Source organism: uncultured Gordonia sp., from assembly GCF_937858515.1.
In the GTDB taxonomy this organism is placed as follows: Bacteria; Actinomycetota; Actinomycetes; order Mycobacteriales; family Mycobacteriaceae; genus Gordonia.
This window is the reverse complement of sequence record NZ_CALLZT010000142.1, coordinates 57,077-165,823: the sequence shown is the minus strand read 5'-3', so window position 1 is coordinate 165,823 and position 108,747 is coordinate 57,077. Positions and strand designations below refer to the sequence as shown.

Below are 108,747 nucleotides of genomic sequence, written 5' to 3'. Positions count from 1 at the left end.
GTGCGCCCGTAGGGATTCGAACCCCAAACCTTCTGATCCGTAGTCAGATGCTCTATCCGTTGAGCTACGGGCGCGTGCTATTCAGTTGTCGTCGCAGTCTTACGACCGTGACGTGGCGGAGGCGAGAGGATTTGAACCTCCGGTCCCGTTTTAGCGGGACAATTCATTAGCAGTGAATCCCATTCGGCCGCTCTGGCACGCCTCCTGGCGAAGTCCTTTCGAACTGCCGAGAGCAAAGGTTACACACACTGCCCGCGACGGTGCAAACCGGCTGGTCAACACGGAATTCGGGTGTCGGCGCAGCATGTCGGCCGCAGCGGCCTACAGTTGTGGGCGTGACCTTGCGCATCCGCCCCGATCTCGACAACCTGCCCGCCTACGTACCCGGAAAGACCTTCCCGGGCGCGATCAAGCTGGCCAGTAACGAGGTGACCGACGGTCCGTTGCCGAGCGTCGTCGAGGCCATCGCCGACGCCGCCGCATCGGTCAATCGCTACCCCGACAACGCGATCGTCGAACTGACGGCGACGCTGGCCAAGAAGCTCGGCGTGACCGAGGACGAGGTGCAGGTGGGCTGCGGGTCGGTGATCCTGTGCCAGAATCTGATCCTGGTCACGTGTGAGCCGGGTGACGAGGTGGTGTTCGGCTGGCGCTCGTTCGAGACCTATCCGCTGGCCACCCGTGCGGTGCACGCCACCCCGGTACCCGTGCCGCTGACCGGCGACCACGTCTATGACCTCGACGCGATGGCCGCGGCCGTCACCGACCGGACGCGCCTGATCTTCGTGTGCAATCCGAACAATCCGACCGGCACCGTCGTCGATGCCGATGACCTGCGCACGTTCCTGCAGAAAGTGCCCTCGGATGTGGTGGTCGCCCTCGACGAGGCGTACTTCGAGTACATGCGGCTCGGTCCCGCACAGGCATACGACGCACTCGAGTTGCGGCGCGAGTTCGCCAACCTGGTGGTGCTGCGCACCTTCTCGAAGGCATACGGCCTGGCCGGCCTGCGTGTGGGTTACGCGGTCGCCGCCCCGCAGGTGGTGACCGCACTACGCAAGGTGCACGTCCCGTTCTCGGTCACCTCGCTCTCGCAGCGTGCCGCAATCGCCTGCCTGGCCGCCGACGACGAGCTGCTGACCCGCACCGACACCGTCGTCGCCGAACGAACCCGGGTGACCGCCCGGTTGCGTGAGCTCGGCTACCGGGTCCCCGATACGCAGGCCAATTTCGTGTGGCTCGACCTGGGCGAGTCCGCCGTCGACTTCGCCGCGCAGGCAATCGACAGCAAGATCGTGATCCGCCCGTTCGCCGATGCGGGCGTACGCGTCACGGTCACCACCCCACAGGAGAACGACGCCTTCCTGGCGTTCGCGGAGAGATTCGCCAAAACCGCTGGTTGAGGTGTGACGAGCCGCAAGGCGACGGGTGGTGTCTACAGACCCTGGGCGATGGTGGGCCACATGCGGGGCAGGTCCTGCTCCCAGTAGCCCCAGTAGTGGGTGCCGACGAGGCGCAGGCCGTCGGTGAACGGGATACGCGCCTTGCGCAGTTCGAGGGCGAAGTTGATGGAGCAGCGCCACGCACCGAGTTCGAGGGCCGACGCGCTGGCGGTCACCGACTGCCGGGTTCCTTCCTCGGGGTCGACCTTGCGCATCAGGTCCAGCGGGCCGGCCAGACCCGACCCCGACGACAGGTAGATGTTCTTGCCGCGCAACTTATCGAGCCTGGTACCGGGATCGTGGGCCTTCCAGGCCGGTGAGCGCGGCGGACCCCACATATTGATGGCGTTGCCGCCGGCATTGGCCACGGTGGTGTGCACGTACGCCTGGTTGGCGGGCTCGTACACTTCGGGGCAGCCGCTCAGGGATGCGACACCGGTGTACAGCTTGGGGAAGCGCGCGGCGAGCGCGAGCGCGGCCTGCCCACCCATGGAGAGCCCGACGATGGCGTTGCGGCCGGTGCCGTTGAACTCCTTGTCGATCAGCGGGGGCAGTTCTTCGGTGAGGAAGGTTTCCCACTGCGGTTTACCGAGGTTGGGGTCACGACTGCGCCAGTTGGTGTAGAAGGTGCCCTTGCCGCCTGCCGGCAGCACGACGGTCACGTTCTTGTTGGCGAAGAACCGGCCCGCGCGGCCTTTGGTGATCCAGTCGCTGACATCGGCGCCGGCGTCGGCACCGTCGAGCATGTACACCACCGATCGGGGGCCGGTGGAGTTGGCCGGGGTCAGGACGTTGACCTTCATCTTCTTGTGATTGGACGGCGAGTACACCCAGAGGTCGGTGCGCAGGGGACCGATGTCGGCCAGATTGGTGATGCGTGCGACCTTCTGCCGCGCGGCATGCGCCGCTGGGTTCCTGTCGGCGTGCGCCGCCGTGGGAACGGTCAACAACGCGATGACGACGACACTGACCAGGACTGTCAGGCCTCGTAGCTTCTTCACTGTTTCCCCCCGTGTACCGGAACGACGCCCGATCCTACCGACCGTCGGCCGATTCTCACAGGGGGTCTTCCGCGTGGACATCGAGGTTTCCTTCAACAATTCATATCTTTGATTTCATGCACGAATCCCAGGATTCTGAACGCGGGTCACCGGTCGGGTTCATATCGTTCCGGGAGTTGAATGGAGGTCACCGGAGATAGCCGGGAAATATTGCCTTGCAACACATCCCGATAGATCCGGAGGTTCTCCTCGCCGCTGCGCACCTGTTCGGTGAGCCGTTTGGAGTTGTCCACCGACACCTCCCGATCACCCGAGCGGGAGATGAGGGCGTCGATGCGGTCATCGATGGTCGCGGCCCGGTTGTACTCATCGAGGATCTGCAGCTCGATGGCCGCCGACTCCACCACATGTGCCACCCCGCCGAGTGCCTGCACGCGATCGATCAGTTCACTCCACACCGGCCGCAATGCTTCCTCGCGCTTGTCGATCTGCTGCGCGAACTCCTTGTCGAAGCCGCCGCGCCGCTTGGCGCGGTCGAGGTCTATCCGCACCGCCCGCAACGCGATCACGTCGGAGGAGATCTCGGCGAGTTCGGCGTGCAGGTTCACCTGGGTGCGCTGCAGTTCGAAATGGTCGGACCGCCAGGCCGGATTGTTGACGATCCGGTCGTAGAAGTGTCCGGCGAGGAACAGGACCGTCTCGTAGCCGTCGAGGAACGACGCGGTGCCGGGTGTGGCGGCCTCGGCCTGTGGACTGCCGAGCAACTCGTCGGCCCACTGTTCTGCCTGCGTGTTGCCGCTGCGTGAGGCCACCTGCCCCACCAGCCCGACAATCTTGCCGACGGCCGCACCACCGGCCTGCCGCATCGAGCGGTTCGTGGCGACGTTGGGTGTGGGCGTGTACAACAGCCCGCCGAACAGCCGTTCGCGCTCGTCGATCTCGAGGTAGATGTTCTCGCGCTGTTCGCGCCGGATCGCCCGGGTGCTGCCGGCGAACACCCCTTTCGCGCCGACGACGGTCTTGCGTGCCTCCTCGCGTTTGCGGTGCAGACCGTTCACCCGGTTGCGCATCACCGCCGACACCACACCGGGCATCATCGGGTTGGCGGTCTGATTCTCGGCCTGCACTATTGCCCGTTGCAGCCGTCTCAGCTCGCCGAATCCCGACGGCAGGGTGGGCAGCGGCAGACCCGACGACACCCTTCGCACCACCACGGCACGCCCGGTGGGGGTCAGGAATCCGCTCGCGATGAGCAAGGCCGCCGTGGCCGACAGTTCGGGCCGGTCCCCTGGGATCTGCGACCGGTCGCACCAGCCACGGATCTCCGCGCTCGTCGGCGCGGGCACGCTCTGGTACGCCATCGATGCCGCCTCACTGTTGACTGACCCCTGAGTGTACCGCGAAAAAGTGGCCGTGGACCTGCGCAGTTACCCGGCTCACGCGGCACCCGCGGTGGATGTCCGCGACGGCCACGCGGATGTCCCCGCGTCCACGTATCGGGTCCATCGCGGCGGCCACCTGGGCCCAAATGCCCAGGACAGCACGGCACCAGCCCGGGAAGGATTGCCTCGTTAGGAGGCTCGCCCCGAATGTCCCTGTTGAGCGCACCGATCACCCTGTCCAAATTCGCCGTCGGTGCCGCACTGCTCGGTGGCGACGCACTCGTCGGCACCACCCGCATGGCGGCATCGGCGGCAGGTTCCTTGGCACACGTACCGCGTCGCCGGGTCCGCGCCCTGCCCGGCGACGACGATGCCGTGGCCGCGAGTCTGGCCGCAACCGCCGTGGCATCGGCCGGGTTGGCCGCGTCGCTGGTCACCGTACTGCTGCCGGTTCCGCGGATCTCCCGGATCGTTCTGGCACCCGTGTCCGTCGCCTCGTATCATCCCCGGGTCCGCGGCTTCATCGAGGCCCGGCTCGGCGCTGAGGTCACCGACCTGGTGCTGACCGGAACGCAGGTGACCGCGCAGGTGCTCGTGGGAGCCCCGATGGGCGTTCTGGTGACTGCGGCCTCGCACGCCATGGCCACCGCCGAAGCCGTCGACGGTCGGCGCGCCCGGCGCCGCATCGCAACACGGGCGGCCGACAGCGACCACGAGGACAGCTCACTCCCCTGCCCCGGGACACCGGCTACCAGATCGGCCCGTTCCGGCAGCCGCGCCGACGAGATCGCCGTCGACCTCGGGCTCGGCGCGGCGGCGATCCTCGGCGTGCTGTCGTCACCGCTCACCGCGGCCGAGGCGATCGGGGTGGCCGCACCCAAGCCGGCCCGGTCGGTGCGGGAGTCGTTCGGCGCGGCGCTCGGTCGTGGTCTGCACACTCGTGGCGCGGTGGTGATGAATCCGCGATCGTTGCGCACCCTGGGCGACATCGACACCCTGCTCATCGATCCGCGCGTCCTGTTCACCGACGAACTGGCCGTCACCCGCGTCCTCGACGTCGCCGGCGACGGTCGTGCCCGGGCGTGGCGAGCCGCAACCGCAGCCCTGGAGTCCGGGGCCCTGGAGACGGGGCTGCTCGAACCAGGCTGGAACACCCTCACAGACGTACCCGGCCGGGTACTGGTGAGTCCGCTGCGACGGCCGCTGGCCACCGCATTCCTCGCCGAGGCGCGGCGGGCGGGGCTGCGCGTCGTCTCCCTCGCCGACGACGGATTACATTCGCTGCGACAGGGTTTCGACGAACTCCTCGATGCCACAACCGACGCCGATCCCGATGCCGCACTGGCCCGGGCCGTACGAACACTGCACGACGACGGTGCCACGGTGGCACTCGTCTGCTGCCACGGCAGCGATGCGATCGCGCTCTCGCACACCACGATCGGCGTCCTCGGCGAGGGCAGCACCCCGTGGGGCGCCGATATCCTCGTCGACGATCTGAACGCCGCCTGGCGGGTGGTGCACACGATCCCACGGGCCCGCGAGGTACGGGAACGGGCGATATCGCTGGCGTCGGGGGCCTCGCTGCTCGGTTCGCTGATGCTGATCCCCGGCGTGCACGGGCACGGGCCGACGTCGGTCAACGTTACCGCACTGTTCGGCCTGTGGCAGGGATATTCGCTGGGCACCAAGGCATTCGGTGACGCCGACCCGATACCGGAGTCGTCGCACGACTGGCATGCGATTCCGATCGACGAGGTGCTCCGGCTCCTCCCCCGGCCCGAGGACCCCGAACCCGCGGCCACCTTCGTCGCGCCACTGACCCAGTCGGCTCCGATCAGACTGGCAGGCAAGACGATCCGTGAGACGGGTGAGACCCTGCGGGATTTCCGGAACACTGTCGCCGAGGATCTCGCCGACCCGATCACCCCGATCCTGGCCACCGGTTCGGCGGCCAGCGCCCTGCTCGGCTCACCCATCGACGCTGTGCTGGTCGCCGGGGTGCTCGCGGTCAACACGGCGATCTCGGCATACCAGTCACTGCATGCGGAGAAGCTGCTCGACAAGATGCTTGCCGTTCAGGAACCATTGGCACGCAAGGTGATCGGTGAACCCGGAACGGACGGTTACGCCGAGGTACCCGCCGACGACCTGCGCCCCGGCGACATCGTGGAGGTCCGGTCCGGCGAGGTGGTACCCGCCGATATCCGCATCATCGACGCCGACACCGTCGAAGTCGACGAGTCGGCACTGACGGGTGAATCGCTGCCGGTGAGCAAGGACGGCGCCGACACACCCGGCGCACCGCTCGCCGAACGCACCGGGATGTTGTTCGCCGGAAGTACCGTCGTCGCAGGCAAATCCGTCGGCGTGGTGACCGCATCGGGCGAATCCACACAGGTCAGCCGGGCGCTGGCGCTGACCCCGACCGATTCGGGCGATGTGGGGCTGGCCGCGCAGCTCGGCGCGATCACCCGGCGCGCATTGCCCTTCAGCCTCGCCGGCGGTGCACTGGTGGGATTGTTGTCGTTGTTGCGGGGCACACCGGTCCGTGAGGCGGCGTCCGGAATGGTCGGTATCGGTGTGGCCGCGGTGCCCGAGGGCCTGCCGCTGGTGGTGACGCTGGCGCAGTCGTCGTCGGCCCGAAATCTCACCGGATCGTCTGTGCTGGTGCGTAATCCGCGCGCCATCGAGGCGTTCGCCCGGCTCGGCGCCGTCTGCTTCGACAAGACCGGCACCCTGTCGCAGAACCGGCTTCAGGTTGCCGAGACCCACGGCCTGCTCGGCACCGCCGACGACGAGGTACTGCGCGCCGCGGGTGCCACGATGCGAATCAGCAAGAGCGGCAAGGTCGAACACGCCACCGACGCCGCCATCCACCGTGCGGCCGAGCAGGCAGGCGTCGACTATCCGGCCGTCGACGCGTTCCTGCCGTTCCAGTCCGATCGTCCCCTCGCCGCGGCGCTTGTCGGAAACCGGCTACTGGTCAAGGGCGCCCCCGAGGCGCTTACCGCGGCATTGGAACCGGGACACCGCAATGAACTGCGGGAATCGTTGCAGGAGATGGCAACCCGAGGTCTGCGAGTACTGACCGTCGCCGAACGCATCATCACCGACAAGCAGGCCGCCAAGGCCGCACAGGACTCCGACGTCTTCGCCGGCCTGTGCGGGGAGTCGCTGCATCTGTTGGGTGTGATCGGCCTGTCGGACACCCCGCGTTCCGGTGCGCGCCCGCTGCTGGAAGAGTTGCAGCGCCGCGACATCCAGGTGCGGCTGATCACTGGCGACCACCCGGTGACGGCCGCGGTCGTGGCCCGCGAACTCGGGATCGCCGTCGATCACGACGAGGTGATGACCGGTCCCGAGTGGGATCTGCTGAACGCGACCGAACGTGTCGAGGCCACCCGCACGCATCGGGTGTTCGCCCGCATGGCTCCCGAACACAAGGTGCAGGTGGTCCAGGCGCTCGAGTCCCCCTACCGGGGGCAACCGGGCCTGGTGACGGCGATGGTCGGCGACGGCGCCAACGACGCCGCCGCGATCCGCGCGGCGTCCGTCGGGGTGGGGGTGGTATCCCAGGGCAGCGACCCGGCCCGCATGGCCGCCGACGTGATGCTGCTCGACGGCGACATCGAGGCCATCGTCGATGCCCTCGATGAGGGGGAGCAGCTGTGGCGGCGGGTGCAGTCGGCGGTGTCGGTACTGCTCGGCCACAACGTGGGAGAGGTGACGTTCGGCCTGGTCACCACCGTGCTGACGGGCAAACCTGCGCTCAACGCCCGGCAGATGCTGCTGGTCAACATGCTCACCGACGCCCTGCCCGCCGCGGCGCTGGCCGTCAGCCCGCAACGTGATCCCGACGTCACCGGCCGGCACGACGAGTCGACGATCTGGCGTGCGGTGGCGGTGCGGGCGGTGTTCACCTCGCTCGGCGCGCTGCTGGCGTGGACGTTCGGCCGATTCACCGGAACCGCATCGCGGGCGGCGACGATCGGCCTGATCGGGCTGGTGGTGACGCAGATGATCGAGACGCTGACCGACTCGCACGGACCGCTGGTGGTGGCGACGAATGTGGGTACCCTCGCGGTGATGGCCCTGATCATCTCCACCCCGGGCGTCAGTCAGATGTTCGGCTGCACCCCTGTCGGGCCTATCGGCTGGGGACAGGCATTCGCGGCGGCCGGTATCGCCGCGGGCGTGTCCAAACTGACCCCGCAGCTCGTCGACGTGCTGATCGACAAGTTCCACGAACTCGAATCGAATCCCGACGGCGCATTCCACCAGGTCATGGCCGCGGTGATGTCGGCGGGTAGCAAGAACGACGACCTGACCGCGTGGGTGCGGCGGCTGCTACCCGTCGATGCTGAGCACGCCGACGCGCACGAGCACGGCGTACAGATGCTCGACCGCGGGTGTCAGCAGCCGGGCGCCGGACTCGACCAGTGTGTCGTGCCCGATAGCGCGAGTGAACTCCGTCATGAGAGGTAAGGCTACCTTGAGTCCGTCCGATCCGAATACCCCTGAAACCGATGACGGGACTTCTGTCCTATCGGAGGTGCGCGAGTTCGTCGCAACGCACCACGACGTGTCCAAACTGGTGCGCGAGGCACAGAAGTTCTCCATCAACCTGCCGATCATCGGCAAGGTTTCCGTACCCCCACCCCGGCAACTCGCCGTCTACGGGGTGATCGGCGCGCTCGGCGCGACCGGTGCCGTCGAATGGCCGGTGGCGATCGCCTTCGGGCTTGGAGTCGCCGTCGCCAAACGCGAGTTCGGCACCACACCCGCCGCACCACCGGAACGACCCGCCTCACCGGAGAATCCGCACAAGGAGGACTGACTCAGCGCGGCAGGCTACTTCTCCTGATGTCCTCGGCGTAGGAATCCAGCGCGTCGAGGATCCCCGAATGCTCCCAGATCCTGTTGCGCGCGTACCCGGTTCGCTCAGCGAGGACGTCCCTGTCGACCAAGGTCCGCAGAGCGCGCTGCGCTGCCGCAGCATTGATACCCAGGTGCTGCTGAACGTAGCCCGCGTTCACCACCGGTTGTCCGATCAACAGCGGAAGCAGGCGCCGGGCAGCGGCGTCACGGCGAACCCCGACCATCTGCTCCGACGACCGATCCAGCTCGTCCACAAGTGAATCCACCAGCGCCGCACCCACACTCGCGGCAAAGCGCGCGGCATCGGCGAAGCGCGCGACGATAGGTGTCGCGTCGCCGGACCGGAATGCGGTGAGCGCCTCGAAATAGCGATCGACGGCGATGAGCAGACCCGCCGATATGGGTACCGTCGTGTGTGTTGCGAGGCGCTTGTTCCTCAACAATGCCTGCGCCAGAGCGCGTCCCGTGCGCCCATTGCCATCGACGAACGGGTGAATCGTCTCGAACTGGGCGTGTGCTATGGCGATCTGCAGCAGGACCGGCAGGTCGTCTCTGCGCATGAAGTTCACCAGATCTTCCATCGCCGGGTGCACGTCGTCGGCCTGCGGTGCGATGAATGATGCCCCCAACGGACCCGCGGAGTCCCGATTGCCGATCCAGACGAGCTGGTCACGAATACGGCCTGCATGTACTTGCATTCCGTGTTGGTGGTTGAGCAGTTCTCGGTGCATGCTCAGAATGCTCGGGAGGGACAGATCGTCGGACAGGCCGATCGCCGATTCCATCGCACGGACGTTTCCGATGACCGTAAGCGCGTGCCGTTTTCGCCCCTCACCGATCTCGGCGAGGGCGAGTTGCCGCGCCGAGGTGGTGAGTTGTTCGATCTGGCTGCTCGACGCGCTCTCGGTTCGTAGGAGGATCGCCGCCATCGGCCCGAGCGTGGGATTGTCCAAGCCGAGACGAAGGCGAGTGTGGCGGTCGAATGCCATCAGCGCCTGTGTCGCGTCGTCGATATCAGCGGTGATCTCGCCGCTGAGCGATGGCTGCCACCTTGCTATCGGTGCGGTGATCGCCGACAGGTATTCACCGGTTTGCCGACGGACCTCGGACTTCGAGTAGTGCTCCGGCCGCGACGGCCGCCACCGGTGCGTCTCGTATTCGACGGCCGGGACCGCCACGCCGATCGTCGTTGCTTCAGTCATCGCCACCCCTCGCCGGACTCCACCGGAAGTGATCATTGCCGACGGCCTTACTATCACTTAGCACTATAAGTGATAGTAAGGCGAGTGCCGACGATCAGTTCAGGACGAGGCTGCGTTTGGCCAGGCCCATCCAGAAGCCGTCGATCGGCTGGCCGGCGGGCTGCTCGGGATCACCCGAGGCGCCGAGGGAGACGAACAGCGGGGAGAAGTGCTCGATCGTCGGGTGTGCGTACGGCATTCCGGGCGCCTTGCGCCGGAAGTCGAGGAGCGATTCGACGTCGCCGCGGTCGAAGCAACCGTGCGCCCAGTCGTCGAATTCGGCCGACCAGCCGGGTGGGACGGCGTCGGGGGTGCGGTCGGTCAGATACGGCAGGCCGTGGGTGGTGAATCCGGAACCGATGATCAGCACACCCTCGTCGCGTAGCGGCGCCAGCCGGCGGCCCAGTGCGAGAAGGCGTTCCGGATCCAGGGTGGGCAGCGAGATCTGCAGGACCGGGATGTCGGCGTCGGGATACATGACGGTCAGCGGCACATATGCGCCGTGGTCGAGCCTGCGATTCGGGTCGTGGGCGATCGGCTCACCGTCGGGCATCATCGCCGCGACCCGGGCCGCGAGTTCCGGCGCGCCGGGCGAGTCGTACGTCGTGCGGTAATACCGTTCAGGGAAGCCCCAGAAGTCGTACGTCAGCGGTGTCGATACGTCAGTGGATCCGATGGTCAGCGGCGCCGCCTCCCAGTGCGCGGAGATCACCAGAATGGCGGTGGGCCTGGGCAGGTCGGCACCCAGACGGGTCAGCTGATCGACCCACAGTGCGCTGTCGACGAGCGGCGGCGCGCCGTGACTGAGGAACAGAACCGGTGGCCGGGACGAGGTAGCTGACGTGTTCATACCACACCTAACAGGACCCCGGTCCGTTTTGTTCCAGGGTCCTGTGCCCACCACTGAACATCAGATCAACCCGTCCGAGAGGCCGTTGGGGGTACCGAAGCGGTGGGCGGTGATGCAGACGGCCTGTTCGTGTACGTGGGGGAGCATTTCGACGCGGCCGGCCGAGACGACCGGACCACCGTAGAGAGCGATATCGGGTTTGCCGCCCGTCGCATCGAACGCCGCGGCCACCTCGTCGGCGCGGGAATCGCCGGCGACGATCCGCACCCGGACACCGGCGTCAGGACCATCCCGCTTCGCGAGCCGGGCCAAGTGTTCCCGCCAGGCCGCGTCGTCCTCGTGCAGGAGCGACACCCCGGCGCCGGTCAGTGCGTCCTGGACGGGGCCGGGCAACACCACCGGCGTGCTCAGGATGGGCTGCGCCCCGGCGGCGAGGCCGGCGGCGACCGCGCGGATCGTGTGTTGCAGAGCAGCGTCGGCGGCTGCCCTCACGATCACCCGCACCGGCCGGTACCGCAACAGGTTGCGTTCCACCCCGAGCTGGGAAGCGTCTCGGGCACAACCGAATTCGCCGTCCCAGGCGCGCACATCCGAGCCGAGTGCACCACGCAGCCAGGCGAGCTCGTCACCGCCGAGCCCGGCGGCCTCCGCCGCTGCGGCGAGTGTCCGCACCGATTCCCTTGGTGCACCACCGGTTTCGGTTACCGGGGTGTCGACCCAGTCGACCAGGCCGTGCAGATAGTTGGGTCCGCCCGCCTTGGTTCCGGTGCCGATCGCGGACTTCTTCCAGCCGCCGAACGGCTGCCGCCGCACGATGGCTCCGGTGATACCGCGGTTGACGTACAGGTTGCCCGCCTGCACCCGGTCCAGCCACAGTGCGAGTTCGTCGGGGTCGAGCGAATGCAGTCCACTGGTTAGCCCATAGTCGATCTCGTTGACGATATCGATTGCCTCGTCCAGGGTTTCGGCGGTCATGACGCCGAGAATGGGGCCGAAGTACTCGGTCAGGTGATACTCCGAACCCCGCCGCACGCCGTCGCGTACGCCGGGCGACCACACCTTGTTTCCACCCTTGGCGTCGAGAGCGAGCGGGCTGTCGACGGTGAGCGGTGCGGGCTCCACCAGCCAGCTCTCCCCCGGGCTCAAGGTGGTCAGGCCGCGCAGCAACTTCCCCGACGGTGCGGTGATGTTCGGCCCCATCTGGGTCTCAAGATCTTCAGGCGTACCGACCTTCAGCGATCGCACCGCGTCGAGCAGCTGACCGCGGAACCGCCGCGAGGTGGCCACCGAGCCGACCAGGATCACCAGCGACGCGGCCGAACACTTCTGACCCGCATGCCCGAACGCCGACGCCACCACATCCTTGACCGCGAGATCGAGATCGGCGGACGGGGTCACGATGATCGCGTTCTTGCCGCTGGTTTCGGCCAGGATGGGCAGGTCGCGCCGCAGCTCGCGGAAACTGACCGCGGTCTCGTAGGCGCCGGTGAGAATCAGCCGGTCGACCCGCGGATCGGCGACCAGCGCGGAGGCCACCTTCCGGTCGGTGCACCGCACGAATTGCAGTACGTCCCGGGGAACCCCTGCCTCCCACAGTGTTTCGACCATCAGCGCCGCGATACGGACCGCCGTCGACGCCGGTTTGATGATCACCGAACCACCCGAGGCGAGCCCGGCCAGTACACCGCCGGCGGGGATGGCGAGCGGGAAGTTCCACGGCGGGATCACCGCGATCAGCTTGCGCCGCTGCGGTTTTGCCCCGTCGACGAGATCGAGTTGCACGCCGAGCATCGCATAATAGTGGGCGAAGTCGATGGCCTCGGACACCTCCGGATCGCCCTGATCGAGGGTCTTTCCGCACTCCGATCCCATCACCTCGAGTAGTTCGCCGCGTCGGGCTTCGAGCAACTCGCCCGCCCGGTGCAGGATGCGCGCACGCTCCAGCGCGGTGAGCGCCTGCCATCCGTCGGCCGCGGCGATACCCGTCTCGATCACGCCGTCGAGCGCTGCGGCGTCCTCGATCAGCGCGGCCTCCACGAGGTCGGTGCCCAGCGTCGAGGACGCCATGCGCCCGACGATGTCGCGGCCCCAGCTGCGGTTTCCGGGCAGGTCGGGGTCGGTGTCGGGGGCGTTGTCGAAGCCCCATTCGGCATCGGCGGCCACCCTCGCCTCGATCCGCGCCTCGGCACCCGCGTCGTCGTACTGTGCACGGTTCTGTTGCCGATGGGGTTCGGGTACGCGGTACGACGCCGGGTCGCCATCGCCGGTGATGGACTCAAGCTTGCCCAGCGAGTCGAGGAAGCGTTGCTTCTCGCGGTCGAACATCGCCGGATCATCGGACAGGCTGAAGACCGCGGACATGAAATTGTCATGTCCGGCACCCTCTTCCAGCCGCCGAACCAGATAGCTGATCGCCACGTCGAACTCATCCGGATGCACCACCGGCGTGTACAGCAGCAGCGACCCGACGTCGCGTTTGACGGCCTCGGCCTGCGCGGTGGCCATGCCCAGCAGCATCTCGACGTCGAGGCCCGCGGTCGCTCCGCGTGCCTTGGCCAGCAGCCATGCGAGCGCGATGTCGAACAGGTTGTGGCCGGCCGCACCCACCCGCACGTTGGCGACCCGCTCCGAGGTGAGCGCGTAGTCGAGCACCGCCTTGTAGCTGGTGTCGGAGTCGCACTTGGTGTGCCAGGTGGCCGCCGGCCAGCCGTGGACGGCGGCGTCGACCAGTTCCATCGGCAGGCTGGCGCCCCTGACCACGCGCCCCTTGACCCGCGCACCACCGCCGGCGCCCCGCCTCGCGGCCCATTCCTGCAGCCGCCTCATCGCCCCGAGCGCGTCTGGCAGGTAGGCCTGCAGCACGATGCCCGCCGACAGGCCGGTGAACTCGGGCCTGTCGAGGAGCCGGGTGAACACCGCCAGCGTCAGGTCGAGGTCCTTGTACTCCTCCATGTCGAGGTTGATGAACTTGGCCGGACTCGATGACGCCGCCTTCGCGTACAGCGGCACCAGCTCGTCGACGATGTGTGCGACAGCCGCGTCGAACGCCCAATGATTATGCGGCGCAACGGCTGAGGACACCTTGATGGATACGTAGTCAATGTCGGACCGGTCCAACAGCCGGTGGGTGCCGGTCAGCCTGCGCTGCGCCTCCTGCTCACCGAGCACCGCCTCGCCGAGCAGGTTGACGTTGAGCCGCACCCCGTCACCGCGCAGCCTGCCGATCGACTTGCCGAGCTTGCGATCGGACGCGTCGAGAATCAGGTGCCCGACCATCGAGCGCAGTACCTTGCGGGCGACGGGAACGACGACGCCCGGCATCTTCGGCGCGAGTGCGCCACCGGTGGCGACCGCCGCCCGCATCGGGGCGGGCAGGAACGCCGGAGTCAGCGGCGCGAGGCCGTTCAGCGTTTTGGCCGCCGAACGCAGATCCTCGGGACGTACCACACCGTCGACGAATCCGACAGTGAACTTCAGCCCATTCGGGTCGCTCAATACTCCGGCCAGACGTGCCGCCGACACGTCGACAGGCAACTCCACTGCAACCTCTAGCCAGTTTCGTACTAGAGCGATCGCGTCGTCGGCAAGGTCTTGGGGGCGCACCGTTGTCATCGGCCCAGCATAGGGCGCATTCCACGCTGCCGCATGCGAACTCGGTATCCCCGTCCGCCGGTATCAGCTGATGATCTGCTCGATCCGGGCCGTGCAGAATCCCATGATGTCGACATCGGGACCGAGGTTGAGGAAAGCCGACATCCGGATAATCGGGATCGCCAGCAGCACCGCCGCCAGGACCTCGTTGTAGTCCAGATTCCTCACCTTCCACCCGGTCTGCTCCTCGTACCGGGCGATCGATTCGGCTCGGGTCGGTGTGCCCGGCAGCGCCGGATGTCCCTCGAACTCGCTCGACGCCCAGTCGAGGAACAGCATCCACGCCAGATCGGCCTCGTGATCACCGAGATACGCGATCTCCCAGTCGAGCACACCGGTGATCGAATGATCCTGTGCGTACAGGATGTTCGACATCCGCGCATCACCCCACAGGAGCGTGGTGTGCTCGGGTTCGTACTCGTTCTGCCGGAGCCAGGCGAGGGCCCGATCGTAGGTCGGCGAGATGCTGTCCGCAGCCCAATGCACCGCCATGTCAACGTAGTTGACGATCTGTTCCAGCGGCCGGGTGCCGTACTGCGGCATCGCCAGGAATCCGAGACGAGCCGCATCGACGTCCACCTTGTGCACTCGCGCCATCGCATCGATGCAGCCGAACCACATTGCCCTGCGCCCGGATTCGTCGGCCTCGAAGTAGTTGCCCGCGGTGTGGTACGACGGGAAGTCGCTCGGCGCGCTGCCCTCGGCGATCCGGTTCATCACCAGATACGGTGTGCCGAGCGGATTGTCGCCGGACGGGTCGATCCACTTGCCGGTGGGTACCGGCAGATCCGTCGCCCTGGCCAGTCGCTCCATCACCACGTACTGCCTGCGCAGGTCGTAGTCGGGGAACAGCGAGACCGCGGGCGGCCGTCGCAGTACCAGATCCGTGGACGCCCCCGAACCATCCTTGACCGTGAACAGGTATGTCTCGGTGGAGAATCCGCGTTCGGTACGGTTCACCTCGACGACGGTGGCGTCGTCGTCGGCCAGCCTCTCGCGGACGATCGCGGTCAGCGCCCCGGCCAGTGCGCCCTCGTCCACACGTTCGATCATCGACTCACCAGCCCGTGTAGCCGTAGCGCGGGTAGGCACCCATGAACACCATCTCCACCAGGCCGTAGCCGACCTTGTCGCCCATGCGCACCTCGCACAGCGTCTCGCTGACCATGCTCACTTTCTTCATGTCCTCGAGATCGGTGAGATCGGCGGTGAAGCCGTCGATGTACGACGGTCCGCGCCACATGCCGGCGGCGTAACCGTTGTACTCGTCGTATCCGGCCAGGCCCGGCCAGAAGTCACAGATCGGCGTCACGCTGATGGTGTCGGTGCTGCGGTCGGAGCGGTGCACGGCGAAGACGCTGTCCGCGTCGATGACGCGGCGGCCCTCGCGGAACTTGAGTTCGTGCTCGACGTCGATGATCGGCAGCGAGTCACGGCCGGTCTCCAGCGGGTAGAGCACTTCGCCCTCGAACTGCCAGCGCTGCCCGGTGCTGGTCTCGCGCTGCGCGAAATGCACCAACTCTTCGTCGAACTGGAAGATGCCCATGTAGTAGAGGACGCCGTCCGGGATCTCCGGGGGCTGGCGATTGTCTCCTTCGGAGAGGCTGCCGCCACCGCCGCCGTGCCGCACCCCCCACGAGTGGTCGCGGCCGAACCACCAGCGGTCGGGGTCGATCTCGATGCGCTCGCCGTCGACCTCGATCCAGCCGGTGACGATGCCGTTCTGGTAGAAGCGGCGGGCGTCCTCCTGCACGCGGCCGCGGGTGCGGTGGAAGGCGGGGGTCTGCTCGTACGCCGGGAAGGTGCCGGTCAGCTCCAGGTGCAGGCTGATGCCCTGCTCGTTGGAGTCGAGCGTCGAGGTGACCGTCTTGAGAGGTTCGGTGATCGAGTAGGTGTACGGGCCGATGCTCCACGAGGTGAGTGCGGCGGGGGCGGCACTGATCTCGGTGGACATCCGCACCACTCGCGCCTTCTGGCCCTTGAGGGTGACCATCGCGTAGGCGTCCATGACGTTGCGGTTGGGGTAGCGCGCCATGCCGGTCATGATGCTGATGTCGCCGGAGCGGTCGAATCCGTACATGACGATGCGTTCGGTCCAGCGCAGATCACTTTGACCCACGTGGTCGAAGGTGGTGGGCAGTTGGTGGGTGAGCAGTTCATCCTGCGGGGTGAGCATCGGCATTCTCCTGTGATCTGGGTTACTGATCGCAATATATTACATATCGAGTCACTACGTATTTGATTCGAGAGACTCGTATTCTCCGGTATCGTCATCAACCGTGACCGAACAGATACAGGAACCCGTTTCCGCAGGTAGGCCACGGGACCCGAGACTGGACCGGTCGATCCTGGCCGCCACCCGCGACCTGCTCGGTGAGGTCGGCTACACCAAGACCACCATCAGTGCCATCGCCCGCCGCTCGGGCGTGGCCACCCCCGCCATCTACCGGCGCTGGTCGTCGAAGGAGGAGATCGTCGAGGAAGCGGTGTTCGGGGTGCAGGACGCCACCACGCCGCCGGCCACCGACGACCTGCTCGCCGACCTCAACACGTGGGCCAGGATGTTTCTCGCGCAACTCGCCGACCCCCCGGTCCGGGCAGCACTGCCGGGACTGATCTCGTCATATCAGCACTCCCGGATCAACGCATACGACGACCTGCTGGCCCGGTCCGAGAACCCCATCCGGCTCGCCTTCGTCGACCGCATCGTCGCCGAGGCCCCCGACGCCCCGGAGGCCGCCACGGCCGCGGGCAACGAGATGTTCGACATCCTCGTCGCCACCACCATCGTCCGCGGACTCACCCGTGGCCACCAGGACGCCGACGCCTTCTGCGACAGCACCGCGGACACCCTCGCCTTCCTCGTCCGCGCGCGCCTCGCGCAGCAGCGGGAAGCCGTCGGGACCCACACCCCGGAATCGCCGCGCTACTCCCCGAACGTCACCACCAGCGGTGCGTGATCGGATAGCCGTTCCGCCGCCGACGGTTCCTTGTCGACGACGACGCTGCGCGCCCGCGCCGCCAGCCCGGGGGTGGCGAGCTGATGGTCGACGCGCCACCCGACGTCCTTGGCGAACGATGCCCCGGCCCAGCTCCACCAGGTGAGCGGTCCGGGCCGGTCCCCGTGCACCCGGCGCACTACGTCGACAAGCCTTCTGCTGCCGAGGATCTCGTCGAACCATGCCCGGTCCTCGGGCAGGAATCCGTCCATCGCGCGGGCCGCCCGCCAATTGGTCACGTCATGCTCGGTGTGCGCCACGTTGAGGTCGCCGATGAGCAGGAACTCACGCCCCTCGCGCTGCGCGGCCAGCCTGTTCCGGTTCAGTTCCCGGGCGAATGCGGCGAAGAATCGTTGTTTGCGTTCGTATTTCACACCGCCGTCGGGTTGATCGCGCATCCCGCCTGACTTCTGTCGTTCCGCCGGTAGCCCGCCCTTGGGCAGATACAGGCAGGCGACGGTGACGGCCCGATCGGCGAGGTCGACCTCGATGTAGCGACCCTGCTCGGCAAACTCCTTGAGCCCGCGCGCCTTCGGTGGATGCGTGACCCAGGTCCGCACCGCGGCAGGGGAAATGCGGGTCAGTAGTGCCACGCCGTTGCGGCCGGCCACCGAACCGACGTCCACCGCCGCCTCATACCCCGCAAACTCCCCCACTTCCGTTTCCGGACAACGCAATTCCTGAATCCCGACGACGTCGGGCGCACGGTCGGCCAGCCACGTGTCGAACCCTCGGCGACGCGCCGCCCGGATCCCGTTCACATTGAACGAGGCCACACTGAACTCGGTCATATCCTCAGCCCGCGTCGGGTACCAGTTCGGTCCAGGTGGCGTGTTTGCCGGTGCGCCCGTCGGCCGACGATCGCCCGGTGAGGCGACGGCCGAGCCATGGCGCGAAATGTGCTCGCGCGAAACGCACATGGGATCGGACTCCGTAGGTGACGGGTGACAGCGCGTCGTCGTCGGGATGTTCGACGCTGAGAGCGTCGAGCACGAGGTTGGCCACCCGCCGATGCCCGTGCGGATTCAGATGCAGCCGGTCCTCGGACCAATATTCGGCCGCCCGTACCTTGTCGTCGACGAAGGCGTTCACGAACGGAACGTCGAGCGTGACCGCTAGCTTGCCGACCTGTTCGGTGAGCTGTGCCCCCCTCTCGTGCAACACCTTCCGGAACGGAAGGCCACCCGATGGGTCGGCCCCCGCGAGGAGCACCGGCCGCACCCCGGCGTCGAGAAGCCGCCGCGCCCCCTGTTCGGTGAGTTCCATGAGGGTCACGGCGTCCATCCCGGGCCGCATCATGTCGTTGCCGCCACCATTGAGGGTGGCGATCGTCGGCAACGGGTCGAGCGCGAGCGCCTGGTCGATCTGTTCGGTGACGATCGGTTCCAGCAATTTCCCGCGGATCGCGAGATTCGCGTACGCGATACCGCCATGATGGGCGGCCAGCCCCTCCGCCACCAGATCCGCCCACCCACGCATCGGCTCGGCGGTCAGGTGCGGGTCCCCGACCCCCTCGGTGAAACTGTCACCGAGCGCGACATACCGGACGCTTGCACAGACCTGTTGCTGTTCACCCATGATGCCGACCATATCTACCGGCGATCAGGCCTCGCCGGAGAGGATCTCCAATACCTCGGGGGAGGTGTAGAAGGGGGCGAGGTGGTCGCGGATGATGCGGTCGAGTTCTCCGGAGTCGGCGACCGCGGCCACGGCGCGGGGGGCGGCGGTGACGGCGTAGTCGGCAAGGATCTCGCGAGTCAGGTCGAGGTCGTCGAGGATCTCGGCGGCGGGCAGGTCGCCGTAGATGGCGAAGAAGCCGTCGATGAATGCGTCGATGAGTTTGTGGACCGGCTCGGCGACGGCGGCGGCGATCACCACGTCCTGGCCGATCCCGGCGATACGGTTGGCGTCATCGATGGAGATGATCTCGCTCAGCGGTTTGACCGGCTTGCCGGCGTACAGGTCGAACACCTCCAGGACGGCCGCGCGCGCCGACGGATCGTTGAGCATGGCGATGATGATCTTGTTGAGTCTGCCCATCATGAACTCGGCGCCCTTGGCCGCGGTGTCACCGAACAGCGTCTCGAACTGATCACCCGCGGTGCCGATCGCCCGGCCCGCGGCCTTGGACCCGAACGACACGAGCGACCCGATGCCGGGGATCTTCTCGGCCACCGCCCGGTTACCGGCGACGACGTCGTTGACGATGCGGCCGACGAACCGGGAGGCGAGGGTGGCCGTCAGCGGACTACGGGTCAGATCATCGAGCAGTTCCTCGATGAGCGGGGTCAGCGCGAGCACCTCGTCGGTGATCCGGGCGACGTTGTCCCGGTCGACCACCTCACCGAGGGCGTACGTGCCCGCCGGGTTGGACATCAGGATCTCGGCGCCCCGCTCCACCAGTGTCGACGCCGCGACGCTCGGCGGAACCGTAGTGGACAGCATGCGGGCGATCGACTTGATCGTCTCCGGGTCGGCAAGTGAGGCCAGCGTGACGGTCTCGGCGACGGCGAGCACATCGTCGACGAGACCAGCCGCGAGTCCGGGCAGTTCGTCGCCGGTGAGGCGATTGACGGTCCACTCCACCTGCGCGTCGAGCAGTGCCCGCGCCATTGATTCTGGGTCCATCGCTTGAGAATAGGCGCCGGGAGACATGCCCTACGTGATCGGCCCCGTCGCACGGGACTGGGCGTCGAGGATCAGCAGGGCAACATGCAGCGACGTCATCGATTCACCGTCGGATAGATCACCGACGATCGCCTCGATCCGCGCCAAGCGCGAGTACACGGCGGGCCGGCTCAGGTGCAGGTGGGCGGCGAGTGCGCTCTTGTTGCCGGCGAGCCGTAGGTAGGCGCGCAGGACGTCGACGTGGTCGGTGCCGGTCTGGATGTCGTGCAGGATGAGGTCTCGCAGTTCGGATTCGGCGAAGCGGATGGCGCGAGGGTCGTTGCGCAGCAACGACACCAGGCCGCGGATTCGGATATCGGACACCTCGAACACGATGCGTCCCGACGCCGGCATCGACGCCGCCACCTGCGCCACCTCACGGGCCTCGGCCAGGGCTCCGATCGCGGGGGACACTCCGCCGCGCGAGGCGGCCGATCCCACGACGACATTGCCGAGGCCGGTGATCCGGCCGATATCCCGAACCAGTGCACGCGCCAGGTCATCCACCACCTGACGACGTGAGCGTCCACGGTTGATGTTGAGCGACAACACCATCCGCACTTCACCGAAGTCGCGAACGGAGAACAGGCCGGTGTGCCCGGCAGCCCGCACCCCGCTGACGACGATGTCGAGCAGTTGCGCGGTACGGCGTTGCGCGGCAACCGGATCGGGCTCAAGTGGCCAGTCGGCGACACGCAGTGCGGCGGGAACATACTCGGCCGCCGGTACGAAGCCGAGCGCGACGGCCCGGGCGAGGACTTCCTTCTCATCCCGGATACGTTCGCGCAGAACATCATCGATCAGTCCGGCCTGCGCCTGACGTTCGAGGTCGAGCTGATCGCGTTCGGCCATCCGCGCCATCTCGAGGGCCTGGGCGGCTCGTTCGAGCACCATCACGGTGCGGTCCCGGTCACCCGGCTGCACCGCGATCAGCCGCGCCCACCGATCACCCTCGCGACCCACCCACACCGGAAGCCACGCCTCGCCCCGCATATCCTCCTGCCGTGACCGTCTCTCCCAGTCGCGCAACACATTCGACGCGAGCGCCCCCGACGACGCGACCGCCTGGTGGCCGAGATTCTCCAGCACCACAGCGGTGCCGAGGAGTTCGGCCGCGGCATCGGTGATGTCGGCGGCATCAGCATGGCCGAGGGTGAGTTCGGTGAACACCTCATGGGTGCGGCGGGCGAAGTCGATGGCCTCGTACTGCTCGGCGACGAGTGTGCGATGCACACGTTCGGTGATGTCGACGAACCTGACCTCACGGCGCAGAATCACCAGCGTCAGCCCCAGCGACGCCGCGAACTCACCAATCCGCGGCGGCACCACATGCCAGTCGCGGTGAAACTCGGCGATCACCCCGAGCGCACCGGTCGATGCGAGCGCGGTCAGGTAGGGCCGTGGGTCGGCGCGCAGAGCGTCGCCGGTGGTGAGGACGATCTCGCCACCTTCGAGCAGGTTGGACATGTCGGCGACATCGCTGATGTGGACCCACCGCACCTCGCGGTCGGCTCCGGCGTCGCTGAGCACCACCGGCTCGCCCCGCGTCACCTCAGGCAGCGCGATGACTTCGGTGACTGCCATCGACATTGACAAACTGTAAACCCGAATCGCATATGCGATACAGATTGTCCGGAAAAATCCGCGCGGACCAGCCCCATACTGGAAGAACCCACAGGTCACAGCGTTTCCCCGGAGGTCCCCACCACATGTCTGCAACCCCAGTCACATCAACCACGGGCACGATCTCGCACTGGTGCGACGGCAAGCTCTTCGCCGGCGACTCCGGCAACACCGCGCCGGTCACCAACCCGGCCACCGGTGCGGTCACCGGGCAGGTGGCGCTGGCCTCGGTCGCCGACGCTCAGCTGGTCATCGACTCCGCGGCGGCGGCGTTCCCGGCGTGGCGCGACACCTCCCTGGCCAAGCGCACCGCGATCCTGTTCAACTTCCGCGAGCTGCTCAACAAGCGCAAGGGCGAGCTGGCCGCACTGATCACCGCCGAACACGGCAAGGTGCTCTCCGACGCCCTCGGCGAGGTGGGCCGCGGCCAGGAAGTGGTCGAATTCGCCTGCAACATCCCGTATCTCCTCAAGGGCGGGTTCTCCGAGAACGCCTCCACCGGTGTCGACGTGCATTCGGTGCGCCAGCCCCTCGGTCCGATCGGCATCATCTCGCCGTTCAACTTCCCGGCGATGGTGCCGATGTGGTTCTTCCCCATCGCAATCGCCACCGGCAACACCGTGGTGGTCAAGCCGAGCGAGAAGGATCCGTCGTCGTCGCTGTGGATGGCCGAACTGTGGAAAGAGGCGGGCCTGCCCGACGGTGTGTTCAACGTGCTACAGGGCGACAAGACCGCCGTCGACGAGCTGCTGACCAACCCGAAGATCAAGTCGATCAGCTTCGTCGGGTCCACCCCGATCGCGCAGTATGTGTACGCCACCGGAACCGCTTCAGGCAAGCGTGTGCAGGCGCTCGGCGGCGCCAAGAATCACGCCATCGTGCTCCCCGACGCCGATCTCGACGAGGCCGCTGCAGCGATGGTGAACGCAGGTTTCGGTTCGGCCGGTGAGCGTTGCATGGCGATCTCCGCGTGCGTGGCAGTCGGCGAGATCGCCGACACCCTGGTGGCCAAGATCGCCGAGCGCGCCGCCACCATCAAGACCGGCGACGGTACGGGCGATGCCGACATGGGCCCGCTGGTCACCAAGGTGCATCGCGACAAGGTGGCCTCCTATGTCGACGCCGCCGAAACCGACGGCGCCACCATCGTTCTCGACGGCCGCGGTGTCGTGGTCGACGGCGGTGCGGACGGCTTCTGGCTGGGCCCGACCCTGCTCGACAACGTCACCACCGACATGTCCTGCTACACAGACGAAATCTTCGGCCCCGTGCTGTCGGTGGTCCGCGTGGACACCTACGAGGAGGCAATCGGCCTGATCAACGCCAACCCGTACGGCAACGGCACCGCCATCTTCACCAACGACGGCGGCGCGGCCCGGCGCTTCCAGAACGAGGTCGAGGTGGGCATGGTGGGCATCAACGTGCCGATCCTGGTTCCCATGGCGTACTTCAGCTTCGGCGGCTGGAAGGCCTCGCTGTTCGGCGACACCCACGCCCACGGCATCGAAGGGGTCAACTTCTTCACCCGGATGAAGGCCATCACCACCCGCTGGCAGGACCCGAGCGTCCGCACCGACGGCCTGAATCTCGGCTTCCCCCAGAATGTCTGAGACCAGCACGGCGAACCGTCCATCCTTGAAGGAGAATCACCTTTCATGACCACCATCGACAACGCGCCCGCCGTCTCCGAGGCCGACCTCGAAGCGGGCCGCCGCGCCTATGAACTCGACCGCAAGCACGTGTTCCACTCGTGGTCGGCGCAGGCCAAACTCAACCCGATGACCGTCACCAAGGCCGAGGGCTGCTACCTGTGGGACGGCGAAGGCACACGGCTGCTGGACTTTTCGTCACAGATGGTCAACACCAACATCGGCCACCAGCACCCCAAGGTGGTCGCCGCGATCGCCGAGCAGGCACAGAAGCTGTGCACCATCGCACCCTCCCACGTCAATGACGCCCGATCGGAGGCCGCGCGGCTGATCGCCGAACGCACTCCCGGCGAGCTGAACAAGGTCTTCTTCACCAACGGCGGCGCCGACGCCGTCGAACATGCGGTGCGGATGGCCCGACTGCACACCGGGCGCCGAAAGGTGTTGTCGCGGTATCGTTCCTACCACGGCGGCACCGACACCGCGGTCAACATCACCGGTGATCCCCGGCGCTGGGCCAACGACTACGGCGACTCCGGCGTGGTGCACTTCTTCGGCCCGTTCCTGTACCGGTCGCGGTTCCATGCCGAAACGCAGGAACAAGAATGCGAGCGCGCGCTGGCCCACCTCAATGAGGTGATCGCGATGGAGGGCCCCGGCCAGATCGCCGCGATCATCCTCGAATCGGTGCCCGGCACCGCCGGCATCATGGTGCCACCGCCCGGCTACCTGCAGGGTGTGCGCGAAATCTGCGACCGCTACGGCATCGTCTTCATCGCCGACGAGGTCATGTCCGGTTTCGGCCGCACCGGCAAATGGTTCGCCATCGAGCACGCAGCGGGCGAGCGAAGCGACGGGGGATGTGACGGCGTCATCCCGGACCTGATCACCTTCGCCAAGGGCGTGAATTCCGGATATGTGCCACTCGGTGGTGTGGCGATCAGCCCGCACATCGCCGCGACCTTCGATGAGCGCCCCTTCCCGGGCGGCCTCACCTACTCCGGTCATCCCCTGGCCACCGCGGCAGCCGTCGCCACGATCAACGCGATGACCGACGAGGGCATCGTCGAGAACGCCGCACGTGTCGGTGCCGAGGTCATGGGACCGGGCCTGCAAGCACTCGCGCAGCGTCATCCGAGCGTCGGCGAGGTGCGCGGTGTCGGCATGTTCTGGGCCATCGAACTGGTCAAGGACCGCACCACCCGTGAGCCGCTCGCCCCGTACGGAGGCACCAGCGATGCGATGAATGCCGTTGTCGCCGAATGCAAGAAGCTCGGCCTGCTGCCGTTCGCCAACTACAACCGCATCCACGCCGTACCGCCGCTGATCATCACCGACGACGAGGCACGCGAGGGGCTGGCGATCCTGGACCAGGCGCTGGAGGTTGCCGACCGCAGCCTCTGACAGGCCCCGCGATACCGGTACAGGGGTGTACACATGATCTGAACGGACACCCCGACGATCGGCGGTAACGATGGCGACGGACGACGACGCGCACCACCGGGCCATGCCATGAGCAGGCCCGGTTCGCCGCAGGCACTACGAGATCTCAATCGCGGCCGGGTGCTCGAGGCGCTGCGCGAGTACGGGGACCTGTCACAGGCCGAACTGGCCCGCAGGACCGAACTGTCCCAGGCGACGGTCTCGAACATCATCCGCCACCTGCGCGCCACCGGCGATGTGGTCACCAACGACGGGCCCGGCCGGCGCACCACGGTCCGGCTCGCACCGGGCCCCGGCTTCGTCGTCGGCGTCGACTACGGGCACCGGCACATCAGCGTCGCCGTCGCCGACCTCGACCACGATGTACTGACCGAGGAACGCATCGACCTCGCCAAGGACGTCTCGGCGCACGACGGGATGGCCGAGGCCGCCCGGATGACCGAGCGAACGCTGCGCCGGGCCGGCGTGGATCGCAACGAGGTGGTGGGGGCGGCGATGGGACTGCCCGCACCCATCGACCGCACCACCGGACGCGTCGGGTCGCCGTCGATCCTGCCCGGCTGGGTCGGGGTGAACGCCGGTGACGTGGCCACCGAGGCGCTCGGTCTGCCGGTGCGCGTCGTCGTCGACAACGACGCCAATCTGGGGGCGCTGGCCGAATGGTGGTGGGGCGCGGGCGTCGGATACTCCGACGTCGTATACCTGAAGCTCTCCGACGGGGTCGGGGCAGGACTGATCATCGGCGGACATCTCTACGGCGGGGTCGCCGGCACCGCGGGCGAGATCGGACACACCACGCTCGACGAGTACGGCGAACTGTGCCGATGCGGCAACCGCGGCTGTCTGGAGACCGTCGTGTCGGCGCGGCGGGTGACTGCGATGCTCGCCCCGGTCGTCGGCGAGGAACTGACCATCAGTGAGGTCGTCCGCCGGGCGGAGGACGGCTCCCGGGCATGCGAGCGACTGTTGACCGATGTCGGTCTGCAGGTAGGTCGCAGCCTCGCCGACCTGTGCAGCCTGCTGAACCCGCAGATGATCCTGGTCGGCGGCGAATTGGCGCAGGCGTCGGCACTGCTGATCCCCGCGATCGAGCGGGTGATCGGCCGGTGCGGGGTGCCCGCCGCGGCCGAGTCCGTGCATATCAAGCCGGGTGCGCTCGGTGCGCGCACGCACGTCCTGGGGACCATCGCCCTGGCCCGGCGGGAGGCCGGCGCGGCCGCCGTCTTCAACTCTTGAACGATCGGCACCAATTCTTAGCAATCCGTTGAAGTCTTCTCTCGGCGCGAGTTGCATGTGATTGGAATCACATCCAACTCAGGCGGGCCCGTGGCGTGCCCGACGCAGAGAGGACACGACTATGAGCGAATTCGGGGCAATCCCCGACGGTCCGGCGGTGTTCGGCGACGACGAGGAGTCGTCGGGCAACCGGGTCATTCTCATCGCTTCGGTGGCGGCCATGGGCGGCCTGCTCTTCGGTTACGACAGTGCCGTCATCAACGGCGCGGTCTCGTCGATCCAGAAGGACTTCGACATCGCCGACTCGACCCTCGGTTTCGCGGTGGCCTCCGCACTGCTCGGTGCCGCCGCCGGCGCGCTGAACGCGGGCCGCATCGCCGACCGCATCGGCCGCCTGAAGGTGATGAAGATCGCCGCGGTCCTGTTCTTCGTCAGCGCCGTCGGTTCGGCGTTCGCGCCCGAGATCTGGTCGCTGGTGTTCTTCCGGATCGTCGGCGGTGTCGGCGTCGGCGTCGCCTCGGTGATCGCGCCGGCCTACATCGCCGAGACGTCCCCGGCCCGGATCCGCGGCAGACTCGGCTCGCTGCAACAGCTGGCCATCGTGCTCGGCATCTTCCTGTCGCTGCTCGTGGACTACCTGCTCGCCGAGATGGCGGGCGGTGCCGGCGAAGATCTCGCCCTGGGCCTGGAAGCCTGGCGCTGGATGTTCCTGGCGATGATCGTGCCGGCCGTCGTGTACGGCGCCCTGGCCACTACCATTCCCGAGTCACCCCGCTATCTGGTTGCCACACAACGGCTTCCCGAGGCACGCAAGGTGCTGACCCTGCTGTTCGGCGAGAAGAACCTGGAACTGACGATCACCCGCATCCAGGACAGCCTCACCGGTGACAAGCCGTCGTGGAAGGACCTCAAACGTCCGATCGGCGGCGTCTATCCGATCGTGTGGGTGGGCCTGATCCTGTCGATCTTCCAGCAGGCCGTCGGCATCAACGTGATCTTCTACTACTCCAACGTGCTGTGGGAGGCAGTGGGATTCGAAGAGTCCTCGGCATTCCAGACCAGTGTGTTCACCTCACTGGTGAACATCGTCGCCACGTTCGTCGCCATCATGCTGGTCGACAAGGTGGGCCGCAAACCGCTGCTGCTCGTCGGTTCAATCGGCATGACCGTCACGCTCGCGGTGATGGCCGTCTGCTTCGGCACCGCAGATCAGGTGATGAACTCCGACGGTGAGATGCAGCCCGAGTTGTCCGGCGCCTCCGGGCCGATCGCACTGGTCGCCGCCAACCTGTTCGTGGTGAGCTTCGCACTGAGCTGGGGACCGGTCGTCTGGGTGCTGCTCGGTGAGATGTTCCCCAACCGATTCCGTGGTGCCGCACTGTCTTTGGCTGCCGCCGGTCAGTGGACCGCCAACTGGGCGATCACCGTCAGCTTCCCGAGCCTCAAGTCGTTCTCCCTCGGTTTCTCCTACGGCATGTATGCCACCTTCGCGTTCCTCTCGTTGCTGTTCGTGACCAAGTTCGTCAAGGAGACCAAGGGCCTGACGCTCGAGGACATGGACGCCCAGGCGGGCATCACCCACAAACCATCCGGCACCGGGGCGTCGGCGTAAGCACTTGCGAGAAAGGACCATCGACATGACAACCGCAAGCACCCCCCGCAAGGTCGCCGTCCTCGGGCCCATCCCGCGCGACCACATCGTCACCCATCGGGGTGAGGTCTTCGACAAGTACGGCTGCGCGCTCTACACCGTCGCAGCACTGTCGTCGCTACTCGGACCCGACGACGTGGTGCGCCCCATCGTGCACGTCCGGCGCGACGATCTCGACGCGATCCACGAGAAGCTCGCGCCATTCGGCAATGTCGACCTCACCGGCATCCGCGCCGACAGCGACCGTGGCGACGTGGTCGAGCTGACGTTCCGAGACCAGAATTTCCGGGACGAGCGCCAGACCGGATTCATGCATCCCATCCAACCGCAGGACGTCGAATTCGCCCTGGACTCAGATGCTTTCGTGTGTGTACCGATCACCGATTACGAGGTCGCCCAGCCGACGCTGGCGTACATCCGCGCCAACAGCGACGCCACGATCATGCTCGACTGTCACGGACCGACTGTCGCACTGACGGCCGCCGGGCAACGGGTGAGCAGGCTGTGGATCGACCGGGACGCCTGGCTGCCGACCATCGACATCATGAAGATGAACCTGGAGGAAGCGGGCTGTGCGTGGTTCCCGCCACCGGGCGGCGATCCGGATCTGCTGGGCGCCCCGCTACCCCGCGAGCAACTGCCCGAGTTCGCCCAGCACTGCCTCGATCGTGGCGTGACATCGGTGTGCGTGACCCTCGACGAGGAGGGTTGCGCCCTCTACTTCCGCGGCGAATCCGGCGAGCTGCGTGAGGAACTCGTGCCGCGCATCGAGGTGACAGACGTAGTCGACACCACCGGCTGCGGCGACTCGTTCGCCGCGGGAATGGCGTACGGCTACCTGGTGTCCGGCGATCTGGTGACGGCTGCCCGCTACGGCAATGCGATGGGCGCACAACGCTGTTCGGGCAGCGATCTGTCGGTGTACCTGCCGTTGGAGGGTACCGACGCGCAGATCGCGGCCGCATACGGACTCTCGGCGGCGTCGTCGTGAGCGCACCCACCGCGCCGTCGGCACCCGACACCGCGACGTGGACGGTCGTCGAGAATAGCTGGGATCCTCAGCGTGCCAACTATTTTGAGACGATCCTCACGGTCGGTAACGGCCGATTGGGTACCCGCGGGTCACTGGAGGAACGGCACACCGGCGCGCTGCCGGGCACCTTCCTCGCCGGCGTCTACGACGACTACGACTCCCCCGTCACCGATCTGGTGAACGCACCCGACTGGCTCGACACCGAAGTGTACGTCAACGGCACCCGCCTGGATCCGGAGTCGGCACCGATCACCGCACACCGCCGGGAACTGGACTTGCGGACCGGCGTATTGACCAGGGACACAACATTCCTCGTCGACGGCTCGCCGGTGCTGCTGCACACCGAGCGGTTCGCGAGTATGGCCGACCGCAACCTGTGCGGCCTGCGGATCACGGTCACCCCGCTCGAACGGGCTGCCGGGGTGTTCATCCGCACCGGCGTCGACGCCCACCGCCGCAATCTCGAACGGCTCCCCGCCTACCCGGACGGCACCACGTTCGGCCCGGATCGCAAGTGGGACAAGTGGGCTCTGTCCACACACCTGCACTCCACCGGCAGCGAGCAACGCGGCCCGGTCGGCCTCATCGGAACCCGCACCATCTCCTCGGATGTGGCGATCGTCTACGGGATGCGTACCGACACCGATCCGACCGCCGATCTGACGCGACACCACCGTGGTCACGAAAGAGTCAGTGACGAAGCAGATTTCAGCGAGGTACGGGCGGGGGCGAGCGTCACCGTCGACAAACTCGTCGGCATCGCCACCGGCCGCGACCCCGGCTCCGACGCCGAACCGGCGGCCCGCGCCGAGGCAACTGTGCTCGCCGCCCCCGGTTTCGACGAGGCGAAAGCCGAATCGGTGCGGCGGTGGCAGCAGTTGTGGGCCGATGCGGACTGCGAGATCGTCGGCGACGACAAAGCCGCACATGCCGTCCGGTTCTCGATCTACCATCTGCTGATCGCGGCCAACCCCGACGACCCGACGGTGAACATCGGCGCGAAGTCGTTGTCCGGGGAGGGATATCGCGGGCACGTGTTCTGGGACACCGAGATCATGATGCTGCCGTTCTTCCTGTTCACCCAGCCGCACACCGCGAGATCGCTGCTCGGCTATCGCTACCATACCCTCGGCGGGGCGCGAGAACTGGCGCGCGAGAACGGAATACGTGGCGCACAGTACCCGTGGGAGTCCGCCGACACCGGACGCGAAGAATGTCCACGCTTCACCCCCGACGGCCAGAATCGCTTCTATACCCGTGACGAGGAACTGCACGTCACCGCCGACGTGGCGTACGCGATCGTGCGCTACGCCGACGTCACCGGCGACGTCGACTACCTGTATGGGGAGGGTGCGGAGATCCTGTTCGAGACCGCCCGCTTCTGGGTGCAGCGGTGCACCCGTGACGGCGACCGGCTGGTCTTGCACACGGTGATGGGGCCGGACGAATTCCATTCGCACGTCGACAACAACGCGTTCACCAATCGGATGGTGCGCTGGCATCTGGAACGGGCCACACAGGTCCACGCGCAGATGGCACAGACCCACCCGGATGCGCTGGCCGCGCTTGCCGAACGGATCGGGCTCACCGCGGGTGAGGCCGACGGCTGGGCCGATGCCGCGGAACAGATCGTCGCACCCGTCGACCCCGACATCGGGGTGATCGAGCAGTTCGACGGTTATTTCGAGCGGACCGTCGTCCCGATCACAGAATGGGACGAGAACGACATGCCCCGTTACCCCGCGGGGTACGACCATTTCACGTGCGAGGACACGTCGCTGCTCAAACAGCCCGACGTCGTGATGCTGATGTTCGTGTTCCCCAACGATTACTCGCTGCGAACCCGGCACGCCAACTACGAGTTCTACGAGCCCCGGACCGTCCACAAGTCCTCGCTCAGCCCGTCGATCCACGCGATCGTCGGCTTGCAGGTGGGCGACCGAACCAAGGCCGAGCAGTATTTCGCCCGGTCGGCATATGTCGACGTCGACGACAACCAGGGCAACACCGAGGAAGGGATGCACATCGCCTCGGCGGGTGGCACCTGGCAGATCGTGACCCATGGATTCGGTGGCTTCCTCGCCACACCGGACGGTCTGTCGTTCTCCCCGGCGCTGCCGTCGTCGTGGGATCGAGTGCGATTCTCGGTGCACTGGCGTGGCCGCACGGTGCGCGCCGACCTCGGACACGACGACGTGCTGCTCGAACTGGTCGGCGACGGACCCGACGAGGTGGTGACCGTGTGGGGCGAGCGTATCGCCCTGACCCCGGGAACGCCGGCGACGGCCACCCGTTGACAGGCTACGCCGTCGGCCGTCGGGGGGCCGACGGCGTAGCGTGCTGCGGGTGGATGTGAGTACACCGCCGGACCGGTTGATCCTCGATGAAGCGGCCCCCTACCTGACCGGGCAGTCGCGTGCGGTGGTGATCGACGACGTCGACGGCGCGCTCACCCTGGGAGCGGCCGCTGCCGGGGTCCAGGACATCCGCGTTCACCAGGATCTGGTGACCGGAGAACGGTCTCTGGACAAACACGCGGCCGCTGCCGACTACGCGCGCCTGCCACTCGGGCCGGAGCTACTCGCCTGCGCCGACGTCGTACTGCTGCGGCTGCCGAGGTCCCTTGACAGGCTCGCCGAGGTGGCCGCAGTCATCGCCGCACACGCATCGCCGCAGGTGAGCGTTGTCACGGGTGGCCGGATCAAACACATGACGCCGACCATGAACAACGTACTACGCACCGTCTTCGACCGCGTCGACGTCAGCCACGCCCGGCAGAAGTCGCGGGTGCTGATCGCCACCGGTCCGCGTCCGGCCGACGCCCGACGGGAGCTCGCGCAGTGGCCACGCACCGAACGCTACGACGACCTCGGGCTCACCGTCGCCGCCCACGGCGGAGTTTTCGCCGGAACCCGCATCGACATCGGCACCCGCTTCCTCGTCTCGCAGCTCGACCGGTTCACCCATCACGGGCGCGTCGTCGACCTGGCCTGCGGCAACGGCACCATCGGAACCTGGCTGGCAATGCGGGATCGGCAACTGCGAGTTACCGCCACCGATCGCAGCGCAACCGCGGTCGCATCGGCAAGCGCCACCGCACGCCTTAACGGGGTGTCCGACCGCATAACCGTCACCCAAGCCAACGGCCTTGAACTGCAAGATAATTCGTCGGAGGCTCGAATTGTCCTCAACCCGCCGTTCCACAACGACGCCGCAGTCTCCACCGACATCGCGCGCGACCTGTTCACCGACGCCGGCCGGGTCCTCGCCCCCGACGGCGAACTATGGTGTGTATGGAACTCCCACCTGCGCTACCGCCCACTCCTCGAACGCACCGTCGGCCCCACCCGCCAGATCGCCCGAAACACCAAATTCACTGTCACAGTTTCAGTCCGCCGCTGATTCGCCCCCTCGCCGATACATCCGATTTCGACCGGGGGGTTGCCTGCTTTCGGACCAGGCGCGAGGTTGTGGCTCACGCAACGCGTCTGTCGGCGGCGTCGACGTCGGCGAGCAGCCCCGCCGGGTCGATGATCATCATCAGCGGGCCGGCGATATCGATGGCATGCTCGATGATGTTCGAGACCTGTTCGGGGTCGGCGGGGTCGGCGATGAACGCCCAGACCTGTTCGTGCAGATCGGCATTCAGGTAGTCGACGACGTCATGCGCCTGCCGCCCGACGACCACGACGTTGTATCCCGCTCCGACGGAGCGCATCACGACGTCGCGGCTGCGGGGTGTGCCGTCGGTGACCACCAGGACGGCGCTGCAAAGACGTGTGCCAGGTGCTGTTGCTGTTGCTGTTCTCATGACAACCATTGCACGGCGCGGGCCTGGGGCCACGTTCGAGAGCGGCTGCGAGGTCGCTGTAAGCGGCCGGGGATTTCAGCTCATCGATCGCGGGTCGACCGCCATCGCCGCCAGATTCTCCGACACCCGTTCGGGTTTGCCGTTGTTCTGTTTCGCTGCCGCGGTCAGCACGTCGAGGTGGTTGTATCCGGGCAGCTTGACGAGGCGACCGTGGCCGTCCGGGGCATCGACACCGATGCCGCCACCCGCCTGGAATGTCACCATCGGCGACCCCAATGCCGCGCCGGGGTACAGCCGGTGCCGGAAGCCGTCAGGGCTGCTGCGGTTGGTGAGTCCGGTCATCAATGCGGTGGGGAAATACCATTCGGTGAAGTCCAGCGGCGGCTCGGACATGTTGCGCGCCAACTCGCCGATGGCAGTGATCTCCTGCCAGGGACTGGTGCGGGTGTCGGTGGGTGAGATCTCGTCGTAGTCCGACCACCGGTACAGCGTCCGGCCGTCGAGTCTGCTGGGTGCGAACTTCTTGTTGTCACCCCAGATCGCATGGGACATAGGGAATGCCGCCGCAACAGCGTCGGGAAACGGGAAGGATTTGGCCTGCACGGGACCACCGGGCGCGACCATGCCGATACTGGCCTGCAGGATACCGAACGGCATCGAATTATCGTCCATGATCGCGCCGAGCGTAGCCTCGTTGGTGGCGCGGATACGCAGAATGTCGGGCTGTCCGGTGATAGCCGTCCCATAGTCCTTGGACAACAGGATGCGCAGCGTCGAGACGATGTTCAGATTGCGCGGCAGCGCTTCGAGCACCCTGTTGACGCCGTGCGGGTCGGTGTTGGCCGCGAGTGCGGCCAGCGCCAGCAGGTTCATCGTCTCCGGATTGATCAGAGTGGGCAGCGCCAGCACCGGCAGCACTGTGTCGTACAGCCCGTACATGAGATCGAGCGCCTGCCCGAGTTCCCGTGGGATCGCCGGCATCTGCACCATGCTCCGCACGCCCGACGGCAGGTTCAACGCATCCGTCATGATCGTCATGTCGGAGGTCACGGCGGTGTCCAACGCGAAATAGCCTGCGCACTGGTTGAATCCGGCGTCGTCGGTGGTGGCGCGATTGCCGTCGAAATCCCATTCGGAGAAGTACCCGGTGATGAAACCACCGAGAGAATGTCCGCCGCACAACACTTTCTGCTTGCGGCCCTGCTGGTCAGGAATGTCGGCTTTCATGATGGCGTACTGGTCTTCGAGCGTCTGCTTTACGCCGATATTCTTCAGCCACGGGTACTTGGTGACGTTGTCGATATTGTTGGTGAACCCGGTAAACTTCTTGCCGCCCAGTGGCTTTCCCTTGAAGTAGTAGTCCGCGGCGACATCGAACGACTTCTTCGCGTTGCCGGCTTCAAGCCCGGTGTGGTCTTCCAGGCAGTTCGACCGACGGTCGAGTGCCCAGAACTCGATGTGCTTACCCTGCTTCGCGGCCTTCACGATGGTGTTCTTGGCGATGGACTCGAACGCGCCCGCCCCTTCGAGAATGCCGGGCTGCGCCACCAGAATCCGGTCCGCATTAGCCGATTTCTCCGGACCGTCGGCAGCCCGGAACCGCAGGTACGACACCCAATCACATTGCGCCGGATGCGGTCCCACAGACTTTGCCAGCGGCACCCGATGCCGCACCACCGACGACACGACCGACGTGATCGGCGACGACGACTGATACACCCGCTCGACCCGTTCCAGACTCGACGGCGCCGCGGACGCCGGCGCACCCTGCCCCACCAAGGTGATCACCGGCGCGACCAGCACCGCCCCGGTCACAGTCGTCAACAGCCTGCTACGGATACGCATCGGAAAGCCCCCTTGCCCTCGGCCACGCCCCCATCGCCCCACCCCAATCGCTACAGTGACGGACGCTACACGCGGCGATGTGGTGGTGTCCAGATCACGACGCACAGCCACGTTGCGGCTGACACCCTGGGCGCGACCGACTGGCACGACGCGCTCGCAGGACCACCGCTGTCGCTGATGCCCCTGGTCTATGCCACACCCGCATCCGAACACCGAGCGATCGAAGTACAGGGCATCCTCGCCCGACTCGGCCAGCACAGGGCTCCATCGGTTCCGGACCTCCTGATCGCCTCGCTGGCCGAAACCCAAGGCCTGGTACTACAGACAAGGATTTCGAGCTCATCGCCGAAATCACAGGCCAACCCGTCGAACGCCTACTGTTCAACAGCAACTGAGCCCACGGCCGTTCTCGTGCGTCGCTAAAAGGGTGGTGGGCCATAGTCGTTGGTGTCGACGGTGCGGGGAGCTGGCCGGTAGCCGGGGCCGACGACCCGGTCGGCTCGGTTGAGTTCGCGTTCGTGGCGGCGCCGGGCATGCTTGGCCGCGGTGCGGGTGCGTTCGCGCATCGGCTGCTCGATGCTGTGGTGCGAGGTGCCGATAGCCGGCGAAGTGAAGCGGACACGTTTGAGCCCTGGGAACAGCGCAGTGTTGTCCTCGGGTGGACCATCTATCCGGATCCCTTCCGGGGTGTACCAGACTCGGGCGGTGTGTCCGTCGGGGTCGAGGTATTGGTCATCGACCCAGAGGGAGAACGATTTCAGCAGATGATGGAAGCGGCATTTTCCGTTGAGGCCCAACGGATCTGTGCGGCCACCACGGTCGGGGTGCTGGTGGTCGTACTCGGTGACATGATCGAGATCGACTGACCACGCCGGGGTTTCGCAGCCGGGGACCGTGCAATAGCCATCCCGAATCCGGATGAACGTGTCCAGCGCCTGCGACGGGCGGTACGGATCGGACGGCAGGTGCGACGGGAGTGGCTGGTTGCCGACATCGCTGGCGTGCGGGGCTTCGAGGTTCGTCGCTTGCGCTCCTCGCACCTCAACCAGCGAGGGGGTCACATCGCCAACCAGCAAAGGGGTCACGTCGCCAACCTGCGACGGAGTTGCGCCGTCGACCGGCGTGGGGGTTGCCTGGTCAGCATGGAACTCAGATGGCTGAAACGTGAACTTACGAGTATTGCCATCATCTGCTGGTTGAGGCGCGAGCTTGCGAGCCTCGAAACCCCGTGAGGCGTCCGTGTCCGCACCCACCGGACTCTTCACCTCGGGAACCAAAGGCCGTACCTGCGTGTGTGATTGGGCAGCGATGTCGCGGACGTGATCGGCATCGATCACACCGTAGCCGTCCATGAAACCAGGATTGTCAGCGGCACCGTCGATGGTGGATTCATCACAGACGACGTGAAGGACGATCCGTGCCTGCGCCTGCGGCAGGCACCGGGCGTCGGGAATGACAGCGGGGCAGTCGGCCAGGCCGCACTCGCAGGCGAACTGCTGGCCGGTGAGCAGGGCGAACATCGCATCACTTCGCCGGGCCGCCATACGACGCGGGTCATCCTTGCACGCGCAGGCGGCGAGCACTTTCACCGACTCGAACGCGATGCGGGCATTCTCGGCCGACATCGACGCACCGAGCGCGGCCATGCCGTGTTCACGGCCGGTGTCCACCCACACACCACGATCGTCGTGGGCCTGCTGACGGCGACGCCGGACGCTGTCGGGGTCGCGACGGAACACGATCCGATCGCACATATCCCGCAACCTCGCCCGGCTCCACGCGCCCTCGCGGCGGCGCAAGGTCGCGGCGATCTCGGCGTCGACGGCCTCGGCGTGCTCGGTTCCCTCAATCAGCTCGGTACGCGAAACAACGGTGGTGACATGGGTTTTGGTGATCAGACCGTCGCGCAGACACAGCGCTACCTGCGGGAGACGATCACGCAACGCCACCGCCTCGTCGACAAGGCGTTCGCCCATCGTCTGGGTCAGCGCCCCGCTCATCGCGATACGCGCGCCGAGTTGGGCATGCGCATCCAGCATCCGGTAGTCGGCGGGTTCAGTCGCCACCAGCTCGGTGTGCAACGCGGCGATCGCCGCGTACTGCGCCCACGCGGTGAACGATTCAACCGCCCGCACCGAACCCACAGCCGTCATCAACTTCGTGACCCGCTCGGCGTCGACGCAACCTTCGGCGAATTCAAGAAACTCAGACATACTGTGACTCAGTTGATTCCACCGATCAAGACCATGCGGGTCGACGACTGCCGAGCCCGAATTCGGTTCGGTCATTTCTCATCCCCCGTTCTGCGATCACCGATTGCGGTACTCATCGTGGCCGGGCAACCCCTCCCGGCCACGATTGCCTGATACTCATCAGATTACTAGAACAGGTAATCGAATACCAGTCCTTCCGTCGATATGTTCGACAAGTTGTTCCCGCGCAGCGAGTTGCCCGCGACACGCCGGACGAGCCGGGGTGTCCGCGTCCAAGCAACTCCTCAACGCCGAACCGAAATCGGCCGGCGCCCGCACCGTCGAGCTGGTCGTGCCGGAACATCAACTCGAACATTCCCCGCCGGCGATCGGCGAATCCCACGTAGTCCATGCTCGCGGCGATCAACCGACCTCGGACAGGAGTACGTGAATCGGTACACATTGGGCGCAGGTGCCGGTACCGGCCCATGTCGTACCACCGTGGTTGACTTCCGCCATGTCCGAATTGGTGCTGGTCGTGATGGCCGGTGTGGTGTTGGTGAGCTTGGCTGTCGCGCGAGGTGTACGCCGTAGGTCCGGATCTCCGGCTGCGGGGACCCACCGAATATTCCGGAAACCTCCCCCGACACCGCTGCAGCAGTTGGCGACGGATCGTCGCAACCACAGGGATCGGCTTAACGCGTTGTGTGACAAGATCACCCGGCAGTCAATGTTGCCAATGGCCCGGCGGCCAGGTGAGGGCGAATACGGCGGTTTCGCCATCATGGTCGCCGATATTTGGCTGGGTCGGGATTTCACCTTGCGTGCCCGTGCGGTCGGGCTGAGCTGGTTGCCGTTCGTCGACGCACCCGAACATCACGAAACCCCCGAGATCGCCCGGGAGCGCCTCAACCGCAACTACCGACTGGGCGACGACGAACGCAAGGCCCTGGAAGTCATGTCCCGCAAACAGGCCGGCCGTATCGCCGTCACCGCCGCTCACGTCGCCGACAGCATCCACCGCACGCCCGTATGGGGACGCGACTTCTTCGACCTGCACAGCGTCCGGGTCGACCTGACCGCCGAGATCACCTACCTGACCGAAGCCGCGAAAACCCTCGCCGAACAAGACAAACTACTCGGACCGGCACCGATCGCCCAGCGGGCGCTCGACGCGGAGATCGTCGGCGTCTACATCGAGAAGTCCCGCATCCTCGACGAACGGATCGACGCCCTGCTCGCGCGACTCGAAGCGCTCGACGCGTACCGGGCGATCGTCACGGAGGTGCAGCGGCGGGCCGACAGACAGGACTGGCTCGACCGTGTCAACACCATCGACGACCTGGATTCCGCCGCATCCGCCGTCGCCGACCACCATCACGCCGACGCGCTGCGCGACACCGCCGTCGAATCCCACGCCTGGGCGCAGGTATACCTGCCCAACCTCGGATCGCTGACAGCGCGCCTTACCGCAGCCGGATAGCTGCGCACCGGCCGGGCGAATTGTCGGAGTCTCGCGCTAGGATCTTCCGCAATGCGAACCGGTCGAGGGTTTCGCCCTGAAAGCCGCGGAGCGGCGCACGTGGCTGTGGACTACACGAGAAACACGACGCAGGCCGTCGTGCCGGTCTGGACGCTGGCCACGCAGGAAGCCGAAGCCCCGATCTGGCCCGCGGTGAGCAGATGACGCCGGACAAGCTCGACCAGCTGCGGAGTGCGCTGGCCACCTTCGCCTCGTCGCCCATTGCCACACTCGAAGCCCATCCGTCGCCCAAGAACCTCGACGAGAAGCGTGGGATTCCACTGGAAAGCGCGAGTCCGTTGGCGAAGCATCTCGCGCAGTTGGTGTCGAACACCCCGAAGGCACGGGTAGCGGCTTCCGGCGAGACCCTGTACCGGATGGTCGTTCCGGACAAGGTTGCGGCATCGGTCGGCAGTGGTGTCATCACATCGATGAAGGCGGCGGGTGGCGGCATCCACAGCGCACTGGTGGGAAAAACGGGCATTGCGGCGCAGGCAAAGTTCGTGCCCGTCGTCGCCGGTAAGTCGGCGGCGATGGGCGCCGTCGGCGGTTCGGCGGCGACGGCAGGGACCGCCGTTGCCGGTGCGGGAGTGCTGACCGTCGCCGCTCCGCTGGTCCTGATGGCTGTCGCAGTCGGTATCAGTGCCCACGCCGAACGCCAACGTCAGGAGGCCATCGCCCGGCTCGAAACACTCCTCAAGAAGCTCGACAAGGCCAACCTGGACAGTGAACGCACGGATCTGAATGCGTGTGTGCCCGCGATCGAGAAGGCGACGGCGGTCCTGCTGGATCGCGGTCGCGTGGGCCACTCCCTCGGACTCGACACCGCGGTGCATGTCATCGACAAGGGAATCAGTCTGGCCGACAGCCGTTTACGCGAGTGGCTCACCGCGCTCGGCCAACTGCCCGAAGGACCGAAAGTCGAACTCGCCAAACTACGTGAAGCGATCCCCGGCATCGACGACCCGGACAGTGAGTTCTACGCGTACCTCGAATTGGCTGACCTGGCCATCGCACTCAAACATCGCGTGCTCGTTCTGCAGGCCGTCGAACATGCGCAACACGACGAGGACAACCCATTCGAGAACTTCGTCGACGCACTGAAGTCCGACCAGCGCAGCCTCAACCAACTGGTCGGTGACCATTCGGAGTTCCTACAACGACTTTCGACGCTGAGGCTCGATCGATCACACGGAATCATGGATTTCACCATCGGAGCCGGAGACATCGACAAGCTCTTGAACACCACTGCACGACTGCGCGAGCTCCCCGACCGGATGCCTTCCACCCAGTCCCGCAGCGACGTCGCGATCGAGATTGCCCAAAAAGCCGACGGCTCGCTCGTCGTCTTCCCGGCCTACGCCGTCCGGTAACGGACGTTCCCGCGTCGCAGATTTCGTCCCGCGAATTGGTTGTCACGATATCGGATTCGCGGGACGAAGTTCTGGACGCGGGAAGGGGGCGGGACCAAGGTCACGTTCGGTGGTGAGGGTATTGCCCGCGGTGGGTGCGGGTGGAAGCATGCGGCTATCGGACATCGGATCGAGTGGGAGGTTTGCGATGGAGCAGCCCGACACCGGTGACGCGGCCGTGCTCCGGTCCCTCGAACTGTATGACGAATTCGTCGGCGACCCCACGCCGATGATCTACGAGCGGTTCTTCGTCAAGTACCCCGAAGGTGAAGAGATGTTCGCCTTCGACAAGTACATGGAATCGCGGATGATGTCGTCGGTTCTCATGCTGCTTTCCGACGTGGCGGACCACACGACCCCGATCGAATACACCACCCACTGGATCGCCGACCACGTGGCGTGGGGAGTCGGACGCGAGATGATGTTCGACATGTTCGACATGATCCGGGACACCATCGGTGACGGGCTCGGCGACCGGTGGACCTCGGAGATGCACGATGGCTGGTGCGCTCTCATCGACCGGATGAGACCCGTCATGGACGACCAGATCGCCGAGGCCGAAGGTTACCGGCCGCAACCCACTCCCGCGTAGCGCGGGGACGTCACGCTCGGCGGTAGAGGGCGGCGGGGCGGCCTCGGTCACCCTCGGAGAGGAGCGGGCGGCCGTCTTGGAGGACGGGTTCCAGGAACGGTTTCATGCGGCGGTTGAAATTGTCCTTGTGGACGCGGGTTCCGACGACGGCCTCGTGGACTCTGCGGAGCTGATGCAGGGTGAACGGTTCGGGGAGGAAGCCGTCGGGGTCGGGGAGGGTGTCGGCATAGCGGTGCCGGAACTCGTAGCGTTCACGCAGGCCCATGACCGCGGCGGCGACGATCTCGTTGTGGTCGAACAGCAGCGGGTCCTCCCTCATGATCCGGCCGTCGGCGTCGACGGGTACCAGGGTGCCTGTCGCAGACGCCAGGTCGGTCTCGCACATCGATACGGAGTGGGCGGCGGAGATCACCCAGGTGCGGTTGTCGCGGGCCGGATCGTCGAACAGCCGCAGCAGTCGCGGATGGGTCTGTCGCTGCGGCCGGATGCCAACCTTGCGGCCGAACACGTCGTCGACGGTCTGCGCGACGGTCGTGCGTTCGCGCATGAAACCGCCAGGGAGTGCGCGGCCGTCAGGGTTGGTCCGGTCCTGGATGAGTACGTGCAGCGCGGGATCGTACGGTGCCCGGCACACCGTCAGGATCGCCAGATCAACCGTAACCCCAGGTCGGGGGTAGTTTTCGAGTTCGCTCACAGCCATGGCTTTACATTAGCGCACTTCGCGTGCTAACTTCTCTTTAGAGATTTTGAAGCGCTAAAGAGAAGGAGTTCGGCATGAAGCTGAATTCAGCACAGACAGACCGCGCATGTGGCGCGGTCCTCGGTTCCGCCGTCGGCGACGCACTGGGTGCAGGCTACGAATTCGGATCGGCACGCGTCGGCACCGACGGTCCGCAGATGATCGGCGGCGGCCTGGGCAACTTCGCCCCGGGCGAATGGACCGACGACACCACGATGGCGTGGTGCATCCTGGACGTCGCCGCGACCGGCCAGGACCTGCGGTCCGACGCCGCACTGACCGCGATCGGGCGCAACTTCCGTACGTGGTACGAATCCCGCCCCGCCGACATCGGCATCCAGACCAGCAACGTGCTGGGCCGGGCCGGCGCCGATCCGACAGCGGTCGAACTGACCGCGGCCGCCGCGGGCTTTCACGAGCAGACCGGGCGCACCGCCGGTAACGGATCGCTGATGCGCACCGCTGCCGTCGCGCTGCCGTTCCTCGGCAATCCCGACGCGGTCGCCGACGCCGCTCGCAAGATCAGCGCGCTGACGCATTTCGATCCGCGGGCACAGGAAGCATGCGTGCTGTGGTCGCTGTCGATCCGCCGCACCGTCATCGACGGTGAGCTGGATCTGCGCGGCGGCCTGCGCTACCTCGACGACGACGCCGTCGCCTACTGGACCGAGCGGATCGACGAGGCCGAGACCTCCGACCCGAAACGATTCAATCCGAACGGATGGGTGGTCAGCGCACTGCAGGCGGCCTGGTCGGCGATCGTTCACTCCGACGGCTTCGCCGAGACGCTGAGCACCGCGATCCGAATAGGCGACGACACCGACACCGTCGCGGCGATCGCCGGCGCGCTGATCGGTGCGAAGTGGGGCGCGTCGGCGATCCCTGCGAAGTGGCGCCGCATCCTGCACGGTTACCCGGGCAAGCGCGGTGAGGATCTCGTGCACGCCGCCATTCAGGCGACCTCCGGCGGTCCGAAACCCGGTGTGTGGCCGAATGCGTCGCGGATGACGGATGGGGGCACGACCGGCGTACTCGTGGAACACCCCTACGACGACGGTGTGTTGCTCGGCGACCTGGACGCACTCGACAAGCTGCCCGCAGAGGTCACGGCGGTGATCAGCCTGTGCCGAGTGGGCACCGAGCAGGTCCCTCCGGCCGGAGTCGAGCACATCTGCTACTGGTTGATGGACTCGGAACTCCGGTCGGAGAATCCGAATCTCGATTTCATTCTGGATGATGCAGCGAAAACTGTTGCTGCACTGCGGGATGAGGGACAGGTTGTGCTGGTTCATTGCGTCGCCGCACACCGCCGGACCCCGACCGTCGGCATCGCATACGCGCTGGAGCGGGGCGTCGGCCTGGCCGAGGCCACCTCCGCGGTGCGTGGCGTACTGCCTCGGGTGAACCCCAACTCGGCATTCGACGAGGCACTCGGTCGGATCGCCGCACAGCGATAACTGACGAATCACCCACTCCCGAAGGAGGAGACATGGACAACATTCAGGACCGCGACAAGCGGTCATCCGAAGGCTCCCACGACCTGTGGCGCGAGTTCAATGCCACCGAGCGCACCGACACCACCACGTCGGCGGCATTGGTGCGGGTCGCCGAGGACCGGGCCGAGCTGCTGGGCTGGGTCGGCGAGGCCCTGCGGGAAAAGTTCGGCGAGATGCCCGAGACCGACGACGATGACGACTTCGTGCTCTCGCACATGGGCCAGGTCGTGTGGGTTCGCGTGCACACCAACCAGCCTGCCGTCACCATCATGGCGAGGGTCGCGCACGGGGTGTACTCGCGGCGCGCGAGTGAAGTGGAGATCGGAATCCTCAACCGGCGCAGCACTTTCGTCAAGTGGTCGCTGGTCAACAGAAATATCTGGCAGGAGATCGATATGGTCGCGATACCGTTCGCCCCGCGCCACCTCACCAATCTCGTCGACGTGTTCTTCGCGGCGATGTCGGCCAACCGTGACGACCTCGCCTACCGCACCGGCGCGAAAGTGGCTTGACCACAGAACAAATCGGAATCCTGGTGCCATATACGAGCACCAGGATTCCGATTAGTTGGGTAGCTTGCGTAGGGCACGTTCGGCGGCATGGAAGCCGCACATGCCGTGGCCTCCCGGGCCGGGTGGGGTGGCAGCCGAGCAGATATACACACCAGGGACGCCTAGATCGTAGGGGTGCACCGACAGTCGGGGGCCGAGGACCAGTTGCACGGCGTCCTTCGATCCGGTGTTGATGTCGCCACCGACGTAATTACTGTTGTAGCTGGGCATCTCGGTTGTGGAGCAGACTTCCTTGCCGACGATGCGGTCGCGGAAGCCCGGCGCGAAACGTTCGATCTGACCGATGATCGCCTCGGTGGCGTCGCCCCGGTAACCGTTGGGGACATGGGCGTAGGCCCATACCGGGTGCACGTCCCCGACGCTGCGGCCGGGATCGGCCAGGTACTGCTGCCCGACCAGCACGAACGGCCGCTCGGGCATCCGACCTTGCTGGATCGTCCGTTCGGTGGCGGCGACCTCGGCGAAGTCACCACCCAGGTGGACGGTTCCGGAGCGCCGGGCATCCGGGTTGGTCCACGGAATACCCTCGCGGACAGCGAAATCCACCTTGAAGGCACCCGGTCCGTGCCGGAACCGGCGCAGCTCACGCAGCACCCGGTTCGGTAGCCGGTCAGCGCAGATCGCAGCCACCGCCCGCGGGTCCAGATCGAACATCGTCACATCCGCCGATGGCAGATCCGCGAACGACGAGACGCGAACCCCGGTCTCGATCCGCCCACCGAGTTCGAGCAGCGTCCGCTCCATCACGTCGGCGATCCGTCCCGATCCGCCCTCGGCCACCTGCCAACCGAACCGATGTCCGGCGGTGGTGATGCCGAGCCCGATCGCCGACGTCAGCGGTTGGTTCAGCGGCCGGAAGGTGTGCGCGGCGATACCGCCCCACAACGCCCTCGCCTGAGGAGTGCGGAAGAACCGGGCCAGTACCGACCCCGGCAGCACGGTCGGCATACCGAACCGGGCCAGTTCGAACGGGTGCCGCGGCACCTTGACGAGCGAGTCCAACACCGCCGGTCCGAGGACGTCGAACTTCCGGACCGGGCGGTCGAACAGTGCCCGCCACACACCGCCGTCGGCTCCCATGCCGGCAGCGGTGTCGGCGACACTGCGATGGAGCACTCCGGCGCTGCCGTCGTCGAGCGGGTGTACACAGTCGAGTTCGGCTGAACGCCAGTGCAATCCGAGCCGTTCGCAGTCCAGAGTGGCCAGGAATGGTGACCCGACCGCCATCGGATGGATGGCCGCGCAATGATCGTGTACCAGCCCGGGCACGATCGCCTCGAAGGACCTCAGTCCGCCGCCGACGGTGTCGCCGGCCTCCAGCAGCGTGACCTCCATGCCTCCGCGGGCCAGGGTGATCGCGGCGGCGAGCCCGTTGGGCCCGCCGCCCACGATCGTGGCTGTGCTCACGAGACTCTCATCACGAAACACCCAGGGGGAAGCGCTTCGGGTCCGACGTCCACGTGATGTTCAGTGGGATCGGGCCGTCAGGGAGCCACGGCTGCGCGTTCACGCAATCACGCACGCTCCAAGTGCCTTTCGCGAGCACACCCACGGCCGGGTCGATGATCTTGAAGTCCTGCTCGAACCGGGTGATCGGCTGCGACTCGGCCCACACGATCATCACATCGCCCGGATCGAAACGCACCTGTTCCTGGACCGCGGCAATCATGTTCTCGTCGTGCAGGTGACCGTCGCCGAAGTTGAAACCGGTGCAGATACCCGACATAACCTCACCTTCGCGGATTCTGCGCAGATCGATGTCCTGAACGAAGCGCATCATCGTCGAATATACGCCCCGGCCCTGACTGTGCATAGCGCGCCAGCTCAACCCGAAATCACCGATCACCTCACCCCATTCCCGTGGAACGTCGATCGCCTCCAGCTGATCGATGAGCGGCGGGATCGGGCGTTTGGTCAACCGATTGAGCTTGTCCTCGGCACCGGGCGCAAACGCCCACAGCCCCACAGCCCAGTTGCCGGCGTACTGGCGCAGCGAGGGCAGGAAAGACACCTTGTCGGGGCGGATGTTGCCGAGCACCGGGAAGAAGATCAGCATCGCGAAGATGACCAGGATCAACCACGGCGGATTCATGTCCACCACCGAGTACCCGTCACCTGCGGGGAATCCCACGAACAGGATGATCGAGATGTAGATGAACAGCAGATTCCATTCCAGCGGCACGGCCAGCGGGAAGGTGGAAATGATGAACAGGTGGTAGCAGATCATGAACACCACGCCGACGACGGTGAGTGTGCGGTTCACCGAGAACAACAGCAGGATCGGCACCGCGATCTCACCGATCGCGCCGAGGATATCGGCCATGAACCGGGCCAGTTTCGACGGCCGCAGGTCGTTGGGGTAATTGCGATAGTTCGCACGCCGCAAGGATTTCCACGGCAGCATCGGACTGTTGGACACCATCACCGGAATGACATTGACAAAATGCAGGCCGACCTTCGACAGACCCGCGCCCACCCACACGACGACGATGAGCAGTTTCCCGGCGACGATCATCGTCGCGAACGACGCGTAGGGCAGGATCGCGAAGATCAGCAGGGCCGGTACGTACTGTTCGGCGCGAGAGGCCAGGAACACCACCTTGTCCCGGAATCCGATCAGACAGATAAGCACGAGCGGCGCGATCAGCAGCTTCGGATCGATCAGCCGATGCGGTGCGGAATCTTCCAACTCCCCGCCAGGGGCAACCAGCGCCACCACCAGCGAGATGAGGAACAGGAAGTACATGCCGACGTCGAGCGGGGTTCGGGTGGTGCCCGCGGTCCCGGGCACCCAGGTCCACGGCCGCAGCCTGATGGTGCCGGTACGGGACCAGAACCGGAACCCGCCGGTCCACGGCTTGAACTTGTTGGTCAGCGGCCCCCAGGCACCGGCCAGGTTCAGCGACTCCAGGAACATCGTCCAGATGATCAACTTCTGGTAGATGATCGGCTGATCCCACCAGGTGTCCACCTCCCAGAAATGCAGACCGGAGGTGGCGGTGGTGATGATGATACCCGGAAGGGCGTAGAAGAACACCAGCTTTACCGCGTAGATGAGAAAGAAGATCTTCGCCGTGCCGAAGCCGTAATCGACCCAGCGGTGTGTCGAGATCGCCAGCCGCTCCTGCAGCGGCAGCGCCAGGTATTCCTCGGGAACTACTTCGGGTAGATCGGGTTTGGTGAATCCCATGACAATTCGTCCTTACGAGTGTGAAAGAACTGAGAGTTCAAGCGGACCGGGTTCAGGCGGACTGATCGATACGACGCAGAGTGGGCTTGTCCAGCTTGCCCACGGGGTTCTTCGGCAGGGTGTCGGTGATGATGATGTCGACGGGCTGCTTGTATCTCGCGAGCTGCGTGCGCAGGTGCTCGGTGATGGCCTCGGGGCCCAATTCGACGCCGGGATGGGTGGAGACGTACAGCACCGGGACCTCGCCGTATTTCTCGTCCGGGCGGCCGATCACCGCCGCCTCGGCGACCCCCTGCACACCGTAGACCACGGTTTCGATCTCCTTGGGGTAGATGTTCTCGCCGCCCCGGATGATCATGTCCTTGGCCCGGTCCACCAGGAACAGGTAGCCGTCCTCGTCGAGATATCCGACATCGCCAGTACGCAGCCAGCCGCCGTCGATGAGGGTCTTCTCGTTCTCCTCCGGCCGATTCAGGTAGCCGCGCATGATATTTGCGCCGCGCAGCAGGACCTCGCCAGGTTCTCCCACCGGGCACGACTGTCCCTCGCGATCGACGATCTTGATCTCCACTCCGGGCAGCGCCGGACCGACCGAACCGACCTTGCGGACACCGTCGATCGGGTTGCAGGTGGCCGCGCACGTGCATTCGGACAAGCCGTAGCCCTCGACCAGCGGGAAACCGTAACGCTTCTCGAAGCCCTCCAGCAGTTCGACGCTGGCCGGCGCCGCACCGCACACCGCGAACCGGACCTTCGAGGTGTCCGGTTGCACCTCCGGCGGCAATCCCAGCAGCATCGTGTAGATGGTGGGGACTGCCGAAAAGTACGTCGCCCCAGTGGATTCGAGGCGATCAAAGAAGGTCCGTGGATCGAATCTGCCGGCGATCGTCACACAGCCGCCGTTGGCGAGCGGACCGAGGACGCTCACGATGATCGCGTTCACATGGAACAGCGGCAGGATGAGCAGGCTGTGGTCGGACTCGCTGATGTCGGTGTTCGACGCGTTCATCTCGACCATGCTGACCAGATTGGCGTGATCGAGCACCACACCCTTGGGGCGCCCGGTGGTGCCCGATGTGTAGATCAGGAGCGCCACATCCGACGGCTGGGCCGCTGGGTCCGCGCCGTCGGGCTCGGCCGCGGTGAGGCTGTCGGCGTCCAGCAGAGGAACACTCGCCTCAGCACCATCGGAACTGATGAGGACCGTAGCGGCGGCGTCGGTGATCTGGTACTCAACCTCGGCGGCGGTGAGACTCGGGTTGATCGGGGTGGCGGCGGCACCCAGGCGCCAGGCCGCGAACATACCCACCACCAGCACCGCCGTATTGGGCAGTTTGATTGCTACGACGTCACCGTGTCCCACGCCGGCGGCACGCAGGGTTGCCGTGGCGCGCCGGACCGCATCGGCGAACGCGGTGTTGTCCAGGTCGAGCGTGTCGTCAGCCAGGGCGGGTGCGTGCGGCGCCGCCTCAGCGCGTTGATCGGGCAGAGATGCGAAAGTCACCTTGGCTCCTTGGTCAGAACTGGTTCGGCAAGGAACAACCCTACGGCTATGTGATATGGCTCACATAGTCTTCGGGAAACAAAGAACCCGTATCTATTTCGTCCCCCGAAGACGAAGTCCCGGGGTCACGATTCGGCGAGGATCTACTCTGTGGAAATGGATCTTGCCGACGAAGCGACGGTGAAGGCGGTCGTGCTGCTGGCCGCGACGTCACTGGATCCCGCGGCAATGGCAGCCGAGGTGACGGCCCGGATCGTGGCGGAACTACCCGAATTGAACGGCAGCAGAAGCCAGGACCCCCTGACGTCGAGCGTGCGGGCCAACATCGACAGCGTCCTCGAGGCCCTCACCGAGGGCATCTCCCCCGATAGTGTCGAACTACCCTCCGCTGCAAAGGAATACACCCGATGGCTGGCGCAGCGGGGCCTCCGGGTCACCGCGCTGGTCCGCGCTTACCGGCTCGGACAGGGCGTGATGTTGCCGGCGATACTGACCGGTCTGCGTGCCACATCTGCGAGCACTGAGGTCAAACTCCTGGCGCACGACTGGATCACCCTGTGGTCACTCACACAGGTCGACGCGGTCACCGAGCAGGTGATCGACACGTACGAGTTGGAGCGCGACCGGTGGGTACAGGGCCGGTCGGGCGCCCGGACCGTCCGCATCCGCGAACTCCTCGCCGACGACGACGACGTCGATCAGGATGCCACCGGCGTCGAGATCGGGTACCGGCTGCGCGGGGTCCACATGGCGTTGACGGCCTGGTATCCCGAGGAAAGCGTCTCCATTTCCACCAACCTGCCCGCTGTGCTGATCCGCGATTTTGCCTCCGTCGTCGACGGACCACTGCTCGTCGCGGCCGACCACCACGCGGCGTGGGGATGGCTGCCGATCACCGACTACGCGATGGTGCCGCGCATCCGGGAGGCCGCGGCGCGTCTGGCCGCCCGGGCCGACGGCCCACGATTCACGTTCGGCACCGTCCAATCCGGCCTGTCCGGGTTCCGCCGGTCGCATCGGGAGGCGATTGCTCTGCGTCGGGTGGCCGGTGACCATTCGGTGGTGGATGCCGCCGATCCGGGGATGATGCTGACCGCCCTTGTGGGCACCGACCGGCAGGCCGCCCACGACTGGGCCGAGACTGTACTCGGTCCGCTGGCCTCGGACACCGAACCCGACGCACGGATGCGGGCAACGCTACAGGTGTTCCTCCGCACGGGGGGCAGTTACAAGGCCACCGCCGAAGAGCTTCTGCTGCACCCGAATTCGGTCAAGTACCGGGTCGGGCGGGCCATCGAACGCCGTGGCCGGCCGATCGGCGACGACAGGCTGGACGTCGAGGCCGCACTGCTCGTGCTCGATGCGACGTCGGCCGGTTCCCCCGACTGACATACGTTCGACTTCCATACGTTCGACTTACATACGTCAGAACCCGAGCCGACATGGCTATAGGTGCTATAGGTGACCGAAGAATATCCCCGTCACACGGTGATCTTCGTCTTCTTGTCCACCTGCTCTGTCGCCGCACCGAGAATTCCCTGCTCGGAAGCGTCGGCATAGGCGTTGAGCTGCAAAACGTACGTGGACCCGTCCTTACCCGGGATGATCACCGTCTTCTGCCCGATCACACCATTGCTACCGTCCTTGACGTAGGTGCCGGCGATCTGCACCGAGTCGAACCCACCGAGGGTGCCGCGGGTGCCGTCAGCGGGTCCGCTCCAGCCGTCGAGCTGGTGCAGTTCGCCGGGCGCGAGCTCGAGCAGCTTGTCCCTGTCGACATCACCGGTCAGCTTCGACATCAGCGCCAGGATCCGCGGAGGATTGCTCGGCACCTCGGTCTTCGTGTAGACGATCGCCCCGTACGGTGCGGCATCCAGATCGTTCTGAACCTTCCAACCGTCGGGTACCGGAAGATCCACCACCGGGCCGGGGTCACCGCGCCGGATGACCAACTCGGCGATCTTGTTTGCGCTGATGTACTCCTGGATGGTCTTCGGAGCTGAGGCCGGTTCGACGGAAGCGGGCGTGACCGGGGCGGAGTTGCTCGACGCGACCACACTCGTGGCACTCGCCGTCGATTCCCCGGACGCCGAGTCCCCGGAGTCGCCGCACGCCGCCAGCACTGAGGCGACGGCAACGGCGACGACACCGGTCCGGACGATGGTTGCCAAGCTGCTCATGGATGCTCCTTCTGTACAGTCGGGAACCTTACAGCGACAAGCCACCTGCTCACGTCGGAATCCGACGGGAACTCCCAGGCCGGACTAACTCAACGCTCAGATTTGTGCCGGGAGCACAACAGCGGGTACGAGAAACTTCCGATATGGCGTCTCTCAAGGGCGATATGCCCCTGAGAGACGCCATATCTCCAGGAACTTTTCGGAAAACGTCAGGCGGGCATCTCGTAGGCGCCGTCGAAGGAGACGACCATGTCCCAGACCTGGGCGAAGCGCTCGTCGTCGACGTGGGGGGCGCGGATGGCACCCAGGGCCCACTGCTGCTGCGCCTGCGTGGCGGCGGTTGCGCCGTGCAGGGTGACGGCGTACGCCGAGAAGTCGCGGATCGTCGTCACGAAGATCTGGTCGACCAGTGCGGGATCGAGATCGAGGAGCTTGGCCTGTTCGAGGATGAGCTGGCCGTAGACGACCAGTGAGAACAGGTGGCCGATGGTCAGCAGGAAGTCGAGATCCTTCTGCTGGTCGGCCGACGGACCGGCGGTCACGAGCAGTTCCTTGAGCGCCTTGGCCTGCTCGTAGAACACCGCGACGTTCGGCAGGTTGGTGAACTCCTCGTACGGCTTGGTCCAGTCGGCGAACTGGATCTTGCCGGTGCCGCCGACGGGGCCCTGCGCCCAGAAGAACGAGTCGTCGGCCGCATCGAGGCGAGTGCCGATCTCGGGGTACTCGGTGGGGTTGAAGAAGTAGTTGGGCATGAACTTGAGGATCTGGGACACGTTGACGTGCACCGTTCCCTCCAGGCGCGGCAACCACCCGACGTAGTGGTTGGCCTGGTGGAAGTAGGTGTACTTCTCGTAGCCCTTGGCCGCGACGACGTCGAGCAGCAGCGTCATCACCTTTTCACCCTCCGAGGTGACCTTCGATTTGGTCATCGGATTGAACAGCAAGTAGCGACGGTCCTCCAGGCTCGCGCTGCGGAAATAGTCGATGGCGCGGTTGCTGAACAGTTTCATCGCCGCGATCCGGGCGAACGCCTCCACGAAATTGCCCCGTACGTGGGAGAAGTCGGTGACCGGGTTGCCGTACAGAATCCTGTTGTGCGCGTGGGTGATCGCCTCGTAGAACGAATGCTCCACCATGCCCACCGAACCGCTGCACAGGTTGAACTTGCCGATGTTGACGGTGTTGAGTGCGGCGGCGAAGGCCTGCGGGCCGGTGTGCAGGATGTCGGCTTCGGTGACGGCATAGTTCTCCAGCGCGAACGTGCTCACGTACATCTGGCCGTGGGTGACGTTGTCGATGAGGTGGTAGTCGGGGCGCTGACTGTCGGCGACGAAGAAGACATAGCCCTCGGGGCCGTCGATGTCGGTGCGCCGGCCGAATACCGACACCATCCCGGCGACGTTGCCGTTGCCGATGTAGTACTTGGTGCCGTTTGCGGTGAAGCCACCGTCTTCGTTGGGGGTGAGCAGCATGTCGGTGCTGTACACGTCGGCGCCGTGGGCCCGTTCGGACAGGCCGAAGGCCATCACGCCACCGTCGGCGAGCTGCTGGGCCGCCTTCTTCTTGGCCTCGTCGTTGTCGCTCATCCAGATCGGCCCGAGGCCCAGGATGGTGACCTGCTCGGCGTACCAGTACGCCAGGCCGTAGAACCCGAAGATCTCGCTGAGTGCAGCGTTACGGGAGGTGTCCCAGCGCCGGTTGTCGTCGCCGTCGGCGTAATCGGCCCTGGTCAGGAAGGTGGAGAAGAGCTTCTCCCGCTTGACGAAGTCGAGGTAGTCGGTGACCCACACCGCGTTGTGGTCGCGGCGCAACAGTTCGGTCTTGCCGACACCCTCGAAGTAGTCGATGGTCGCGCGCAGCAGGCGGGCCGTCTCGGCGTCGAAATGAGACGGATCGTAGGTACGGGGGTTCAGAAACAGGTCATTGACTGACTTGGCGATCTCTGGCATGGGAGCCAACCTAGCAGCGTCGTCGGGCACTGCGTACGGGTTGCACAGCCCTCAGGCACGGTCAGCCGGTCGGCGTCCGCAGATCGGCCAGCGCCGGATCGTAGCGGGCGCGTACCCGGACAGAACGCGAGATCCCCGCGACGAGGGCCGCGGCATCGGCCCGGCGACCGGAGGGGATCACCACCGCTGCGCTGTCGGGCCCGTCGCGGTGCGCCATCACCCAGTCGAAGATCAGCCAGTCGAGGGCGCCCCCAGCGACCTCGGGTGCCGCTGCCGGATCGGTGGCCGCGTCGGTGACCCGCTCCAGCGCCGCGCGATGCTCGTCGATGCAGGACTGTTTGTCGACGCCAGAACTGTCGTTCAGCAACATCGCGAGCGCGGCGGGAAGACGACGGCCGTCTTCGGTCACGATCAGCCAGCGGGCTCCTCGCCAGGGATGGCCGTCGACCCAGTGCAGCCCCGCGTGTCCGCTGACCACGCCGGGTGATGGCGTGTCCAGCGAGCCATCGAACGGGGCGGGCCCGCACAGCCCGATGACCTCCCGCAGCCGGATACCCATCAGCGCCGCCGTACCCAGGATCTCGCCGGCGCGGATATCCGGCCGCATGTCCGCGGCGTGCAGCGCGTCGACGTACTCGACGGTTGTGTGGTCGATGACCGCGTAGGCCTGCGCGAGTACGTCGTATTCGTCGCCGGTCGGCCGACGGCCACCACCCAGGATCTGCCCGAACCTTTCGGCGATGTCGATCAGCACGTCGTCGAACGCCTCCAGATGGGTGGGCAGCCAACGGTCCGGCTCGGCACCCGGTAGTGCGATCAGCTCGGCCAACGGTGTCCGGACCCCGTCGGGGGAACACCACCAGAAGCCGATCCGGTCGTCGCGGTGGTCGATCCGCGGCAGCATCAGCGGCGCTCCGGGGCCGTCACCCAGTCAAGCCAATCCGGCAGTCCCACTCCGGTTTTCGTACTGACACGAATCGTCCGGGCGGTGGGGTTCACGGTGGCCAGGTTCGCCTCGAACAGGTCGATATCGAAGTCGAGATACGGCAGCAGGTCGATCTTGTTGACGACCACCAGATCCACGGCGCGGAACATCACCGGATACTTGAGCGGTTTCTCCTCCCCCTCGGTCACCGCGTACACCATCGCCGACGAGTGCGCACCCACATCGAATTCGGCCGGGCACACCAGGTTTCCGACGTTCTCCACCAGCAGCAGGTCCAGGTCGGCGAGCCGCAGACCGGTCAATGCCCGCGCCACCATCGGTGCGTCGAGATGGCATTCCCCGCCGAATCCGTTGCCAGTGTTCAGCAGCGAGATCTGCGCCCCGAGTCCGGCCAGGCGGTCGGCGTCGATACTGGTCTCGATGTCTCCCTCGATGACACCGGTGCGTACACCACGATCACGCAGCTCGCCCAGACTGCGCTGTAGCAGAGCGGTTTTGCCCGCACCTGGTGCAGACATCAGGTTGACGCAGGTGACGTTCTGCGCGTCGAAGGCTGCGCGGTTGGCCGCTGCCGCGCGATCGTTCTCATCGAAGATCCGCTCCAGGACGTCGATCCGGTCGGCGCCGGTCTCATAGCCGGTATGGTCGCCGAGATCGGTGGCCACCGCGGAGTCGTGTTCATGTTCATGTTCATGTTCGTGTGGATGCTCGTGCTGGTGGACGGTGCCGTCGTCATGTCGATGGAATCGGCCCATAACTGTTCTCCTCGGGATCGTTTTCCTCGGCGGGGGCTGAGAGGGGAGCGGTCGGTGTTGCGAAATGTACTGTGGTGACCAGGAATTCCTCACCTTCGCGCACCTGCACCGTAGGTGATCGGCAGCTGTCACACAGCAGAATGAGCGATTTCTCGATGACGGTGTCCGCCCCACAGTCCGTGCAATGCAACCGGACCCGCACATGGTCGATGTCCAGGACCGCGCCCGCCATCGGGGTGTTTTCGGTGACCAAATCCCAACAGTACAAGAGGGTTTCGGGAACGACCTGCCGCAACTGTCCCACCCGCAGTTGCACCCGTGACACCGTGCGATCGCCACGCGCACGATCGACGACGCCCATCACGGCGTGGCACAGAGACAATTCGTGCACCTGCGGTCACCTCTTGAGAGTTGTCGACGGCGATTCACCGAATCGTTTCCGGTAAAGGATCGAGAAATTGCCCAAGTGCGAAAAACCCCACCGTTCAGCCGATTCCGTCACCGTCAGACCGTCACCGGGTACCGCGCGCTGGAGATCGGCGCGCACCTTGAGCAGCCGCTGTTCACGAATGTAGGCGACCGGGGTGGTGCCCAGATCCTGCTGGAATCCGCTCTGAATCGTCCGGACGCTCATTCCGGCGTAGTCGCTGAGAGCCTCCAACGTGATCCGTTCGGCGAGATGTTCGGCGATGTAGTCGACGGAGCGCCGGACGGCCGGTCGGCCGGACGCTGCGGGACGGTGCAGTCCGCTCGAATAGTTGTGCTTCTGGATGTAGAGCAGGGTGGAGATGAGAAGTTCGCCGAGGGCTTCGGTACCGGTGCCCCGCCGCAGCAGCGATCCGGGTGAGAGCACCTCGCTGGAGAGGATCTGGATGGCACCGTGCCACCGGACCGCGGCATCGACAGTGAGATCACCGATCGGTTCGAACACGATGGGGGCCGCCAGCGCCCGTCCCAGCATGCGCGAGAGCTGCTGCTCCATGGCGGCCCGTTCGACGCGGATGATCAGCTGCGGGGAGTCCAGCTCCAGATGCAACTGGTAGCGCATCCCCGGCGATACCACCAGTGCGAAAAACGGCGTGATGGCGTGCCGGACCTCGCCGATACTCACGGCAGCCTGTCCCACCGTCGTCATGTGCACGGTAAACGCTTCGGCCGACTGCGCCACGTCCAATGTGCACGGCGCGGCGAGGTCGAGATGGGCCATCGCCACATCGTGTGTCTGGATGCCGTGCAGTGTCGCATGAAAGCCGTCCGCGTGCCCCGTGTCGACGCTGATCGTCGTCCTGCCGAGCAGCATCGAGATGAATTTCGTTGCCTCACCGGGCATATCGGACTGCGCGACCAGGTGACCCTGCAATGCGTTGGGCACCCTGCGAGAACGGATCCGGCGCCGGACGGGCGCCCGGGTACGCGCGGCATCGAGGAAGCTCAATCGTGACAGGTGGCTGGTGACATCAGCCGCTTCGGTCGACATGCCACCTCCGGTCTGTCCCAGGTCCCGCAACCCACTATCAACCCGTTAGCGCACACGGTGCAAGAAAAATGCGCAATTTGGATAGTGGATGCGGGATCTCGATAGCACAGCCGACGACGGCTCTCTACGGTCGAACGTGCCATCTACTATGGTGCAGCCCACCCAAGGAGGTCCATCGTGCCTGTCGTCACAACTGCCGTCGACAGTCCGTTCGGGTTCGGGATTCACGTACCCCTGACTCCCGAGGAACAACTCGCCGAACGGTTGAAGGATCCGGCAGTCGTCGGCTCACTTCTCACACTGCTCGATCACGCCGACCTGCTCGCCGTCCTCGTCACCGGCCTTGACCAGCTTATTTCCCGAAGCGAGGTGATCGGCGACTCGGTACTCAGTGGCATCGCCGAACTCCGGGGCATCGCCGAACTCCGGGGCATCGCCGAACTACGGGGCGCGACCGACGGCACGGCCGGCGACCAGCGCCTCGACCCCGCGGCGCTCGCGCAGTCGGTGGTGGCCCTGTGCGCGGTGCTCCCGAAGATCACACCGGCGATGGTCGCCGTGGCAGACTCCGGCATCGTCGAGCGGCTGTCGAATCAGCCCGGCTTCACCGCCGGCGCGCTCGACGACCTCGATGCCGTCGTCGGTGGCGCGGCGCAGGGTGTGGAACGGTTCCACCGGCGTCCGGTGCGTGTTCGCGGCTTCGTCTCGGCGATGAAGGCGTTGCGCGACAAAGATGTTCAACTCACGCTGAGCTATGCCGTCACCATTGCCAAGGCAGTCGGCGAGCGACTGACCGAATCGAAGTAACAAGCATTACCGACAGGAAGGGACGGCCATCACATGTCATCCGTGCTGTGGTTCCAGGCCGGAGCCTGCTCAGGAAACACCATGAGCTTTCTCAACGCCGAGGAACCGAACGTCGTCGACCTCATCGTCGACTTCGGTCTCGAATTGTTGTGGCATCCGTCGCTGGGTATGGAACTCGGCGACAACGCCACCAGGATATTCACCGACTGCGCCACCGGCGCACGGCCGTTGGACATCTTCGTACTCGAAGGCACCGTGATCCGCGGGCCGGACGGCTCCGGTTCGATGGATATGTTCGCCGGCCGCCCGATGCTCGAATGGGTCACCGAGTTGTCCGCGGCCGCGTCGATCGTCGTCGCGATCGGCGACTGTGCGTGCTGGGGTGGAATCCCTGCTGCCGCACCGAATCCCAGCGATTCGACCGGACTGCAGTTCCACAAGCGCGAACGCGGCGGATTCCTGGGCCCCCACTGGCGCAGCAAGTCCGGGCTTCCCGTCATCAACATTCCCGGATGCCCGGCGCACCCCGATTGGATCACCCAGATCCTCGTCGCACTGGCCACCGGCCGGGCCGGCGACATCGCCCTCGACGACCTGCACCGGCCGCAGACGTTCTTCAAGACATTCACGCAAACCGGGTGTACCCGGGTGCAGTTCTTCGAGTACAAGCAGTCGACCCTGACCTTCGGCGAGGGCACCCGCACCGGCTGCCTGTTCTACGAGTTCGGTTGCCGCGGTCCGATGACGCACTCCCCGTGCAACCGGATCCTGTGGAACCGCCAATCGTCCAAGACACGTGCGGGAATGCCGTGTCTGGGCTGTACCGAACCCGAGTTCCCCTTCTTCGATCTGGCCAAGGACACCGTCTTCAAGACGCAGAAGGTGTCCGGAGCCATCCCCAAGGAGGTCCCGGAGGGGGCCGATCACATCACCTACATGGCGCACGCCGCCGCCGCGCGGATCGCCGCCCCGCAATGGTCGAAGGAGGACATGTTCGTCGTCTGAACGAGCACCATCTGAGCGGTCAATAACGTTCAGCTCTAAATCTTTCCGACCTACAGCCCAAGGTTAAGGAAGCATAGTAATGACTACGGTGGATGATCCCATCAGTTCTGTAGACCTCTTCGTCTCGCCTCTCGGCCGAGTCGAAGGAGATCTCGACGTCCGCGTCACCATCGACGACGGCGTCGTGACCTCCGCCCACACCGAGGCCGCGATGTTCCGCGGATTCGAGATCATCCTGCGCGGCAAAGACCCGCAGGCAGGTCTCATCGTCACTCCCCGCATCTGCGGAATCTGTGGCGGCTCGCACCTGTACAAAGCCTGTTACGCACTCGACACCGCGTGGTCGACACACGTTCCGCAGAATGCGACCCTGGTACGCAATATCGCGCAGGCATGCGAGACGCTGCAATCGATTCCGCGCTACTTCTACGCCCTTTTCGCCATCGACCTGGTGAACAAGAATTACGCGTCGTCATCGATGTACGACGAGGCCGTACGGCGATTCGCACCCTATGTGGGTACCTCGTACCAGAAGGGTGTCGTGTTGTCCGGCAAGCCCGTCGAGGTCTATGCGATCTTCGGCGGCCAGTGGCCGCACAGTTCGTTCATGGTTCCCGGTGGCGTGATGAGTGCCCCCAACCTCGCCGACGTCACCCGCGGCACCGCGATTCTCAACCACTGGAAGGACAACTGGCTCGAGGCCGAATGGCTCGGATGCCCGATCGAGCGCTGGCTGGAGATCAAGACCTGGGAGGACATGCTCGCCTGGGTGTACGAGAACGAGTCCCAGCACGATTCCGACTGCGGCTTCTTCATCCGGTACGCACTCGACATCGGATTGGACAAGTACGGTGGCGGCGTCGGCCGATACATCAGCACCGGAACATATTTCGAGCCGACGATGTACGAGAACCCCACCATCGACGCCCGCAACGACGCGCTGATCGGGCGGTCCGGCGTCTACGCGGACGGTTCGTGGAGCACCTTCGACCACCTGCGCGTGACCGAGGACGTCGCGCATTCCTTCTTCCGGGGTGATCGGCCTCTGCATCCGTGGGACGGGGAGACGATTCCGGTGGATCCAATCGCCACCCGCAAGGACGGCAAGTACTCGTGGGCCAAGTCGCCCCGCTACGACATCCCGACCCTGGGCCGGACGCCGCTGGAAGCCGGACCACTGGCCCGCCGGGTCGCCGCCGGCGCCCCGGACCCATTGGGGCATCAGGATTCCGATCCGCTGTTCGTGGACATGCTCGACAAACTGGGACCGAGTGTGTTCGTCCGGCAGATGGCCCGCATGCACGAGGCGCCGAAGTACTACACGTGGGTGATGGACTGGATGTCCCGCCTGGACCTGAGCGGGTCGTTCTACACCAAACCGGTAGAACCCGAGTCCGGCAGGGGATTCGGCTCGACCGAGGCCGCGCGCGGTGCGCTCTCGGATTGGATCGTGCTCGACAAGGGCAAGATCGAGAATTATCAGGTGGTCACTCCCACCGCGTGGAACATCGGCCCACGCGACGGCGACGGCGTCCTCGGACCGATCGAGCAGGCGTTGGTCGGCACGCCCATCACAGATATGCAGGACCCGGTCGAACTCGGCCATGTCGCACGATCATTCGACTCGTGTCTGGTGTGCACCGTGCATGCCTACGACGGGAAGTCGGGTCGCGAATTGTCGCGGTTCGTGGTCAACGGGATGGTCTGAGGTCGCTGATATGCGTACTCGCGAATCCGACAGTCCTTCTGCTCCTTACCAATTGCTCGATGACGGGTTCTCGCCACCGGCCTGCGAAGTGCTGGTGATCGGGTGCGGGAACATCCTGCGCGGTGACGACGCCGTCGGCCCCATCCTGGTGCGGACGCTCTACTCGCAGGGCGTGCCGGATTCGGTGCGGCTCATCGACGGCGGCACCGCCGGCATGGACGTCGCATTCGCCATGCGCGGGGCCGCACGGGTCGTGCTCGTCGACGCCGCGGCGACCGGTGCCGAGCCGGGCACCCTGTACCGCGTGCCGGCCGACGCGCTGGTCGACCTGCCGCCGGCCGAAGGCGTACACAGCCATAACTTCCGCTGGGATCATGCTCTCTCGCTGGCGGATTGGCTGCTCGGACCCCAACGCCCCACCGACGTCACCGTGTTTCTCATCGAGGTGGGTGGTTGCACCCCGGGTGAGCCGTTGACACCCGTCGTCGAGGCCACGATGCACCGCTTGGCCGGGCTGATCGGGGAGGAGTTCTGGAATGCGCCGACGATGCCGGCGGATACGCCCACCGTCACCCTGACCGCCGACGGATACCTTCATCTTGACCACGATGTGGCGAGGCGATGGTTTCCTGCCGACGTGCTGGTTGCCCGGCTGGTGGCCGGGGGACCTCCCGACGAACGGTCCGATGTTCTGGAGCTGATACCGCTGCACGGCATCACTCATGGCGGACTGGTTCTGCGGCAACGAAATCCGTCCGGTGATAGGACCGTTCTGATCCACGAGGTACTCGGCTTCGCCGACCGGGCGGGCACCTACGCCCTGTCCTGGGATGACGCCGCCGGGCTCGCCCGCATCGTGCTTGATCCGGGTGCCGATCGGCACCCGCGCATCGGGGAAGTGGCGCGATGACGACCACCGAACAGCGCGCCGCTCCGTCGGAGATCGCGGGTCCGGTGGTCACCAGCCCGCAACCGCTGGGAATCTTCGGTTTCCCGGCGGGGCTCCTGCTGATTCCGGCACGAACCGGCGATGAGGACGCGGTCCGCGCCGCACTCGTCTCCGGCCGCCTACCCGGCAACTGGCCGGCCGGCCTGGACGAGGTGCGTCGCGCCTACGCCGACCCCGTAGGTGAGGGCTTGGCGTCGGAAGTCGTTGCCCGGCAGCATGACACCAGGAATCCGATCGATCGCTACAACCGCTGGGCACTGTCGCCGGACCTGGAGAACGCCGCCACTGTGCGGGCCGGGCTCCCCGAGCCGTGGCGGCCGCTGGTCGACGCTGTCTGCTATATCGTCGGTCTCGTCCATATTCCTCCGGCCGATCATCCGGGGTGTCCGCCCGAGTTGCGTGCCCTGTTGCTGACCGCCGCCGCGTCGGCGCAGCTCGAAAGCGATCCCGCATGCGCCTACCGGCTGTTGCACCAGGCGTCCGCCCTGGTCACCTTCGACAGTCCGGTCCTTGCTGCCGTCGTCCTGGGCAATGCGGCCGGTGTTCTGCTCGATACCGGTGGTGATACCGAAACCGCCTGCGCCGAGCTTGAATCCGCGCTCGTAGAATTGGCCGACACCGATCTGCCCGCGGTGCGGGCAGAATTGCACGGCCGCCTCGGCGGCGTCATGCACGAACAGCTCTCCATGGCCGGTGCGCCGCTCACCGAGGCGATGAACCACTATCTCGACGGTCTTTCGCTGGTCTCCCAGGACAGTGCGCCCTATGTCTGGGCGTCGCTGCAATTGGATTTGGCGACAGCCTATCTGGCCAGCCCTATGGTCGAGGCCACCAGCCAGTTGCGGATAGGTATCGCGACCCAGTCACTGCGTGCCGCGCGCCGGGTGTTCACACCCCAGGACCACCCCGGACCGTGGTCGATGGCGACGCTCAACCTGGCCAATTCGTTGGTGTACGCGCCATCCACACATCGAAAGGAGAACCTCCTGGAAGCAGTGGATCTCTACGAGGAGATCCTGCGGTCCGGCGTGCGTAACAGCAACCCGGCCGCGCGAGCCCGGGTCCTGGCCAACCAGGGCAACGCACTGGCCCACCTCGGGTATCTCGACGCCGCCCACGCACGACTCATCGAGGCGCGCAGCATCTTTGAGGAAGACTTCGACGGGGAGGCCATCCGCGCGGTCCGCGAGGTATTGGATGCGATCGCCCGGAGCAGGGTGGCCGATCCCGATCAGGCCGGGTTCGACGCCGAGATGGCGCGGGCGTCCGCGCAGTACGCCCGGATGCCGGGTGCCGACACCGCCGGGCGCACCTCTGGAATGGGAGTGCACGCGGCCCCGACAGAGTCCCCCGCACGGGTACCGGCGGCTCCGCCCCGGGACGCACAGCGCAGGGCTAAGGTGACAGTGCTGCCTCGCGACGGGAGTCCGGCATGACCGACCAGCTCGAACGCGAGAGCACCGATCTGGAGGTCCTTGCCGGGCAACTGGACCGCGCCATCGCCCGCGCCGACGATCTCGACCCCGCCGCCCGAACCGTTTTCGACGACGCCGTCGGTGCGCTCGAGGGCCTGCACAAACAGGGACTCACGACAATCATCACGACCCTGCGCGCCGACCCTCGCGGCAAGGAACTGCTGTTCGGCCTCGTCGACGACCCGACGGTGCGGATGCTGTTTGCCATGCACGGGCTGATCCGGCCGTCGCCGCAAGTGCTGGCACGTCAGATCGTGGATCGGCTGCGGCCCGGGCTGCAGGGGCACGGCGGCGACGTCGAACTGTCCCACATCGACGGGTCGGTCGTCTATGTCCGGCTGACCGGCGCCTGCAACGGCTGCTCGATGGCGGCGGTCACCATGCGGGACACCGTTGAATCAGCGCTCACCGCAGGGATTCCCGGTATCACCTCCGTGCAGGTACTGCCCAATGAGCCCGCACCGACGTTCATTCCGCTGAGCTCGCTGAGCAGTCCTGCATCCGCCGGTGCGGCCACCGGGTCCGACGAGTCCGGTGATCTCGCGGCCGCCGGCTGGTCGCGGACGTTGCGTGTTGCCGACGTGCCGGTGGGTGAGCTGCGTGCGGTGTCGGTCCGCACGCCTGACACCCAGACACACGAGCTGGTGCTGGTGAATGCGGCCGGGAGCCTGGCCGCATACGTCAATGCCTGTGCCCACCAAGGGTTACCCCTCGATGATGCCGTGGTCGACGCGGACGAGGGCACGATCATCTGTCCCTGGCACGGGTTCTGTTACGACGCCACCAGCGGCGAATGCACCTCGCTGCCGGGTGCCCAGCTCAGCTCGGTGCCGCTGAAGATCGTCGGCGGCCACGCCTGGGTCAGGCCGGGTGGCTGACATGCGTGTCACCGTCATCTCCCCGAACAGCGCCCCGCTCGTGGAACCGCCACAGCTCGACCGTTGTTCGGGACTGTCCTATCCGGGGTGGGTGCCGCGTTGCGTCGTCGGTGCTCCGGCTCCCGGTGGGCTGCTGCTGCCGCCGGCGCAACCGACCGAGTCGTGGTTGTACGCGCCGCGTGGGGTCGTACTGGGCGATGATCGGCTGGTGGTGGCCGACAGCGGAAACCACCGGGTGATGATCTGGAACGCAGTCCCGTGCGGCGATGGTGAACCGGCTGATGTGATTCTGGGACAACCTGATCCGCATACCGAAGGCCCGGCTGCCGGTGGTCGTGGTCCGGCGAACGGTATGCACCTGCCCACCGGGGTCGTGCTCGACGGGGACCGGCTCATCGTGGCCGACGCCTGGCACCATCGGTTACTGGTCTGGGATCGGATGCCGACGCGGACCGCAACCCCACCCGATTACGTGATCGGCCAACCGGATTCGACGTCCGTCGAGCCGAACAGCGGACATGATCCCACCGCATCGACGTTCTACTGGCCGTTCGGCATCGCCCTGATCGACGGGCACTTCTACGTCGCCGACACCGGCAATCGTCGGGTGCTCATCTGGCATGACGGGGTACCCGAACCCGGTCAGGCCGCCGACGTCGTCCTCGGACAGCCCGATGCGGGTGCGCGCGAAGAGAACCGGGGCGGCGATGTGGCCGCCGATTCGTTTCGCTGGCCGCATGCGTTCGCCGCGACCGGTGCCGGTGGTGTGCTGATCGCCGATGCCGGCAATCATCGGATCCTGCGGTGGGACACCCACCCGATCGCGGACCGCCCCGCCGATGCCGTTCTCGGGCAGCCGGATTTCACGACCGGAACCGAATTTCCATATGTGCCGCAGGTCGGCCGCCTGCGCTTTCCGTACGCCATCGCCTCGTCGGCAACGGGCACTGGAACCGAACTGGCGATCGCCGATACCGCCAACAATCGTGTACTGCTCCAGCATGATTGCGCACACGCGGACAAGTTGTCGCCGTATCTCGCACTGGCACAACCGAATCTGGTCGGCAACGGTGAGAATCGGTGGGATCAGGTTGCCGCGGATACGCTCTGCTGGCCGTACGGTCTCGACTGGCGCGGTGACCTGCTCGCCGTCGCCGATTCCGGCAACAACCGGGTCGTGCTGTGGGAACGATCATGAGCACGCCCACCGACCGGCGCCCCGCCATCCGGCAGGCGCTGCTCATCCACGGCATCGTGCAGGGGGTCGGGTTCCGGCCGCATGTCGCCCGCCTGGCCGCCGATCTGGGTCTGGCCGGCGACTGCCGCAACGACAGCACCGCGGTGATCATCGAGATCGAAGGTGAACCCGAACGCGTCGAGGCGTTCATCCGGCGGATCGTCGACGACGCTCCCCCGCTCGCCCGGATCACGTCGGTCACCGCCACCGCCACCGAACCGCGAGGCGACACCGGGTTCGCCATCACCGCAAGCACTCCCGGTACTGGTCCGCGGACCATGGTGCCGCCGGACGCCGCCACCTGCGCCGCATGCCTGCGCGAGCTGTTCGATCCCGCCAACCGCAGGTATCGTCACCCGTTCATCTCCTGCACCGATTGCGGTCCGCGTCTGACCATCACGCTCGATCTCCCGTACGACCGGCACACCACCACGATGGCCGGCTTTCCGATGTGTCCGGAGTGCGCTGCTGAATACGCCGATCCGGCCGGCCGACGCTTTCACGCCCAGCCCATAGCCTGTCACCGGTGCGGTCCCACACTGACCGTCGTCATGCCCGACGGGCGGACTATCGCCTCTGGAACCGAAGAGAGCATCGCCCGGATCCGTGCCCTGATCGAGGCCGGTGAGGTGGTCGCGGTCAAAGGGCTGGGCGGCTATCACCTGGTCTGTGACGCCGGTTCCGATGCTGCGGTGGGCGAGTTGCGCCGGCGCAAGCAGCGCCCCGATCAGCCGTTCGCCGTCATGGTCTGCGATCTCGCGGCCGCGGCGGAACTGGTCGAACTGCCCGAGCCGGCCGCCTCGGTTCTGAGTGGTCCAGAGCATCCGATCCTGTTGTTGCCCAAGGTATCCGGTTCGACTGTCAGCGAACTCGTGGCCCCCGGGCTCGACGAGCTCGGAATTGTATTGCCCTACACCCCCGTTCACCACCTGTTGACCGGATCCGGACGCCCGCTGGTGGTCACCTCGGGTAACGTGTCCGGCGCCCCGATCTGCGTCGACGACACCGATGCCCGGAACCGGTTGGGAGCCATCGCGGCGGCGTTCCTGTGCCATGACCGCGTGATCGCGGTGCCGTGCGAGGATTCGGTGCTGGCCTGGACCCCGCAGGGCCCGGTTCCGATCCGCCGCTCACGTGGGTACGCGCCACTACCGATCGCGGTGCCCGGTATGACGGCCGACCCGGCACCGGCCGTGCTGGCCGCCGGAGCCGAGATCAAGAACACCGCCGCACTCGCCCGCGACGGTCAGGTGTTTCTCTCCGGGCATATCGGCGACCTCGGCAGCTGGGAAAGTCACCTCGCACATAAGACCGCAACCGACCAGATGCTGCGCTTTCACCGCCGATCGCCGGAGTTGGTCGTCGCCGACCGGCACCCGCGGTATGCCTCCCGGGCCTGGGCGGGGCGGCTGGCCGACGGCCTCGGCGTGCCGCTGCTGGAGGTGCAGCACCACCACGCCCACCTGGCATCGCTCGCAGCCGAGTCCGGCGCACTCGAGGAGCCGATTCTCGGACTCGTCCTCGACGGCACCGGATACGGCTGCGACGCCGGTATCTGGGGGTGCGAGGCGCTGCTGCTGGGCGACGGTGGCACGAGCGCCACCCGACTCGGTCATCTCGGCGACGTGCCGCTGCCCGGCGGTGACGCCGGTGTCCGCAACCCGGTGCGGGTCGCGGCGGCGCTGCTCCTGGCCCATGGCGTCGATCTCGCCGGCACCCCTGTCGCGGAGGAACTCTCCGATGCCGAACGCAGGTTGCTCACCGCCGCCGCCCCGGCTCGGGTCGGCTGGGCCCGGACATCGAGTGCCGGAAGGCTTTTCGATGCGGTCGCCGCTCTGGTGGGGATCCGTCACCGGATCACCTACGAGGCGCAGGCCGCCGTCGAACTCGAGGTCGCGGCCCGGCACAGCGATACTGTTGTGCCCCTGCGGTTTCCACTGCGAGGCTCGCCAGGACCGGTCGTGCTCGACCCCGGACCTCTCGTCGCCGACCTCGCCGACGCGGTACGTGCGGGGGTGCCGGCGGAGGTGCTGGCCCGGTCGTTCCACGATGCGCTTGCCGCCGGCCTCGCCGAGCTCGTTGCCGTCCTGGCTCAACGCCATCACCCGTCCGCCGTCGGCCTCACCGGCGGCGTGTTCGGAAACCGGTTGCTGACCGCTCTGCTGCGCCAACGCCTCGGCGCCGCCCACCGGGTGCTCACCCACCACCAAGTACCTCCCAACGACGGCGGGATCGCGTTGGGCCAAGCGGTGATCGGCGCCGCCACTCTTGCCCGCAGAAGCGGCGCATCATCCAACAGCGGTCACCGCCAGCCCCGGTGACATCGCAACCAGAAAGGTAGGGGAAGCAATGTGCCTTGCCGTACCAGGCCGGGTCGAGTCCATCCGAGAGGAGGACGGCACCGTCATGGCCGACGTCAGCTTCGGCGGCGTGCGCAAGAAAGTATGTCTGGCATATCTGCCCGACATCGCGATCGGTGAATACGTCATCGTTCACGTCGGTTTCGCCATTCAGCGACTCGACGAGCAGTCCGCCGTCGACACCATCGAGCAGTTCCGCGAACTCGGCATCCTCGACGAGGAGTTCGGCGACGGCTTCGCCCTAGCAGCCGAGCAGAGCGGACGACCACTGCCGCAATCGGGCGGTACCGCACAGGCACCGAAGGAGACATCACGATGAAATACCTCGATGAATTCCGCGATCCGGACCTGGCCGCCCGATTGCTCGACGACATCCACGCGGCGACCACCCGTCCCTGGGCGATGATGGAAGTGTGTGGCGGACAGACACATTCGATCATCCGCAACGGCATCGACCAGCTACTGCCCGACGGTGTGGAGATGATCCACGGCCCGGGATGCCCCGTCTGCGTCACCCCGCTGGAGACGATCGACAGGGCACTGGCGATCGCCGCGCGGCCGGATGTGATCTTCTGTTCGTTCGGCGACATGCTCCGGGTACCGGGCAGCTCACAGGATCTGTTCTCGATCAAGAGCACCGGCGGCGACATCCGGGTGGTGTACTCACCGCTGGACGCGCTGACCATCGCCCGCGACAACCCCGACCGGCAGGTCGTCTTTTTCGGCATCGGCTTCGAGACAACGGCACCGGCCAATGCGATGACCGTGTATCAGGCTCGGGCGCAAGGAATCACCAACTTCTCGCTGCTGGTCTCACATGTCCTGGTGCCGCCGGCCATCGCGGCCATCATGGAATCACCCGACTGCCGCGTGCAGGCATTCCTCGCGGCCGGGCATGTGTGCAGCGTGATGGGAACCGGCGAATATCCGGCGCTGGCACAGAAGTACCGCGTTCCGATCGTCGTCACCGGATTCGAGGCCCTTGACATCCTGGAAGGAATCCGCCGCACCATCAGGCAATTGGAGGCGGGCACACACGAAGTGGAGAACGCCTATCCGCGCGCAGTCACCGAGGGGGGCAATACCGCGGCAAAAGCCATGCTCGAGGAAGTCTTCGAAGTCACCGACCGAGTGTGGCGGGGCATCGGGATGATCCCCGGCAGCGGCTGGCGACTGTCGGAAGCATTCGCCGACTACGATGCCGAGCAACGCTTTTCGGTCGACGACATCCACACCGAGGAATCCTCGCTGTGCCACTCCGGCGAGGTCCTGCAGGGATTGATCAAACCGCACGAATGTCCGGCGTTCGGCCGCGAATGCACCCCGCGGACCCCACTCGGTGCGACGATGGTCTCGACCGAAGGCGCCTGCGCGGCCTACCACGCGTTCCGGCGGCTCGACCTCGTGGCGGCACCATGAACGAGCAACCCATAAACGAGCAACCAACCAACGATCTCGACTTCGAGGGCTGGGCCTGCCCCCTGCCGCTGCGCAATCAACCCACCATCGTCCTCGGACACGGTGGCGGCGGCACGATGTCGGCGGACCTGATCGAACAACTCTTCCTGCCCGCATTCGGGGGTGCCGCGGATGCCGGCCTCGGCGACGCGGCGGTGCTGCCCCGCCCGAACGGCCGGCTCGCGATATCGACCGACACGTTCGTGGTGAAGCCGATGTTCTTTCCCGGCGGCAGTATCGGCGATCTGGCCGTCAACGGCACGGTCAACGATCTCGCCATGGTCGGCGCCCGGCCGCTCTACCTGTCGACGGCGTTCATCCTGGCCGAAGGCACACCGATGGCCGACGTCGGCGCGGTGGCGACCGCGCTCGGCAAAGCGGCCGAACGCGCCGGGGTACACCTGGTCACGGGCGACACCAAGGTCGTCGATCACCACAGCGGCGACGGCGTATACATCAACACCACCGGGGTGGGCGTGGTGCCCGACGGCGTCGACATCCGGCCCGATCGCGCGCGCCCCGGCGACGTCGTGCTCATCAGCGGTGCGATCGGGGAGCACGGCGTCGCGGTGATGAGTGTGCGCGACGGCATCGACTTCGACACCCCCGTCCGCAGCGACACCGCGCCGCTGCACGAGCTGGTGGCCGAGATGATCGCCACCGGTGCCGATATCCACGTCCTGCGCGACCCCACCCGCGGTGGCGTCTCCGCGACGATCAATGAACTCGCCCGCGCCGCCGACATCGGCATCGGCCTACTCGACCGGGCGCTCCCGATACCCGAGGAGGTCCGGGACGCGTGCGGGCTGTTGGGCCTGGATCCGCTGGAGGTGGCCAACGAGGGCAAACTGCTCGCGATCGTGCCCGCCGACGACGCCGACCGGGTGCTCGCGGCAATGCGCAGGCACCCGCTCGGCAGACAAGCCTGCATCATCGGTCAGTGCACGACCGACCACCCCCAGGTGGTGACGTTACGTACCGGCCTGGGCGCCACCCGAGTCCTCACCCCACCGATCGGCGAACAACTCCCCCGCATCTGCTGACCCGACCTCCCGCGACGCAAACTTCGTCCCGCTTATCGGATGTCGCGATATCCGATAAGCGGGACGAAGTTATGAACGCGGGAAACGCCACGGTTGGGATCGGGTCAGTGCCGCCCGGGTGTGGGCGATGAACCAATCGGTCCACTCGGCGGGTGTCCAGGCACGGTCGACGACCAGGATCAACCATTGCCGGCGTGATGCGAGCAACCACACCTCGTCGACCAGCCTGTCGTCGGGCGCGGTTCCGGTGACCAGGCCCAGCGCCCAGCGGACCTCGTCGCGGCGGTTGTGCTCCCGTTCGCGTAGTCGTGCGGCGGCTTCACCGTCGGTGACCGCGGCCTGGTCGAGGACGTGCTGGATGACGGCCGAGCGCTGGTGCGCCCCGCACAGCCACCGTGCGGCTGCGGCGAGTCGCTCGTCGGGTGCGCCCGAGCCCATCAGACGATAGTCGGGCAGGTCCCGGACGGGAACGGACCGCCCGTCCGAGAGCGCGATGTCGATACACCCGTCGAGCAGCGCCAGCTTGTTGGGAAACTGCTGGTAGAGGGTTTGCCTGGTCAGGTCTGCGGCTTTGGCGACGTCGGCCATCGTCGTCGTCACCCAGCCCTGATCGGAGAACAGCCGGGTTGCCACCTCGATGACGCGAGCCCGATTGCGTGCGGCGTTCTCGGCGCGGACGGCGGAGTTGTAGGGGCGTGTCACGACACGAAGTGTAGACAATATTGGGTTGACAGTGTGTAATTGTAAATAAATCGGATTACACAGAGTAATTCCAATTTGTCCGGCCGATCTCAGGAGAGCCCCATGACCACAGACCTCTCGGTCGCGACCGACCTCGGCGTCCTGCGCGCAACAGTTGTCGGCGCCGGACCGCCCGCAGTGCTGTGGCACAGCATGTTCGTCGATTCCCACTCATGGGAACGCGTCGTACCGACGCTGAGCACCCGGCGCACACTGATCCTCGTCGACGCCCCGAGCTGCGGCCGCAGTGATCCGCTCGACCGGGCAGCCGATATCGCGGCATGCGCGGATGCCGCATCCGTCGTCGTGGACGAAGTGTGCTCGCGGTACGGCGTTGATCGCGTGGACTGGCTGGGCAATGCCTGGGGTGGACATGTGGGGATGCACCTGGCGGCGACCCGCGCCGCGGCGATCAGATCTCTCGTCGCGATCAGCGCGCCCACGTTCCCCATAGATGATTCACTGCGACAAAAGATTCGGCTCCTCAAGCCGCTCTATCGACTAATCGGTCCGCGGGGTCCGGTCCGATCGGCCATCGAGGACGGAATACTCACCGAACATACCCGGGCCACCGATCCCGAAGCCGTCGCCGTCCTGCGTGATGCGCTCGCCGCATCGGGCAAGCACATGATCACCGCCATCGACACCGCGATCCTCAACCGGACGGATCTCGCGTGGGCGGCACGGGCCATCACCTGCCCGACCCTGTTCATCGCGACCGAGGACCGTGGAGAATGGAGTCTGGACCAGGCACAAGCGGTCGTCGACACCATGACCGGCGCAGTGGCCACCACGGTGCTTGCGGCACGGGTGATCCCGGCTCTGGAGCAGCCGGCGGAAACGGCTCAGAAGATCAGCGCCTTCTGGAACCGTATCGATGAGGGACAAGATCACCGATAGTTTCCCGAGTCTCGGCCCAGACGCGGAACTCGCAGATCGGCAGTTCCGCCTGGGCTCAGAACGGTCCGTACACCTGGACCCATTCGGTCACGCGTACCGCGGCGATCGCGCTGTGCGCATGGAACGGATCGTTGGCGAGGAAGACCTCGGCGGCGGCCAGGTCGTGGGCCCGGAGCAGGATCAGTGCGCCGGTCCCGTCGGGATACGGACCGCATGTCAGGACGTTCCCCGCCTCGTGCTCCTCCCCGAGCCACTTGCGGTGCAGCGGGCGATGTTCGTCGCGGACGGCCGCCTTGTCGGGGGCGTAGTCGTAGTGGACGGCGAAGATCGGCATGGTCGCTCCTGTGTGTCGGCTCGGGTTTCCACGAGCGTAGTTGAGCGACTGTCACGTCGGCGAGGGCCCTGATTTGCCCACCTGCTTGCCGGTGGTCGGGCATCCTGTGTCGATGGGTGACGAAGAGTTCGACGTTGTGGTCGTCGGCGCCGGGGTCGCGGGCCTGGCGGCGGCGCGGCTGCTGCAGATCCAGGGCCGGCGCGTCGTCGTGCTCGAGGCCCGTGACCGGATCGGCGGGCGGGTCGTCACCGAACGTTCCGGTGGCCGGATCACCGATCTGGGGGCATCGTGGATCCACGGCATCGACGACGCTCCGCTGTACGATGCCGTGTGCGGATTCGGTATGCGGACAGCCGAATTCAGTGTCGGGAGTTTTCAGCCGTACAGCCGGCCGACCGCGTACTACGGCCCGGACGGCCGTCGGCTTTCCGACGACGAGGTCGCCGCGTTCGTCGACGATCTGCGTGTTGTCGACGAGATGATCACGGACACAATCGCTTCGGTGGCTTCCGGAACCACGTACGGGCAGGTCGTCGAGGCCGTATTGGCGGCGATCGACTGGGAATCGCGACGTGTCGAGCGGGTACGGGAGTTCCTGCGGCACCGGACCGAGGAGCAGTACGGGGTGTGGATCGACGATCTCGACGCACACGGCCTCGACGACGACGAAACCGTCGGCGATGAAGTGGTTTTCCCGGACGGGTACGACCAACTGGTGACCCACCTCGCGGACGGTACCGACATACGGCTCGGGCATGTCGTCACGGGGGTCGACTGGGATCCGTCGGGTGCGACCGTGTCGTTGGCCGACAAGGAGTTTCATGCGCCGACGGTGGTGGTGACGGTTCCCGTCGGAGTGTTGCGGTCCGGGTCGATCTCTTTCACGCCCGCGCTGCCCGAACCCGTCTCCTGCGCGTTGAATCGGTTGACAATGAACAACTTCGAGAAGATCTTCCTGCGTTTCCCCCGTAAGTTCTGGGCCGACGACGTGTACGCCGTCCGTAGGCAGGGACCGGCAGGGGTGTGGTGGCATTCGTTCTACGATCTGACCCGACTGCACGGCGAACCGACGTTGCTGACATTCGCCGCCGGGCCGTGCGCGCAGGCCATCCGGGGCTGGTCCGACGCCGATGTGTCGGCATCGGTGATGTCGTCGCTGCGCGAGATCTATGGCGATGCAGTCGATCCCGAGTCGATCGTCGTCACCCACTGGCGTGATGACCCGTTCGCCCGCGGCTCATACGCCTACATGATGCCCGGCTCGACCACCGCCGATCACGACGTGCTGGCGACCCCCATCGGCGGGGTGCTGCATCTGGCCGGGGAGGCCACGTGGACCGACGACCCGGCCACGGTCACCGCCGCCCTGCTCTCCGGGCACCGCGCGGCACAGAACATCGCCGGCGACATGGACATCGCCGCCTTGTGGTCGTAGCCCGAGCGCCCCGGGTCGCAGATCGGTCCGGTCAACCGAACTCATCGCGACCGAGTTCATCGAGGACCGCTTTCATCGAGTCGTACCGGCGGGCGCCGACCTCGTTGCGCCACTGATCCTCGATGGCGGCGAGGTGGCCGGCCATCGTCGCGGCGGTCGCCAGCCCCGCTTTCGTCGGCACCACCAGCCGCACCCGACGGTCGGTGTCGAGCCGTCGACTCTCCACCAGGCCATGAGCCTCCATGGCTGTCACGAGCTCGCCCAGCGATTGTTTGGTCATCGCCGACAGAGCGGCGAGGTCGGTGATCCTCATGCCGTCGACCGGGATCATGCCGAGCAAACGCATATGACTACCACGCGGATACGGCGGCTCAAGGCGTGCCTGGAGTTCACGGACGAGGCGCCGGCGAACCCCCTCGACCAGCCGGAACATGTGATACGGCAGTTCGTCGCCCTTGTGCATATCACTAAGGTTACCTTACTATCTATCACTAAGGTTACCTTACCAATTGACGATAGACTCCACGGAGACCGCGATGACCGATCTGTTCGAATGCGCACGATTATCCGAGACCGAGCTCCGGGATACCGTGACGTCCGCCGAGGGTGACTGCGGCGCGATCACCGACGTGACCGTCACGCCATTCCCCTACCGGTTCGGTTCTCTGCCCACGGCCGGCCTGTGGCTGGTGGATGTCGAACACGGCACGCGCAACAGGACGTCGTTCTTCGTCAAACTGCTCCGGCATCCACGCCTGTCACCGGACATACGCCAGGTGCCCGAAGAACATCGGGCCGCTCTGATGGCGTACCTTCCATGGCATTTTGAACTCGACATGTACGAGTCCGGCATCGGCGACGTACTCCCCGACGGCATGCGCACCCCCACGCTGCACCATGTGCGCAGATTCGACGACGATCACATCGCGCTTTGGTGGGAATACATTTCGACATCGATGAAGCCCTGGGGCACTGCCGATTTCAGCCAGTCCGCCTATCTACTGGGCCGCCTGGCAGCCCGGCGACGTGCGGGTGCGCAGTGTAATTCGCGGCTCCCCGCCGTGTGTCTGCGTACCGATCGAGGTGGCGCGCTGCGGTACTACGTCGAAACCCGGGTGATGATCGGTTCGGTATCCGCTATCGCCGATAGCGCCGTCTGGGATTCGCCACTGCTCGCCGGTGCGGCGCACGACCCGGGCCTTCGCGGTGACATGCTTGCCCTCGCCGAACGAGTGCCGGATCTGCTCGATCAACTCGACGCGCTGCCACAGACTTTCGCACACGGCGATGCCAGCCCGGAGAATCTGCTCATCCCGGACGGTAACCCCGCCGAACGAGTGGTGATCGACTGGGGTTTCGGCACTCCCTTACCGATAGGTTTCGACCTCGGTCAGTTGCTCGTCGGGCTGGCCCACTCGGGACGTCACGACCCCGGCTCGATTCCCCGACTGGTGCCCCTGATCGAATCGGCCTACTGCGTCGGGCTCGGCGCCGAGGGGTACAACCACGACAAGCTGGACGTCCACACCGGTTTTATCGGTGGCATGGCAGTCCGCTCGGCCCTGTGTGCCATCCCCTTTGAACTGCTGGACGCACCAGCGACGCCCGAACTGCTCGCCCTGATGACCGATAGGTTTCGTCTTTCACGCGTCATGATCGATCTTGCGGCATCGCTCACCTGAGCATGGTCGGTCCCGCTTCGCGAACTTCGTCCCGCTTATCAGTTATCACGATATTGGCCACGCGGGACGAAATCTGTTGCGCGGGAATGCTGGTCACGCCGAGCGGTAGGTGTAGTCGGCGAGGGGGAAGGTGGACATCTCGTGGAGGGTGGCGGGGGTGGAGTTCGGGCGCAGGAGGGTGGCCTCGCCGTGCTGGTTGAAGTAGTAGCTGCGGGAACCCGAGCAATCGCCGGCGTAGAAGACCGACGAGCGCAGGTTGTCGGTGACCCGATTCAGGAAACGCTCGTTGGCGTCCTCGGTGACCTCGAACGTATCCGTACCCGTGCGATCCATCTCGCCGAAAAGCCTGGAGATATGACGCATCTGCGATTCGATGGTGGTGAAGTAGGACAATCCGCTGTACGAGTAGGGGCTGTTGAGAGACAGTAGATTGGGGAACTTCGGCATCGTTACGCCCTCGTACGCCTGAAAACGACCGTCGCGCCACCACTTTCCCAGATCCCGACCGTCGCGGCCGACGATCTGGAACGCCGGGAAGTTCACCTCCCACAGGTTGAAACCGGTTGCCAGGACCAGTGTGTCGACGACGGTCTTCGCGCCGTCGGCGGTGACTATGCCGTCGGGTTCGAACCGGACGATGCTTGAGGTCTCCAGTGTCACATTCGGCTTGTTGAACGCCGCGAAATATGTGTTGGAGAATGTCGGCCGTTTGCAGCCGAAATCGTATGTCGGGGTGAGCGCCTCGCGGGTACCTCGGTCGCGGACCTGAACGCGCAGATGGGCTTTCGCCAGCAGCGCGGCCCCCTTGTTGCCGGGTTTGGCCTGTTTGAAACGCAGCACACCCAGCACCATCAGCAATTCCAGCAGTGAGGAGTTGGCCAGCCGGGCCGCCTTCTGGGTGACCGGCACCTTCGCGAACAGACTCTGCACCGGCCCGGGGATCGGAAGATCGACCTTCGGAACCACCCAGATCGGGGTGCGCTGGAACACGGTCAGCGCGTCGGACCGCTTGGCGATCTCCGGGATAAGCTGCACTGCCGTGGCGCCGGTGCCGATCACCGCGGCACGCTTTCCGGCGAAGTCGTAGCCGTCCTCCCAGTCGGTGGTGTGGATGATCTTGCCCGCGAACGTCTCGATGCCCTCGAAGTCGGGGATGTGCGGCTGGGACAGGAATCCGGTCGCCGTGAGCAGATAGCGTCCGGTGACGCGCCGGCCGTCGGCGGTGAACGCCGTCCAGAACCGGCCGTCGTCGTCCCACTCCGCGCGCTCGACGACGGTGTCGAACCGCATGTGGCGGCGCAGATCGTATTTGTCGGCCACATGCTCGGCATACCGCTTGAGTTCGGCGCCGGGCGCGAACAGCCGCGACCAGTACGGGTTCGGTTCGAACGAATACGAGTAGGTCACCGACGCGATGTCGACGGCCAGGCCCGGATAGTGATTGACGTGCCAGGTACCGCCGAGGTCGTCCTCACGTTCGAGGATCGCGAGATCGTCGAGGCCGAGTCGCTTGAGCGCGATGGCGGCCCCCATGCCACCGAAACCGGCGCCGACGATGATCGCGTCGTGGTCGGGGCCGAAGTCATCGACGGCGCGGGGAGCCTCGGTCATGTATGAACCTCACTGTGTCCGGTGATGATCGTCGTGCGGTAGGTAGGTGAACGTCATGAAACCATAAGCCCTGAGAGGAACTGGTGCGGCCGGCACACGCCATCTGATTCAACGGGTCACCGCGCGCGCCGCACTGTCAGAAGTTGCCCTTGGCCGACCACCCCCCGTCGACGGGGTAGATCTCGCCGGTGAGGAAGTCGCCCTCACGCATGAGATAGGCGACCATCGAGGCGATCTCGCTCGGCAGGCCGAGCCTCCGCACGATATGGGCGTTGGCATTCGCCTGCCGCATCTCGTCGGTGATATCGGCGAGGATCGGGGTGTCGATCGTGCCCGGGGCGATCGCGTTGATGAGGATGTTCTGCGGGCCGTACTCGAACGCGGCCTGTCTGGTGAGACCGATAACTCCGCCCTTGGCCGCGGAGTACGAGGCAAGGTTCGGCAGGCCGCGCAGTGCCGCCATCGATGAGATGTTGACGATGCGGCCACCGCCGTTGGCGATCATGGTGGGGATCACCGCCCGCATGCCGAGCCAGACGCCCTTGAGGTCGGTGCCCACCACGTTGTCCCAGGCCTCCTCGGTGAGGCCGACGACGCTGTCCTCGCTGATCATGTTCACCACGCCGGCGACATTGGCCAGGCAGTCGACCCGACCGTGACGGTCGATGACACCGGCGACCACCTCCGCCCAGGAGCCCGACTGCCGGACATCGAGCTGTACGGCCTCCACGGTGCCACCCGCATCGGCGATGATGCCGAGGGTTTCCTTGCAGTCGAGCAGGTCGGCGCCGACGACCGTGGCGCCTTCTGAGGCCAGCCGGACCGCGGTGGCCTGGCCGATGCCCTGGTGGGCACCGGTGACGATGATGACTTTGTCCTTGAGTGACATGGGGTTCCTAACTATTGAGGGGCTTTCAGGGGTTACGGCTGATCGGCGAGAAGGTCGGCGAAACGTTCCAGCGCCTGCGTCCGGCGGGACGGGATGTGCTCGGTGGGAACGTTTCCGGGTGGCGGTGCGTACGCCTTCAGGTATTGGCGGGCGACGGTGTCGCGGTGGACCTCGTCCGGTCCGTCGTAGAGCCGGGCCGCGCGTGCGGCGCGGTACATCGACTCCAGTGGCAGATCGGAGCTGTAGCCCAGCGAACCGTGCACCTGCAGCGACCTGTCGATCACCTCGTGCAGCATGCGGGCACCGAAGAACTTGATGAGTGCGATGTCCTTGCGGGCTTGGCGGGTGCCCTCGTTGTCGATACGCCAGGCGGCATGCAGGGTCATCAGTCGTAGCGCCTGGATCTCGGCGGCCGAGTCGGCGATGAAGTTCCGGATGGTCTGCTTGTCGGCGAGTAGCGACCCGTGGGCGCTGCGATAGGTGGCCCGCTCGCACATCATGTCGAAGGCACGGGTTGCCTGTCCGATCCAGCGCATGCAGTGGTGAATCCGGCCCGGCCCCAACCGGATCTGCGCGACCACGAATCCGTCGCCACGGCCGCCGAGCATCGCATCCGAACCCAGCCGGACATCGCGCAGGGTGACCTCGCAGTGCGAGCCGTAACTGTGCGGTCGCGGTTTCGGATTCTCCACCGATGCGATGTCGCGCACCACCGTCAGGCCCGGAGCATCGATGGGGACGATGAACTGCGATGCCCGGCGATGCCGATCGGCGTCCGGGTCGGTCACCGCGACCACGATGATGAAGTCGGCGGTGGCGGCGTTGGAGATGAACCACTTGTCGCCGTTGAGGATCCACTCGTCACCGTCCCGGACGGCAGTCGTGGTCAGGTTGGTGGGGTCGGCGCCGGCATTGTCCGGCTCGGTCAGCGCGAACGATGAGTACATCTGTCCGGACAGCAAGGGCTCCAGCCACTTCCGCTTCTGTTCCGGTGTGCCGACGGCGGCCAGGATCTCGGCGTTACCCGAATCGGGTGCCTGGCAGCCGAAGACCAGCGTGCCGAGCGGACTGGCGCCCAGAATCTCCTGCAACAGACCCATTTTCACCTGGCCGTAGCCCTGGCCGCCGAGGTCGGGGTCAAGATGGGCGGCCCACAGTTCCTGTTCTTTGACCTGTTTCTTGAGCGGCTCGATGACCCGCAGCAGTGTCGGCCAGTCCAGTTCGAGGGTTTCCAGTGGCATGACCTCGGCGCGCATGAAATCGCGTGCCCAGTCAAGCTTCTTCTGGAATTCCGGTTCGGTGGAGAAGTCCCAGCTCATAGTTGTCGATAACTCCGTTCAGCTCGGTGCGAAATATCTTGATGCGGCGCAGTATTCACTCGCCCGCGATGACACGATCGGCGCGATCGAACAGCCCGTTGGCGTACCGGCGCAGGCGTTCGCCCACCGCGCGCGGCGCCTTGCCCGCACACGAGCGCGCATAGGTGCCTTCGAGGATGATGCCGAGCTTGAAGCAGGCCAGCACCGTGTACCAGTCGAGCGCCGACAAGTCACGCTCGCTGGCCGCGGCGTAGCGGTCGATCATCGCAGCCCGTCGAGGAAGGTCGCCGGTGGCACCGAGCGCGCTCTCGTACAGTTCCGCGCCACCTGGTTCCGTCGGCCAGATCGCTGACAGCACACCGAGATCCAGTAGCGGATCACCGATGGTGGCCATCTCCCAGTCGACGATGGCGGCGACCACCGGACTGTCGTATCGGTACATGACGTTCGCGATGTGGTAGTCGCCGTGCAGAATGCCGGGCCGCGAGTCCGTGGGCCGATACCGCTCGAGCCAGTCGGCGACGCGGTCGAGCTCACCGAATTCGGGTCCCGGGTAGCCGGCGGTGCCGCGGTAGCGGTCGAACTCGGCGAGCCAGCGCGGAACCTGGCGTTGCAGAAAGCCTTCCGGTCTACCGAAGTCCCCCAGACCGATCCGGGTGTGGTCGACGGCGCCGAGTTCGGCGAGCGCGTCGACGAGTCCGTATCCCATCCGGGTGCGCCCTTCAGCGGTGGCAGCGGCCGGAGCATCGAGATTCTCCGCAGCATTGAAACCGTCCACCGGCTCCATCAGATAGAACACAGCACCCAGAACCGACTCGTCGTCCGTCCCGGCGACGAACCTCGGGTGCGGGACCGTTGTTCCGGAAAGGGCACTGAGCAGCGTCATCTCGCGGGTGATCACCGTCGTGGTGTTAGGCCGCAGGTGGCGGGGGCCGCGCCGGAGGACATAGGACACACCGCCACGCTCGAACCGCACCATGATGTTCTGGGTGCCCCCACCGATCGGCCGCAGCCCGGTGATCGCGCCGCCAGGAAGGTCCTGGCCGTCCATCCAATCCTCGAGTGCGCCGGTCTCGATCGGTGCGGTGCCGACTGGGGTATCGGGAGCGCTGGCCGGCTGCGGTGACATGAGGTCAACGTATGCCGGGCTCCAGATCTTCAGAACCCCTCCGGACCGTGGCCCTTGGAGGAAACCACAAGTGCCGTGACCCTACTCGCCGGCGAGTTCGAGGACCTGGAAGGCGAGGCGGGCCGACAGCAGACTGTCCAGCGAGGTGGGGTCGGTATGACAGATCTCCCGGATCCTGCCGAGGCGGTACCGGATCGTGTTCTCGTGCACCTGCAGGGCGTGCGCGGTGGCCTGCACCTTGCCGTCGGCCCCGACGAACGCCCGCCAGGTCCGGAGCAAGGTACCGTCGTCGGCCTTGCGCACCGCCTCGACGTGGGAATGTGCGAAGTGCACCGCCTCCCGCACGTGGCCGCTGCTCACCACCACCCGGAAGATGCCCAGGTCGTCGAGCAGTAGTGCCCGTTCCTGCCAATCGAACGACTTTGCCACCGAACCCATTTCGCGCAGCTCGCGGTGGGCGTGGGCGAAGTCGGCAGGGTTGCGGCAGATTCCGGAGATGATGGTGGCGCCCAGACTCAGTGTGCCGTCGAGCCGGTGGGTGACCTCGATGACGTCGGTACGCAGGTCCGCCAGCGCGGCCGGGTCGTCCTTCCCGAGGCGGACCATGACGACGACCGTTCCCGGCAGCCGCACCGCGGGCGGTGGCGAGATCCCCATGACCGCCGCAAAGGTTCGCGTCACCAGCGCCTGAATCGCCGACGCGGTGAGGGCGGGATGGTTCTCGTGCAATGTCAGCCGCACCAGTGCGTGCGGCTGGGACAGATCGATCCCGAACTGCGGTCCGCGGCGCACCAGATGCTCCTGGTCGCGGCCCTTGCGCAGGAGATCGGAGAGGTAGTCGTCGCGGGCCTGTCCCTCGCTCTCGATCTGTCGTTGCTCGGAGAGAATCTGCAGGGCAAGCACATTCGCGCCTCGCTCGGCGATATTCGCGTCGATGGCCTCCAGGGTGCGGCCCACCTCCACGATCCCGAGGAATCCGGCGGGTTTGCCCTCGATCATCATGCGGCACATGAGATGCCGCCGGCCCAGGCCGACCGCCAATTGCGCCGGAACCACCGCCGAGGGCTTGCCTGCGGCGAGTGCGGCCAGGGTGTCCCGGACCGAGGCGGTGGCGCGGACCTTGGCGCTGATGACCGGGGCTTCGGTGAGCTTGAGCGCCACGGGCGCCGCCCATGCGAGCACGTCGAAATCGTCGTTGTAGAGAACCACAGGCTTGGCCGAGAGGTCACTGAGCAGGCGGACCACCCGATGTAGGTCGGCGCCTTCCAGTACAGCGCCGGTGAGTTTGGCGTGCACATCCTCCAGGAAGGCCAGGGCGGCGTTCTTACGGGCGATCTCGGCGGCCTGCCGGCGCAGCCGGTTGTTGAGCATGGCCTGGCTGATGAACAGTGCCGACAACCGGGCGAACAGCATCGCCACCTCGATGTCGCCGGGGGTGAAATCGTGTTCGCGGCCGCGGCAGTCGACGAAGATGAGTCCGATCACCTCGTCGTCGAAGACCAGCGGAACACCCAGCATCGCCCGCACATCCCAGCGCGTCATGGTGCGGTGGTGCGGGCGTGGATCGTTGAGGGCGTCGTGCAACACGACCGGACCCCGGGTAGTGATGACTTCCTGGCTGAACCGGTCACCGTCGAAGCCCGATTCCTGGCGCCGGACGTCCTCGGTGATGTTGCCGGCGTCCTGGCAATACCCGGCCGCCCCGCGGTAGCGGCCGCTGCCGTGGCGCAGGTAGACAGAGCATCGGGTCACGCCCAGCAGTTGGCACAGCTGTCGCCCGACCAGGGTGAGCAGGTCTTCCAGGCGGGTGTCGGTGATCGCTTCCCGGGTGATCTCGGCGAAAGCGCTGATCACCTCGCGTTCCCTGGTGGGTGCGGGGTCGTCAGCCGGTTCTGCCGTGCCCGGCACTGTGGCGGTCATCGTTGACCGGCGTTCACTGTGCGCCATCCTCTCGTCGGTCCCCGAGCAGGTACGTCAACCATCACATTCGCCACATGCGCGGTATGTCAACCCTCGCACGCCGGGCTGATCTCCGGATCGTCGGCGAGAAGGTGCCCCATCCGGTCGCGCTTGGTGCGCAGATACCGCACGTTGTACGGCGTGACCTTCGACGGCAGTCCCACCCGTCCGACGATGTCGAGTTCGTAGCCGTCAAGACCGCCGAACTTCGCCGGGTTGTTGGTGATCAGCCGCAACCGCCGGACACCCAGATCGGCGAGGATCGCCGCCCCAACGCCGTAGCTGCGCGAATCGACCGGCTGCCCGAGGGCGGTGTTGGCGTCGACGGTGTCCAGCCCGTCTTCTTGCAGGGCGTAGGCACGGATCTTGTGGGCCAGCCCGATGCCGCGGCCCTCGTGCCCACGGAGGTAGACCACTACGCCGCAGCCTTCATCGGCGACCGCACGCAACGCCTGTTCGAGCTGATAGCCGCAGTCGCAGCGCAACGATCCGATGATGTCGCCGGTGAGGCATTCGCTGTGCACCCGCACCAGGGCACCGTCACGGCCGCGCCCGGCGGCTGCCACATCACCGAGGACCAGCGCGAGGTGTTCGATGCCGTCGACGCCGCTCCGGTAGACAACGGCGTCGAAATGCCCGAACTCGGTAGGCATGCTTGCCTCGGCAACTCGCTGGACCACTGATTCAGAGGTACCTCGATAGCGCATGAGATCGGCGATCCGCAGCACCGGAAGACCATGTGCACCGGCCCAATCAAGGAGATCCCGGCCGCTGCGCATCGATCCGTCGTCGGCGACTATCTCACTGATCACGCCCACCTCACCGGCTCCGGCGAGCCGCACCAGGTCGACGGCCGCCTCGGTGTGTCCGGCGCGGGTGAGCACACCGCCCTCGCGGGCACGCAGCGGAAACACATGGCCCGGTCGGCGCAGGTCGGCCCGCCTGGTCGACGGATCGGCCAGCGCACGCAGGGTCAGTGTGCGGTCGACGGCCGACACCCCGGTGCTCACGTCGCGGTGGTCGACAGTGACGGTGAACGCGGTGCCGTGGCTGTCGGTGTTGTGCTCGACCATCTGCGGCAGGTCGAGCGCTGCCGCACGGTCGGCGGTCATCGGGGCACAGATGATGCCGGTGGTGTGGCGGACCATGAACGCCAGCTGTTCGCTGTCCATCAGGCCGGCCGCGCCGATGAGGTCGCCCTCGTTCTCGCGGTCGGCATCGTCGATGACGACGGCGAAGCCGCCGGCGGCAATGGCCGCCACCGCGTCGTCGACGGCCTGAACGTACGGCACTGTCATCGTTGTGGTGTTCTCGCTCATGTCGCCTTCTTCGTGTCCGGTGGGGGGGTGTCGCCGGTTGACGATCGGGGTGCCGACGGCCGGCACCCCGATCGAACTCCGGCCTTTCGTGCCTGCCGGGCGATCAGACCTCGGCGGGCACCTTGTCCGTCATCTTGTGCACTTCCGGGATCACCTTCTCGCCGAACAGTTTCAGGCTCTTCTCCGCCTCGGCCAGCGGCAGGCCACCGAAGGAGAATGCGGCGTTCGGGAGGAAGTCGCCGATCATCTCGTGGCGGTAGGCGTACTTCTCGATGATCTGCTGCGGGGTGCCGTAGATGTTGGCCTCGACATAGGCGTCGGCGGCCGCTTCCATTCCGGCCTCCCGGATCATGTCGGCCCCGGCCTGGTAGGTCTCGTAGCCCTTGGTCTCGCGCCAGTGCTTGCCGGCGAAGTCGTAATGCTTGATGACCGACAGGAAGTACCGGTTGATGTGCGCATAGGCCAGGCGGCGGGCCTCTTCCTCGTCCTCGTGACAGATCACGAAGTCCTGGATGACCGGCGGTCCGGGCTCGGTATGGTGCGCATCCCGGAAGTGCTGCTTCCAGGTGTTGATGATCTCGGCATGCTTCTCGAAGGGGAACTGCATGAACGTCATCATCTGTAGCCCCATCTGGGCGATGATCGGGACGGTGTCCGGCGACATCGCGGCGCCGAAGAGCCTTCCCTCCCAGCTCACACCCGCACTGGGTGCGGGACGGCAGACCGCGCGCTTCTGCGGATACATCGGGCCGTCGCCCTCGACGACACCCGACTGCACACCGGCCATTACCATCGGTGCGGCCTCGTTGAAGCGGTCGCGGGCTTCTTCCATCGGGATTCCGAAGGTCTCGTACTCCATTTTCGCCAGACCCCGGCCGAGTCCGAGAAGTGTACGGCCACCGGAGATCTGATCGAGCATGATGGCCTTCTCGACCACGCGCAGCGGACTGTTCCACGGCAGGATCGCCGCACCGATGCCCAGCTTCACCCGGGAGGTCTTCCCGGCCAGATAACTGAGGATGGCGAAGTTGTCGGGGCACATCGAGTAATCATCGAAGTGATGCTCGGCCGACCAGACCGAGTCGAATCCGGCCTCCTCGGCCAGGATCCCGAGCTTGAGGTCATGAGTGAAGACCTCCTCGTCGGTGACATTCTCGTGATAGTTCTGGAAAACCAGAAGGACGCCCATGTCCATGGTTATCTCCTTACCTCTCGGTCCGAGAGTTGTTGTGGTGGTGATTGTTCGGATAGTTGCCGGTCTCAGCCCAGGAAGATCGCGCGGGTGTGTTCGGTGTCGAGATACTCTTTGATCGTCTCGCCGTGTTCTGTTGTTCGAGAGTAGGATTCGATATTTGTTGTTGCCATTGGGAACTCCTGTACTGTCCTCGGGTCGATACCATCGACGGTATGGGTTGATGTGTTCCAGGTCACCTGACTCACCCAACCGCTGTTGGAGGTTGCCACAAGCGATTTCAGCGGCCCGGACCGATGAACGAGTTGAGCAGCCCACCGTCGACGGGCACGGTGGCGCCGTACATGTAAGTGGCACCGGCGACATCGACGATGACCTGCGCGATCTCGGAGGCCTCGCCGATCCGGCCGGCCGGGATCGAGGCGACGATCTTCTCCCGTGCCCGGCCCGAGAGGGTCGAGGTCATGTCGGTATCCACGAAACCGGGTACGACCAGGTTTACGCGGATGTTCCGCGGGGCGAGTTCGGCAGCGAGCACCTGCGTCATTCCTGACAGACCCGCCTTGGCCGAACCATAGGCGACGTCGCCGGGAAATCCGCGAAAACCCACCACCGCACCCACATTGACGATCGCACCGCCGGGTTCGAGGATCGGTACCGTCGCGCGCGAGGTCTCGAAAGCGCCGGTGAGATTTGTGCGCAACACCAAATCCCAATCCACGCGGCTCAGGTCGGTGACCCGCCCACCCCGGTGCACCCCGGCCACATTCACCAAGGCGTATACGGAGCCGTATTCCTCGGCGACGGCCCGGATCGCACGAGCAACCGAATCACCTTCGGTGACATCGGTTTTGATCTCCATGACCTGACGGGGCCGGCTGAACTCGAGACTACTGACACCGCGTGAGAGCGACACCACACGATCACCACGGGCGATCACCCGCTCGACCACGGCCCGACCTATCCCACGGGAGCCGCCGGTGATGATCCAGGTTTTCGGTTGTGTGCTCATACCCGCAGGAATCCCGTCAGCTCGGAGAGGTATCGGTCACGGTCCTCCAGGAACGGAGCGTGACCGACACCGGGGAACTCGACGAGGGTGGCGCTCTTGGCCAGGTCCACCGCCGCCTGTGCACCACTCAGCGGTACGAATGCGTCCTCGGTGCCGTGCAGCGACAGGATCGGGACGTCGATGGCGGCGAGTTCGGCACGTAGGTCCATATGGGACAGGTCGCGCAGGGATTCGTCGCCACGAGGTCCCATCTCCATGAACATGCCCCAGATCCAGTTGAGGGTGTCATCGGAGGGCGCCTTCGCGCAGACCGCGGCGGCAACGCCCCGGAAGGTGTCCGCGCGATTGGCGGCAGCGGCGGCGAGAACCTCGGCGACACCCTCCACTGTGCCGCCGTGGTCCCAGCCGTCGGCAACGGTGTACCGCGGTGACGCCCCGCCGGTCAGCACCAGACCGCCCGCCCGATCGCCGAGTGCGGCAACGGCCGCGGTGGCCACGCCGCCACCGAGCGACCAGCCGTTGATCACCGGCCGGTCCAGACCCAGGTGGTCGACCAGCTTGACCACGTCGCCGGCGAGCGCGTCGATCGAGACGTCGTCGAAGTCCTTGTCGGAGCGTCCACAGGCGCGCAGGTCCAGGCTGACCACCTCGTGGCCTGCGGCCGACAACGCGGGCGCGGTGGTGTCCCAGCAACGTGTACACGCACCCCAGCCGTGGACGAGCACGACCGGCCTGCCCTCACCCGCATGGTGCTCGAAGTAGATGCTGCGGTCCTGTTCGGTGGCGAGATACATGGAAAACTCCTTAATCGCGGTAATGGCGGACGTCTGTTGTTTCACACCCTGTGTGTCACCCTAGGAAGGTGCCGGCGACGCGAGAACCAGCTCACGAGCGGCTCGTTGGAGGATCCGACAAGGCGGTGTCATCGGCGAGGTCCTCGACGGCCCTGCCGCGCAGGGACCGTTTGTCGAGCTTGCCGACGCTGGTGCGGGGCAGCGCGTCGACAATGACGAAACGCTCAGGCATCCACCAGCGCGGGACGGTGCCGGCGAGGTGGGCGCGTACCTTGTCGAGATCGATACCGTCACCCACCAGGTAGGCCACCGGACGTTCCTGCCAGCGGGGGTGAGGTGCGGCCACGACCGCGGCGTCGACCACACCGGGGCTGGACAGAAGAGCACTCTCCAGGGCGACGGAGCTGATCCATTCTCCCCCGGACTTGATGAGATCCTTTGCGCGGTCCACTATTTCCAAGTATCCGCGGTCGTCGATCACACCGATGTCGCCGGTGCGGAGCCAACCGTCCACGAATGCCTCGGGGTGGGGATCGCGGAAGTATTCAGTGGCCACCCACGGGCCGCGGATGAGGACCTCGCCGCTGGTCATACCGTCGTGCGGGGCGTCGGTGCCGTCGTCGGCGAGGAGCCGCCACTGCAATCCGGGCAGCAACCTGCCCTGTTTCCGGATGTACCTGATACGCGAGTCGAGGTCGTCGTCGGCGGCTGCCGGTGGGCGGGCGAACGTCGCCATCGGCGAGATCTCGGTCATCCCCCAGCCCTGGAACACCGGGACGCCGAGCGCGTCGAGAGCGCGGATGAGTTCGGCCGGCGGCGGTGAGCCACCCAGAACGAGGGCCCGCAGGGACGACAGATCCAGTCCGCTGCTGCGGGCGTGCGCGACCAGGTCAGCGGCGACGGTGGGCACCATGCCGGTGTAGGTGATGCGGTGCCGGTCGATGAGAGTCGCGATGGCGGCGGGGGTGGGATGCGGGCCGGGCAGCACCAGGTCGGCCCCGGTCATCAAGGCGGCGAAGGGAACTCCCCAGGCGTTGGCGTGGAACATCGGCACCACCACGAGCGCCCTGTCGCGTTCGCTGACCGCGTGTCCGTCGGCCAGGCCCGCGACCATCGTGTGCAGGTACAGCGATCGGTGGGCATAGCCGACGCCCTTGGGCGCCCCGGTGGTGCCGGAGGTGTAACACAGTGCCGCCAAATCGGTTTCGGCACGCGGAACCGGCTCGACGAGTGGTTCGTGGGTGGCGATGAGGTTTTCGTAACCGTCGTCGATGAGCTGGATCGGCATCGACGGCCGGCGGCGCTTCACGGCGGCCAGCAGGTGTTCCAGCGACGGGTCGGCAAAGATCATCGTGTCGTCGGCGTGGTCGACGATGTAGTCGATCTCGTCGGGTTCGAGCCGAAGGTTGATGGTGTGCAGAACCGCCCCGGCCAGTGGGACCGCCAGGTACAGCTCCAGGTGCCGGTGATGATTCCAGGCAAGCGTTCCGACCCGATCACCCGGCCGCACACCGGCCGCGACAAGCGCCGAAGCCAGCCGAGCCACCCGATCGGCGTACGTCCGGTAGTCGTACCGCAGCGTCTCGGTGCCGTCGACATGGTCGATGACCTGCTTGTCCCCGAACATATCTCGGGCGCGGGCCAGAAAATCGGTGATGACCAGCCGGTGGTTCTGCACTGTGCTCACTCGATCACACTCACTCTCATCGCGGCCGGGTCGGTAGAGCTGCCGACTTCGCGGCTTGTGGCAATCTCCAAACGATCCGGACCGGCGCCCTTGGCTTCGCCACACCCCCGACGCATAGTTCGGGGCACCGATTGTGAGCCGTCATAGGAGGAACAATGCACACACCGGACCTGAACTTCGGGCTTTGGTACGACTTCCGCAATCCCGCGTCCACCGGATCCGCCCGGGGTTTCGGTGATTTCTACCGCGAGGCGCTCGACCAGATCACCTGGGCCGAGTCGATCGGGATCGATTCGGTGTGGCTGACCGAACACCACTTCATGGAGGATGGCTACACACCGTCGCCGATGGTCCTGTGCTCGGCGATCGGTACCCGCACCACCACGATGAAGATCGGCACCAACCTGATCGTCTCGCCGCTGCACAATCCGCTGCGCCTGGCCGAGGATTCCACGACGCTGTCATTGATGACCGGCGGCCGATTCGCGCTCGGCGTCGGCCAGGGATATTGGAAGCCGGAGTTCGAGGCCTTCGATCGCCGGATCATCAACCGCCCCAGCCTCCTTGAAGAAGGCGTCGAGATCATCCGCCGGTGCTGGACCGGCTCCGCAGAACCCTTCGAAGGCAAACGCCTGCGCAAACCGGCACTACCGATCACCCCCGTTCCCGAGACGGTTCCCGACCTGCTCGTCGGTGCCATGGCGCCACCGGCGATCGAACGTGCCGCGCGTATCGGCGACGGTTTCCTCAGTACACAGAACGCTCATCACGAGGAGTATCTGGCCGCGCTCGAACGGGTCGGCAAGCCGCGGGATGCGGGCCGGATCTTCGCAGGCCAGTGGGCGATCATCGCCGACGACCCGGAACGCGAATGGGCCCGGATCGGCCGGCACGCCCTGTACCAGATCAACAAGTACATCGAGATGGGCGCGTTCGGCGACGTTCCCCAGTTCACCGATCCGGGCCAGCTGATCGAAGCCGGTTCCTACACCCTCTGGGACGTCGGGACCGCCGTCGACGAGATCACCGAATTGGTTCATCGCACACCGCAGATCAAGGACGTGCACTTCTGGGCCCAGCTCCCCGGCGAGACCGTGGACAGCGGCAGTGCCCGGATCGAATTGCTCGCCGAACAGGTCGCACCGGCCGTGCGCGAACGCCTGTCCGGCACCGGTGCTCCCGCCGAGGCGATCAGTGCGGTCCGATAACCGGGGCGGATGTGGCCGATAATGTCGGGTGGTTGGCCAGGACATTCTCCACCTCGGCGCAGTAGATGTTCTCGCCGCCGGAGATGATCATGTCCTTGACCCGGTCGACGACGTAGACGAAACCTTCGTCGTCGACACAATTATTGAAGCAATCCGACGACGGTGCGTCCATCGGCGAGTTCGAACTGCGCGGCCCGTGGGTCGCCGGCAGTTATCTCGGCGGTGAGGGCGCGGACAAGTTCGACAACGGCTGGCTCCGCACCGGCGACTTGGGCACCCTCGACGACCAAGGCTTCGTGCGACTCACCGACCGCGCCAAGGACATCATCAAGTCCGGCGGCGAATGGATCTCCTCGGTCGATCTGGAGAACGTCCTGCACGAACACCCGGACATCAGGTATGCGGAGTGCATTTCGGGGCCGACTGGGACACAATGACGCACCATGGAAATCTCTGCTGTGCAAGCCTCTGATGCCGAAATCTTTGACGTGCTGATCGTCGGTGCCGGGCTGTCCGGCATCGACGCCGCGTACCGCCTGCGCGAGAAGAACCCCGGCCTGAAGTATGTGATCCTGGAGAACTGAGAACGGATCGGCGGGACGTGGGACCTGTTCGCCTATCCAGGTGTCCGCAGCGACTCCGACGTCTTCACGCTCAGCTTCCCGTGGAATCCGTGGAAGGGTGACCAGATGATCGCCGAAGGACACGAGATCCGTCAGTACCTCGAGGACTCGGCCCGCGACTTCGGCATCATGCCCCACATCCGGTTCGGTACCGAGGTGCTGGCCGCGAACTTCGACACCACCACCGACCTGTGGACCGTCGACGTCCGCACCGACGGTGAACCGGCCACCTATCAGGCGCGGTTCCTCTACGGCTGCACCGGCTACTACCGCTACGACACCGGCTACCTGCCAGAGTTCCCCGGCGTCGACGACTACACCGGAACGCTGGTGCACCCGCAGTTCTGGCCGGCCGACCTCGACTACGCCGGCAAGAAGGTGGTGGTGGTGATCGGCAGCGGCGCCACCGCGATCACCCTCATCCCGTCGATGGCGCCGACCGCCGGGCACGTGACGATGCTGCAGCGCTCGCCCACCTACCTGTTCCCGTACCCGTGGCGGGATCCGATGACCACCCTGTTGCAGAAGGCGTTGCCCAGCCAGTGGTCGCACGACATCACCCGCTACCGGAACATGCTGATCACGCTGGGCATCTTCCTGTTCTGCCGGGGCTTCCCGAAGGCCTCGCGCCGGCTCCTGCGGTGGATCGCCAAACGCAACCTGCCTGCCGGTTACCCGGTGGACACCCACTTCAAACCCGCCTACCAGCCGTGGGATCAGCGGCTCTGCATCATCCCCGCCGCCGACTTCTACAAGACGGTCGCCGACGGATCGGCCGAGGTCGTCACCGACACCATCGACACGTTCACCCCGACCGGCATCGCCCTCACCTCGGGGCGGAAACTGGACGCCGACATCGTCGTCACCGCCACCGGTCTGGAACTGATCGCGTTCGGCGGCATCGACCTGAGCATCGACGGCGAGATCGTCGAGCCGGGTGAGAGGTACGCCTACCGCGGCTACATGCTCAACGACGTCCCGAACTTCGCGTGGTCGGTGGGCTACACGAACGCCTCGTGGACACTGCGGGTGGATCTGACCAGCAAGGCTGTCGCCGACCTGATCGCGCACATGCGCGAGCACGGTTACACGCGCGCCTACCCCACCCTCGACGGCGCCACACCGACGCCGCACGGACTGCTCGAACTCGACTCCGGCTATCTGCGCCGGTCCGGTTCCCGCCTGCCCAAGTCCGCCGACACCGCCCCCTGGCAGGTCCGCCACAACGCCATCACCGACGCCATAGACGCCCGCCGCTACGACGTGGCCGAGGCGATGGTGTTCGCCTGAGCGTTCCCGCGTCCAGGCATACGATCTGGGGGTGGAGAGTCCGGGTGATCCTGTCGAGGTGTTGCGGCGGTGGAGTGATGTCGGGGGTGTGTGGCGCGTAGGTGGGCGCCGGGGCGACACCCTGATCGTCGGGCTGTACCGGTGCGACGGCGGCGAAGAGGTCGACCGTCTGGTCTCCTCGGACCCGGCACTGCTGCGTTACGTCGGTGACCGCACCGACAGCGAATCATGATCGGTACTAACGCAATTCGTCGATCTCGCGCGCAATATTCGCCCGCGCCATCGTCTCCCAGCGCTCGTGTGCCGGTTCGGACACGAAAATAGCTGGGCGGTCAAGAAACTCGACGAGCAACTCACGCCGTTTGGTACGGAAGATCTCGGCCGGTACCTGACTGAACTCGGCCCGGATGTTCCCCGCGTACTCGTCGTAACGATCGGCGTCGGCACCCAGGACGGCGAAGTCGGCATCGGATAGCGCGACACCGTTGCGGTCATCGGTATCGGGCTCGTGCGTCTTCGTCAGCTCAACGAGGCGAGCCACCTCGTCCCGGTCGGGGTCGTCGGCGAGGAGGTCACGTGCCAGGTCGGCGGAGTCCTCCTCGTTGGTCGCGCTGAAGGGCTCGTAGACGGCGTCATGAAACCACGCGGCCAGCACCACCGGACGTACATCGAACTCGACGCCGGCCTCCCGCAACGTGCCGAGTGCGGCGAGCACCTCGTCCAGATGTCGCCGATTGTGATGGTGCCGGTGCGGTTCGTTCCATCGCCCGGTGAGATCGGCCCTGATGTCCTGCCGGATGTGGATGTCCATTCACGAATGCTAGCTACGAAACGGCAGTGGAATCATCGGTTGAAGCGGTGTTTATCAACTCACATGGTGGAGTCCGCCATTACGCTCAGCCGATGGACAGTCGTGCCGGGCGACCGGCGTATGCGCGAGTCGCCGCCGAGGCCGTTGCCGGTGGGATACTCGGCGGATTGGTCGCGTCGGTGCTGGTCGTCGCGGTCACCAGCACAATCAAGGCGATCCTCGCCTGGATCACGGACCAGGATTCCTGGGTGATGCTGACGGCCCCGTTTCTCGGGGTCGTCGGAGCGGTGTTGCTGCTGAACCTCGTCGCCGACGGGCGGGCCGCACAACGGGTCGACGGTGCCGGCGCACCTCCCCGGCGATTCAGCGCATGGCTGCGATTCCCGGCCAACGCGGTGCGCGCCGACCTGACTTCCGACGTAGTGCGCACGGCGGGACACGAAGAGGACTTTCCGTCGCGGCTGGCGCCGATCCGGGCGCTGGCGATCATCTCGACCGTCGGACTCGGCGCGCCGATGGGCACCGAATCCCCGGCCGCCCACCTCGGCGTCGCCGCAGGATCGGCGACCGGCAGCGGTGCCCGGCACGCGTGGTTACGCAGACTGGCCCGCCCGGCCGGTGTCGGCGGCGGCGCGGCCGGGGTCGCGGTACTCATGGGATTGCCCCTGGTGGGATTGGTGTTCATCCTCGAACTCGGCCGGCGCAGTCGGGCACCGATCTCGTTGCCGCGAATGCTGGCGGCCACCTGTGGCGCGCTCGCGGGCTGGGCGATCAACACTCTGCTGAAGCTCGACCTGATCAGGCTGATCGTCCCCATGACACCTCCGAACAGCCTGTGGCAGGCCCTGGTGGCCGCGATCCTCGTGGGGGTCGTCGCGGGAGCGGTGTCCTCGGTGACCGGGGCCGCGATCTACCAGGCCCGCGGCTGGCAGGCCGGGTTGGTCACCAAACTGCTGGTCGGCAGTGCTGCGCTGCTCGGTTGCCTGCTCGCCGTCAGCATGATCGCCACCCCCGCGGCGGCCATCGGACCGGGGGCCGGCGCCATCACCTGGGCCGAGTCGGCGCAGGTCTCCGGCGGCGTGCTGCTGCTCGTGGCGATACTCCGGGCCTGCGCGACCACCGCGGCGGTGATGGCCGGGGGATGTGGCGGACTCTTCGTTCCGCTGCTGTCCATCGGTGACCTCTGCGGGCGCGCACTCGCACCGGGGCTCGGCGTCTCTCCCGATCTCGCCGCATCCGCGGGTGCTGCGGGAGGAGTGGCCGGTGGCTACCGGCTTCCGCTCACCGCGTGCGCGATGGTCCTCACCGTCGGTGGTCCGCTTTCGGGGCGACTGACCTGCGCAGCCACAGTGCTGTGTGCGGTGGGCGCGGCGATTCCCGTGAGCTACCTGCTCGACAGGTACGTCCTGCACCGCGCCGTGACATCCGAACCCCCTTCAGCCGCATCCCCGTCAACCGGGAAACACTGACCGGTCGATACCGGCTGCGACCACTGCGGAAGACCAGCTGAACGTCGTCGCCCTGACGAAAACCTTCGCAGGGTCCTCGGATGCCAGATTCACGGTGCGGCCGGCACCGCCTGCCGCAGGCAACTACCGTGCTGGCCCGTCACACCTGGTCCCCGCGACAAGGTACCCTCAGGCACATCTTGCTGTCAGTTCTGGATTCCGGAACCGACAGCAATGTTCGTGGGGGTCTCGCGCACAGTCAGGTTCCGGGCCGGACTCAGTCGATGCGATAGTGCTCCAGGCAGCCACCCAGCGCTTTGGCCGCGCCGAAGGCACCGAGTGCGTCGAGCTCGTCCGAAATCACCTCAAGCGACGCGGGTGCGGACACGCCCATCTCGCCGACCACCCGGAACAGCGCCGGCAGGTCGAACTCGCCCTGCCCCGGCACCCGGCGATTGTGCAGGGTGTCATTGAGGAAGTCGTCGTCCTCGGGGACCATCGTCCCGTCACAGAGTTGCAGCAGGAAGACCTTATCGGCGGGCAGTTCACGCAGCAGCGCCTCATCATTGGCGCCGCGGAAGTGGTGCCAGGCGTCGAGGCAGACGCCGCCGTTTGGACGGTCGGCGTCACGGATGATCCGGGCCGCCACCGAGGCGTCCGGAACGCTGCTCTCCGGGACGAATTCGAGGGCGACCAGCAGGCCGTGCTCGGCGGCGCGGTCACACAGGCCGGCAAAGCGTTCGGCGGCGTCCGGCTCCAGCGGACTGTCGAACGTACCGATGGTCTGCATGTGACGAACACCGAAAGTAGTTGCCATTTCGAAGAACTCGAGCTCGTCCTCGGGCGTCGCATACTTCAGGAACGGGTAGCGCTCCGAACCCCCCGCCCGGCCGCCGACGGCGAATCCGACGAGAACCTCGATCTCGGTGAGCGCGATGCCGTTGTCGTCGAGGATCGCGACCATCTCCCGCGGAGCCATACCTTCGGCCTTGTGCTCGCGATATTGCGCCAAACCCAGGCCGATCGCGTCGAATCCGGCCGCCGCTGCAGCCTCGACCCGTTCCCGGAAGGACTCGGCGGTGCGGATCGACAGGTTGGCCAGGATCCGGTCGGTCACCAGCGCATTCATTGGTCCTCCATATATCACTGATTGATAGCTAGCTCTACTGACTGAGAGTCTCTCCCAAACGGTAGAGCAGAACCGTAGGTGGTGCAAGACCCTTGACATGGATCAATGGCCGGTCCATGATTCATGAACCCATTAGCTGATTGTCACTATCATTTAATGGGAGTGCAGATGAAATCTGTTCCGCCACTAGCGAGAAGAGTCGCCATGCCATTCGAACTCGATCCGAAGTTCTCCCACCACATGATCAACCTGACCGAGGTCCAGTACCACTATGTGAAGGGCGGCGAGGGACCGCCACTGGTCCTGCTGCACGGCTGGGGATCGACCTGGTACATGTGGCGCAAGGTGATGGACGAGCTGGCCGAGCGGTACACCGTGATCGCTCCCGACCTGCGCGGACTCGGTGACTCCGGCGTACGGCAAAAGCCACTCACCGGCTACGACAAGAAGACCGTGGCCGCAGACATCCACGAACTCGTCACCGCGCTCGACCTCGGGCCGGTGCACATCGTCGGCCACGACCACGGAGCGGCCGTCGCGTACGCCTACGCCGCGCAGTTCCGCGACAACACCAAGAGCATCACCTTCACGGATATGGCGCTGATGGGTGTCGCCGGCGACGGTGGCATCGAGAAGTTCATGGACCACCGCGAAGAACTCCGGGAGTGGCACATCTCGTTCCACTCCGCCGACCATGTCGCGGAGATGCTGATCCGTGGGCGTGAGCGAGAATACTTGCGCTACATGTATTACGGCCGGATCTACAACGTCGGCGGCATCACCGACGAGGACATCGACGTCTATGCCGCGTCCTACGCCCGGCCCGGTGGTCTCGGCCTCGAACTCTACCGCGCCTTCTACCAGGACGGCGCTGACAACCGGGAGTTCGCCAAGGAGAAGCTCACCATTCCCGTCCTCGCCATCGGTGGCGCCCAGAGCTGCGGTGAGCTGGCGGGCTCGTCCATGCGGGCGGTCGCCGACGATGTGACCTCGGTGGTCATCCCCGAGTGCGGACACTGGGTCCCCGAAGAGCGCCCGCAAGAGTTCATGGACCTGCTCCAGCCCTTCCTCGACAAGAGCGAGGGCGCCTCGGGATAGGGCGACTGAAAAGGTCGGGGCCTCGTTCTGGACGAGGCCCCGACCTTTTCAGCAGTCTCCCGGTTGAGGCGGCAGTACACGGTTCCCGGCGGCTACGAACTGTTCGCTGCCCGATCATCGAGTCCCGGGCGGAAGTGGCCGTAGCCGCCCCGCAGGAAGACCAGCGGCTCGCCCGGGTCGTCGGCGGTGAGGGTGTGGGCGTGCCCGATGACGATCTCGTGGTCACCGCCGTCGAGGATGCGATCGAGCTCGCATTCGATGGTGGCGACGCAGCCGGCGATGATCGGGGCGCCTCCGCTTCCCGGCCGCCAGTCGACGTCGTCGAGCTTGTTCTGTTTACGTCCGGCGACAAGGCGGCCGACGTGTTCCTGGTGGGTTCCGAGGACATTGATGCAGAAACTGCCCAGTGGTTGCAGGCTCGCCCACGAGTCCGATGTCCGTGCGGCCATGAACGCGACCAGCGGTGGGTCCAGGGACAGCGCCGTGAACGACCCCACGGTCATCCCGCTCGGCACGCCGTCGCGCGTCAGGCCGGTCACCACCACCACACCGGTCGGGTAGTGGCCCAGCACATTCCGGAAATGCCGGGGATCGGGAACAGGTCGCCGGTTCATTTCCGGTGCGTTCGTTTCCGGTGCGTTCGTTTCCACTGTGCTCATATCCGCTGTGCTCATATCCATTGGGAGACCTCCGCTTTCATGTCCGGTTCCAGTTGCACGCCGGCCACATTCAGCAGATCGGCGACCATCCGATACGTGCCGATCAGGACGAGCAGTTCGATGAGCTGTGGCTCGTCGAACCGCTGAGCGAGCCGGCTCCACAGATCGTCGTCGACGGTCCCTGTCGCGAGAACCGCGTCGGTCGTGTCCACGAGCAGGGCGTCCCCCTCGGACAGGCCGGACCGGTCGTCGCCTACGCGCAGCAGCGCTGTCACGGTCGGCTCGGACACCCCTGCCGCCGCGGCGATGGGCAGATGCTGGCCCAGTTCGTAGCGGCAGCGAGTCGTCGCGGCCACCCGCAGCACGACGACCTCGCGGTCGCGGGCCGACAGTGTGCCGAACCGCATGAACGTACCGGTGAATGCGTTGAATCGTTTGAGCAGCAACGGATGCCAGGCCAGCGTCGTGAAGATGTTCCGTTGCGATCCGTCGGGCAGCGTCGGTGTTTTGGCCAGCGCCTGCCCCGCCTCGTCGGTGACGACCGCAGGTGGAATCCGGTTCACGGGGTCCGGCCAGGTCATCGGTCGCCCTCCGGTATCCACGCCAGGCCGTGAGTGCCGCCGAATCCCCCACCCGCGTGATGGGCGATCGTGCCCGTCACGGTGTCGGTGATCAGGTCGACGACGGTCACCGTGCCGCTCATGAGATTGGCGATACAGGCTGTCGACCCGTCGGGTGAGCACCGGATGGTGAAGGGGAAATCCTCCGCCGGATAGCTTGCGCGGATGGTCATCGTCGACGTGTCGACGCGGTGCACCTTGCCGGGAACCGGTGTGGCATCGGGATCTTCCGGATCGGGAAAGAACACCTCACCGACCAGGAAGTTGCCGTCGGGCGCCACCCGCAGCGCGCACAGCACCTCGTCGATCGCGAGCTCGCCAACCACCTCGCGCGTCGCCAGATCGATCTTGAGGATCCGGCTCGGCAGCGTGCCGGGGCCGGGTGGCCGCCGGTTGAACGCCCCCTGCTTCACGTTCACATCGACTGCCATCAACGGCGTTGCGGCATAAGCGAACCTGCCATCAGGTGAGACATCGACCTCTTCGGCGCCGCCCGGGCACGGTATCGACCCGGCAACCGCGCCCGCACCGAGATCGACGACGGTCAACGAGCCCGCTTCCTTGTGGGCCGTGACGGCGAGCTTCCCGTCGGGTGTGATCGCCATCCAGTGGCAGTTGGCCTCGGGCAACGCGATGTTGCCGATCACTTTCCGGGTCGTCAGATCGATGACGGCGATGCCGTTATGGCCACCGCGGTCCTCGATACTCACGTACAGCCGGTCCAGCACCGGATCGATCTCGACGTCGTGCGGTGCCAGATACGGTCTGGTGTCGATGACCTCGATGACCACCGGGATAGCCGGGTCGATGATGCTCACCTCGTGACCGGCGTCCTTCGCCTCACCGTAGCCGCCGGCGCGGTAGGTGTGGGTCAGGTAGAGCAGCCTGCGGTTCGGGTCCCACGCGAGCTCGTGCGGTTGGGCGATCAGTCCGTCGATCCGGCCGATGGACTCCAGCGTCACGGTGTCGTAGAGATCGAGGTGCCCGAGCGTGGTCGCAACGGCCAGCACCTCGCTCATGGCACACGCTCCGCGAGTCCGGTTGCGGGATCGGCCAATCCGACGGTGAATCGATAGATCTCCAGCTCGACGTAGCCCTCGCCGACCAGCGGGTCACGCGCGAACAGATCCCGCGCGGACTGTTCGTCGTCGAGTCTCAGGATGATCACCGAGCCGCCGTCGCGGGGGCCCGAGCAGACCAGCGTGCCGTCGGCGAGGAGCTCGGTCATGAGCTGCCGGTGCGCCTCGAAGACATCGTCGGTGCGTGCGTACTCCCTGCGATTGGTTCCTATGACGACAATCATTGTGCCACAACATCATCTGTGGACCAGCCGCGGCGAGCCGGATGGTCGACGCCGATCCGGGAACCCGAGCCGAACAACTTCTGCCGGAACGTTCCCTCCGAGTAGGAAGTCTTGTAGCGTCCCCGCTCCTGCAAAGCAGGGATAACGAGGTCGACGAAGTTCTCCAGCGTCTCGTGATTGACGGTGCGGGCGATGTTGAAGCCGTCAAGGTCGGTGTCGTCGATCCAGCCGATGAGTTCCTCGGCAACCTCATCAGGGCTGCCGACCAATGGAATATTGGTGCCCGACAACGCCTTTGCCTCCATCGCTTCCCGTAGGGTCCAGCGGTTGTGCTTGGTCATGTTCTCCATGACGGTGCGGTTGGCGTCGTTCTCCTGGAACTCCAGCGGCTCGTCGAGCGGGTACTGGGACAGGTCGATGCCCATCGCGCCGGACATCAGCGCCATCAGCCCTTCCACACTGGTGTACCTCTTGTACTCCGCATACCGCTCGTGCGCGGCCTCCGTGGTGTCATCCACGATGACGGTGACACCGGCGAAGACCTTGACCGACTGCGGGTCGCGGCCGGCGTCGGCGACCCGCTTGCGGAAGTTCGCGATCTGATCGGCCACCACCGCCCGCGAGGTGCCGTTGATGTAGATGCCCTCGGCATGCTGGGCGGCGAAGCGACGGCCACGCTCGGAGGCGCCCGCCTGGAAGATCACCGGTGTGCGCTGCGGCGAGGTCTCAGTGGCATGAATAGTGTTGAAGCGGTAGTGCTTTCCGGGGAAGTCGATGGCGTGGACCTTGCTCGGGTCGACGTAGAGCCCGTTCTCCTTGTCGCGCAGCACCGCGCCGTCCTCCCACGATTCCTCCCAGAGCCGGTACACGCCGGCCAGGAACTCATCGGCCACGGCGTAGCGCTCGTCGTGCGGCCCGAGGCCGTCACGACCCATCGCCCGCGCACCGCTGTCGAGGTAGCCGGTGACGACGTTCCAGCCGAGGCGCCCGCCGGTCATGTGGTCGAGCGTCGACATCCGCCGGGCGAAGCTGTATGGCATCTCGTAGGTGGCGTTGCCGGTGACGGTGAAGCAGAGACTCTCCGTGGCGTAGGCCATCGCGGAGATCAGCACGACGGGGTCGAGGCTCGGGCCCTGGGATCCGTTGCGCAGGGCAGCGTCCGGGGTGCCGGCGAAGACATCGGGGACGCCGTACACGTCGGCGATGAAGAAGTTGTCGAAGAGTCCACGCTCGGCGATACGCGCGTAGTCGACCCAGAAGTCGATCGACGTGTAGTCGGTGGACCGGTCTCGCGGATGGGTCCACAGGCCGAACGCCTGGAAGCTGGGGTTGCACTGCTCGAGTACGTTCAGCCGGATTTCTTTGCCCGTCATGGCGGATGCCTTTCACCCTCAGGAGTTCACCGAATATCATTCAGTGATATCTACATTCATTCAGTGATATGTAGATCACATCACCGTTCTCGGCGTGAGTCAAGACTCAGGAGTCGATGAACCTGTGGCCGAGCACAGGGGTTGCGCTCTGAGCTGCGGATATGTCCTGGCCGGAAGTCCCGGACACGGCGCTGGAGGCCCCGCGAGGGCATCCGGGATGCGGCGGGGAGTGGAAAGTGAAGAACTTCGGCGGAGGGTGGAGCCGAGGGGGTCTACAGCGTGCGGGTGATGCGCTCCGCGCACGCGATGGCTTCGTCGACGCATTCACGCGCCTGCGTCGTCCCGAATCGCGTGCCCGGCCCCGATGCCGTGAGCGCCGCCAGCACACCGTCGCCTCTGCGGACAGGCACCGACAGTGCGGATACGCCCAGGTCCTTATTGCGCAGAACGCTATAGCCATCTGCCGCAACGACATTGATCCGCTTGATCACCGCGGCGCGCTCCGGCCCGGAGAGGTCCAGCGGCGCCAGCAAATTGTCGCGCATCGCATCGTCGGCGCCCGCGAGCAGTACCTCGCCACCGGAGGTCCCGACGAGCCGCTGAATCGTTCCCGGAGGGATCACCCGGCGCAGCTCGCGTTTGCTCTGCACCTCGGCGATGCACACGCGCTGGTGTCCGCGCAGAATGTGCAGCGACACGGTCTCGCCGGTGACGTCGCGCAGCCGCGTCATGGCAGGGATGGCCACGACGGCAAGGTCCTGACCGCCGCGCCCCGTCGTTGCGAGGTCGAAGATCTTCCAGCCCAGGACATAGTCACGGGCGCCGCCGGCCTCCCGGTCGAGCAGTCCCGCCGACGACATCTCGCGGACCAGCCGCGCGACCGTCGAGAACGGCAGATCCATCTGGCCTGCGATATCGGTGGGCGATACAGCGCCTTCGGCGGCGACGATGTCGAGGATCGCCAAGATCCGGTCGATTGCCTGCATCGGGGTCCCCTTCCATCGTCGCTCCACATCGTCGAACGACGGCCGGACCAGCGGATCCGACCATCACCCCGAAGGCAACGTAGCAGATCAGGGGCCTGATGCACGCTACGGGCCTTCGACCGGCCCCACCACGCCCGCCTCGGTCAACGCGTCGACCTCGGCCGCGCTGAGGTGCAGAACATCCGTGAGCACCTCCCCGGTGTGCTGCCCCAGCGCCGGGCCCACCCACCGGACCTCGCCAGGGGTGGCGCTCATCGACGGCACGACCGCGGGCATCGGGACGTCGACGCCGTGGTTGCTGGGCATCGTGACCAGGTTGCCGCGCGCGGCCATGTGGGGATCGGCCACGATGTCGCGGGTGGTGTAGACCGGTCCCGCGACGATGTCGTAGGCCAGCAATGTACTCAGGGCCTCCTCACGTGTCCTGGTCAGAACCCAGCCGCGCAGCGTCTGCGACATCATGTCCACCGAGACGGGTTCGTCCGAGACAGATTCGTCCGAGACAGATTCGTCACCGAGCAGTCCCTCGGCCACCAGCATCTGACGCACCGAATCCTTCGCCTTGGTGGTGGCGGCCGACACGACGACGCTCTCACCGTCGGCGGTGGCGCAGACATCGGTCAAGAACGCGTCCTCGAACGGGAACACCGCACCGTTGCGGACGGGTGTCTGCCCGAGGACCGCATGCAGCGGGACCTGCCACTCCACCATCCGCAGCAGAGACTCGTACAGTGCCAGGTCGATGAGCTGACCCTCCCCCGTCGCGTCGCGGTGCCGCAGGGCCAGCAGCACACCGAACGCCCCGAAGATGCCGGTGGTGGCGTCGCCGAGGGAGTAGCCGGGGTGCACGGGCGGTGCCGCGGGGTCTCCGGTGAGGTGGGTCGCGCCGCTCATCGCCTCGGCGATCTTCCCGAATCCGGGGCGGTCGCTGTACGGGCCGCCGCGACCGTAGCCGGAGATGCTCAGCATGATCAGCGCGGGAAACTGTTCATGCAGCGCGGCCCAGCCCAGCCCCGCGCGGTCGAGAACGCCCGGTCGGAAGTTCTCGACGACGATGTCAGCCTGCCGTATCAGCCCCTTGACGATGTGCAGACCTTCGGCCTTCTTGAAATCGACACAGACAGAACGCTTTCCGCGGCCGGTGACCGACCACCAGGCGCTCGATTCGTCGAGCATCGGGCCCATGTCGCGGAGGCTGTCGCCGTGGGCAGGATGTTCGATCTTGATGACGTCGGCGCCGAAATCGGCCAGGAGGGCGCAGGCGAACGGGGCGGCGAGCGCGTGCCCGAGCTCGATGACACGGATTCCGCTCAAGGGTCCAGACATTACGACCTACAATCATTGACTGATATCTACTACCATCTGACAATAGTTAGGCCGCGCGCGTGCGGTCAAGCGACAGCGCGTGGCCGACACGGACCGAACGATTGGATTCCCCATGCCCGACGCGTACGTCCTCGGCGCCTTCTCCCTACCCTTTGGCAAGTATCCCGACACCGGCTTCACCGAGCTCGCCACCGCGGCACTGCGCGGCGTCCTCGACGACGCCGGTGGCACCGAGATCGGGCGGGAGGTGGAAGGCGTGTGGTTCGGCAACATGATGATGGACCACTGGGGCCAGCGCAGCAGCCGGGGACAGTTCTGCCTGATGCCGGCGATCGAAGCCGGGCTCCTGCCCACCCGCGTGGCGATCACCAATGTCGAAGGTGCCTGCGCGACAGGGTCGATGGCGTTCCAAGGGGCGGTATCCGGGGTGCGCTCCGGCGACCATGAGCTGACTCTGGCAATCGGTGTGGAGAAGATCGTCCGACCCGACGCCCCGGCGTCGACGGTCTTCGAGATGTATCGCGGCGCGGAGAACTCACTCGATCCCGGGCGCACCACGGCGATCTACACCGATCTGCTCGCCGGCATCGGGCAGCGGTTCTGCCCGGGTCCCGGTCGCACCGTCTTCATGGACACCTACGCCGCACAGGCGCTGCACCATATGCACCGCTGGGGAACGACCCCCGAGCAGCTCGCGACTGTGGCGGCCAAGAATCACAACTACGCGGTGAACAATCCCCGTGCGCAGTACCGGTTCCCGATGACCGTCGAGCAGGTTCTCGCCGACCGCCCGGTCACGCCCCCGCTGACCCGGTCGATGTGCGCTCCGGTCGGCGATGGGGCGGCGGCCGTGCTGGTGGCGTCTTCCGAGTTCGTGGCGCGGATGCCGCCGCCGGTCCGGCGCAGGGTTGTTCGCGTCGCCGCAACGACGCTGACCTCCGGAACCTATCGCGGCCCCGGCGAGCCCGGCCTCAGCGCCGTCGCCGCCGAACGCGCCTACCGGCGTGCCGGACTCACTCCCGCCGATGTCGACGTCGCCGAGGTGCACGACGCCACCGCCTTCAGTGAGATCTACCAGACCGAGATGCTCGGATTCTGCGAACCGGGGCAAGGTGGACCCCTGGCCGAATCCGGGGAGACGGGCCCTGGTGGGCGCATCCCCGTCAACACATCCGGGGGGCTGCTCTCTAAGGGCCATCCCGTCGCCGCCAGCGGGCTGTCGATGATCACCGAGATCGCCGTCCAGCTGCGCGGCGAGGCGGGTGCGCGGCAGGGCAACGGCGCCCGGGGCGGGCTCGGCGGGGACGGGGGCGGGATTCTCGGCCTCGAAGAGGCGGCCTGTGCCGTCACGGTCCTACAGAAGGCGTGATTGCCTCTATGTCCTCCAAAACCATTGTCACATCGCCCGTTCTGGACTATCATTCAGAGATATCAATTATCAACAGATGATCAAGCCTCCGGGTCTGACGAAGTGCATGACCACGTCGGAGGCAAGTCACTTCCCCAGCCGACCCCGCATCTGAGCCGGGGCAGGCATCGCTCCATATCGAGTCATCGGAGACACTATGAGCACTCGTATCAGCAGCATCGATTCCCCCTCCGGACTGGGTTCGGTCACCGGCGTGCCCCACCTCCCGGCAGGCTTCACCGACACCTTCACCAGCCGATTCGTCGACGCCAACGGCATTCAGCTGCACGTCGTCATCGGCGGCAGCGGACCGGCACTGATCCTCATCCCGGGCTGGCCGCAGACCTGGTACGCCTGGCGTGCGCTGATGCCGGCGCTGGCGGAACACTTCACCGTGATCGCACCCGATATCCGTGGATTCGGACTGTCCGACAAGCCGGATACCGGCTACGACCAGATCACCACGGGTCAGGACATGCTGGCGCTGATGACCGAACTCGGCCACGAGACATTCGCCGTCTTCGCCCACGACCTCGGCGTATGGGTGGCCTACGGCATGGCGACGCAGGCTCCGGAGCGGATCGTGCGGATGCTGATCACCGAAGCGGTCATCCCCGGCGTCAACGAGTCGTTCCCGTTGCTCGGCTCGCAGGAACTCAACGACTTCATGTGGCATTTCGGATTCAACCGGGCCGGCGAGATCAACGAACGCATGGTTGAGGGACGCGAGGAGATCTACTTCCGGCACCAGTTCGCGTCGAAGTCCTCGGGCCCGGACGTCCTGCCCGACTACGCGGTCAACCACTACATCGACCTCGTGAAGCAGAGCCCGCACGCCCTGCGCGGCACCTTCGCGTACTACCGGGCCATCTCCTCGGTGATCGAGTACAGCGAGAAGACACGCGACACCAAACTGACGATGCCGATTCACGTCATCGAAGGCGGCGCGGCGTGCAACGGCCTCACCTTCAAGGACTGGAACATCATCAGCGACGGCCGGGCCACCACCGAAATCATCGATGGCTGTGGACATTTCATGATGGATGAACGTCCCGAGGATCTGCTGCGGATGGCACTGCCGTTCTTCGAGCCGTATAAGCAGGGGAAGTAGCCACCACCCGCAGGTCGGACGAGGAGTACATATGCAGGTATCGATGTCGACACTGACGTGGCTGACCTTCCCGTCGCCGGGGAGTGGACGCCCACCGATCCCGTACGCCGCAGCCGATCTGGAATCGCTCCTCGACGCCGCCGTCGTGGCGGGTTTCACCGCAGTCGGTCTCGACAACGTCGCCCTCGGTGACGACCTGTTCAGCAGAGAGGGCAGAGCCCGGATCGTGGCGGTGGTCGCGGCGCGCGAACTGTCGGTCACCGACATCGGTGTGCTGCGGATCGGTACCACCGATACCCGCGAACAGGCTTCCGCAACAGCGGAATTGGCGGGACTTCTGGGTGTGCGCAGCTGCATGGGCATCGTCGACGCACCGCTGACCGACACAGTGATCGACGAGGTGCGGGCGTGCGCGGAGATCATCGCGGGCGGTGGTGCCCGACTCGACCTCGAGTTCATGGCCTACGGGCCGGTGCCCGCCATCAGCGACGCCGTCGCCCTGTCCGACACCGTCGGACCCTCGTTGCTCGGCATCGTGGTCGACAGCTGGCACATGATGCACGGCACGCCTGACTGGGCGACGTTGCGGGCACTACCGGCCGAGCGGATCGGTCTCGTCCAGATCAGCGACGGTGCACGCCGGGCCGACGACGCCGACGAGTTCTTCACCGCCAGCCGGTGGGGTCGGATGCCGCCGGGACACGGCGCCTTCGACTTCCGGCCGTTCCGCGACGCCCTGACCCACACGGGATACTCCGGACCTGTTGCCCCAGAAGTACTTTCGTACGGAGCGAGGCACTCCGACGCGGCCGACTGCGCACGGATACTGCACGAGTCGATGAGTGTCATAGACCCTTCCACCCACTGAGCAACTACCAACGCGCTATTCACACACGTTCCGAAGCAACACAACTCACGAAAAGAGGTTTCATCATGACCGGACAACTCGAGGGCAAAGTCGCACTCGTCTCCGGCGCGGCCCGCGGCCAAGGTCGCTCGCACGCCGTCCGCATGGCCGAGGAAGGCGCCGACATCATAGCCTTCGACCTGTGTGACCAGATCTCGTCCATCCAATACCCGATGGCCACGCCCGACGATCTGCAGGAGACCGTCGCCGCTGTCGAGGCAACCGGCCGGCGGATCGTGGCACGACAGGCCGATGTCCGCGCACTCGACTCCGTGCGGGCGGTCGTCGCCGACGGTGTGGCCGAGTTCGGTCGCCTCGACGTCATCGCCGCCAACGCCGGTATCGCCTCATTCGCCAAGAACACCTGGTCGATCACCGAGGACGAATGGGACGACATGATCGGCGTCAACCTCTCCGGTGTCTGGCGGACCGTCGCGGCAGCCGTTCCCGCGATGATCGACGCCGGGAACGGCGGATCCATCGTGCTCACCGGCTCCACCGGCGGACTGCGGGGTATCTCGATGATCGCGCACTACGTCGCCGCCAAACACGGCCTCGTCGGTTTGATGCGCACCCTGATGAACGAGCTCGCGCCGCACAACATCCGTGTCAACGTGATCCACCCGACCGGTGTACAGACCCCCATGATCACCAACGACTACATGGGAGAGTTCCTGGGCGAATACCCCGACTACGCCAAGTATTTCGTCAACGCACTACCCGTCGAGAACATCCAGCCCGTCGACATCTCCAACGCCATCGTCTACCTCAGCTCCGAGGCCGGCCGCTACGTCACCGGCGTCGAACTACCCGTTGACGCAGGAATGAGCCAGCGGGTCTGAGTTTGACGACGGCGCCGCGGTGGTTGCAGCGTGATCGGCCCTACGACGGCGTACCTTTAGGAGGTTGCCGTCGAGGATGTGGAGAGACGTGGTCGAGCAACCCTGGTATCTGAGTCCTGCGGGCTGGTTGCTCGAACTCGGTTCGGCGATGCACGGCGCCGACGCCGCACCACACCTGCCCCTCGCACTGCCGGGAATCGACACCACCGCACGGCTCGGTACCGGATCGATCGAGCGACTCTTCGACACGCTGAAGGCGCAGGTCGCCGGCAAGCGGATCGAGACGACCCTCGGCGATAAGCCGGTCGCGTTCACGATCGACGACATCGACGCCCGGTTCGACCGCTTCGGCGCCGCGATGGGGCAGGTCAACGGCCTCTCACTCACCGCCGTCGAGCCGATGTTCGACGGTCTGCACGCCCAGCGCCTCACCGTCAGCGCACGCAATGTGCACACCCGGCCGTCCGTCCACCCGATCCTCGTGGCCGCGCCGCTGGAGGTGGTCGTGGTGGCAGACTGGCCCCAAGCCACCGCGTTGCTGAAGCACTACGCCGACAAGGTCGAGATCGAACCGCTCGGTGAACAGCGGCTTCGCGTGCGCTACAACGGCACGCGGACGCGGAACGGATGGGTCGACGCCCGGCTGGTCTCGGAAGGCGGGCGCATCGAACTGCGCCCGCTCGCGGCCGGGTGGGGACGGTGGCTGCGGCGGGGCGGGCTGACCGCGATCTCGTCCATCCCCATCGCCACTGCTGTGACCGACGGCGTCCGGGTCGTGGACCTGACCGTCGACAGCGAGACGGTGACGGTCGTCCTCCGCATCGACGAGATGTCGATCCCGTACCGCAAACTCCTCGCCTACACGCCGGAGCAGCATGGCCGACGCTCCACGGAGTGACCTCGGACCAAGGACTAGCCCTGGCCAGACCTGGCCAGAGTGGGGTAATGTGGCGCCATGACCACCGTGAACATCTTCGAGGCCAAGGCCTCGTTCTCGAAGCTGGTCGCTGCTGCCGAAGCAGGTGAGACCGTGGTCATCGCGCGGAACGGAAAGCCCGTGGCGCGCCTCGGACCCATCGATCCGGTGGCCTTTCCGCCCGCAAGACTCGGTGATCTGGCTGGTCAGTTCACCGTTCCCGATGACTTCGATGAGTGGAGCGACGAGGACGACGCGCTCTGGTACGGCAGCGGTCAGGACTCTCGGCGGCCGTGAGGACATTGCTCGACACACACATCTTGTTATGGATGCGATCGGCTCCGGAGAGGCTGCCACAAAGCATGGTTGACGTACTCGCCGACACAAGTATCCGGAAGATGATCTCGGTGGTTTCCCTGACAGAGATCGCCATCAAGGTGTCGACCGGCAAACTCGATGTCGGTCCGCGATTCTTCGACACCGTCGGTAACCTCGGGCTCGAAGTAGAGCCGTTCGGCGTCGACCACGCGCGTGCCCTCGCTGAGCTTCCGTGGATACACCGGGATCCGTTCGACCGGATGCTCGTCGCCCAGGCGATGGTTGACGGCGCCACACTGCTCACTGTCGATCCGAACATCCGGAAGTATCCGGTCTCGACGCTCTCATAGGCGGTCCGCAGGCCCGGCGACCCTGACGGTCCGCAGCGCACGCCGTAGCACTCGCACACTGCGCGGGTCCGGTGTGGTGGAGGTTGCACGGAACTGACCAGGTATCGGGGCATCCGTAGGTTAGCCTAAGGTCCATGCGATCCCGTTTCTCGATTGTTCGTGGCGCCGCGCTCGCCGTCACCGCCGTTTTCACGCTCGGTCTGGCCACCGCGCCGGCCGCCGACGCCGCCCCCGCGAGCCCGGCTCCCGCTGTTCCGCAGCCGGCCGGCTACAGCATTCACGGCTACAACTTCAATTCAGGCAACTACCGCGGTGCTATCGACGCGCAGACCGGTGATCTGTGGCTGACCAGCGTGTCGCCGATGAACGGCCCCACCAAGTCGACCATCTACCGGCTCAACCCGAACACGATGTCGGTCAAGCAGCGGATCAACGTGACCCAGAAGGCCGACACCGACGGCCACGGCACCATCGCCGCCCAGTACGAGATCGGTGTCCCGAAGACGGGCCACACTGTGTGGACCACAGCCGCCGCGGCCAACGGCGGCGAAGCCAACGTGTGGGACAAGAACACCGGGCGGCGCCTGGCCAACTTGCGCAACCTGCCGCATTCACACTCCATCGTCTTCGCCGAAGACCTCCGCGTCGCCATCATCTCGGTCACCCCGGGCCTGGTGTTCTTCGACATGGACACCTATAAGCGGCTCGGCGAGGTCAGGTACCCGTCCGGCGGCAAGCAGCTCGGCGCCGGCACGATCGTCACCGACCAGGGTCCCGACGGTGCCACCGTCACCACCACCTCGTACTACACCGACCTCACCCAGTTCCGGCTCACCCGCAGCGGTGACAAGGTCCGGGCGAAGGTCAAGTGGAACACCCGCCAGACGATCCGGGAAGGTCACGGCAGCGTCGCCGCCGACACCACGACCAACCGCCTGTACGTCAACAACCTGTACAACGGACTGTCGGTGTACAACCTGCGCACAGGTAAGCACGTCGGCGACGTGACCACCGGCCCGGGCACCAACTCGATGCTCGTCTTCCAGGGCAAGCTGTACGCCGCCAACTACTTCCTCGGCTTCATCTCCGTGATCAACCAGAAGACACTCGGCGTGACCCAGCTGATGACGACCGGCCTGCTGCCGAACCAGCTGCTGGGCTGGAAGAAGAACACCTTCCTGGTTATCGACAAGGCGTCGTCGATCACGGAGCTGCCGTCCGGCATGGCGAAGATGCCGCTGCCTCCCCTGGGTGGCGACCACATCTACAAGATCACCAAGCACTGACCTGACCGGGGCAGGTCTTCCCCGGATAGCTTTGCCGACATGAATGTCCGACCAGACCGGCGACCCTCAACTGAGCGCACGCTCCAGATCGCCCGGTTCGGCCGGGATGAGCCCGCGTTGCACCGCCCAGACGGCCACGCCCGCGCGCGTCCGGTAGCCGGTCTTGTCGAAGACATGGGCGAGATGATGTCCAACGGTCCGCTCCGAAATGACCAGTGCCACAGCGATTTCCCTGTTCGACATGCCCTTCGCCGCATGTCGTAGGACTTCCAGCTCACGGGCCGTGAGACCGTTGGGGGCAGCTTGCGAGACGGGCGCCACGTCGACGGCGGACAGCACCGCCCACACCGCGTCGGATTCGAGCCGCCCGTCATCGACGGCCGCGCACAGGTGGGACCTCGCGGCGGCCGGGGGCAGAGCCGGGCGTCCGGGGCGGTCCTCAGTGAGGGTGCACCACACCTCGGCGGCCTCCAGAATTCGCGCGGCAAAGGGGCCGGAGGCGTCTGTGGACCCGCGCCAGGTACCCCAACCGGCCTCGGCGAAGGCCGCGTGCAGGGCACCGGCGGGCCGGGTCAACGGCTCCAATGTTCGCAGCGACGGGCACCGTTCGAGGATCCGGCTGGTCCAATAGCTTTGCAGACGCAGCCGTTCCCGATCAGCGGTGCCTAGCTGTCCACTCGGTTGCGGCCGGTCCAGAAGCGAACTGGGCACCACGACACATCCGAGACCGTGCAGGTGGCCCGCGGCCTCGAGATCGCCGATCTGGACATCTGTGAGGCCGACCCGCCTGGCCGCGGCCGCCGCGACGCGAGCCACGCGTGAACTGTGTCCGGTCAGATACACGCTCTTGAGGTCGGCGACCATACCCAGGACCCCGCAGAGACTCGTGAATCCGGCGCCATCCACGGTTGACTGTGGCGCCGGTTCACGTTCGAGAACCGCGGCAAGCAGGTCGGTCTCGGCGGTCGACGCGAGGATCGACGGCGCGTCGTCGACAAAGATTCTGGCGACGTCCGGGTCGAGGTGACCACCACCGCGGCGTCGTACCTCGGTGATGGCATGGTCAGTCCCGCCGGCGACATGCGCGAGAACCGCCTGTTCGGCGACGTGCATGATCCGGCCCGCAAAGCTGAGCCGATGTGCACTGCGGCCATCCGGGATACCATGGCCGTCCCAGCGCTCGTAGACGTCGTCGAGGGCCGCCACCGCGTCCGCGCATGCACCCATCGGCGGCGCCAGAGCCCGGCTCACTTCACAGCTGTACCGGGCGGCGTGGGGTCCGTCGGTGGTGACGAGGTCGACGAAACGGTCGGCCAGTGACTGCTGGGACTCCGGGGAACCCTGCCAGTCGCCGAAGCCCGTCAGTTGCTCGGCGAGGTGGTCGGCGTCGAGGTCGAGGTGCTTCACCGCACACTGGAAGGCGACATCATCGACGAACTCCGCGGCGTTCTCTGGCGCTCGTGATGTGCAGCCGATGGAGCGCAGGAGTGTGGCCTGGTAGGTGGTTGCCCGGAGCCGGCCGTCGTCGGTGACGCGGTCCGGGAGCCGTTTCACGAGTTCATCGGCAACTATGCAGACGCGCAGCCCCTTCTCGAACGGCAGTCCGGTGGCCAGGTCCGTGGTCAGCGACAACGCCGCCATCACCTCTGCGATACGGACGCCCATGATGGGCTCCTCCTTCGTTTCGGCGGCGGCGATGTCGCCGGCGGCATCTAACAGGGTAGTTTTTCACCGGCAGCGCCGACCGCGGATCCGCGCACCACCAGAACTTCGCCAGTGGTCCCATTGACCCGGATCGCTGCGCCGTCGGGTATGCGCGTGGTGGCATTGCCGGTTCCGACGACCGCGGGGATACCGCACTCACGCGCTACCACAGCGGTATGG

93 protein-coding genes, 2 tRNA genes and 4 pseudogenes (1 of these 99 running past the window's edge) are annotated in these 108,747 nt (G+C 66.0%); 47 read left to right on the top strand and 52 right to left on the bottom strand.

Going from position 1 to position 108,747, the window contains the following annotated elements:
* Position 1 precedes the first annotated feature (1 nt).
* Positions 2-74 (bottom strand) — tRNA-Arg (locus tag Q0627_RS13925).
* 39 nt (positions 75-113) lie between these two features.
* Positions 114-205 (bottom strand) — tRNA-Ser (locus Q0627_RS13920).
* A 130-nt stretch (positions 206-335) separates the two neighbouring features.
* Here Q0627_RS13920 and hisC point away from each other — a divergent pair.
* Positions 336-1,403 (top strand): histidinol-phosphate transaminase, encoded by a 1,068-nt coding sequence (hisC, locus tag Q0627_RS13915; RefSeq protein WP_298810769.1) that lies wholly within the window; start codon positions 336-338, stop codon positions 1,401-1,403.
* Positions 1,404-1,435: 32 nt separating this feature from the next.
* Here hisC and Q0627_RS13910 read toward each other — a convergent pair whose 3' ends face one another.
* Complete coding sequence (locus Q0627_RS13910; RefSeq protein ID WP_291011439.1) at positions 1,436-2,398, bottom strand: alpha/beta hydrolase family protein; 963 nt, start codon at positions 2,396-2,398, stop codon at positions 1,436-1,438.
* Between the two features lie 191 nt (positions 2,399-2,589).
* Complete coding sequence (locus Q0627_RS13905; RefSeq protein ID WP_291011434.1) at positions 2,590-3,804, bottom strand: hypothetical protein; 1,215 nt, start codon at positions 3,802-3,804, stop codon at positions 2,590-2,592.
* A gap of 228 nt (positions 3,805-4,032) precedes the next feature.
* Between Q0627_RS13905 and Q0627_RS13900 the strand changes: the two genes are divergently transcribed.
* The gene (locus Q0627_RS13900; protein WP_298810766.1) at positions 4,033-8,310 is read left to right on the top strand and encodes a cation-translocating P-type ATPase; all 4,278 of its coding nucleotides are present in this window, start codon (positions 4,033-4,035) and stop codon (positions 8,308-8,310) included.
* Here the strand turns inward: Q0627_RS13900 and Q0627_RS22505 are convergent.
* Positions 8,221-8,445, bottom strand: a pseudogene (locus Q0627_RS22505) (hypothetical protein); the annotation flags it as partial. The gene Q0627_RS13900 and the pseudogene Q0627_RS22505 sit on opposite strands and share 90 nt — an antisense overlap.
* Between Q0627_RS22505 and Q0627_RS13895 the strand changes: the two are divergent.
* On the top strand, positions 8,378-8,662 hold the full coding sequence (locus Q0627_RS13895) for a hypothetical protein (RefSeq protein ID WP_291011430.1): 285 nt from the start codon (positions 8,378-8,380) through the stop codon (positions 8,660-8,662). The pseudogene Q0627_RS22505 and the gene Q0627_RS13895 overlap by 68 nt on opposite strands.
* A 1-nt stretch (position 8,663) precedes the next feature.
* On the opposite strand, the gene Q0627_RS13890 is transcribed toward Q0627_RS13895, so the two are convergent.
* The 5 genes from Q0627_RS13890 to Q0627_RS13870 form a co-directional block, all read right to left on the bottom strand.
* Positions 8,664-9,905 (bottom strand): Fic family protein, encoded by a 1,242-nt coding sequence (locus Q0627_RS13890; RefSeq protein ID WP_291011428.1) that lies wholly within the window; start codon positions 9,903-9,905, stop codon positions 8,664-8,666.
* A gap of 94 nt (positions 9,906-9,999) precedes the next feature.
* Positions 10,000-10,794: a dioxygenase gene (locus tag Q0627_RS13885; RefSeq protein ID WP_298810763.1), complete on the bottom strand. Its 795-nt coding sequence runs from the start codon at positions 10,792-10,794 to the stop codon at positions 10,000-10,002.
* Between the two features lie 60 nt (positions 10,795-10,854).
* Positions 10,855-14,406 (bottom strand): bifunctional proline dehydrogenase/L-glutamate gamma-semialdehyde dehydrogenase, encoded by a 3,552-nt coding sequence (locus tag Q0627_RS13880; protein ID WP_298810761.1) that lies wholly within the window; start codon positions 14,404-14,406, stop codon positions 10,855-10,857.
* A gap of 63 nt (positions 14,407-14,469) precedes the next feature.
* The gene (locus Q0627_RS13875) at positions 14,470-15,498 is read right to left on the bottom strand and encodes a phosphotransferase family protein (RefSeq protein WP_291011421.1); all 1,029 of its coding nucleotides are present in this window, start codon (positions 15,496-15,498) and stop codon (positions 14,470-14,472) included.
* A gap of 4 nt (positions 15,499-15,502) precedes the next feature.
* Positions 15,503-16,621, bottom strand: coding sequence for a hypothetical protein (locus Q0627_RS13870; RefSeq protein ID WP_298810759.1), 1,119 nt, complete (start codon positions 16,619-16,621; stop codon positions 15,503-15,505).
* 103 nt (positions 16,622-16,724) lie between these two features.
* Between Q0627_RS13870 and Q0627_RS13865 the strand changes: the two genes are divergently transcribed.
* Complete coding sequence (locus tag Q0627_RS13865; protein WP_291011415.1) at positions 16,725-17,405, top strand: TetR/AcrR family transcriptional regulator; 681 nt, start codon at positions 16,725-16,727, stop codon at positions 17,403-17,405.
* Here the strand turns inward: Q0627_RS13865 and Q0627_RS13860 are convergent.
* Genes Q0627_RS13860 through Q0627_RS13845 form a run of 4 tightly spaced genes read right to left on the bottom strand, consistent with a single transcriptional unit; the run spans position 17,372 to position 21,701 of the window.
* The gene (locus tag Q0627_RS13860) at positions 17,372-18,235 is read right to left on the bottom strand and encodes an exodeoxyribonuclease III (RefSeq protein ID WP_291011412.1); all 864 of its coding nucleotides are present in this window, start codon (positions 18,233-18,235) and stop codon (positions 17,372-17,374) included. The genes Q0627_RS13865 and Q0627_RS13860 overlap by 34 nt on opposite strands.
* A 4-nt stretch (positions 18,236-18,239) precedes the next feature.
* Positions 18,240-19,022 (bottom strand): SGNH/GDSL hydrolase family protein, encoded by a 783-nt coding sequence (locus Q0627_RS13855; RefSeq protein ID WP_291011409.1) that lies wholly within the window; start codon positions 19,020-19,022, stop codon positions 18,240-18,242.
* Positions 19,023-19,046: 24 nt separating this feature from the next.
* Entirely contained in the window at positions 19,047-20,072 is a 1,026-nt protein-coding gene (locus Q0627_RS13850) for a hypothetical protein (protein WP_298810755.1), read from the bottom strand.
* A 30-nt stretch (positions 20,073-20,102) separates the two neighbouring features.
* Positions 20,103-21,701 carry a PucR family transcriptional regulator gene (locus Q0627_RS13845; protein ID WP_291011404.1) on the bottom strand — a complete coding sequence of 533 codons (1,599 nt, stop codon included), beginning with the start codon at positions 21,699-21,701 and terminating at the stop codon, positions 20,103-20,105.
* 119 nt (positions 21,702-21,820) lie between these two features.
* Here Q0627_RS13845 and Q0627_RS13840 point away from each other — a divergent pair, with 119 nt between their 5' ends.
* The 7 genes from Q0627_RS13840 (at position 21,821) to Q0627_RS13810 (ending at position 32,148) form a co-directional block, all read left to right on the top strand.
* Positions 21,821-23,344, top strand: coding sequence for a CoA-acylating methylmalonate-semialdehyde dehydrogenase (locus Q0627_RS13840; RefSeq protein ID WP_298810752.1), 1,524 nt, complete (start codon positions 21,821-21,823; stop codon positions 23,342-23,344).
* A gap of 45 nt (positions 23,345-23,389) precedes the next feature.
* Positions 23,390-24,787 carry an aspartate aminotransferase family protein gene (locus tag Q0627_RS13835; RefSeq protein WP_291011400.1) on the top strand — a complete coding sequence of 466 codons (1,398 nt, stop codon included), beginning with the start codon at positions 23,390-23,392 and terminating at the stop codon, positions 24,785-24,787.
* A gap of 108 nt (positions 24,788-24,895) precedes the next feature.
* Positions 24,896-26,062, top strand: coding sequence for an ROK family transcriptional regulator (locus Q0627_RS13830; RefSeq protein ID WP_291011398.1), 1,167 nt, complete (start codon positions 24,896-24,898; stop codon positions 26,060-26,062).
* 121 nt (positions 26,063-26,183) lie between these two features.
* The gene (locus Q0627_RS13825; RefSeq protein ID WP_291011396.1) at positions 26,184-27,674 is read left to right on the top strand and encodes a sugar porter family MFS transporter; all 1,491 of its coding nucleotides are present in this window, start codon (positions 26,184-26,186) and stop codon (positions 27,672-27,674) included.
* A gap of 25 nt (positions 27,675-27,699) precedes the next feature.
* Positions 27,700-28,704, top strand: coding sequence for a carbohydrate kinase family protein (locus tag Q0627_RS13820; RefSeq protein WP_291011394.1), 1,005 nt, complete (start codon positions 27,700-27,702; stop codon positions 28,702-28,704).
* Positions 28,701-31,043: a glycoside hydrolase family 65 protein gene (locus tag Q0627_RS13815; protein WP_298810735.1), complete on the top strand. Its 2,343-nt coding sequence runs from the start codon at positions 28,701-28,703 to the stop codon at positions 31,041-31,043. Before Q0627_RS13820 ends, Q0627_RS13815 begins: the two co-directional genes overlap by 4 nt.
* Positions 31,044-31,092: 49 nt before the next feature.
* Positions 31,093-32,148 carry a methyltransferase gene (locus Q0627_RS13810; RefSeq protein WP_324384665.1) on the top strand — a complete coding sequence of 352 codons (1,056 nt, stop codon included), beginning with the start codon at positions 31,093-31,095 and terminating at the stop codon, positions 32,146-32,148.
* A gap of 73 nt (positions 32,149-32,221) precedes the next feature.
* Here the strand turns inward: Q0627_RS13810 and Q0627_RS13805 are convergent, their stop codons facing one another.
* Positions 32,222-32,557, bottom strand: coding sequence for an SDR family NAD(P)-dependent oxidoreductase (locus Q0627_RS13805; RefSeq protein WP_298810729.1), 336 nt, complete (start codon positions 32,555-32,557; stop codon positions 32,222-32,224).
* A gap of 75 nt (positions 32,558-32,632) precedes the next feature.
* A complete protein-coding gene (locus Q0627_RS13800; protein WP_298810726.1) occupies positions 32,633-34,402 on the bottom strand; it encodes a hypothetical protein in 1,770 nt (589 codons plus the stop codon).
* Positions 34,403-34,564: 162 nt separating this feature from the next.
* On the opposite strand from Q0627_RS13800, the pseudogene Q0627_RS13795 reads away from it, so the two are divergent.
* Positions 34,565-34,797: pseudogene (locus tag Q0627_RS13795) on the top strand (VapC toxin family PIN domain ribonuclease); the annotation flags it as partial.
* Positions 34,798-34,821: 24 nt separating this feature from the next.
* Here the strand turns inward: Q0627_RS13795 and Q0627_RS13790 are convergent.
* Entirely contained in the window at positions 34,822-36,615 is a 1,794-nt protein-coding gene (locus Q0627_RS13790) for a DUF222 domain-containing protein (protein ID WP_291011383.1), read from the bottom strand.
* A 262-nt stretch (positions 36,616-36,877) separates the two neighbouring features.
* Between Q0627_RS13790 and Q0627_RS13785 the strand changes: the two genes are divergently transcribed.
* The 4 genes from Q0627_RS13785 (at position 36,878) to Q0627_RS13770 (ending at position 40,120) form a co-directional block, all read left to right on the top strand.
* Complete coding sequence (locus Q0627_RS13785) at positions 36,878-37,045, top strand: hypothetical protein (protein ID WP_291011381.1); 168 nt, start codon at positions 36,878-36,880, stop codon at positions 37,043-37,045.
* A 288-nt stretch (positions 37,046-37,333) separates the two neighbouring features.
* On the top strand, positions 37,334-38,077 hold the full coding sequence (locus Q0627_RS13780) for a hypothetical protein (protein ID WP_291011380.1): 744 nt from the start codon (positions 37,334-37,336) through the stop codon (positions 38,075-38,077).
* Positions 38,078-38,277: 200 nt separating this feature from the next.
* A complete protein-coding gene (locus Q0627_RS13775; protein ID WP_324384667.1) occupies positions 38,278-39,489 on the top strand; it encodes a hypothetical protein in 1,212 nt (403 codons plus the stop codon).
* 187 nt (positions 39,490-39,676) lie between these two features.
* A complete protein-coding gene (locus Q0627_RS13770) occupies positions 39,677-40,120 on the top strand; it encodes a globin (RefSeq protein WP_291011378.1) in 444 nt (147 codons plus the stop codon).
* Between the two features lie 10 nt (positions 40,121-40,130).
* Here the strand turns inward: Q0627_RS13770 and Q0627_RS13765 are convergent, their stop codons facing one another.
* Positions 40,131-40,820 carry an NrtR DNA-binding winged helix domain-containing protein gene (locus Q0627_RS13765; protein WP_291011376.1) on the bottom strand — a complete coding sequence of 230 codons (690 nt, stop codon included), beginning with the start codon at positions 40,818-40,820 and terminating at the stop codon, positions 40,131-40,133.
* A gap of 74 nt (positions 40,821-40,894) precedes the next feature.
* Here Q0627_RS13765 and Q0627_RS13760 point away from each other — a divergent pair, with 74 nt between their 5' ends.
* Positions 40,895-42,316, top strand: a complete 1,422-nt coding sequence (locus Q0627_RS13760; protein WP_291011374.1) for an ADP-ribosylglycohydrolase family protein — start codon at positions 40,895-40,897, stop codon at positions 42,314-42,316.
* 32 nt (positions 42,317-42,348) lie between these two features.
* Positions 42,349-42,867 (top strand): T3SS (YopN, CesT) and YbjN peptide-binding chaperone 1, encoded by a 519-nt coding sequence (locus Q0627_RS13755; protein ID WP_291011372.1) that lies wholly within the window; start codon positions 42,349-42,351, stop codon positions 42,865-42,867.
* Positions 42,868-42,918: 51 nt separating this feature from the next.
* Here the strand turns inward: Q0627_RS13755 and Q0627_RS13750 are convergent, their stop codons facing one another.
* The 3 genes from Q0627_RS13750 to Q0627_RS13740 are packed head-to-tail and all read right to left on the bottom strand — an operon-like array spanning position 42,919 to position 47,621.
* Positions 42,919-44,334, bottom strand: coding sequence for an NAD(P)/FAD-dependent oxidoreductase (locus Q0627_RS13750; RefSeq protein WP_291011370.1), 1,416 nt, complete (start codon positions 44,332-44,334; stop codon positions 42,919-42,921).
* A 10-nt stretch (positions 44,335-44,344) separates the two neighbouring features.
* Positions 44,345-46,117 (bottom strand): DUF3556 domain-containing protein, encoded by a 1,773-nt coding sequence (locus Q0627_RS13745; protein WP_298810721.1) that lies wholly within the window; start codon positions 46,115-46,117, stop codon positions 44,345-44,347.
* A gap of 52 nt (positions 46,118-46,169) precedes the next feature.
* Entirely contained in the window at positions 46,170-47,621 is a 1,452-nt protein-coding gene (locus Q0627_RS13740; protein ID WP_291011366.1) for a class I adenylate-forming enzyme family protein, read from the bottom strand.
* 156 nt (positions 47,622-47,777) lie between these two features.
* On the opposite strand from Q0627_RS13740, the gene Q0627_RS13735 reads away from it, so the two are divergent.
* Positions 47,778-49,010, top strand: coding sequence for a helix-turn-helix domain-containing protein (locus Q0627_RS13735; RefSeq protein ID WP_298810717.1), 1,233 nt, complete (start codon positions 47,778-47,780; stop codon positions 49,008-49,010).
* Between the two features lie 92 nt (positions 49,011-49,102).
* On the opposite strand, the gene Q0627_RS13730 is transcribed toward Q0627_RS13735, so the two are convergent.
* The 6 genes from Q0627_RS13730 to Q0627_RS13705 all read right to left on the bottom strand — a co-directional run bounded on the left by Q0627_RS13730 (position 49,103) and on the right by Q0627_RS13705 (position 54,928).
* On the bottom strand, positions 49,103-49,801 hold the full coding sequence (locus Q0627_RS13730) for an LpqN/LpqT family lipoprotein (protein ID WP_298810715.1): 699 nt from the start codon (positions 49,799-49,801) through the stop codon (positions 49,103-49,105).
* A 209-nt stretch (positions 49,802-50,010) separates the two neighbouring features.
* Positions 50,011-51,750, bottom strand: coding sequence for an acyl-CoA dehydrogenase family protein (locus Q0627_RS13725; protein WP_298810713.1), 1,740 nt, complete (start codon positions 51,748-51,750; stop codon positions 50,011-50,013).
* A gap of 61 nt (positions 51,751-51,811) precedes the next feature.
* Positions 51,812-52,654 carry a hypothetical protein gene (locus tag Q0627_RS13720; RefSeq protein WP_298810711.1) on the bottom strand — a complete coding sequence of 281 codons (843 nt, stop codon included), beginning with the start codon at positions 52,652-52,654 and terminating at the stop codon, positions 51,812-51,814.
* Entirely contained in the window at positions 52,654-53,451 is a 798-nt protein-coding gene (gene hypB / locus Q0627_RS13715; protein WP_298810708.1) for a hydrogenase nickel incorporation protein HypB, read from the bottom strand. Before hypB ends, Q0627_RS13720 begins: the two co-directional genes overlap by 1 nt.
* Positions 53,429-53,842 (bottom strand): hydrogenase maturation nickel metallochaperone HypA, encoded by a 414-nt coding sequence (locus Q0627_RS13710; RefSeq protein ID WP_291011352.1) that lies wholly within the window; start codon positions 53,840-53,842, stop codon positions 53,429-53,431. Before Q0627_RS13710 ends, hypB begins: the two co-directional genes overlap by 23 nt.
* 6 nt (positions 53,843-53,848) lie before the next feature.
* Positions 53,849-54,928: an AraC family transcriptional regulator gene (locus Q0627_RS13705; protein WP_298810705.1), complete on the bottom strand. Its 1,080-nt coding sequence runs from the start codon at positions 54,926-54,928 to the stop codon at positions 53,849-53,851.
* Positions 54,929-55,105: 177 nt separating this feature from the next.
* On the opposite strand from Q0627_RS13705, the gene Q0627_RS13700 reads away from it, so the two are divergent.
* The 11 genes from Q0627_RS13700 (at position 55,106) to hypE (ending at position 67,848) form a co-directional block, all read left to right on the top strand.
* Positions 55,106-55,735, top strand: coding sequence for a DUF1641 domain-containing protein (locus Q0627_RS13700; RefSeq protein ID WP_291011348.1), 630 nt, complete (start codon positions 55,106-55,108; stop codon positions 55,733-55,735).
* A gap of 33 nt (positions 55,736-55,768) precedes the next feature.
* Positions 55,769-56,740 carry a hydrogenase gene (locus Q0627_RS13695; RefSeq protein ID WP_291011346.1) on the top strand — a complete coding sequence of 324 codons (972 nt, stop codon included), beginning with the start codon at positions 55,769-55,771 and terminating at the stop codon, positions 56,738-56,740.
* Between the two features lie 79 nt (positions 56,741-56,819).
* On the top strand, positions 56,820-58,448 hold the full coding sequence (locus tag Q0627_RS13690) for a nickel-dependent hydrogenase large subunit (protein WP_298810702.1): 1,629 nt from the start codon (positions 56,820-56,822) through the stop codon (positions 58,446-58,448).
* A gap of 10 nt (positions 58,449-58,458) precedes the next feature.
* Positions 58,459-59,358, top strand: coding sequence for a hydrogenase maturation protease (locus Q0627_RS13685; RefSeq protein ID WP_291011341.1), 900 nt, complete (start codon positions 58,459-58,461; stop codon positions 59,356-59,358).
* Positions 59,355-60,833 carry a hypothetical protein gene (locus Q0627_RS13680; RefSeq protein WP_298810698.1) on the top strand — a complete coding sequence of 493 codons (1,479 nt, stop codon included), beginning with the start codon at positions 59,355-59,357 and terminating at the stop codon, positions 60,831-60,833. Before Q0627_RS13685 ends, Q0627_RS13680 begins: the two co-directional genes overlap by 4 nt.
* Positions 60,830-61,750 (top strand): NifU family protein, encoded by a 921-nt coding sequence (locus tag Q0627_RS13675; protein WP_298810695.1) that lies wholly within the window; start codon positions 60,830-60,832, stop codon positions 61,748-61,750. Before Q0627_RS13680 ends, Q0627_RS13675 begins: the two co-directional genes overlap by 4 nt.
* 1 nt (position 61,751) lies before the next feature.
* Positions 61,752-62,948: an NHL repeat-containing protein gene (locus Q0627_RS13670; protein ID WP_298810692.1), complete on the top strand. Its 1,197-nt coding sequence runs from the start codon at positions 61,752-61,754 to the stop codon at positions 62,946-62,948.
* Positions 62,945-65,308 (top strand): carbamoyltransferase HypF, encoded by a 2,364-nt coding sequence (gene hypF / locus Q0627_RS13665; protein WP_298810689.1) that lies wholly within the window; start codon positions 62,945-62,947, stop codon positions 65,306-65,308. Before Q0627_RS13670 ends, hypF begins: the two co-directional genes overlap by 4 nt.
* Positions 65,309-65,336: 28 nt before the next feature.
* Positions 65,337-65,666 (top strand): HypC/HybG/HupF family hydrogenase formation chaperone, encoded by a 330-nt coding sequence (locus Q0627_RS13660; RefSeq protein WP_291011331.1) that lies wholly within the window; start codon positions 65,337-65,339, stop codon positions 65,664-65,666.
* Positions 65,663-66,766: a hydrogenase formation protein HypD gene (gene hypD, locus Q0627_RS13655; protein WP_291011329.1), complete on the top strand. Its 1,104-nt coding sequence runs from the start codon at positions 65,663-65,665 to the stop codon at positions 66,764-66,766. Before Q0627_RS13660 ends, hypD begins: the two co-directional genes overlap by 4 nt.
* Complete coding sequence (gene hypE, locus Q0627_RS13650; RefSeq protein WP_298810686.1) at positions 66,763-67,848, top strand: hydrogenase expression/formation protein HypE; 1,086 nt, start codon at positions 66,763-66,765, stop codon at positions 67,846-67,848. The genes hypD and hypE overlap by 4 nt, the downstream gene beginning before the upstream one ends.
* Positions 67,849-67,917: 69 nt before the next feature.
* Here hypE and Q0627_RS13645 read toward each other — a convergent pair whose 3' ends face one another.
* A complete protein-coding gene (locus Q0627_RS13645) occupies positions 67,918-68,550 on the bottom strand; it encodes a helix-turn-helix domain-containing protein (RefSeq protein ID WP_291011325.1) in 633 nt (210 codons plus the stop codon).
* A 102-nt stretch (positions 68,551-68,652) separates the two neighbouring features.
* Here Q0627_RS13645 and Q0627_RS13640 point away from each other — a divergent pair, with 102 nt between their 5' ends.
* Complete coding sequence (locus tag Q0627_RS13640; protein WP_291011323.1) at positions 68,653-69,489, top strand: alpha/beta hydrolase; 837 nt, start codon at positions 68,653-68,655, stop codon at positions 69,487-69,489.
* 55 nt (positions 69,490-69,544) lie between these two features.
* On the opposite strand, the gene Q0627_RS13635 is transcribed toward Q0627_RS13640, so the two are convergent.
* Positions 69,545-69,823, bottom strand: a complete 279-nt coding sequence (locus Q0627_RS13635) for a YciI family protein (RefSeq protein ID WP_291011321.1) — start codon at positions 69,821-69,823, stop codon at positions 69,545-69,547.
* Positions 69,824-69,935: 112 nt separating this feature from the next.
* On the opposite strand from Q0627_RS13635, the gene Q0627_RS13630 reads away from it, so the two are divergent.
* Positions 69,936-71,258, top strand: coding sequence for an NAD(P)/FAD-dependent oxidoreductase (locus tag Q0627_RS13630; RefSeq protein WP_291011318.1), 1,323 nt, complete (start codon positions 69,936-69,938; stop codon positions 71,256-71,258).
* Between the two features lie 31 nt (positions 71,259-71,289).
* On the opposite strand, the gene Q0627_RS13625 is transcribed toward Q0627_RS13630, so the two are convergent.
* Entirely contained in the window at positions 71,290-71,721 is a 432-nt protein-coding gene (locus tag Q0627_RS13625) for a MarR family winged helix-turn-helix transcriptional regulator (protein ID WP_291011316.1), read from the bottom strand.
* A 73-nt stretch (positions 71,722-71,794) separates the two neighbouring features.
* Here Q0627_RS13625 and Q0627_RS13620 point away from each other — a divergent pair, with 73 nt between their 5' ends.
* The gene (locus Q0627_RS13620; RefSeq protein ID WP_291011314.1) at positions 71,795-72,940 is read left to right on the top strand and encodes a phosphotransferase family protein; all 1,146 of its coding nucleotides are present in this window, start codon (positions 71,795-71,797) and stop codon (positions 72,938-72,940) included.
* A 93-nt stretch (positions 72,941-73,033) separates the two neighbouring features.
* On the opposite strand, the gene Q0627_RS13615 is transcribed toward Q0627_RS13620, so the two are convergent.
* From Q0627_RS13615 to Q0627_RS13570, 10 genes are all read right to left on the bottom strand, one after another.
* Complete coding sequence (locus Q0627_RS13615) at positions 73,034-74,551, bottom strand: NAD(P)/FAD-dependent oxidoreductase (RefSeq protein WP_298810677.1); 1,518 nt, start codon at positions 74,549-74,551, stop codon at positions 73,034-73,036.
* Positions 74,552-74,687: 136 nt separating this feature from the next.
* On the bottom strand, positions 74,688-75,440 hold the full coding sequence (locus Q0627_RS13610) for an SDR family NAD(P)-dependent oxidoreductase (RefSeq protein ID WP_291011310.1): 753 nt from the start codon (positions 75,438-75,440) through the stop codon (positions 74,688-74,690).
* 32 nt (positions 75,441-75,472) lie between these two features.
* Positions 75,473-76,759 carry an acyl-CoA dehydrogenase family protein gene (locus tag Q0627_RS13605; RefSeq protein ID WP_298810675.1) on the bottom strand — a complete coding sequence of 429 codons (1,287 nt, stop codon included), beginning with the start codon at positions 76,757-76,759 and terminating at the stop codon, positions 75,473-75,475.
* Positions 76,760-76,814: 55 nt separating this feature from the next.
* Positions 76,815-77,888, bottom strand: coding sequence for a phosphotransferase family protein (locus Q0627_RS13600; protein ID WP_298810673.1), 1,074 nt, complete (start codon positions 77,886-77,888; stop codon positions 76,815-76,817).
* Positions 77,889-77,969: 81 nt separating this feature from the next.
* The gene (locus Q0627_RS13595; protein WP_298810671.1) at positions 77,970-79,808 is read right to left on the bottom strand and encodes a GAF domain-containing protein; all 1,839 of its coding nucleotides are present in this window, start codon (positions 79,806-79,808) and stop codon (positions 77,970-77,972) included.
* An 86-nt stretch (positions 79,809-79,894) separates the two neighbouring features.
* Positions 79,895-81,166, bottom strand: coding sequence for a bifunctional 3,4-dihydroxy-2-butanone-4-phosphate synthase/GTP cyclohydrolase II (locus Q0627_RS13590; RefSeq protein WP_291011302.1), 1,272 nt, complete (start codon positions 81,164-81,166; stop codon positions 79,895-79,897).
* 103 nt (positions 81,167-81,269) lie between these two features.
* Positions 81,270-82,361 (bottom strand): LLM class flavin-dependent oxidoreductase, encoded by a 1,092-nt coding sequence (locus tag Q0627_RS13585; protein WP_298810668.1) that lies wholly within the window; start codon positions 82,359-82,361, stop codon positions 81,270-81,272.
* Between the two features lie 277 nt (positions 82,362-82,638).
* Entirely contained in the window at positions 82,639-83,370 is a 732-nt protein-coding gene (locus Q0627_RS13580) for an SDR family oxidoreductase (protein ID WP_298810666.1), read from the bottom strand.
* Positions 83,367-84,164: an alpha/beta fold hydrolase gene (locus tag Q0627_RS13575; protein ID WP_298810663.1), complete on the bottom strand. Its 798-nt coding sequence runs from the start codon at positions 84,162-84,164 to the stop codon at positions 83,367-83,369. The genes Q0627_RS13580 and Q0627_RS13575 overlap by 4 nt, the downstream gene beginning before the upstream one ends.
* A gap of 91 nt (positions 84,165-84,255) precedes the next feature.
* The gene (locus Q0627_RS13570) at positions 84,256-85,851 is read right to left on the bottom strand and encodes a long-chain-fatty-acid--CoA ligase (protein ID WP_298810661.1); all 1,596 of its coding nucleotides are present in this window, start codon (positions 85,849-85,851) and stop codon (positions 84,256-84,258) included.
* Between the two features lie 155 nt (positions 85,852-86,006).
* On the opposite strand from Q0627_RS13570, the gene Q0627_RS13565 reads away from it, so the two are divergent.
* Positions 86,007-87,059 carry an LLM class flavin-dependent oxidoreductase gene (locus Q0627_RS13565; protein ID WP_298810658.1) on the top strand — a complete coding sequence of 351 codons (1,053 nt, stop codon included), beginning with the start codon at positions 86,007-86,009 and terminating at the stop codon, positions 87,057-87,059.
* On the opposite strand, the gene Q0627_RS13560 is transcribed toward Q0627_RS13565, so the two are convergent.
* Positions 87,043-87,231, bottom strand: coding sequence for a hypothetical protein (locus tag Q0627_RS13560; protein WP_298810781.1), 189 nt, complete (start codon positions 87,229-87,231; stop codon positions 87,043-87,045). The genes Q0627_RS13565 and Q0627_RS13560 overlap by 17 nt on opposite strands.
* On the opposite strand from Q0627_RS13560, the pseudogene Q0627_RS13555 reads away from it, so the two are divergent.
* From Q0627_RS13555 to Q0627_RS13545, 3 genes and pseudogenes are all read left to right on the top strand, one after another.
* A pseudogene (locus Q0627_RS13555) lies at positions 87,227-87,454 on the top strand (fatty acid--CoA ligase); the annotation flags it as partial. The gene Q0627_RS13560 and the pseudogene Q0627_RS13555 sit on opposite strands and share 5 nt — an antisense overlap.
* 48 nt (positions 87,455-87,502) lie before the next feature.
* Positions 87,503-88,972 (top strand): annotated as a pseudogene (locus Q0627_RS13550) (flavin-containing monooxygenase).
* Positions 88,973-89,003: 31 nt separating this feature from the next.
* Positions 89,004-89,204, top strand: a complete 201-nt coding sequence (locus tag Q0627_RS13545; RefSeq protein ID WP_291011287.1) for a hypothetical protein — start codon at positions 89,004-89,006, stop codon at positions 89,202-89,204.
* A 6-nt stretch (positions 89,205-89,210) separates the two neighbouring features.
* Here the strand turns inward: Q0627_RS13545 and Q0627_RS13540 are convergent, their stop codons facing one another.
* Positions 89,211-89,783: a hypothetical protein gene (locus Q0627_RS13540; protein ID WP_291011285.1), complete on the bottom strand. Its 573-nt coding sequence runs from the start codon at positions 89,781-89,783 to the stop codon at positions 89,211-89,213.
* Positions 89,784-89,875: 92 nt separating this feature from the next.
* Between Q0627_RS13540 and Q0627_RS13535 the strand changes: the two genes are divergently transcribed.
* Entirely contained in the window at positions 89,876-91,252 is a 1,377-nt protein-coding gene (locus tag Q0627_RS13535) for a chloride channel protein (protein ID WP_291011283.1), read from the top strand.
* 256 nt (positions 91,253-91,508) lie between these two features.
* On the opposite strand, the gene Q0627_RS13530 is transcribed toward Q0627_RS13535, so the two are convergent.
* On the bottom strand, positions 91,509-92,360 hold the full coding sequence (locus Q0627_RS13530) for a sugar phosphate isomerase/epimerase family protein (RefSeq protein WP_291011281.1): 852 nt from the start codon (positions 92,358-92,360) through the stop codon (positions 91,509-91,511).
* Between the two features lie 204 nt (positions 92,361-92,564).
* On the opposite strand from Q0627_RS13530, the gene Q0627_RS13525 reads away from it, so the two are divergent.
* Complete coding sequence (locus tag Q0627_RS13525; protein ID WP_291011279.1) at positions 92,565-93,458, top strand: alpha/beta hydrolase; 894 nt, start codon at positions 92,565-92,567, stop codon at positions 93,456-93,458.
* Between the two features lie 92 nt (positions 93,459-93,550).
* Here Q0627_RS13525 and Q0627_RS13520 read toward each other — a convergent pair whose 3' ends face one another.
* The 7 genes from Q0627_RS13520 to Q0627_RS13490 form a co-directional block, all read right to left on the bottom strand.
* Positions 93,551-94,117, bottom strand: coding sequence for a flavin reductase family protein (locus tag Q0627_RS13520; RefSeq protein ID WP_298810653.1), 567 nt, complete (start codon positions 94,115-94,117; stop codon positions 93,551-93,553).
* Positions 94,118-94,128: 11 nt separating this feature from the next.
* Entirely contained in the window at positions 94,129-94,698 is a 570-nt protein-coding gene (locus tag Q0627_RS13515; protein ID WP_298810651.1) for a carboxymuconolactone decarboxylase family protein, read from the bottom strand.
* Positions 94,695-95,756: a YncE family protein gene (locus tag Q0627_RS13510; protein ID WP_298810649.1), complete on the bottom strand. Its 1,062-nt coding sequence runs from the start codon at positions 95,754-95,756 to the stop codon at positions 94,695-94,697. The genes Q0627_RS13515 and Q0627_RS13510 overlap by 4 nt, the downstream gene beginning before the upstream one ends.
* On the bottom strand, positions 95,753-96,040 hold the full coding sequence (locus Q0627_RS13505; protein ID WP_298810647.1) for a YciI family protein: 288 nt from the start codon (positions 96,038-96,040) through the stop codon (positions 95,753-95,755). Before Q0627_RS13505 ends, Q0627_RS13510 begins: the two co-directional genes overlap by 4 nt.
* Positions 96,037-97,413 carry an LLM class flavin-dependent oxidoreductase gene (locus Q0627_RS13500; protein WP_298810646.1) on the bottom strand — a complete coding sequence of 459 codons (1,377 nt, stop codon included), beginning with the start codon at positions 97,411-97,413 and terminating at the stop codon, positions 96,037-96,039. The genes Q0627_RS13505 and Q0627_RS13500 overlap by 4 nt, the downstream gene beginning before the upstream one ends.
* A 272-nt stretch (positions 97,414-97,685) precedes the next feature.
* Complete coding sequence (locus Q0627_RS13495; protein WP_291012639.1) at positions 97,686-98,399, bottom strand: IclR family transcriptional regulator; 714 nt, start codon at positions 98,397-98,399, stop codon at positions 97,686-97,688.
* Positions 98,400-98,504: 105 nt separating this feature from the next.
* Positions 98,505-99,725 carry a CaiB/BaiF CoA-transferase family protein gene (locus tag Q0627_RS13490; RefSeq protein WP_298810642.1) on the bottom strand — a complete coding sequence of 407 codons (1,221 nt, stop codon included), beginning with the start codon at positions 99,723-99,725 and terminating at the stop codon, positions 98,505-98,507.
* A gap of 112 nt (positions 99,726-99,837) precedes the next feature.
* Here Q0627_RS13490 and Q0627_RS13485 point away from each other — a divergent pair, with 112 nt between their 5' ends.
* The 8 genes from Q0627_RS13485 to Q0627_RS13450 all read left to right on the top strand — a co-directional run bounded on the left by Q0627_RS13485 (position 99,838) and on the right by Q0627_RS13450 (position 106,863).
* A complete protein-coding gene (locus tag Q0627_RS13485; RefSeq protein ID WP_298810640.1) occupies positions 99,838-101,094 on the top strand; it encodes a thiolase family protein in 1,257 nt (418 codons plus the stop codon).
* A gap of 196 nt (positions 101,095-101,290) precedes the next feature.
* Complete coding sequence (locus Q0627_RS13480) at positions 101,291-102,244, top strand: alpha/beta fold hydrolase (RefSeq protein ID WP_298810635.1); 954 nt, start codon at positions 101,291-101,293, stop codon at positions 102,242-102,244.
* A gap of 31 nt (positions 102,245-102,275) precedes the next feature.
* Positions 102,276-103,112, top strand: coding sequence for a sugar phosphate isomerase/epimerase (locus Q0627_RS13475; RefSeq protein WP_298810632.1), 837 nt, complete (start codon positions 102,276-102,278; stop codon positions 103,110-103,112).
* A 65-nt stretch (positions 103,113-103,177) separates the two neighbouring features.
* Positions 103,178-103,993: a mycofactocin-coupled SDR family oxidoreductase gene (locus Q0627_RS13470; RefSeq protein ID WP_291017252.1), complete on the top strand. Its 816-nt coding sequence runs from the start codon at positions 103,178-103,180 to the stop codon at positions 103,991-103,993.
* An 88-nt stretch (positions 103,994-104,081) separates the two neighbouring features.
* Positions 104,082-104,891, top strand: a complete 810-nt coding sequence (locus tag Q0627_RS13465; protein WP_298810629.1) for a hypothetical protein — start codon at positions 104,082-104,084, stop codon at positions 104,889-104,891.
* A 57-nt stretch (positions 104,892-104,948) separates the two neighbouring features.
* The gene (locus tag Q0627_RS13460) at positions 104,949-105,206 is read left to right on the top strand and encodes a type II toxin-antitoxin system Phd/YefM family antitoxin (RefSeq protein ID WP_291018084.1); all 258 of its coding nucleotides are present in this window, start codon (positions 104,949-104,951) and stop codon (positions 105,204-105,206) included.
* Entirely contained in the window at positions 105,146-105,577 is a 432-nt protein-coding gene (locus Q0627_RS13455) for a type II toxin-antitoxin system VapC family toxin (protein WP_333716758.1), read from the top strand. Before Q0627_RS13460 ends, Q0627_RS13455 begins: the two co-directional genes overlap by 61 nt.
* A 134-nt stretch (positions 105,578-105,711) precedes the next feature.
* Complete coding sequence (locus Q0627_RS13450) at positions 105,712-106,863, top strand: YncE family protein (protein WP_291018090.1); 1,152 nt, start codon at positions 105,712-105,714, stop codon at positions 106,861-106,863.
* A gap of 66 nt (positions 106,864-106,929) precedes the next feature.
* On the opposite strand, the gene Q0627_RS13445 is transcribed toward Q0627_RS13450, so the two are convergent.
* A complete protein-coding gene (locus Q0627_RS13445; protein WP_298810623.1) occupies positions 106,930-108,528 on the bottom strand; it encodes an HD domain-containing phosphohydrolase in 1,599 nt (532 codons plus the stop codon).
* 47 nt (positions 108,529-108,575) lie between these two features.
* Positions 108,576-108,747, bottom strand: partial view of a PEP-utilizing enzyme gene (locus tag Q0627_RS13440; RefSeq protein ID WP_298810619.1) — the final stretch only. The gene runs 1,526 nt beyond the window's last position; the window shows 172 of its 1,698 coding nt (coding positions 1,527-1,698); its start codon lies off the right edge, out of view; its stop codon occupies positions 108,576-108,578.

Coding starts and splice junctions, on each gene's coding strand:
- Q0627_RS13905 (WP_291011434.1), bottom strand. CDS start 3,804: ATGGCGTACCAGAGCGTGCCCGCGCCGACGAGCGCGGAGATCCGTGGC.
- Q0627_RS13900 (WP_298810766.1), top strand. CDS start 4,033: ATGTCCCTGTTGAGCGCACCGATCACCCTGTCCAAATTCGCCGTCGGT.
- Q0627_RS13890 (WP_291011428.1), bottom strand. CDS start 9,905: ATGACTGAAGCAACGACGATCGGCGTGGCGGTCCCGGCCGTCGAATAC.
- Q0627_RS13885 (WP_298810763.1), bottom strand. CDS start 10,794: ATGAACACGTCAGCTACCTCGTCCCGGCCACCGGTTCTGTTCCTCAGT.
- Q0627_RS13880 (WP_298810761.1), bottom strand. CDS start 14,406: ATGACAACGGTGCGCCCCCAAGACCTTGCCGACGACGCGATCGCTCTA.
- Q0627_RS13875 (WP_291011421.1), bottom strand. CDS start 15,498: ATGATCGAACGTGTGGACGAGGGCGCACTGGCCGGGGCGCTGACCGCG.
- Q0627_RS13870 (WP_298810759.1), bottom strand. CDS start 16,621: ATGCTCACCCCGCAGGATGAACTGCTCACCCACCAACTGCCCACCACC.
- Q0627_RS13860 (WP_291011412.1), bottom strand. CDS start 18,235: ATGACCGAGTTCAGTGTGGCCTCGTTCAATGTGAACGGGATCCGGGCG.
- Q0627_RS13855 (WP_291011409.1), bottom strand. CDS start 19,022: ATGGGTGAACAGCAACAGGTCTGTGCAAGCGTCCGGTATGTCGCGCTC.
- Q0627_RS13850 (WP_298810755.1), bottom strand. CDS start 20,072: ATGGACCCAGAATCAATGGCGCGGGCACTGCTCGACGCGCAGGTGGAG.
- Q0627_RS13845 (WP_291011404.1), bottom strand. CDS start 21,701: ATGTCGATGGCAGTCACCGAAGTCATCGCGCTGCCTGAGGTGACGCGG.
- Q0627_RS13840 (WP_298810752.1), top strand. CDS start 21,821: ATGTCTGCAACCCCAGTCACATCAACCACGGGCACGATCTCGCACTGG.
- Q0627_RS13835 (WP_291011400.1), top strand. CDS start 23,390: ATGACCACCATCGACAACGCGCCCGCCGTCTCCGAGGCCGACCTCGAA.
- Q0627_RS13830 (WP_291011398.1), top strand. CDS start 24,896: ATGAGCAGGCCCGGTTCGCCGCAGGCACTACGAGATCTCAATCGCGGC.
- Q0627_RS13825 (WP_291011396.1), top strand. CDS start 26,184: ATGAGCGAATTCGGGGCAATCCCCGACGGTCCGGCGGTGTTCGGCGAC.
- Q0627_RS13820 (WP_291011394.1), top strand. CDS start 27,700: ATGACAACCGCAAGCACCCCCCGCAAGGTCGCCGTCCTCGGGCCCATC.
- Q0627_RS13805 (WP_298810729.1), bottom strand. CDS start 32,557: ATGAGAACAGCAACAGCAACAGCACCTGGCACACGTCTTTGCAGCGCC.
- Q0627_RS13800 (WP_298810726.1), bottom strand. CDS start 34,402: ATGCGTATCCGTAGCAGGCTGTTGACGACTGTGACCGGGGCGGTGCTG.
- Q0627_RS13790 (WP_291011383.1), bottom strand. CDS start 36,615: ATGTCTGAGTTTCTTGAATTCGCCGAAGGTTGCGTCGACGCCGAGCGG.
- Q0627_RS13780 (WP_291011380.1), top strand. CDS start 37,334: ATGGCCCGGCGGCCAGGTGAGGGCGAATACGGCGGTTTCGCCATCATG.
- Q0627_RS13775 (WP_324384667.1), top strand. CDS start 38,278: ATGACGCCGGACAAGCTCGACCAGCTGCGGAGTGCGCTGGCCACCTTC.
- Q0627_RS13770 (WP_291011378.1), top strand. CDS start 39,677: ATGGAGCAGCCCGACACCGGTGACGCGGCCGTGCTCCGGTCCCTCGAA.
- Q0627_RS13765 (WP_291011376.1), bottom strand. CDS start 40,820: ATGGCTGTGAGCGAACTCGAAAACTACCCCCGACCTGGGGTTACGGTT.
- Q0627_RS13760 (WP_291011374.1), top strand. CDS start 40,895: ATGAAGCTGAATTCAGCACAGACAGACCGCGCATGTGGCGCGGTCCTC.
- Q0627_RS13755 (WP_291011372.1), top strand. CDS start 42,349: ATGGACAACATTCAGGACCGCGACAAGCGGTCATCCGAAGGCTCCCAC.
- Q0627_RS13745 (WP_298810721.1), bottom strand. CDS start 46,117: ATGGGATTCACCAAACCCGATCTACCCGAAGTAGTTCCCGAGGAATAC.
- Q0627_RS13735 (WP_298810717.1), top strand. CDS start 47,778: ATGGATCTTGCCGACGAAGCGACGGTGAAGGCGGTCGTGCTGCTGGCC.
- Q0627_RS13730 (WP_298810715.1), bottom strand. CDS start 49,801: ATGAGCAGCTTGGCAACCATCGTCCGGACCGGTGTCGTCGCCGTTGCC.
- Q0627_RS13725 (WP_298810713.1), bottom strand. CDS start 51,750: ATGCCAGAGATCGCCAAGTCAGTCAATGACCTGTTTCTGAACCCCCGT.
- Q0627_RS13720 (WP_298810711.1), bottom strand. CDS start 52,654: ATGCTGCCGCGGATCGACCACCGCGACGACCGGATCGGCTTCTGGTGG.
- hypB (WP_298810708.1), bottom strand. CDS start 53,451: ATGGGCCGATTCCATCGACATGACGACGGCACCGTCCACCAGCACGAG.
- Q0627_RS13705 (WP_298810705.1), bottom strand. CDS start 54,928: ATGTCGACCGAAGCGGCTGATGTCACCAGCCACCTGTCACGATTGAGC.
- Q0627_RS13695 (WP_291011346.1), top strand. CDS start 55,769: ATGTCATCCGTGCTGTGGTTCCAGGCCGGAGCCTGCTCAGGAAACACC.
- Q0627_RS13690 (WP_298810702.1), top strand. CDS start 56,820: ATGACTACGGTGGATGATCCCATCAGTTCTGTAGACCTCTTCGTCTCG.
- Q0627_RS13685 (WP_291011341.1), top strand. CDS start 58,459: ATGCGTACTCGCGAATCCGACAGTCCTTCTGCTCCTTACCAATTGCTC.
- Q0627_RS13680 (WP_298810698.1), top strand. CDS start 59,355: ATGACGACCACCGAACAGCGCGCCGCTCCGTCGGAGATCGCGGGTCCG.
- Q0627_RS13675 (WP_298810695.1), top strand. CDS start 60,830: ATGACCGACCAGCTCGAACGCGAGAGCACCGATCTGGAGGTCCTTGCC.
- Q0627_RS13670 (WP_298810692.1), top strand. CDS start 61,752: ATGCGTGTCACCGTCATCTCCCCGAACAGCGCCCCGCTCGTGGAACCG.
- hypF (WP_298810689.1), top strand. CDS start 62,945: ATGAGCACGCCCACCGACCGGCGCCCCGCCATCCGGCAGGCGCTGCTC.
- Q0627_RS13660 (WP_291011331.1), top strand. CDS start 65,337: ATGTGCCTTGCCGTACCAGGCCGGGTCGAGTCCATCCGAGAGGAGGAC.
- hypD (WP_291011329.1), top strand. CDS start 65,663: ATGAAATACCTCGATGAATTCCGCGATCCGGACCTGGCCGCCCGATTG.
- hypE (WP_298810686.1), top strand. CDS start 66,763: ATGAACGAGCAACCCATAAACGAGCAACCAACCAACGATCTCGACTTC.
- Q0627_RS13640 (WP_291011323.1), top strand. CDS start 68,653: ATGACCACAGACCTCTCGGTCGCGACCGACCTCGGCGTCCTGCGCGCA.
- Q0627_RS13635 (WP_291011321.1), bottom strand. CDS start 69,823: ATGCCGATCTTCGCCGTCCACTACGACTACGCCCCCGACAAGGCGGCC.
- Q0627_RS13630 (WP_291011318.1), top strand. CDS start 69,936: ATGGGTGACGAAGAGTTCGACGTTGTGGTCGTCGGCGCCGGGGTCGCG.
- Q0627_RS13625 (WP_291011316.1), bottom strand. CDS start 71,721: ATGCACAAGGGCGACGAACTGCCGTATCACATGTTCCGGCTGGTCGAG.
- Q0627_RS13620 (WP_291011314.1), top strand. CDS start 71,795: ATGACCGATCTGTTCGAATGCGCACGATTATCCGAGACCGAGCTCCGG.
- Q0627_RS13615 (WP_298810677.1), bottom strand. CDS start 74,551: ATGACCGAGGCTCCCCGCGCCGTCGATGACTTCGGCCCCGACCACGAC.
- Q0627_RS13610 (WP_291011310.1), bottom strand. CDS start 75,440: ATGTCACTCAAGGACAAAGTCATCATCGTCACCGGTGCCCACCAGGGC.
- Q0627_RS13605 (WP_298810675.1), bottom strand. CDS start 76,759: ATGAGCTGGGACTTCTCCACCGAACCGGAATTCCAGAAGAAGCTTGAC.
- Q0627_RS13600 (WP_298810673.1), bottom strand. CDS start 77,888: ATGTCACCGCAGCCGGCCAGCGCTCCCGATACCCCAGTCGGCACCGCA.
- Q0627_RS13595 (WP_298810671.1), bottom strand. CDS start 79,808: ATGACCGCCACAGTGCCGGGCACGGCAGAACCGGCTGACGACCCCGCA.
- Q0627_RS13590 (WP_291011302.1), bottom strand. CDS start 81,166: ATGAGCGAGAACACCACAACGATGACAGTGCCGTACGTTCAGGCCGTC.
- Q0627_RS13585 (WP_298810668.1), bottom strand. CDS start 82,361: ATGGACATGGGCGTCCTTCTGGTTTTCCAGAACTATCACGAGAATGTC.
- Q0627_RS13580 (WP_298810666.1), bottom strand. CDS start 83,370: ATGAGCACACAACCGAAAACCTGGATCATCACCGGCGGCTCCCGTGGG.
- Q0627_RS13575 (WP_298810663.1), bottom strand. CDS start 84,164: ATGTATCTCGCCACCGAACAGGACCGCAGCATCTACTTCGAGCACCAT.
- Q0627_RS13565 (WP_298810658.1), top strand. CDS start 86,007: ATGCACACACCGGACCTGAACTTCGGGCTTTGGTACGACTTCCGCAAT.
- Q0627_RS13560 (WP_298810781.1), bottom strand. CDS start 87,231: ATGGACGCACCGTCGTCGGATTGCTTCAATAATTGTGTCGACGACGAA.
- Q0627_RS13540 (WP_291011285.1), bottom strand. CDS start 89,783: ATGGACATCCACATCCGGCAGGACATCAGGGCCGATCTCACCGGGCGA.
- Q0627_RS13535 (WP_291011283.1), top strand. CDS start 89,876: ATGGACAGTCGTGCCGGGCGACCGGCGTATGCGCGAGTCGCCGCCGAG.
- Q0627_RS13530 (WP_291011281.1), bottom strand. CDS start 92,360: ATGAATGCGCTGGTGACCGACCGGATCCTGGCCAACCTGTCGATCCGC.
- Q0627_RS13525 (WP_291011279.1), top strand. CDS start 92,565: ATGCCATTCGAACTCGATCCGAAGTTCTCCCACCACATGATCAACCTG.
- Q0627_RS13520 (WP_298810653.1), bottom strand. CDS start 94,117: ATGAGCACAGTGGAAACGAACGCACCGGAAACGAACGCACCGGAAATG.
- Q0627_RS13515 (WP_298810651.1), bottom strand. CDS start 94,698: ATGACCTGGCCGGACCCCGTGAACCGGATTCCACCTGCGGTCGTCACC.
- Q0627_RS13510 (WP_298810649.1), bottom strand. CDS start 95,756: ATGAGCGAGGTGCTGGCCGTTGCGACCACGCTCGGGCACCTCGATCTC.
- Q0627_RS13505 (WP_298810647.1), bottom strand. CDS start 96,040: ATGATTGTCGTCATAGGAACCAATCGCAGGGAGTACGCACGCACCGAC.
- Q0627_RS13500 (WP_298810646.1), bottom strand. CDS start 97,413: ATGACGGGCAAAGAAATCCGGCTGAACGTACTCGAGCAGTGCAACCCC.
- Q0627_RS13495 (WP_291012639.1), bottom strand. CDS start 98,399: ATGCAGGCAATCGACCGGATCTTGGCGATCCTCGACATCGTCGCCGCC.
- Q0627_RS13490 (WP_298810642.1), bottom strand. CDS start 99,725: ATGTCTGGACCCTTGAGCGGAATCCGTGTCATCGAGCTCGGGCACGCG.
- Q0627_RS13485 (WP_298810640.1), top strand. CDS start 99,838: ATGCCCGACGCGTACGTCCTCGGCGCCTTCTCCCTACCCTTTGGCAAG.
- Q0627_RS13480 (WP_298810635.1), top strand. CDS start 101,291: ATGAGCACTCGTATCAGCAGCATCGATTCCCCCTCCGGACTGGGTTCG.
- Q0627_RS13475 (WP_298810632.1), top strand. CDS start 102,276: ATGCAGGTATCGATGTCGACACTGACGTGGCTGACCTTCCCGTCGCCG.
- Q0627_RS13470 (WP_291017252.1), top strand. CDS start 103,178: ATGACCGGACAACTCGAGGGCAAAGTCGCACTCGTCTCCGGCGCGGCC.
- Q0627_RS13460 (WP_291018084.1), top strand. CDS start 104,949: ATGACCACCGTGAACATCTTCGAGGCCAAGGCCTCGTTCTCGAAGCTG.
- Q0627_RS13450 (WP_291018090.1), top strand. CDS start 105,712: ATGCGATCCCGTTTCTCGATTGTTCGTGGCGCCGCGCTCGCCGTCACC.
- Q0627_RS13445 (WP_298810623.1), bottom strand. CDS start 108,528: ATGGGCGTCCGTATCGCAGAGGTGATGGCGGCGTTGTCGCTGACCACG.